Annotated in this window: 107 protein-coding genes, 1 pseudogene and 1 other annotated feature (1 of these 109 running past the window's edge); of the genes and pseudogenes, 19 read left to right on the top strand and 89 right to left on the bottom strand. The window is 50.2% G+C overall.

What is annotated here, in order from left to right:
* The 8 genes from I8U19_RS08355 to I8U19_RS08320 all read right to left on the bottom strand — a co-directional run.
* On the bottom strand, window positions 1-171 hold the 5' portion of the coding sequence (locus I8U19_RS08355) for a YicC/YloC family endoribonuclease (RefSeq protein WP_052154070.1). Its footprint begins 741 nt before the window's first position; 171 of the gene's 912 nt are visible here — the first part of the coding sequence; it begins with the start codon at window positions 169-171; its stop codon lies off the left edge, out of view.
* A gap of 154 nt (window positions 172-325) precedes the next feature.
* Complete coding sequence (bcaP, locus tag I8U19_RS08350; protein ID WP_033100318.1) at window positions 326-1,723, bottom strand: branched-chain amino acid transporter BcaP; 1,398 nt, start codon at window positions 1,721-1,723, stop codon at window positions 326-328.
* 746 nt (window positions 1,724-2,469) lie between these two features.
* Entirely contained in the window at window positions 2,470-3,543 is a 1,074-nt protein-coding gene (locus I8U19_RS08345; protein ID WP_033100279.1) for a M42 family metallopeptidase, read from the bottom strand.
* Window positions 3,544-3,776: 233 nt separating this feature from the next.
* Complete coding sequence (locus tag I8U19_RS08340) at window positions 3,777-4,997, bottom strand: ROK family transcriptional regulator (protein ID WP_033100277.1); 1,221 nt, start codon at window positions 4,995-4,997, stop codon at window positions 3,777-3,779.
* A 499-nt stretch (window positions 4,998-5,496) separates the two neighbouring features.
* Window positions 5,497-6,168 carry an ABC-2 transporter permease gene (locus I8U19_RS08335; RefSeq protein WP_198055674.1) on the bottom strand — a complete coding sequence of 224 codons (672 nt, stop codon included), beginning with the start codon at window positions 6,166-6,168 and terminating at the stop codon, window positions 5,497-5,499.
* A complete protein-coding gene (locus tag I8U19_RS08330) occupies window positions 6,161-7,030 on the bottom strand; it encodes an ABC transporter ATP-binding protein (RefSeq protein ID WP_198055673.1) in 870 nt (289 codons plus the stop codon). The genes I8U19_RS08335 and I8U19_RS08330 overlap by 8 nt, the downstream gene beginning before the upstream one ends.
* Complete coding sequence (locus I8U19_RS08325; RefSeq protein WP_033100273.1) at window positions 7,027-7,407, bottom strand: GntR family transcriptional regulator; 381 nt, start codon at window positions 7,405-7,407, stop codon at window positions 7,027-7,029. Before I8U19_RS08325 ends, I8U19_RS08330 begins: the two co-directional genes overlap by 4 nt.
* 373 nt (window positions 7,408-7,780) lie before the next feature.
* Window positions 7,781-9,133, bottom strand: a complete 1,353-nt coding sequence (locus I8U19_RS08320; RefSeq protein ID WP_198055672.1) for a glucose-6-phosphate isomerase — start codon at window positions 9,131-9,133, stop codon at window positions 7,781-7,783.
* Window positions 9,134-9,532: 399 nt separating this feature from the next.
* On the opposite strand from I8U19_RS08320, the gene I8U19_RS08315 reads away from it, so the two are divergent.
* Window positions 9,533-10,375, top strand: coding sequence for a DUF3153 domain-containing protein (locus tag I8U19_RS08315; RefSeq protein ID WP_198055671.1), 843 nt, complete (start codon window positions 9,533-9,535; stop codon window positions 10,373-10,375).
* A 49-nt stretch (window positions 10,376-10,424) separates the two neighbouring features.
* Here I8U19_RS08315 and dapF read toward each other — a convergent pair whose 3' ends face one another.
* Together dapF and I8U19_RS08305 are read right to left on the bottom strand one after the other, a co-directional pair.
* Window positions 10,425-11,264, bottom strand: a complete 840-nt coding sequence (gene dapF / locus I8U19_RS08310; RefSeq protein WP_033100271.1) for a diaminopimelate epimerase — start codon at window positions 11,262-11,264, stop codon at window positions 10,425-10,427.
* Between the two features lie 18 nt (window positions 11,265-11,282).
* Entirely contained in the window at window positions 11,283-14,024 is a 2,742-nt protein-coding gene (locus tag I8U19_RS08305) for a calcium-translocating P-type ATPase, SERCA-type (RefSeq protein WP_232330925.1), read from the bottom strand.
* A 149-nt stretch (window positions 14,025-14,173) separates the two neighbouring features.
* Here I8U19_RS08305 and I8U19_RS08300 point away from each other — a divergent pair, with 149 nt between their 5' ends.
* The 3 genes from I8U19_RS08300 to I8U19_RS08290 all read left to right on the top strand — a co-directional run bounded on the left by I8U19_RS08300 (window position 14,174) and on the right by I8U19_RS08290 (window position 17,919).
* On the top strand, window positions 14,174-15,346 hold the full coding sequence (locus tag I8U19_RS08300; RefSeq protein WP_198055670.1) for a glycosyl hydrolase family 18 protein: 1,173 nt from the start codon (window positions 14,174-14,176) through the stop codon (window positions 15,344-15,346).
* 164 nt (window positions 15,347-15,510) lie between these two features.
* Window positions 15,511-17,229: an Rqc2 family fibronectin-binding protein gene (locus I8U19_RS08295; protein WP_033100268.1), complete on the top strand. Its 1,719-nt coding sequence runs from the start codon at window positions 15,511-15,513 to the stop codon at window positions 17,227-17,229.
* 201 nt (window positions 17,230-17,430) lie between these two features.
* Window positions 17,431-17,919, top strand: coding sequence for a DinB family protein (locus I8U19_RS08290; RefSeq protein ID WP_198055669.1), 489 nt, complete (start codon window positions 17,431-17,433; stop codon window positions 17,917-17,919).
* Window positions 17,920-18,010: 91 nt separating this feature from the next.
* Here the strand turns inward: I8U19_RS08290 and I8U19_RS08285 are convergent, their stop codons facing one another.
* The 3 genes from I8U19_RS08285 to I8U19_RS08275 form a co-directional block, all read right to left on the bottom strand.
* On the bottom strand, window positions 18,011-18,232 hold the full coding sequence (locus I8U19_RS08285; RefSeq protein ID WP_033100266.1) for a DUF2553 family protein: 222 nt from the start codon (window positions 18,230-18,232) through the stop codon (window positions 18,011-18,013).
* A 141-nt stretch (window positions 18,233-18,373) separates the two neighbouring features.
* Window positions 18,374-19,390, bottom strand: a complete 1,017-nt coding sequence (locus tag I8U19_RS08280) for a cytochrome d ubiquinol oxidase subunit II (protein ID WP_198055668.1) — start codon at window positions 19,388-19,390, stop codon at window positions 18,374-18,376.
* The gene (locus tag I8U19_RS08275) at window positions 19,374-20,738 is read right to left on the bottom strand and encodes a cytochrome ubiquinol oxidase subunit I (protein WP_198055667.1); all 1,365 of its coding nucleotides are present in this window, start codon (window positions 20,736-20,738) and stop codon (window positions 19,374-19,376) included. The genes I8U19_RS08280 and I8U19_RS08275 overlap by 17 nt, the downstream gene beginning before the upstream one ends.
* A gap of 185 nt (window positions 20,739-20,923) precedes the next feature.
* On the opposite strand from I8U19_RS08275, the gene splB reads away from it, so the two are divergent.
* Window positions 20,924-21,943: a spore photoproduct lyase gene (splB, locus tag I8U19_RS08270; protein ID WP_198055666.1), complete on the top strand. Its 1,020-nt coding sequence runs from the start codon at window positions 20,924-20,926 to the stop codon at window positions 21,941-21,943.
* Between the two features lie 36 nt (window positions 21,944-21,979).
* Window positions 21,980-22,426, top strand: a complete 447-nt coding sequence (locus I8U19_RS08265; RefSeq protein ID WP_198055665.1) for a YugN family protein — start codon at window positions 21,980-21,982, stop codon at window positions 22,424-22,426.
* A gap of 49 nt (window positions 22,427-22,475) precedes the next feature.
* Here I8U19_RS08265 and pyrE read toward each other — a convergent pair whose 3' ends face one another.
* From pyrE to I8U19_RS08210, 11 genes are all read right to left on the bottom strand, one after another.
* Window positions 22,476-23,048: an orotate phosphoribosyltransferase gene (gene pyrE, locus I8U19_RS08260; protein WP_198055664.1), complete on the bottom strand. Its 573-nt coding sequence runs from the start codon at window positions 23,046-23,048 to the stop codon at window positions 22,476-22,478.
* A gap of 5 nt (window positions 23,049-23,053) precedes the next feature.
* Complete coding sequence (gene pyrF, locus I8U19_RS08255) at window positions 23,054-23,773, bottom strand: orotidine-5'-phosphate decarboxylase (protein WP_198055663.1); 720 nt, start codon at window positions 23,771-23,773, stop codon at window positions 23,054-23,056.
* 81 nt (window positions 23,774-23,854) lie between these two features.
* Window positions 23,855-27,082 (bottom strand): carbamoyl-phosphate synthase large subunit, encoded by a 3,228-nt coding sequence (gene carB, locus I8U19_RS08250; RefSeq protein WP_198055662.1) that lies wholly within the window; start codon window positions 27,080-27,082, stop codon window positions 23,855-23,857.
* Window positions 27,075-28,166 carry a glutamine-hydrolyzing carbamoyl-phosphate synthase small subunit gene (gene carA / locus I8U19_RS08245; RefSeq protein WP_198055661.1) on the bottom strand — a complete coding sequence of 364 codons (1,092 nt, stop codon included), beginning with the start codon at window positions 28,164-28,166 and terminating at the stop codon, window positions 27,075-27,077. Before carA ends, carB begins: the two co-directional genes overlap by 8 nt.
* Entirely contained in the window at window positions 28,163-29,503 is a 1,341-nt protein-coding gene (locus tag I8U19_RS08240) for a dihydroorotase (protein WP_052154065.1), read from the bottom strand. The genes carA and I8U19_RS08240 overlap by 4 nt, the downstream gene beginning before the upstream one ends.
* 3 nt (window positions 29,504-29,506) lie before the next feature.
* Window positions 29,507-30,430 carry an aspartate carbamoyltransferase catalytic subunit gene (locus I8U19_RS08235; protein WP_232330926.1) on the bottom strand — a complete coding sequence of 308 codons (924 nt, stop codon included), beginning with the start codon at window positions 30,428-30,430 and terminating at the stop codon, window positions 29,507-29,509.
* Window positions 30,431-30,446: 16 nt separating this feature from the next.
* Window positions 30,447-31,808, bottom strand: coding sequence for a uracil permease (gene uraA / locus I8U19_RS08230; RefSeq protein ID WP_198055660.1), 1,362 nt, complete (start codon window positions 31,806-31,808; stop codon window positions 30,447-30,449).
* Window positions 31,809-31,952: 144 nt separating this feature from the next.
* The gene (pyrR, locus tag I8U19_RS08225; RefSeq protein WP_033100312.1) at window positions 31,953-32,489 is read right to left on the bottom strand and encodes a bifunctional pyr operon transcriptional regulator/uracil phosphoribosyltransferase PyrR; all 537 of its coding nucleotides are present in this window, start codon (window positions 32,487-32,489) and stop codon (window positions 31,953-31,955) included.
* 222 nt (window positions 32,490-32,711) lie between these two features.
* Window positions 32,712-33,632 carry an RluA family pseudouridine synthase gene (locus I8U19_RS08220; protein ID WP_198055726.1) on the bottom strand — a complete coding sequence of 307 codons (921 nt, stop codon included), beginning with the start codon at window positions 33,630-33,632 and terminating at the stop codon, window positions 32,712-32,714.
* Window positions 33,633-33,652: 20 nt separating this feature from the next.
* Window positions 33,653-34,138, bottom strand: coding sequence for a signal peptidase II (lspA, locus tag I8U19_RS08215; RefSeq protein WP_033100258.1), 486 nt, complete (start codon window positions 34,136-34,138; stop codon window positions 33,653-33,655).
* 106 nt (window positions 34,139-34,244) lie between these two features.
* Entirely contained in the window at window positions 34,245-34,949 is a 705-nt protein-coding gene (locus I8U19_RS08210; RefSeq protein ID WP_033100310.1) for a TraR/DksA C4-type zinc finger protein, read from the bottom strand.
* A 227-nt stretch (window positions 34,950-35,176) separates the two neighbouring features.
* Between I8U19_RS08210 and I8U19_RS08205 the strand changes: the two genes are divergently transcribed.
* Window positions 35,177-36,517, top strand: a complete 1,341-nt coding sequence (locus I8U19_RS08205) for an amino acid permease (protein WP_198055659.1) — start codon at window positions 35,177-35,179, stop codon at window positions 36,515-36,517.
* Window positions 36,518-36,600: 83 nt separating this feature from the next.
* On the opposite strand, the gene ileS is transcribed toward I8U19_RS08205, so the two are convergent.
* The 37 genes from ileS to I8U19_RS08020 all read right to left on the bottom strand — a co-directional run bounded on the left by ileS (window position 36,601) and on the right by I8U19_RS08020 (window position 78,831).
* A complete protein-coding gene (gene ileS / locus I8U19_RS08200) occupies window positions 36,601-39,375 on the bottom strand; it encodes an isoleucine--tRNA ligase (protein WP_198055658.1) in 2,775 nt (924 codons plus the stop codon).
* 50 nt (window positions 39,376-39,425) lie between these two features.
* Window positions 39,426-39,654, bottom strand: a binding site (T-box leader).
* A gap of 44 nt (window positions 39,655-39,698) precedes the next feature.
* Complete coding sequence (locus I8U19_RS08195; RefSeq protein ID WP_052154063.1) at window positions 39,699-40,550, bottom strand: DivIVA domain-containing protein; 852 nt, start codon at window positions 40,548-40,550, stop codon at window positions 39,699-39,701.
* An 88-nt stretch (window positions 40,551-40,638) separates the two neighbouring features.
* Window positions 40,639-41,424, bottom strand: a complete 786-nt coding sequence (locus I8U19_RS08190) for a YlmH family RNA-binding protein (protein ID WP_052154062.1) — start codon at window positions 41,422-41,424, stop codon at window positions 40,639-40,641.
* Window positions 41,421-41,684, bottom strand: coding sequence for a YggT family protein (locus I8U19_RS08185; RefSeq protein WP_033100255.1), 264 nt, complete (start codon window positions 41,682-41,684; stop codon window positions 41,421-41,423). Before I8U19_RS08185 ends, I8U19_RS08190 begins: the two co-directional genes overlap by 4 nt.
* A gap of 10 nt (window positions 41,685-41,694) precedes the next feature.
* A complete protein-coding gene (locus I8U19_RS08180; RefSeq protein WP_033100254.1) occupies window positions 41,695-42,114 on the bottom strand; it encodes a cell division protein SepF in 420 nt (139 codons plus the stop codon).
* A 14-nt stretch (window positions 42,115-42,128) separates the two neighbouring features.
* On the bottom strand, window positions 42,129-42,836 hold the full coding sequence (locus I8U19_RS08175) for a YggS family pyridoxal phosphate-dependent enzyme (RefSeq protein ID WP_198055657.1): 708 nt from the start codon (window positions 42,834-42,836) through the stop codon (window positions 42,129-42,131).
* On the bottom strand, window positions 42,836-43,666 hold the full coding sequence (gene pgeF, locus I8U19_RS08170; protein WP_033100253.1) for a peptidoglycan editing factor PgeF: 831 nt from the start codon (window positions 43,664-43,666) through the stop codon (window positions 42,836-42,838). Before pgeF ends, I8U19_RS08175 begins: the two co-directional genes overlap by 1 nt.
* A gap of 72 nt (window positions 43,667-43,738) precedes the next feature.
* On the bottom strand, window positions 43,739-44,014 hold the full coding sequence (locus I8U19_RS08165; protein WP_033100252.1) for a YlmC/YmxH family sporulation protein: 276 nt from the start codon (window positions 44,012-44,014) through the stop codon (window positions 43,739-43,741).
* 131 nt (window positions 44,015-44,145) lie between these two features.
* Entirely contained in the window at window positions 44,146-44,922 is a 777-nt protein-coding gene (gene sigG / locus I8U19_RS08160) for an RNA polymerase sporulation sigma factor SigG (RefSeq protein ID WP_198055656.1), read from the bottom strand.
* Window positions 44,923-44,993: 71 nt separating this feature from the next.
* The gene (gene sigE / locus I8U19_RS08155; RefSeq protein WP_198055655.1) at window positions 44,994-45,716 is read right to left on the bottom strand and encodes an RNA polymerase sporulation sigma factor SigE; all 723 of its coding nucleotides are present in this window, start codon (window positions 45,714-45,716) and stop codon (window positions 44,994-44,996) included.
* A gap of 20 nt (window positions 45,717-45,736) precedes the next feature.
* Window positions 45,737-46,648, bottom strand: a complete 912-nt coding sequence (spoIIGA, locus tag I8U19_RS08150) for a sigma-E processing peptidase SpoIIGA (RefSeq protein WP_235281635.1) — start codon at window positions 46,646-46,648, stop codon at window positions 45,737-45,739.
* A gap of 364 nt (window positions 46,649-47,012) precedes the next feature.
* Window positions 47,013-48,170, bottom strand: a complete 1,158-nt coding sequence (ftsZ, locus tag I8U19_RS08145) for a cell division protein FtsZ (RefSeq protein WP_033100248.1) — start codon at window positions 48,168-48,170, stop codon at window positions 47,013-47,015.
* 50 nt (window positions 48,171-48,220) lie between these two features.
* Window positions 48,221-49,462, bottom strand: coding sequence for a cell division protein FtsA (ftsA, locus tag I8U19_RS08140; RefSeq protein WP_198055654.1), 1,242 nt, complete (start codon window positions 49,460-49,462; stop codon window positions 48,221-48,223).
* A 185-nt stretch (window positions 49,463-49,647) separates the two neighbouring features.
* Window positions 49,648-50,379 carry a cell division protein FtsQ/DivIB gene (locus tag I8U19_RS08135; protein WP_198055653.1) on the bottom strand — a complete coding sequence of 244 codons (732 nt, stop codon included), beginning with the start codon at window positions 50,377-50,379 and terminating at the stop codon, window positions 49,648-49,650.
* 138 nt (window positions 50,380-50,517) lie between these two features.
* The gene (gene murA / locus I8U19_RS08130; protein ID WP_033100245.1) at window positions 50,518-51,795 is read right to left on the bottom strand and encodes a UDP-N-acetylglucosamine 1-carboxyvinyltransferase; all 1,278 of its coding nucleotides are present in this window, start codon (window positions 51,793-51,795) and stop codon (window positions 50,518-50,520) included.
* Between the two features lie 13 nt (window positions 51,796-51,808).
* A complete protein-coding gene (gene murB, locus I8U19_RS08125) occupies window positions 51,809-52,717 on the bottom strand; it encodes a UDP-N-acetylmuramate dehydrogenase (protein WP_033100244.1) in 909 nt (302 codons plus the stop codon).
* A gap of 111 nt (window positions 52,718-52,828) precedes the next feature.
* Window positions 52,829-53,941, bottom strand: a complete 1,113-nt coding sequence (gene murG, locus I8U19_RS08120; RefSeq protein WP_033100243.1) for an undecaprenyldiphospho-muramoylpentapeptide beta-N-acetylglucosaminyltransferase — start codon at window positions 53,939-53,941, stop codon at window positions 52,829-52,831.
* Window positions 53,942-53,965: 24 nt separating this feature from the next.
* Window positions 53,966-55,066 carry a stage V sporulation protein E gene (gene spoVE / locus I8U19_RS08115; RefSeq protein ID WP_198055652.1) on the bottom strand — a complete coding sequence of 367 codons (1,101 nt, stop codon included), beginning with the start codon at window positions 55,064-55,066 and terminating at the stop codon, window positions 53,966-53,968.
* A 37-nt stretch (window positions 55,067-55,103) separates the two neighbouring features.
* Window positions 55,104-56,474, bottom strand: coding sequence for a UDP-N-acetylmuramoyl-L-alanine--D-glutamate ligase (murD, locus tag I8U19_RS08110; protein WP_198055651.1), 1,371 nt, complete (start codon window positions 56,472-56,474; stop codon window positions 55,104-55,106).
* Complete coding sequence (gene mraY, locus I8U19_RS08105; protein WP_033100240.1) at window positions 56,471-57,496, bottom strand: phospho-N-acetylmuramoyl-pentapeptide-transferase; 1,026 nt, start codon at window positions 57,494-57,496, stop codon at window positions 56,471-56,473. The genes murD and mraY overlap by 4 nt, the downstream gene beginning before the upstream one ends.
* Window positions 57,497-57,506: 10 nt before the next feature.
* A complete protein-coding gene (locus tag I8U19_RS08100) occupies window positions 57,507-58,898 on the bottom strand; it encodes a UDP-N-acetylmuramoyl-tripeptide--D-alanyl-D-alanine ligase (RefSeq protein ID WP_198055650.1) in 1,392 nt (463 codons plus the stop codon).
* Window positions 58,895-60,397 carry a UDP-N-acetylmuramoyl-L-alanyl-D-glutamate--2,6-diaminopimelate ligase gene (locus I8U19_RS08095; RefSeq protein ID WP_198055649.1) on the bottom strand — a complete coding sequence of 501 codons (1,503 nt, stop codon included), beginning with the start codon at window positions 60,395-60,397 and terminating at the stop codon, window positions 58,895-58,897. The genes I8U19_RS08100 and I8U19_RS08095 overlap by 4 nt, the downstream gene beginning before the upstream one ends.
* Before the next feature lie 256 nt (window positions 60,398-60,653).
* A complete protein-coding gene (locus tag I8U19_RS08090; protein ID WP_198055648.1) occupies window positions 60,654-62,564 on the bottom strand; it encodes a stage V sporulation protein D in 1,911 nt (636 codons plus the stop codon).
* A gap of 227 nt (window positions 62,565-62,791) precedes the next feature.
* Window positions 62,792-64,555 carry a peptidoglycan D,D-transpeptidase FtsI family protein gene (locus tag I8U19_RS08085; protein WP_052154061.1) on the bottom strand — a complete coding sequence of 588 codons (1,764 nt, stop codon included), beginning with the start codon at window positions 64,553-64,555 and terminating at the stop codon, window positions 62,792-62,794.
* 60 nt (window positions 64,556-64,615) lie between these two features.
* Window positions 64,616-64,981, bottom strand: a complete 366-nt coding sequence (ftsL, locus tag I8U19_RS08080; protein ID WP_052154060.1) for a cell division protein FtsL — start codon at window positions 64,979-64,981, stop codon at window positions 64,616-64,618.
* Between the two features lie 32 nt (window positions 64,982-65,013).
* The gene (rsmH, locus tag I8U19_RS08075) at window positions 65,014-65,961 is read right to left on the bottom strand and encodes a 16S rRNA (cytosine(1402)-N(4))-methyltransferase RsmH (protein ID WP_181735410.1); all 948 of its coding nucleotides are present in this window, start codon (window positions 65,959-65,961) and stop codon (window positions 65,014-65,016) included.
* A gap of 11 nt (window positions 65,962-65,972) precedes the next feature.
* Window positions 65,973-66,404 (bottom strand): division/cell wall cluster transcriptional repressor MraZ, encoded by a 432-nt coding sequence (mraZ, locus tag I8U19_RS08070; RefSeq protein ID WP_033100235.1) that lies wholly within the window; start codon window positions 66,402-66,404, stop codon window positions 65,973-65,975.
* 140 nt (window positions 66,405-66,544) lie between these two features.
* Complete coding sequence (locus I8U19_RS08065) at window positions 66,545-67,804, bottom strand: adenosylhomocysteinase (RefSeq protein ID WP_033100234.1); 1,260 nt, start codon at window positions 67,802-67,804, stop codon at window positions 66,545-66,547.
* Window positions 67,805-67,849: 45 nt separating this feature from the next.
* Window positions 67,850-69,496 carry a bacillithiol biosynthesis cysteine-adding enzyme BshC gene (bshC, locus tag I8U19_RS08060; protein WP_198055647.1) on the bottom strand — a complete coding sequence of 549 codons (1,647 nt, stop codon included), beginning with the start codon at window positions 69,494-69,496 and terminating at the stop codon, window positions 67,850-67,852.
* A gap of 78 nt (window positions 69,497-69,574) precedes the next feature.
* On the bottom strand, window positions 69,575-70,957 hold the full coding sequence (locus tag I8U19_RS08055) for an MFS transporter (protein ID WP_198055646.1): 1,383 nt from the start codon (window positions 70,955-70,957) through the stop codon (window positions 69,575-69,577).
* Window positions 70,958-71,047: 90 nt separating this feature from the next.
* Window positions 71,048-71,983, bottom strand: a complete 936-nt coding sequence (locus I8U19_RS08050; protein WP_198055645.1) for a ketopantoate reductase family protein — start codon at window positions 71,981-71,983, stop codon at window positions 71,048-71,050.
* A 360-nt stretch (window positions 71,984-72,343) separates the two neighbouring features.
* On the bottom strand, window positions 72,344-73,843 hold the full coding sequence (gene xylB, locus I8U19_RS08045; protein WP_198055644.1) for a xylulokinase: 1,500 nt from the start codon (window positions 73,841-73,843) through the stop codon (window positions 72,344-72,346).
* 164 nt (window positions 73,844-74,007) lie between these two features.
* Window positions 74,008-75,543 carry an acyl-CoA carboxylase subunit beta gene (locus I8U19_RS08040; RefSeq protein WP_033100231.1) on the bottom strand — a complete coding sequence of 512 codons (1,536 nt, stop codon included), beginning with the start codon at window positions 75,541-75,543 and terminating at the stop codon, window positions 74,008-74,010.
* 19 nt (window positions 75,544-75,562) lie between these two features.
* Window positions 75,563-76,339: an enoyl-CoA hydratase-related protein gene (locus I8U19_RS08035; protein ID WP_198055643.1), complete on the bottom strand. Its 777-nt coding sequence runs from the start codon at window positions 76,337-76,339 to the stop codon at window positions 75,563-75,565.
* Between the two features lie 10 nt (window positions 76,340-76,349).
* Window positions 76,350-77,252 (bottom strand): hydroxymethylglutaryl-CoA lyase, encoded by a 903-nt coding sequence (locus I8U19_RS08030; protein ID WP_033100229.1) that lies wholly within the window; start codon window positions 77,250-77,252, stop codon window positions 76,350-76,352.
* 12 nt (window positions 77,253-77,264) lie between these two features.
* The gene (locus I8U19_RS08025; RefSeq protein WP_033100228.1) at window positions 77,265-77,486 is read right to left on the bottom strand and encodes an acetyl-CoA carboxylase biotin carboxyl carrier protein subunit; all 222 of its coding nucleotides are present in this window, start codon (window positions 77,484-77,486) and stop codon (window positions 77,265-77,267) included.
* Between the two features lie 10 nt (window positions 77,487-77,496).
* Window positions 77,497-78,831 (bottom strand): acetyl-CoA carboxylase biotin carboxylase subunit, encoded by a 1,335-nt coding sequence (locus I8U19_RS08020; RefSeq protein ID WP_370589218.1) that lies wholly within the window; start codon window positions 78,829-78,831, stop codon window positions 77,497-77,499.
* A gap of 170 nt (window positions 78,832-79,001) precedes the next feature.
* Here I8U19_RS08020 and I8U19_RS08015 point away from each other — a divergent pair, with 170 nt between their 5' ends.
* Complete coding sequence (locus tag I8U19_RS08015; RefSeq protein ID WP_033100227.1) at window positions 79,002-79,475, top strand: N-acetyltransferase; 474 nt, start codon at window positions 79,002-79,004, stop codon at window positions 79,473-79,475.
* 54 nt (window positions 79,476-79,529) lie between these two features.
* On the opposite strand, the gene I8U19_RS08010 is transcribed toward I8U19_RS08015, so the two are convergent.
* Together I8U19_RS08010 and I8U19_RS08005 are read right to left on the bottom strand one after the other, a co-directional pair.
* Window positions 79,530-80,141 (bottom strand): RsfA family transcriptional regulator, encoded by a 612-nt coding sequence (locus tag I8U19_RS08010; protein ID WP_033100226.1) that lies wholly within the window; start codon window positions 80,139-80,141, stop codon window positions 79,530-79,532.
* A gap of 179 nt (window positions 80,142-80,320) precedes the next feature.
* Entirely contained in the window at window positions 80,321-81,091 is a 771-nt protein-coding gene (locus I8U19_RS08005; RefSeq protein WP_052154057.1) for an enoyl-CoA hydratase/isomerase family protein, read from the bottom strand.
* A gap of 116 nt (window positions 81,092-81,207) precedes the next feature.
* Between I8U19_RS08005 and I8U19_RS08000 the strand changes: the two genes are divergently transcribed.
* The gene (locus I8U19_RS08000; protein ID WP_033100225.1) at window positions 81,208-81,435 is read left to right on the top strand and encodes a DUF2626 family protein; all 228 of its coding nucleotides are present in this window, start codon (window positions 81,208-81,210) and stop codon (window positions 81,433-81,435) included.
* Between the two features lie 181 nt (window positions 81,436-81,616).
* Here I8U19_RS08000 and fabV read toward each other — a convergent pair whose 3' ends face one another.
* The 8 genes from fabV to I8U19_RS07960 all read right to left on the bottom strand — a co-directional run bounded on the left by fabV (window position 81,617) and on the right by I8U19_RS07960 (window position 87,880).
* Window positions 81,617-82,813 (bottom strand): enoyl-ACP reductase FabV, encoded by a 1,197-nt coding sequence (gene fabV, locus I8U19_RS07995; protein WP_198055641.1) that lies wholly within the window; start codon window positions 82,811-82,813, stop codon window positions 81,617-81,619.
* Between the two features lie 23 nt (window positions 82,814-82,836).
* Window positions 82,837-83,943 carry a class I SAM-dependent methyltransferase gene (locus I8U19_RS07990; RefSeq protein ID WP_198055640.1) on the bottom strand — a complete coding sequence of 369 codons (1,107 nt, stop codon included), beginning with the start codon at window positions 83,941-83,943 and terminating at the stop codon, window positions 82,837-82,839.
* Window positions 83,943-84,887, bottom strand: coding sequence for a cysteine synthase A (cysK, locus tag I8U19_RS07985; RefSeq protein ID WP_033100300.1), 945 nt, complete (start codon window positions 84,885-84,887; stop codon window positions 83,943-83,945). Before cysK ends, I8U19_RS07990 begins: the two co-directional genes overlap by 1 nt.
* 11 nt (window positions 84,888-84,898) lie before the next feature.
* Entirely contained in the window at window positions 84,899-85,222 is a 324-nt protein-coding gene (locus I8U19_RS07980) for a rhodanese-like domain-containing protein (protein ID WP_220184961.1), read from the bottom strand.
* Window positions 85,223-85,239: 17 nt separating this feature from the next.
* Window positions 85,240-85,773: a thiol-disulfide oxidoreductase ResA gene (gene resA / locus I8U19_RS07975; RefSeq protein ID WP_033100221.1), complete on the bottom strand. Its 534-nt coding sequence runs from the start codon at window positions 85,771-85,773 to the stop codon at window positions 85,240-85,242.
* An 80-nt stretch (window positions 85,774-85,853) separates the two neighbouring features.
* Window positions 85,854-86,564, bottom strand: coding sequence for a cytochrome c biogenesis CcdA family protein (locus I8U19_RS07970; RefSeq protein ID WP_033100220.1), 711 nt, complete (start codon window positions 86,562-86,564; stop codon window positions 85,854-85,856).
* Between the two features lie 30 nt (window positions 86,565-86,594).
* Window positions 86,595-87,161: a TlpA family protein disulfide reductase gene (locus tag I8U19_RS07965; RefSeq protein WP_033100219.1), complete on the bottom strand. Its 567-nt coding sequence runs from the start codon at window positions 87,159-87,161 to the stop codon at window positions 86,595-86,597.
* 83 nt (window positions 87,162-87,244) lie between these two features.
* On the bottom strand, window positions 87,245-87,880 hold the full coding sequence (locus I8U19_RS07960; protein ID WP_198055639.1) for an MBL fold metallo-hydrolase: 636 nt from the start codon (window positions 87,878-87,880) through the stop codon (window positions 87,245-87,247).
* Between the two features lie 137 nt (window positions 87,881-88,017).
* Between I8U19_RS07960 and I8U19_RS07955 the strand changes: the two genes are divergently transcribed.
* The gene (locus I8U19_RS07955) at window positions 88,018-88,599 is read left to right on the top strand and encodes a YhcN/YlaJ family sporulation lipoprotein (RefSeq protein ID WP_033100299.1); all 582 of its coding nucleotides are present in this window, start codon (window positions 88,018-88,020) and stop codon (window positions 88,597-88,599) included.
* Between the two features lie 143 nt (window positions 88,600-88,742).
* Entirely contained in the window at window positions 88,743-88,910 is a 168-nt protein-coding gene (locus tag I8U19_RS07950; RefSeq protein ID WP_081943748.1) for a DUF2197 domain-containing protein, read from the top strand.
* Here I8U19_RS07950 and I8U19_RS07945 read toward each other — a convergent pair.
* The 7 genes from I8U19_RS07945 to I8U19_RS07915 form a co-directional block, all read right to left on the bottom strand.
* Window positions 88,900-89,184 carry a hypothetical protein gene (locus I8U19_RS07945; protein ID WP_033100298.1) on the bottom strand — a complete coding sequence of 95 codons (285 nt, stop codon included), beginning with the start codon at window positions 89,182-89,184 and terminating at the stop codon, window positions 88,900-88,902. The two genes, I8U19_RS07950 and I8U19_RS07945, sit on opposite strands and share 11 nt — an antisense overlap.
* A 38-nt stretch (window positions 89,185-89,222) precedes the next feature.
* Window positions 89,223-89,525 (bottom strand): YlaH-like family protein, encoded by a 303-nt coding sequence (locus I8U19_RS07940; RefSeq protein ID WP_033100217.1) that lies wholly within the window; start codon window positions 89,523-89,525, stop codon window positions 89,223-89,225.
* Between the two features lie 18 nt (window positions 89,526-89,543).
* The gene (locus I8U19_RS07935; protein WP_033100216.1) at window positions 89,544-90,377 is read right to left on the bottom strand and encodes a deoxyribonuclease IV; all 834 of its coding nucleotides are present in this window, start codon (window positions 90,375-90,377) and stop codon (window positions 89,544-89,546) included.
* 110 nt (window positions 90,378-90,487) lie between these two features.
* Window positions 90,488-91,216, bottom strand: a complete 729-nt coding sequence (locus I8U19_RS07930) for a glycerophosphodiester phosphodiesterase (RefSeq protein ID WP_232337239.1) — start codon at window positions 91,214-91,216, stop codon at window positions 90,488-90,490.
* Window positions 91,217-91,228: 12 nt separating this feature from the next.
* The gene (locus I8U19_RS07925) at window positions 91,229-91,540 is read right to left on the bottom strand and encodes an iron-sulfur cluster biosynthesis family protein (protein WP_198055637.1); all 312 of its coding nucleotides are present in this window, start codon (window positions 91,538-91,540) and stop codon (window positions 91,229-91,231) included.
* 136 nt (window positions 91,541-91,676) lie between these two features.
* On the bottom strand, window positions 91,677-93,167 hold the full coding sequence (locus I8U19_RS07920; protein WP_198055636.1) for a leucyl aminopeptidase: 1,491 nt from the start codon (window positions 93,165-93,167) through the stop codon (window positions 91,677-91,679).
* A 129-nt stretch (window positions 93,168-93,296) separates the two neighbouring features.
* Window positions 93,297-93,488 carry a hypothetical protein gene (locus tag I8U19_RS07915; protein WP_033100212.1) on the bottom strand — a complete coding sequence of 64 codons (192 nt, stop codon included), beginning with the start codon at window positions 93,486-93,488 and terminating at the stop codon, window positions 93,297-93,299.
* A 294-nt stretch (window positions 93,489-93,782) separates the two neighbouring features.
* Here I8U19_RS07915 and I8U19_RS07910 point away from each other — a divergent pair, with 294 nt between their 5' ends.
* Complete coding sequence (locus I8U19_RS07910) at window positions 93,783-94,409, top strand: YktB family protein (protein ID WP_033100211.1); 627 nt, start codon at window positions 93,783-93,785, stop codon at window positions 94,407-94,409.
* Between the two features lie 411 nt (window positions 94,410-94,820).
* Window positions 94,821-96,275 carry an aminotransferase class I/II-fold pyridoxal phosphate-dependent enzyme gene (locus tag I8U19_RS07905; protein WP_198055635.1) on the top strand — a complete coding sequence of 485 codons (1,455 nt, stop codon included), beginning with the start codon at window positions 94,821-94,823 and terminating at the stop codon, window positions 96,273-96,275.
* Between the two features lie 117 nt (window positions 96,276-96,392).
* On the opposite strand, the gene I8U19_RS07900 is transcribed toward I8U19_RS07905, so the two are convergent.
* From I8U19_RS07900 to I8U19_RS07890, 3 genes are all read right to left on the bottom strand, one after another.
* Window positions 96,393-96,521, bottom strand: coding sequence for a GapA-binding peptide SR1P (locus I8U19_RS07900; protein ID WP_081943747.1), 129 nt, complete (start codon window positions 96,519-96,521; stop codon window positions 96,393-96,395).
* 149 nt (window positions 96,522-96,670) lie between these two features.
* Complete coding sequence (locus tag I8U19_RS07895) at window positions 96,671-96,973, bottom strand: DUF3055 domain-containing protein (RefSeq protein ID WP_033100209.1); 303 nt, start codon at window positions 96,971-96,973, stop codon at window positions 96,671-96,673.
* A 231-nt stretch (window positions 96,974-97,204) separates the two neighbouring features.
* Complete coding sequence (locus I8U19_RS07890; RefSeq protein WP_033100208.1) at window positions 97,205-97,645, bottom strand: hypothetical protein; 441 nt, start codon at window positions 97,643-97,645, stop codon at window positions 97,205-97,207.
* A gap of 240 nt (window positions 97,646-97,885) precedes the next feature.
* Between I8U19_RS07890 and I8U19_RS07885 the strand changes: the two genes are divergently transcribed.
* On the top strand, window positions 97,886-98,302 hold the full coding sequence (locus I8U19_RS07885) for a DUF1885 family protein (RefSeq protein WP_198055634.1): 417 nt from the start codon (window positions 97,886-97,888) through the stop codon (window positions 98,300-98,302).
* Window positions 98,303-98,362: 60 nt separating this feature from the next.
* Here the strand turns inward: I8U19_RS07885 and I8U19_RS07880 are convergent, their stop codons facing one another.
* Window positions 98,363-99,685: a helix-turn-helix domain-containing protein gene (locus I8U19_RS07880; RefSeq protein WP_198055633.1), complete on the bottom strand. Its 1,323-nt coding sequence runs from the start codon at window positions 99,683-99,685 to the stop codon at window positions 98,363-98,365.
* Between the two features lie 192 nt (window positions 99,686-99,877).
* Between I8U19_RS07880 and I8U19_RS07875 the strand changes: the two genes are divergently transcribed.
* Window positions 99,878-100,186: a hypothetical protein gene (locus tag I8U19_RS07875; protein WP_198055632.1), complete on the top strand. Its 309-nt coding sequence runs from the start codon at window positions 99,878-99,880 to the stop codon at window positions 100,184-100,186.
* A 148-nt stretch (window positions 100,187-100,334) separates the two neighbouring features.
* Here I8U19_RS07875 and I8U19_RS07870 read toward each other — a convergent pair whose 3' ends face one another.
* The 3 genes from I8U19_RS07870 to I8U19_RS07860 all read right to left on the bottom strand — a co-directional run bounded on the left by I8U19_RS07870 (window position 100,335) and on the right by I8U19_RS07860 (window position 105,935).
* Window positions 100,335-100,862: a phosphatase PAP2 family protein gene (locus tag I8U19_RS07870; protein ID WP_033100204.1), complete on the bottom strand. Its 528-nt coding sequence runs from the start codon at window positions 100,860-100,862 to the stop codon at window positions 100,335-100,337.
* A gap of 128 nt (window positions 100,863-100,990) precedes the next feature.
* Entirely contained in the window at window positions 100,991-102,163 is a 1,173-nt protein-coding gene (locus tag I8U19_RS07865) for a M23 family metallopeptidase (RefSeq protein ID WP_198055631.1), read from the bottom strand.
* 127 nt (window positions 102,164-102,290) lie between these two features.
* Window positions 102,291-105,935 (bottom strand): dynamin family protein, encoded by a 3,645-nt coding sequence (locus I8U19_RS07860; RefSeq protein WP_198055630.1) that lies wholly within the window; start codon window positions 105,933-105,935, stop codon window positions 102,291-102,293.
* 318 nt (window positions 105,936-106,253) lie between these two features.
* Here I8U19_RS07860 and I8U19_RS07855 point away from each other — a divergent pair, with 318 nt between their 5' ends.
* Complete coding sequence (locus I8U19_RS07855) at window positions 106,254-107,582, top strand: DNA recombination protein RmuC (RefSeq protein WP_033100203.1); 1,329 nt, start codon at window positions 106,254-106,256, stop codon at window positions 107,580-107,582.
* A 42-nt stretch (window positions 107,583-107,624) separates the two neighbouring features.
* On the opposite strand, the gene I8U19_RS07850 is transcribed toward I8U19_RS07855, so the two are convergent.
* Both I8U19_RS07850 and I8U19_RS07845 read right to left on the bottom strand, forming a co-directional pair.
* Window positions 107,625-108,803 (bottom strand): DUF819 family protein, encoded by a 1,179-nt coding sequence (locus I8U19_RS07850; protein ID WP_198055629.1) that lies wholly within the window; start codon window positions 108,801-108,803, stop codon window positions 107,625-107,627.
* A 110-nt stretch (window positions 108,804-108,913) separates the two neighbouring features.
* Window positions 108,914-110,119 carry an ATP-grasp domain-containing protein gene (locus I8U19_RS07845; protein ID WP_033100201.1) on the bottom strand — a complete coding sequence of 402 codons (1,206 nt, stop codon included), beginning with the start codon at window positions 110,117-110,119 and terminating at the stop codon, window positions 108,914-108,916.
* 654 nt (window positions 110,120-110,773) lie between these two features.
* Here I8U19_RS07845 and I8U19_RS07840 point away from each other — a divergent pair.
* Window positions 110,774-110,923: a hypothetical protein gene (locus I8U19_RS07840; RefSeq protein ID WP_198055628.1), complete on the top strand. Its 150-nt coding sequence runs from the start codon at window positions 110,774-110,776 to the stop codon at window positions 110,921-110,923.
* Window positions 110,924-110,960: 37 nt separating this feature from the next.
* Entirely contained in the window at window positions 110,961-111,863 is a 903-nt protein-coding gene (locus I8U19_RS07835; protein WP_198055627.1) for a prohibitin family protein, read from the top strand.
* A gap of 135 nt (window positions 111,864-111,998) precedes the next feature.
* On the opposite strand, the gene I8U19_RS07830 is transcribed toward I8U19_RS07835, so the two are convergent.
* Window positions 111,999-114,185, bottom strand: coding sequence for an RNA ligase (locus tag I8U19_RS07830; protein ID WP_198055626.1), 2,187 nt, complete (start codon window positions 114,183-114,185; stop codon window positions 111,999-112,001).
* A 358-nt stretch (window positions 114,186-114,543) separates the two neighbouring features.
* Here I8U19_RS07830 and I8U19_RS07825 point away from each other — a divergent pair, with 358 nt between their 5' ends.
* Entirely contained in the window at window positions 114,544-114,750 is a 207-nt protein-coding gene (locus tag I8U19_RS07825) for a helix-turn-helix transcriptional regulator (RefSeq protein ID WP_033100198.1), read from the top strand.
* A 463-nt stretch (window positions 114,751-115,213) separates the two neighbouring features.
* Here the strand turns inward: I8U19_RS07825 and I8U19_RS17255 are convergent.
* Window positions 115,214-115,343, bottom strand: a pseudogene (locus I8U19_RS17255) (IS256 family transposase); the annotation flags it as partial.

Here is a 115,343-nt window from a genome sequence, read left to right as displayed (position 1 = left end):
TTCCAAACAGAGCCAACCCTGCGGAATGCGAATGACAATATCCAAAAAACGATGGTTGGTCGAACGGATTTCCGTGACGAAGCGGATGCCATTTTCCTCTGCTTCCCCGTGTCCATAACCCGTCATGCTCAACACCGTTACTCTGTTTTCCATGTCTTTAAACCCTTTCATCCAATTTGTTCTCTTTCCATCATAATCAAATGAAACGTTTTCGATCTACTGTTTATCCATCAGGAGGCAGAATTCAGACATTTCAATGAACAAAAAAAGCGGCTCCCCCGAAAGATTCAGGAGAGCCGCCATAGGTGATTGGCTCCATGACCTCTTATTTTTCTTGATTTAACAGCGAATGTTTGCGCGAATAGAGGAAATACACGATCAAGCCGATGCCGAGCCAAACGAGGAATGCCACCCAAGTGATCCATTTCAGCTGTGACATCAGGAACAAACAGGCAAGCACGGCCAGACCGGGCAAATAAGGAACACCCGGACAGCGGAATGCCCTTGGCAGATCGGGCTGCTTGTACCGCAGGACAATCACGCCGACGGAAACGAGGGCAAAAGCCGACAAGGTTCCGATGTTAACCAGTTCAGCCAACTTGTCCAGCGGGAGCAGTGCCCCGATAAAAGCGGCGATCGTCCCCAGGAGCCAGGTGCTGCTGTAAGGGGTTTTAAAACGCGGGTGAACCTGGGAAAAGACTTTCGGCAACAGTCCGTCTCTCGACATGGAGAAGAAAATCCGCGTCTGTCCGTAAAGCATAACCAGAATCACCGTCGTCATCCCCATAATGGCCCCGAGGTCAACAATGCCTGCCGCCCAGTTTTGATGAGCCACTTCGAGCGCGAGCGAAACCGGATGATCCATGTTCTGGTTAAATTGTTGATAATGAACGATCCCGGTCATAATGAGAGTGACGATGACATACAGCAATGTGCAAATTCCCAGCGAAAAGAGCAAGCCTTTCGGCAAATCTTTTTTGGGGTTGCGCGTTTCCTCTGCGGCCGCGGCCACCGCGTCAAATCCGACATAAGCAAAAAAGACGAGAGCCGCCGCCTGAAAGATTCCGCTGAAACCAAACGGAGCAAACGGAGACCAGTGAGCCGGTTTCACATAGCCGATTCCGACCGCGATAAAGAGCAAGACAACCAAGATTTTGATAATCACCATCAGGTTGTTCACTTTTTTCGATTCACGAATGCCGCGGGATAACAAAAACGTAATAATCATTACAATCAGAAACGCCGGCAGGTTAAAAATTCCTGATTTCCCCGGCACTCCCGGCGCTGCGGTCAATGCCTCCGGCAAGTTGATGCCGAATCCGGACAACAGCGATTGAAAGTAACCCGACCACCCGACGGAAACCGAACTGACCGCAAATAAATATTCGAGGACGAGATCCCATCCGATAATCCAGGCAATCAGCTCTCCAAGAGTGGCATAGCTGTACGTGTACACGGAACCGGATACAGGCACGAGCGAGGCAAGTTCCGCATAGGACAAAGCGGCCAATCCACAGGCAACTGCCGCAAGAATAAAGGAAATGACAAGTGCCGGCCCCGCTTTTACCGCACCGGTTCCGGTCAGAACAAAAATACCGGTACCGATGATGGCTCCAATCCCCAGCAAGGTCAGATCCCAAGCGGTCAAATCCCGTTTCAGCTTGCTCTTTCCCTGTGCCATGTCCAACATCGACTTGACATTTTTTTTACGAAATAAATTCATCTTCCTCAGCTTCCCCCAACCAAAATTATTTTTAGCAAAATAAGCCAATCTGAATCGGCATTTGCTAATCAATTGAAAAAATTCAGTCTGATACAAGGGACGACCCCTAGGAGCAGCATCGACAGACAGCCTCTCTGCTTTTGCTAAAAATCACCCAGTGTCGATTAGAAAGTTTAGAAAATTAAGCCACGCTATAGGAATTTATTAAAAAAATCTATATCAATATTAAAAAAAATAAACAGATTTTTCAACAATATATTTTTTGGAAATGTTTCCCTGTGATTCCGGGCGATTAAATATGGAAAATATGTCCAAGGCCGGCTCTGTATGCCTTCTTTTGATTCCCTCTTATTTTTTTCAACAGAGATGATTTCCATTCACTTCTCCCGCAGAGTATTGTTTAACCAAATACTGGATCCGGCAAAGGATGATTAAAATCGGGCAGACTTTGTCTCTGCTGCAAAACAAAAATTCCAAACAGTGGAAAATCGCGGATCTGATTGAAGTTTGACCGCAAGAAGTCTCTCCCTTCCCGGAGATCGGGGGATGAAGCCTGTGGGTTTTCACCGGAGCCCGGCACTCAAAAACTTCCCCCTACACACCTGTCTTCTCCCCAGTATATGGAAAATAAAAAACACGCCCTCCGCAAGAGAGCGTGTTCTCTGAAACATTTTATGTCCCGGGGCACTGCCCTGAAGAAGGCTTGGGCAAATCGCAGGGAAAGCCCGCCTCGATGTAAAGCAAGACTAACCGCACAGCTTTTCCATTTGCTTGTGGTCCAGCTTTTTGACCACTGCCGTCACCAGCCGCACGGCCTGTTCAAAGTCTGTTCTCGACATCAGCGCATTATGGCTGTGAATATACCGCGTCGGAAATCCGAGAGCAACTGTCGGGCAGCCGCCCCCGTTTAGATGGAAACGGCCTCCATCGGTTCCTCCTCTGAGAAGCGCATCATATTGCAAGGGAATCTCCAGCTCTTCCGCAGTCTCAATGATCAAATTTCGCAATCCGCCGTGCCCGATCATGGTAAAATCCATCAAGTATATAAGGGGGCCTTTGCCGAGAGCCGCTTCACCCGGGTACGATTCAAAACCAGGTGTATCATAAGCAATGCCGACATCCAGGGCAAAAGCGATGTCCGGTTTGATCAGGTGGGCAAGCGTGGAAGCTCCCCTCATTCCCACTTCCTCCTGTACCGTCGCTCCTGCGAAGACAACATTGGGATGATCCTCATCCTGAAGGTTTTTCAGCACTTCGACAGCCATGGCACAGCCAGCCCGGTTGTCCAGTGCCTTTCCACCCCATAACTCACCGTTTTTCAAAGTAAAAAAGTCAGAAACGGGAACAACCGGATCTCCCGGGCGGATTCCCATTTCCTCCACTTCTTCCCGGCTGCCGGCTCCCACATCGATAAACATATCCTTTAAATCGAGCACTTTTCTTCTCTCTTCCGGTGTCAAAACATGCGGCGCCTTTGAACCGACCACGCCAATGTAGTCTCCGCGGCGCGATTGAACCGTAACACGGTGGGCCAACACGTTGTGCGGCCACCATCCACCCAGTGGCTGAAAACGCAGAAATCCGCGCTCAGTGATCCGGGTGACCATAAATCCAACCTCATCCAGATGCCCGGCCAATAAAACGCGGGGGCCTTTGGGATCCCCTGTTTTTTTTCCGACGACACCGCCGAGCCGATCCTTGAGAATTTCTTCTGAAAGCGGTTTCAAATATTGCTCCATCTTTTGCCGGACCGTTCCTTCAAATCCGGCCACTCCGTTGGCTTCCGTCAGTTCCTTCATCATCAGCGTTAAACGATCCATTTTGTTCCTCCTCGGTTTCGACTTGTTTGTTTTGCCAATTGGATCGCTTTCCGAAAATAAAAATCAAGATTATGTAAAAAAAAAGAAAAAAAACTCGTTTAAACGCAATTTACCCAAAACTAAAAAGCGATCAGTCTCATTATTATGACATGAATCAATTATTTTATCAATTTTTCCTCTTTTGGGAATGGTCTGTCGGCGTGAAGGGGAGCCTCTTGCCATTGAGGCTCTTTTTAATCCGTTTCCGCTGCCCCGGCAGGAGCAAAAATCTTTTTGAGCACGAGAGTAAACGCTCCGATCAGCGTCGCCTTTTTGCCCAGCTCCGACACCACAATGGAAACTTGTTCTGCCGGCCGCTCCAGAGCACGCGACCTTACCGTTTCCAAAAGAGGATCGATGATAAATCTCCCGGCGCGCGTTACACCCCCGTGAAGGATGATTCGTGAAGGGTTGAAGGTGTTGATGAGGTTGGCCAAACCCACCCCCAAAAATCTTCCCGTATCCGCCAGCACGTCAATCGCCAGCAAATCCCCGTCGAGAGCTGCTTCATAAATGGCTTCACCCGTCAGCCCGTCAGCATTTCCCTCAAGCTTTTCGCACAGTATGCTTTTTCGCCCCCGCTCGATCTCCCTTTTCGCCCGTTCCACCATCGCCGGTCCTGATGCCAATGCTTCAAGGCAGCCGTAATTCCCGCAACTGCACTTGGGACCATCGATGTCGATCGTGGTATGGCCGATCTCCCCGGCAGAATAGGAATCCCCCTGATAAAGTTCGTGATCCAGGATAATCCCCGCTCCGATTCCCGAACTGATATTCACCGTGATAAAATTGGCCAGGTCGCGCCCCTGTCCAAACCAGCTCTCCGCCAACGCCAAAGAGCGTACATCGTTTTCCATTTCCACCAGCACGTTCAACTCGGTTTCCAGATATTTTTTGACCGGGACGCGTTTCAGATGAAGATGGGGGGCATAAATCGACTCCCCTTGCAGCGGATCAACCAAGCCATGCATGCCGATACCGATTCCGAGCGCTTGCTGCCCCTCGCGCCGGACAAACGCCAATGCCTTTTCCGACAAACGTTTCAATTCCAGCAAAAAAGCCGTCTCATCCGGGTTGTCCGGCAAAAAACAGGAGCACTCATAGACGATCTTGCCATCCAGGTTGGCCACGGCCGCATCCAGTTTTTTCGCCCGAGCATAAATGCCGATGACGTAAAACCCGGATGAATTGATCTTTAGCATGATCGGTTTGCGCCCGCCGGTTGAAATGCCCAGATTGCTTTCCACAATCAACCGGTCCTGCAATAATTCACTGACGATATTGGTTACGGTCGGCGGGGTTAATCTGGTCATTTTCGCAATTTCGGCACGGGAAATCGGGCCGTGGAGACGAATAATGTTTAAAATGGTTGATTTATTCAGCGATTTCATCCAGCGAAAACTGCCTGTTTGCATCCCGTCCCCCCCCTTTCCTTTCCGTCTGACCTGCTTCTTTTGCCTCTCCTATTATAATACAGGACGTTTTTTGGAAATCACATCAATACTGCTTTTATATTTAAATTAATTAATTTTGTTTTCCATTTCATCTTAACCGTTGGGCTGCCCTTTTGTAAATATTTAACTATGAAGAGTGAACTGACCCAATATCAAAAGATTGCAGCCAGTGGTTCTTCCATAATCGAGGGAATGAATGGGTTCAAAAAATAAAACCGGCTGCCCCTCAGCGTCAGGAATGCCGGCCGGTTTGTGAAAAAATATCTGATCGTACGTTTTACCCGAAATGATATGGTGGTCCCTTCCGGGATGAAAGAGAAAGTATCATGCATTTGCCGAGAATTGCCAAATTGTGCGATGATGGGTGCTATTTTTGCAGCGGCCTTTGTGACGGAAGCAGCCGGCAACAAAGAATGGCCCCCATCCCTAAATCGGCTGATCAAGCCAACTCCCTTTCTAGCTAAAATTCACGTTTGTTATAGATCACACAAGAAAGGAAACAGGAGAGACATCCCAAGAGCAGAACCAGCAACAATCCCTCCGTTTCCAGCATCCAGGCGGGTTGTCCCCTGAAAAAGTCAATCGCTTTTTTGAGAATGCTTTGCGGAATCACCCGTTCAAGGCTACCGATAATCACCGGGATGAAGAAGACAGAGAAAAAGATGGCAACATTGAATACCCTCGATTTTTGATATCCCCATTTAAAATAGAGGGGAAGGTAGAGTATGCTGGTCAGCCAAAAACTGATTGCTCCCATCAGCATACTTTGCTGTGCTGACATCATTAACGGTTGGAAAAGGCCGGGATGTACTGCCTGACTGACCCCTCCGATGAGGAGGGAAAGAAAGGTGCCGATCAGGACAAACATGAACAGGCTGAGGTAGCGGGCCATCACAATCCGGCTTCTTTTTATGGGCAGACTGTTAAAAAGGATGTCGCTGTTATTTTTGTCATCATAGGAAATGGCTGAACTGAAAAGGGCATAGGAAATGCCAAATATTTCCATCGCATAGAAAAACGTTGTTTGCGTTGAATTGGCAAAGACAAAAATAATCAGCAACGCTGTGCACAGGAGAAGAAAAAGCCAATTCCTTGTGGTTAAAATCAAGTCCTTTAACAGAAGATTACGCATACTGTTCACCTCTTGCCATATGCACCATGATTTGTTCCAAACTGGGCTTCTCCATGATAACCTGGCCCTTAAACCGGTCGTTGACCGCTGCAACATCCGCCGTCAGCGCCTCAAAGCCAAACTGGTTGTTGATAACCCCCGTCAAGAGCCCCTCTTCCTGCAACGGCTCCAAAAGATCAGGTCCGCCTTTGACGATGCGGTAGGTATCCAGCAAGTCATCCTTGCTCTCACTGAAAATCAGATTTCCGTTATGGATGAACGTGATATAATCAGCGACCCGTTCCAGATCAGAAGTGATATGGGAAGAGAAGAAGATCGCTTTCTCCTCATCCTGAATGATCTCCAGCAACAAATCGAGCAATTCGCTGCGAAAAATCGGGTCAAGCCCTGAAGTCGGTTCATCCATGATGATCAGTCTGGCATGGTGGGACAAGGCCACGGCCAGGGAAAATTTCATTTTCATTCCCTTGGAAAACTCTTTGATCTTTTTTCGCACCGGCAGGTTAAACCGGTCGATATACTGCGAAAACAAGGAATTATCCCAATCTTCGTAAAATCCGGCAATCACTTTCTTCATTTCCCCGATCGTAAACTCGTCATAAAAATGGTTCTGGTCATAAACAAATCCGATCTGCTGTTTGATTGCCTGCATTTCTTTAGCCTGATCTTTGCCAAAAATGCGGATGGAACCCCCGTTCGGCCGGATCAAGCCGAGAATCGCTTTGATGGTGGTGCTTTTGCCGGAACCGTTTGGGCCGATCAAACCCATGATATAGCCCGGTTCCAGCTGAAACGACAAAGGGCCCAGGGAAAATTCCTTATATTCTTTACGCAAATCCTTTACATCCAAGATGTTACTCATGGTGCTTCCTCCCGAAAGATAGTTTCGACCAGGGCCGTCACTTCCTGCAGGGATAACCCGATTTCCTTCGCTTCTCTGATGGCGGGGCCCAACTTTTCTTTCAGTTCTTCCACTCTCTTTTCATGCAGGAAAAACTGGTCATGGGCCGTGACAAAGGTTCCCTTTCCCGCAACGGTCCGAATAAGCGCTTCTTTTTCCAATTCTTCATACGCTCGTTTGGTTGTGATGACACTCACTTTCAGTTCTTTGGCCAATTTGCGGATCGAGGGCAGGGCATCGCCGCTCTGCAAAATCCCGTTGAAAATCTGATGTTTGATTTGCACCGCGATCTGGGCATAAATCGGTTGGTCTCCGGTTTGCGAAATGATGATTTTCATCTTCAACCCATCCAAGTGTATATATCGTATATGTACAGTATAAACAGATTGACCGGCCAATGCAAGCAACAATAAAAATATTCACGTTGAAGTTTTAAAATCGAGTGGAAACAGAGCACGACTGACCGACCATAAGAACGCAGATCTCCCGCTTTTTGGCGAGGCAATCCAATTGAATAAAAAAAACCATGCCCGGTTGGACATGGCTCACTTGTTAAGTCTAAAAACCCATATAGAATTCCGTCAGGGATCCCGGTGCTTCTCTTGGCCCGGCCCGTCGTGGAACAAGCCGCCGCAGAAAAGCACCAATCCCCTTCTGCAAAAGGTTGTGGACATCACTTCATGCCCGGTTGGACATGAATTCTCATTCGCTTTACTTGTTCAGGCGTTTCAGCAGTTCATCCCGCTGCGCTTCAAATCCCGGTTTCCCGAGCAGGGCGAACATGTTTTTCTTATACGCCTCAACCCCCGGCTGATCAAAGGGATTTACCCCCAATAAATACCCGCTGATGCCGCAAGCCTTCTCAAAGAAATAGACGAGCGCCCCAAAGGTGTACGGACTGATTTCCTCCACTTTGACCGCCAGGTTGGGAACTCCGCCATCCGCATGGGCCAGCATGGTTCCTTCAAAGGCCTTGCTGTTCACGAAATCAAGATCTTTCCCGGCCAAATAGTTCAGGCCGTCCAAATCGCTCTCATCCTTTGGCAGGAGCAACGACTCGCGCGATTTTCCGACAAAGACGACGGTTTCAAAGATGTTGCGCAGCCCCTCCTGGATGTATTGACCCATGGAGTGCAGATCGGTCGTAAAGTTGACGGACGCCGGGAAAATCCCTTTCTGGTCCTTCCCTTCACTTTCACCAAACAGCTGTTTCCACCACTCACTGAAATACTGCAGCGCCGGGTCGTAGTTAACCAGGATCTCCGTCGTTTTTCCTTTGCGGTATAAAATGTTGCGCACAGCTGCATATTGATAGCTCGGGTTTGCTTCGAGATCCAGTGTTTGGTATGCTTCCACCCCTGCTTGCGCACCGGCCATCATTTCATCGATATCGATCCCGGCGACAGCAATCGGCAGAAGTCCGACCGCCGTCAAAACAGAGTACCGGCCGCCCACATCATCGGGAATCACAAACGTTTCGTATCCCTCTTCATCGGCCAACTTCTTCAAGGCTCCTTTGGCCTTGTCCGTTGTGGCATAAATACGGCGGCGCGCCTCTTCTTTTCCGTAGCGCTTCTCCATATATTCACGGATAATGCGGAAGGCGATGGCCGGTTCGGTCGTCGTTCCCGACTTGGAAATCACATTCACACTTACCTCTTTGCCTTCCAAATGTTCGAGAAGGTGAGCCAAATAAGTGGAAGAAATATGGTTTCCGGCAAAATAAATTTGCGGTGTGCGACGTTTATCTTTCGGCAATTCGTTATAGAAGGTATGAGAAAGCATTTCAATCGCGGCACGCGCACCCAGATAGGAACCGCCGATTCCGATTACGACCAGCGCGTCCGAATCAGACTGAATTTTGGCGGCTGCTTTTTTAATCCGGGCATATTCTTCCTTGTCGTATTGAAAAGGAAGATTTACCCAACCGAGAAAGTCCGATCCGGCGCCTGTCCCGTTATGTAGCAAATCGTGGGCCATCCGGATGGCTGGCTGCATTTGCATCAGTTCATGCTCGTTCATAAAGACAGTGGCACTGGAATAATCAAACTGAATTTTATTCATGTTAACCTCCGGATAATTTTTTTCTCAAAATCACTCCCATTTTAACTTAACCAAAATCCATTTTCAAAAAACAGCACAAGTCATAAAAACGCTTTCATTTCTAAAAAATGGACGATCCCCCTGCAAAATGGACAATCTCCCCGCTTGCCGGGGATATACCCATAGAATTGATTCTTCAGTCGTCCCTGTTCTGATCAAACCGACTTTTTCCCATACGCGAATGGATGAAAGATTCCATTTCCGGCTTTCACGCCCTCCCCGCTTTGACACCCATTTTCAACTTCATTACAATGATAGAAATTGCATTCCATTGCGCAATAAGCAATAAATTTTCCATTATTCCAACCCATTCTCGGCCGCCCCCCTGAGTAAACCGAAATCAAAAAGGAGAGGCAGCAAATGAAGAAAAAGTGGACAAAGATCATGGGATTTTTGCTCATCCTCACCGTCTTTCTCACCGGATGCATCGATGCCGATCTGCATGTCACGATCAACTGGGACGGGTCGGGCCAATATGAACTTAAAGTGTTAACCAACCCCCTGATCCTCCCGCAATTCAATGACTTGAAAAACCGCCTGGCGAATCACGGCTACCAGATCCGTCCCTTGGACGAAGGCGATAAACAGGGATGGGTTGCCGTCAAAGAGGTGGACAGCGTCATCGATGATCCGCCGGGAAAAGAGCTGAAAGAGCAGGCCAATTCCGCTTTTCACTTCTTCGGCAAGCAAAGCGCTTCGCTCCCGCAGGATCAACATCCGCTGACCGCCGGGACGTTCCCAACGGTAAGAGGGCCGGGAAAAGATTTTGAAATAAAAAACGGTTTGTTCACCACTACACTGGTGTACAACACCCATGTCGACCTGACCCATTTAAAACAGGATGGCGCCTACGGACTCGATCAATTGTTTTTTAATCAGATGAATCTGCGCTTTATCCTGACTCTCCCGGTTAAGGCGGACCAAAGCAACGCCACGCAGGTTAGTCCGGATGGGAAAACGCTCACTTGGAAAATCCATCCCGGAGAAGACAACCCGATCTATATGTCGGTTAAAATCCCCAACCCGATCACTTGGGGTATTCTGATTCTCCTGATCATGCTGCTCCTGATCATTGCCCTGGCCGTTTGGTTGCGACGCCGCAATCGAAACCGCCAAGGCCCGCCGGGAAACGGCCTTGCAACTGTCCCAACCTCTCCCCCGGAGGATGAAGCGGATTCACCCGATTCGTTCCGCTGGGGATGAAGAAAAAGCCAGAATCCATCATTTGCTTTGGATTCTGGCTTCATTCCTTTTAAGCCGGCAACCAAACTCCGTCATAGACGAAAGCAGCAGGCCCGCTCATATAAACCCGGTTATCCGCTTCGCTCCACTCGATCTCCAGATCGCCTCCAAGCAGATGAATCACCGCCCGGCGCGCCAATTTTCCGAGAAGAACACCGGCGACCAGCGTTGCACATGCTCCCGAACCGCAAGCCATTGTTTGTCCGACCCCGCGTTCCCAGACCCGCATGGTCACCTCGGACGGGGAATGAAAAGTGACGAATTCCACATTGGATTTATTGGGAAACAGCCGGTGCGTTTCCAGGATCGGCCCCCATTTTTCCACAGGAAACCGGGAAGCATCGTCTACCTCGATGACAGCATGCGGGTTCCCCATCGACACGCCGGTAAAGTAAAACTGTGCACCTCCGGCCTCGACCGGTTGGTTGATCACCCGCCGGCCGGTTGCAACGACCGGGATTCGCGAAGGCTCCAAAACCGGCTCTCCCATATCGACACGAATCTTCTCCGCTTTTCCCAGGCTTCCGTCCACCCATACCGTCTGCAAACCCACCTTCGTTTCCAGCGTAAACTCGTCTTTTAATGCCGAAAGGCGTTCGTAGCAGTATTTGGCGACACAGCGCATGGCATTGCCGCATTGTTCCGTCAACGAGCCATCGGCATTGAAAATGCGCATCGCTGCATCGGCGTTCTCCGACGGGTACACCACCACCAGTCCGTCTGCTCCGATCCCGGTGTGGCGGTGGCACATTTGTACCGCCAGACGGGAAAATTCCTCCAGATTCGGCGTGTGGTTTTGATACACAATAATAAAATCATTTCCAAGACCGTGCATTTTTGTGAATTTCATGGTCTCTCTCCTTCTGTCTTAACTGTTGGCGATTCGCTTGAGATGCCAGTTGCGCGGTCTCATGACATCGAACAAACCGGCGACGATGACGGGAAGTGTGGATGTTACCGTCACCAGAATCCATTCCCTCAGCCCCAACGGTACTGTATGGAAGACCGGTCCCAGGGGCCGATAGTAGATAACTGCCAGCAGCAAGGCGACAGATGAAAGAACCGCCAGCACCAGCGCCGGATTGTCAAACGGATTTCGCTGAAAAATCGTGCCCTGTGAGCGGCAATCGAAAACATAGATCAGCTGGGACAGAACGAGCGTGGCAAAGGCGACGGTTTGCGCCTTGACCAGATCATCGGGGAACTCGGCATAAGTAACCCAGAATGCCGCCAGTGAGCAAAAGCCGATCAGCAACCCCCTGGTGACAATCTTCCATCCAACCCCCCGTGCAAACACACTCTCCCTGCTGTTTCGCGGTGCCCGTTCCATGGTATTGTCTTCCGCGGGGTCGACTCCCAGGGCCATTGCCGGCAGTCCGTCTGTCACGAGATTAACCCATAAAATCTGGATCGGAACCAGAGGCAACGGAAAACCGAACAACATCGCCAGGAACATAATCAAAATTTCCCCGACATTGCTAGCCAGCAAATAGCTGATGAATTTGCGAATATTATCGTAAATATTCCTTCCTTCTTCAACAGCCGAGACGATGGTGGCAAAATTGTCATCCGCAAGGATCAGGGAAGAGGCCTCTTTTGACACATCCGTTCCCGTCACGCCCATGGCAATCCCGATATCCGCCGCTTTGATGGCGGGCGCATCATTTACTCCATCGCCCGTCATCGCCACGACATGTCCGTGTTTTTGCAGCGCCTTGACGATGCGCAGCTTATGCTCGGGCGATACGCGCGCGTAAACATCCACCTCATTTGCCACACGCAAAAACTCTTCATCGCTCATATTGTAAAGATCTTGTCCGCTCAGTGTCAAACCTTCGGGCCGCTTGATGCCCAGTTCGCTGGCAATGGCCACCGCTGTCGTCTGATGGTCTCCGGTTATCATCACCGTTTTGATCCCCGCCCGACGGCAAACCTCAATCGCTTCTTTGACCTCTTCCCGCGGCGGGTCGATCATGCCAGCCAAACCGACGAAAACGAGATTCTGTTCTATCTGCCAATCTTTATTGAGATTGGTGGTCTGCGGAACTTCGCGGTATGCAAATGCCAGATTCCGCAAGGCCATCGCCGCCAATTGTTCATTCATTTTGAGAATGGTTTGCTTATGCTCCCGCGTAAGTGGCACCACTTTTCCCTTCGAATAAATATGAGTACATCGTCCGATCAAAATCTCGGGAGCGCCTTTGGCATAGAGACGCTGCTTCCCATTTTTGTTTCTCACCAAAACAGACATCATTTTCCGTTCAGAGTCAAAGGGGTACTCTTTGACCCGCACCCATTCTTTTTTCAGCGTTTCACCAGTAATGCCCGCTTTGCCCGCAGTTACGATGAGCGCTCCGTCAGTGGGATCACCGTCAATTTTCCAAACCGTCCGCTTTTTGATTACCCCTGCCCCCTTTTCCTTAATCAGGGAGGCGTTGTTGCAGAGGGCGGAAATCTCCAGTAACTGTTTTAAAGCAGGCTCTTTGGCCGCATCGATCTCTTGTTTTCCCAACTTGAATTTACCAACAGGTTCATAGCCGCTTCCGGTCACCTGAATCAATTTTTGATCGGTCCAAATATGGGTGACGAACATTTTATTTTGCGTCAGCGTACCGGTTTTATCCGAACAAATCACAGTCGCACACCCCAGCGTCTCGACAGACGGGAGTTTGCGCACAATGGCCCGGCGTTTGATCATGCGCTGCACCCCGAGAGCCAGGGCAATCGTGACAATCGCCGGCAATCCTTCGGGAATGGCGGCAACTGCCAGCGAAACTCCGGCCAGAAACATCCTATATGCATCTTGGCCGTGCAAAATCCCGGTAACCACGACAAGCGCCGTCAACAGCAGCGCCACGATGATCAAAATCTTCCCCAGTTGCTCCAGCCGCCGTTTTAACGGGGTGTCCATTGTCTCCGTCGTTTCGATCAGATGGGCAATCCGTCCCATTTCCGTCTCCATGCCCGTATGTACCACAATACCCGTTCCGTTTCCCCGGACAACCATCGTTCCCATATAGCCCATGTTTTTCCGGTCTCCCAGGGAAACATCGGCATGGGGGAGAGGGGCGCTGTTTTTCTCCACGGGAACCGATTCCCCGGTGAGCGCCGACTCTTCAATATAAAGGCTTTCCGCTTTGATCAGACGAAGATCAGCCGGAATCCGGTCCCCGCTTTCCAGCGCCACCACATCGCCCGGAACCAGCAGGGAAGCATCGATGCGGGTCCATTTTCCCTGCCTGAGCACCTTGGCTGTCGGCGCAGATAATTTTTTCAAGGCGGACAGTGATTTCTCCGCACGCACTTCCTGTATGAATCCGAGAAAAGCGTTTAACAGTACAATGGCGATGATCGCGATCGCATCCGTATATTCTCCGAGCAAACCGGAAATCAGTGTCGCCACCAGAAGGACCAGTACCATAAAGTCCTTGAACTGGTCGATGAACAGTCCGAACAGCGAGCTTTTCTCCCCTTCCGCCAACCGGTTGTAACCCGCCCGCTTGAGCCGTTCCTTCGCTTCATCCCCGTTCAGGCCAACAGAGGGATTCACCCCAAAATAAGCTGCAACCCGTTCTGGATCCCAATCAATCCATCGTGCTTGTTCCGCCAACTTTCTTCCTCCTTTGTCCCATCTGTCTATTTTCCAATCTATTCAGACGAGCTTTCAAACATGCCTTGCACAGCGATTCAGTCCCGGTGCATAAAAAAAAGCAGTTCAAGAAGACTAAAGGATAAAATTATGAAAAACAGGTGAGACAAATGAAACGTATTCTTTTATTATTTACTGTCCTAACCCTTATTTTCACAGGATGCTCGGCCCCGACTAAAAAGGAAAGCGGGGGAAAACGCCCCCAGGCGACCGCATATCGGACGAATCATACAGAACCGATGAACACCCGTGGCAGAACGGTCCCTGTCAAACCCCGGGAAAAAACTAAACCGCCGGCGGCCAAGCCCCATATTGATACCATCGGTTTTTTGGAAGTCGTTGATCCCAAAACTGCGGTGGCAGCAGTAAACCAAGCGGCACCCAATCTGACTTATGTCAGCTTTTTCAGCTACCGCGTCCGGTCGGACGGAAGTCTGATTCCTCTCAATGATACGGCTCCGTTATTAACCACGCGCAAAAACGGAGCCGTTCCGATGCTGGTCATTACCAATTTTGCCAACGGCAACTTTCAGTCGGACATTGCCCACCGGATCTTCACAAACAAAGCAGCTTCACGAAAATTAATCGCCAATGTGATCCGCGTGATGAAACAAAAAGGATATCGAGCACTCAACGTCGATTTTGAACATCTTCATCCCCAGGACCGCCATTTGTACAACGATTTTCTGGCCACCCTGGTTCCATTGGCGAAACGGGAAGGATTTATCGTTTCCACTGCACTTGCCCCCAAGCAGAGCGACCATGATCGCGGACCCTGGCACGGGGCGCACGACTATGCTTTTCACGGAAAAATCGCCGATTTTGTCATTTTGATGACCTACGAATGGGGCTGGACCGGTGGGCCTCCGATGGCGGTATCCCCCGTACCGCAAATTCGCAAAGTGATTGAATATGCCAAAACCAAAATCCCCGCCCGAAAAATTATCATGGGCGCTCCGTTGTACGGGTATGATTGGACCCTTCCCTATAAAAAAGGCGGCCCTCCGGCCAAACGGATATCCCCGAAAGAAGCGGATACCCTCGCCCATCAAAAGGGAATCAAAGTCCGGTACAGCAAACGGGATGAAGCTCCTTGGTTCCGTTACACGGACAGAGCCGGCAAACGGCATGAAGTTTGGTTTGAAGATGCACAAAGCATACAAGCCAAGTTCAATCTGGTGAAGCAGTACAGACTGCACGGGATCAGTTACTGGGTATTGGGCGAAAGCTTTCCCGAAAACTGGACCATGCTGCGGGATAATTTCCATATCAACAAATTTTGATGCCAACGAATCGAACCCGAGTTTCTGCGAAACAAAACCCGGGTTCGTTTTTTTACACTTTGTAGTAAAATGAATAGAGCCATCTTCGTGTCATGCAGGGCAGCACCGCCTGGCTTGCAACACGTTTTCACAGAAGACTCTTTCAGAGAAAAGGATGAATCCTGATGTCGTTTGACGGAATTGTTACCCGCGCTGTTGTTCATGAGTTAAACCAGGTATTAAGCGGCGGGCGCATCACGAAAATTTACCAGCCGGCTGACCTGGAACTCATCTTGCATATACGTTCCCAAGGAAAAAATCATCAGTTGCTGCTATCGGCTCATCCTGCTTTTGCCCGTGTTCAGCTCACAAAGGCAAAAGCAGATAACCCTTCGGAACCTCCGATGTTTTGCATGCTCCTGCGCAAACACGCCGAGGGGGGAATTATTGAATCGATTCATCAGGTTGGAATGGAGCGCATCATTCAAATCGATTTTCGCACCCGCGACGAACTGGGAGATGTGGTAAAACGGCGCCTGGTGATGGAAATCATGGGGCGCCACAGCAACATTATTTTGCTCGACCCGGAGAAAAATGTCGTTTTTGACGGGATCCGCCGCGTCAGTCACGCCATCAGCAAGTATCGGCAGATCTATCCCGGTGTCCCTTATCTCGAGCCGCCGTCACAAGGAAAGCGAAATCCGCTGACGGCAGATAAAAATACATTTATCTCAGGCTTTGATTACAACGGCGGGCGGCTGGACAAACAGATCGTCGCGCGTTTCACCGGAATCAGCCCCCTTCTGGCAAAAGAAATCGTGGAGCAAACCGGCCCCGGCAGCCGGGATCAACTTTGGGAAACGTTCAGCTCCTATATGGAACGCGCCAGGGAGCACGATTTTCGCCCTGTCATCATAAAGGCAAAGCAAAAAAGTCATTTTTATGTGTGGCCGCTTTCTCACCTTGACGGCGAGATCCAATCCTTCCCCTCGATCAGCGAATGCCTGGAACACTTTTATTACGGAAAAGCCCAGCGAGACCGCATCCGCCAGCAAACCCATGATTTGATGCGCAAATTAAAAAATGAAATCGAGAAAAACACCAAGAAAATCGAGATTTTGCAAAATGAGATCAATCAGGCGGACAAAGCGGATCAATACCGGATGTTCGGCGAATTGGTCACCGCCTCGCTTTATCAGATTAAACGCGGCGATACCGAAGTCAAAACGATCAACTACTTCGATCCGGAAACACCCGAGGTGACGATTCCCCTCGATCCGACTTTATCTCCCCCGGAAAACGCGCAGCGCTACTTCAAGAAGTACAATAAATTAAAAGCGGCCAAAAAATGGAACACAGAGCAAATTGAAAAAGCAAAAGAAGAAAACCTCTATTTGGAATCGGTGCTTGTCCAGCTGGAAAACTGCAGTTTGCGTGAAGTGGAGCAGATCAGGGATGAACTGGCTGAACAGGGTTGGTTGAAAAGGCAGTCAAACAAGCGGGAGCGAAAGCGCAAGGATGTCCCTGCCCCGTTGAAGGTAATAAGCGGGGATGGAACCGTGATTCTGGTCGGAAAAAACAACAAACAAAACGATTATCTGACCCACCAGCTCGCCTCCTCGACAGACACCTGGCTTCATACCAAAGAGATTCCCGGTTCTCATGTGGTGATCCGCTCCAAACAGGTAACCGATCAAACGCTTCTCGAAGCAGCGATGCTGGCCGCTTATTTCAGCAAAGGGCGGGAGTCGAGCCGGGTTCCTGTTGACTATACCCTGATCAAGCATGTGAAAAAACCATCCGGTGCCCGTCCGGGTTTTGTCACGTATGAGAATCAAAAAACGCTTTATGTCACGCCTGAAGAAGAACAGATTAAAAAAATCCTCGAACGCCAGCCAGAATAAAAATCCCCTTCCCTCTGCCCCCTGCTTCCAGCCCGAAGCGGGGGCTTTTTGCTGCCCAAAAAAAGATCATCACGACTGTTGTCTATTGTATTTAAAATGTTTTATATTAAAATCATTTTGTTTTCTTTTGCTAACAAGAGGTTAAGCAGGAATGAAGTTCCATGTCGCCGAATTATAAATGTCAAGAGAGGAGGAAACGTCATGTTGGGGTTGGACGAAGTACGAAACGAATTGTTGAATGAGATCGATTTGATCAGTGATGAGGATGCAAACCGCAAACCGTTTGAGGATGGATGGTCCATCGCGCAGGTAATCGAACACATCCATCTGGTGGAACGGGCGATCGCATCCCAGTTAAAGCACGGATTATTTGAAGAAAGCGAAACCCCTTTCCCCACAAAGCCGCTTGATCCGTTACTGGATCGGACCAAAAAAGTGAAGGTCTTCTTATCCCACCTGGAACCAAAAGAAGAATTTCAAACACTCGATTCCCTGAAAAAAAAACTGGGCAAATCGCGGGAGCAACTACGGGAGGCATACGAACAGCTGGACCCTCATGCGCTGACGCACAAAGCCGCCGTCTACCCCCCTTTGGGCCTTCTTCCCCTGTCCCAATGGATCGAGGTGGCGGCCGCTCATGAGAAAAGGCATATTAAACAGATAAGAGAAATTAAAAAAAACATTGTTTAAACGGGAAAATTAAAGCCTGATCTTATCTGTCCTCATGATGGTCCCGGTTTGAACCCGGGCTCTTCTTTTTCCAAAAAATAAGCGATGCGGCTCAGCACCATCCGGCATCGCAATTTTCCGTATAGTGATCCTTCAGTTTGGTATTTTTTTCACTGGCCAGAATGAGATTATTTTTCATATCATAACCATCATTCATTTGAATCTCTTTGGTTCCGAGATCCATTGATCCGATGGGCTCATGGTTGTGGTAAAAAACCAATCTGCCTCCTTCAAACTTCGCTGACACTTTCTCTGTAATATCCTTCATTCCCATCAAACAAAATCCCCCTCATTCATCAAAATCAGCCAGGGGCCAATGTATGGCCATCTGACACCCTTAGAATATGTTTTTTTCCATGGGAGCATACGGCTTTCACACAACCCCTGTTCACTGACGAAAGCGAAACGGCGGGATTCAACTTTTTTGCAAATACCGCTTATCCTTCAGAAAAAATCTCCAAAAAACAAGGAATCCGGGCAACAGGAGAGCGAGACCGACTGCAAAGACTTTCAACAGCGAATAAAACGTGTCAATATTGGTAAACGCTTCATTGACGGTCATGAACGGGTAAACGATATACGGAAGATGTGCGACGCCGTAAGCGAAGGTGGCCAATGCATATTGGATGGCCACAAACACCACTGCCACCCTTGGCCTGCCATCCTTCCACCACAAGGAAACATAAGCGATCAAAAAGGCGATGATCGAAAGGGCAAACCACTCTTTTTGCCTGCTTAAACCCAATAATAGCCACTGCGCTTCCGGCTTGGAAAAATAAAGAGTCAGCACTGCCACAAGGATGGTGACCGGACCGAAGATCAACGCGATTTTCCGGTAGAGGCGGTAAGCCTCATCGTCCGACGATTCCCGGGAATAATCGGCCAAAAACAGAGAGGACAAAAATAACTCCGATGTCAGACCGAACAACATGTATAAATAGACAGAAGGACCGGACAGCCATTTATCGAACAGCAAGATTTCCCTGTCCGCCAATCTCCTGACAAAACCTCCTTCTGTCACGGGAAGGGCGCTGATCAGAAGTGCCGGGACAAAAAGCCCCGTCAATCCGGAAATAATGCGCAGCGCTTTTTGATACCCCTCCACCGAATAGGCAAAAACCATAAACGCGCTGCGAATGGCGATGAGGAGCAAAATGATGCTGACCGGAACCAGCAACACCGTACCGAGAATATACGCCGCTTTGGGAAAAAAGCCGACGAAGGCGACAACCAGCAACACGAGAACGGTGTTGGTCACTTCCCAGGTGGGTGACAAAAAACGATTGGCAATCCGCCCGGCCCGTGTATTTTTATCCGCGTAAACCATCGCCCAAAAGCTGGCCCCAAAATCAACCGATCCGGCGATACTGTAAATATACAACAGCAACCATACCAGCAAGATTGCAATTGAGGGTTCAATGGGTTGAACCATGTGGTTTCACTCCTGCATGTTTAAGTAGATCCAGATCTTTTCTGAGCGGATTGCGCTTAAAATAGGAAATCAACACCACTGCCACCATCACGCTTAACATGAGATAAACCAGGGAAAACAGGATGTACAAACCCCCCAAGTTTCCCGCCTTGGTCGCCGCTTCGGTCGTTCGTTGAAACCCGTAAATCGTCCACGGCTGCCGTCCGCTGCAACTGAAGATCCAGCCCACTTCAATTCCCAGCATGGAAACCGGACCGCTGTAAGCCAATCCCCACAATAACCAGCGCGGAAACGGCTTTCCGGCCCGAGCCTTTTTCCACCAGTAATAAAGGCTGTACGCTGTGGCCACAAACAACAGAATCCCGATTCCAACCATCACGTTGAACAAAGTATGGACATAAGCAGGCGGCCATGTATCCCGTGGAAATTCGTTCAAGCCTTTCACTTCCGTATCAAAACGGTTTCCGGCGAGGAAGCTGAGAAAATACGGAATTTCAATCCCGTATTTAACCGTTTGTTCCTTTTGATCGACAAAACCGCCGATGACAATCGGGGCATACTTTGTCGTTTCAAACAGGCCCTCTGCCGCCGCCAGTTTTTCCGGTGTATACCGATGCAGGTTTTGGGCGGAGTCATGGCCGGTAAAAATGGTGAAGAACGAAGTGATAAACGCTGTTACCAATCCCAAAATGAGAGCTTTGCGATGGATGGCTTCTTCTTCGCGGCCGCTTTTCAACAGACGGTAAGCGGCGGCCGATACCACGGCAAAAGCCCCTGTCATCAAAGCGCTGATCACCACATGATAGGCTGTGTCCACAAAGCTGGGGTTAAAGAAAGCCTTCCACGGATTTACATGATAAATCGTTCCATCCGGTTTCATGTCAAAACCTGCCGGGGTATTCATCCACGTGTTGGCGGATGTGATGAGAACAGCTGATGCCGTCGCACCCACAGCCACCAAAAAGACGGCAATGACACGCATATAAGGAGAAAGGCGGTCAGCGGCATAAACATAGATGGATAAAGCTAATGCTTCGAGGAAAAAGGCAAAGATTTCAATCTCAAACGGAACCGATATGACTTGACCGACGATTTTCATAAAACCCGGCCATAACAAAGACAACTGTATGGCCACGATCGTTCCGCTGGGAATGGCCACTCCAAGCAAAATCCCCATCGACTTTGTCCAGCGTTTGGCCATCAGTGCATAATCCCTGTCTTTTCTCCAGTTGTGCAGAAGCTCACTCAAAAATACCATGAAAGAGAGCCCGATGCCCAAAGTCGCATAAATAATATGAAAAGCGAGCGATGTTCCGAAAAAAGCCCGTGCCAAGACAACTTGATCCAATCATTTGCACTCCTTCGCTTCTGATCCTAAAATCCAGTTTACCCATGAGATTGGAAAATCTATACAAGCAATTTTCTTTTCAACATAAAAATGCCCAAAACCACCCTTTCCTCCGTCACGGTCCCCTTTCCCTTCTGAACATAGGAAGCGCCTCGACTGGAAAAACTAAAGTCGAGGTGGATGACATGAAATTATTTCAGCCCGATTTGATTTATTTTGAACCCCAGGCGCTTGAGTATCCATTGGGACAAGAACTGTATAACCGTTTCAAAAACTCAAATATTCCGGTACGGATGACTACTTCGCACAACCGCATTACCAACTTGCCCGGAAAAAATGACCTGGAGAAGTATCGGATCGCGAAAAAAACGCTGGTTGTCGGGGTGCGCAAAACACTGAAGTTCGAACCATCCAAGCCATCTGCGGAATATGCCATCCCATTGGCTACCGGTTGTATGGGGCATTGTCACTACTGTTATCTGCAAACAACGCTGGGGAATCGTCCCTATATCCGGGTTTACGTTAATCTGGAAGAAATTTTCGAGGCGGCAGCCAAATATATACAGGAACGATCCCCTGAAATTACACGGTTTGAAGCAGCATGTACCTCTGACCCGGTCGGGATTGAACATCTAACCGGATCGCTGAAAAAAACGATTGAGTTTATGGGAAAACAGGAACTGGGAAGGCTCCGTTTTGTCACCAAATTCGCAAACGTGGACAGTTTGCTGGATGCAGCCCACAACGGGCATACCCGGTTTCGGTTCAGCGTCAATGCCGATTATGTCATTCGCCAATTCGAGCCGGCCACCGCTTCCTTTGACGAACGGGTGGAAGCTGCCGGAAAAGTGGCACGGGCCGGTTATCCGCTCGGATTTATCATCGCCCCATTGATTCTTTATGACGGATGGAAAGAAGGATACACGCAATTGTTAAAAAGGCTGAGCCAGGAACTTCCCGAAACAAACGGGCTCACATTTGAACTGATTTCCCACCGGTTTACACAAACCGCAAAGAAAATAATCTTACAGCGGTATCCCAAATCCAAACTGGAGATGGAGGAAGAAAAAAGAAAAAAGAAATGGGGACGCTATGGCAGAGTGAAGTATGTTTACCAGGAAACGCAGATGAAAGAATTGGAAGAGCACATGAGGGAACAAATCGCACGGTATTTTCCAAATGCTTGCGTGGAATATTTCACCTGAGTAAATCCGTTTTTGTCTTGCAAAGGAGTCAACATTATGCTCACGATTGATTCAAGCAAAATTGAAGGATTTCAGACCAGCTTCGGGACGATGACCGATTTGCTTTATCCGGAAGGGTTCGTTCTGGGAGGCGGTTGGACCTACGAGCACGGTTATTTCGACCATCCTCTTGATTGGGAAAATGAACAGGGTTACCGCTACTATTTGCGCATTCCCATATATGTTGTAAAAGGCGAAATGCAGGAAAAGGATGCCATCGTTCGGCTGGGCAAACCGTTCGTCATCAAGCATGAATTTCGTACCAAAAACGACCCGTCTGCTGATATTGGAGTTGTCAGTTCTCTCGTTAACCAGTTCAGCGAACCTTTGCCCACAGACGACGCGAAAATCGGGGAGGAATGGAGTTCCAGAGCCAGGCAGATTGTCGCCAAAATCGAGAACAAAATCGAAACGTACCTTTTGGAATCATCATCTCCCAAATAAAAACAGCCGGGACCGTATTTCGATCCTGGCTGTCCCCTGACTCCCTTCCTCATTTCGCAGTGCGGCTGCCCGGCTTGTGCACAGGCAACCCTTGCTGACAAAGAGGGCAGTTTTCCGGTTCATAGCTTTCAATGTGAATCTTCGTCAGCGCGCGGAACGGGTAAGCAAAGGGATTTTTCCCTCCGGTGCGATCAACGATGGCGCCCACTCCTGCGATCACGGCACCAAGGGGAAGCAGCAACTCAATCACTTCCTTGACCGAGCCGCCGGTGGTCACGACATCTTCCACCACCAACACCCTTTCACCCGGCTGAATGGCAAAACCGCGCCGCAGCTCCATTTTCCCGTCTTTCCGTTCGGCAAACAGACAGCGAACGTTCAAAGCCCTTGCCACTTCATGGGCGATGATCACGCCCCCGAGCGCCGGCCCGACCACGACATCGATCTTCTCTCCCTTGAACAGAGAGGCAATCGCTTCTCCGGCCTTCCCGGCATCTTGCGGATACTGAAGCAGGGCGGCGCATTGCATATATTTCCCGCTGTGGCGCCCGGATGACAACAGAAAGTGCCCTTCCTTTAAAACCCCTGTCCGTTCAATCGCTTCTTCCACCAGCCATGCCATCTCTATCACTCCTCCAACACTTCTTTTATCTCTTTGACTATCGCTTCAAACGCGGCAATCGGATCAGTTGCCCGGGTAATCGGACGGCCGATGACGAGATAATCGGCTCCCGACTGAATCGCTTCACCCGGAGTCAACACTCTTTTTTGATCTTGAGCCTCAGCGTGAGCAGGCCTGATTCCGGGGGTTACTGCGAGAAAATCATTCGAAGTGGCCTGTTTGACCATTCCGCTTTCCCGCCCCGAACAGATGACACCGTCAACCCCTGCCCGGTAAGCCAATTGGGCATAGCGGATCACACTCGATTCAACGCTGCCCGGAATGCCCAGTTCCTCATTCAACATTTTCCGGTCGGTGCTGGTCAGTTGCGTCACCGCCAACAACCGGGTTCCGGCCCCCGCTTTCTCACAAGCCTCCTTCGCCGCTTCCAGCATGGCGCGCCCGCCGCAAGCATGAATCGTCAATAAATCAACTCCGTAACGGCTGAGAGATTCGATCCCTTTCGCAACCGTATTCGGGATATCATGCAATTTCAAATCGAGAAAGACGGGAAATCCTTCCTGTTTTCGTTTCACAACCCATTCCGGCCCGACAGCGTAAAAAAGCTGATAACCCACTTTGATAAACGGTTTGTTTTGTGAAAAAGCCCAGGCTTGCAACAATTGTTCGGCTTCGTTCGCACCCGGATAATCCAGTGCGATGATCACCCGCTCTTCTGCCCGCACGCTGCTCCCTCCTTGAAAAATTCAGATGAAAAGCGGGTTCACAGTCGTCCGCACAGGCGCAACCCTCTTTTCTCCATCGGTTTAAACCATCAGTGCCTCTGCCGCTTTTTTTCCGGGTACTTGCGGCGCACCGATCGGTTCTGCATTGAGATGGATTGACTCCAGCGTCGTGAGGAGCGCATCCACTGTATCCAAAGAAGTGAGACAGGCGATGCCGTGTTCGACCGCCTCACGGCGAATGCGGAACCCGTCGCGCTCCGGTGTTCGCCCGCGCGTCCAGGTGTTTACCACCAGGTCCGCTTTTCCGTTGCGAATCAGATCGAGAATGTTCGGAGAGCCTTCTTTCAATTTGTGCACGCGTTCGACCGGCAATCCCGCTTTTTCCAGCATGTCTGCCGTACCGCTGGTGGAGACGATTTTATACCCCAATTGATGGAAGCGGAGCATGAGCGGAATCGCTTCCTCCTTCTCTTTGTCCCCGATCGTGGCTACGACTGTGCCAAAGCGCGGCAAGGCGATTCCCGCTGCCAGGAGCCCCTTGTAGACCGCCCGGGCATAATCGCGGTCGCGCCCCATCACTTCTCCTGTGGACTTCATTTCCGGGCCCAGCGTGATATCGACGCGGCGCAATTTGGCGAAGGAGAAAACCGGCACTTTGACAGCCACCTCCGGACTCTCCTGCCACAGGCCACTGCTGTATCCCTGTTCTTTAAGCGATTGACCCAACGCGATTTTGGTGGCCACTTGTGCCATCGGGATGCCGGTCACTTTGCTCAAAAAAGGTACCGTCCGGGAAGCGCGCGGATTTACTTCCAGCACATAGATCTCCCCTTTGTACAGGACGAATTGGATATTGATCAGCCCTTTGATGTTTAATGCTTTGGCAATCTGAGCCGTGATGGTGACCAGCTGTTCCCTCTGTTCTTGCGTAATCGATTGCGGAGGGTAGACGGCGATGGAATCCCCGGAATGGACACCGGCCCGCTCGATGTGCTCCATGATGCCTGGAATCAGGACATCGCTGCCATCACTGATGGCGTCCACTTCCAGTTCCTTGCCGAGCAGATAGCGGTCGATCAGGACAGGATGCTCCGGATTTACCTTGACCGCCAGCTTCATGTAACTGCGCAGTTCCGATTCATTGTAGACAATTTCCATTGCCCGTCCGCCCAGTACGTACGAGGGACGCACCAGCACCGGATAGCCCAGGTGTGCGGCAGTCTCCACCGCAGCTTCGACCGAGGTGACGGCCGATCCCGGCGGTTGCGCGATATTGTTTTTGCTCAAAAGCTGTTCAAATTTCTTGCGGTCTTCGGCACGATCGATTTCTTCCAGGGAAGTGCCCAGGATGTTGATCCCCTCATCGCGCAGATCCCGCGCCAGATTGAGCGCTGTTTGTCCGCCGAACTGTACGACCACTCCATAGGGTTTCTCTTTTTCAATGATGTTGAGCACATCTTCTTTATAAAGCGGTTCAAAGTAAAGGCGGTCAGACGTATTGAAATCGGTGGACACTGTTTCCGGGTTATTATTGATAATAACCGCTTCATACCCGGCATTGCGGATCGCCCAGACGGCATGGACGGTGGCATAGTCAAATTCCACACCCTGTCCGATGCGGATCGGGCCGGAACCGAGGACGATGACGCTTTTCTTGCCGGCGGAAACCACTTCATCTTCCTGTTCATAACTGGAATAGTAGTAGGGCGTTTCCGCTTCAAACTCGGCCGCACAGGTATCCACCACTTTATAGACTGGCTGAATCCCCCATTGCTTGCGCAACTGACGCACTTCATTTTCCGGCATCCCGCGCAACTGACCGATCGTCCGGTCAGCGAAACCCGTTTTCTTGGCGGCAAGCAGCAGCTCCGGCGTCAGTTCCTCCGCTTGCTGCAAGGTTTCTTCCAACTCGATGATCCGCTTCACTTTATGGAGGAAAAAGCGGTCAATTTTGGAAAGCTCGTGAGCTTCCTCCAGGCTTCCTCCGCGCCGGAACCATTCGGCCACGAGGAAAAGCCGTTCATCATCCGCGGTCACCAAACGCTCTCTCAGCTTTTCGTCAGGAATTTTCCCGCTGTCCGGCACCTGTATATGATGCAGACCTATTTCCAGCGAACGCACGGCTTTCAGAAGTGATTCTTCCAGAGTGCGCCCGATGGCCATCACTTCTCCGGTCGCTTTCATCTGCGTTCCCAGCTTGCGGTTGGCGGAAACAAATTTATCAAAGGGCCAGCGCGGAATTTTGCTGACAACATAATCGAGCGTCGGCTCAAAGCAAGCATACGTTTGGCCCGTTACCGGATTTTTCAGTTCATCCAGCGTATAACCGACGGCGATTTTGGCCGCGATCCGGGCGATCGGATACCCCGTCGCTTTGGAAGCGAGTGCGCTGGAACGGCTCACCCGTGGATTCACTTCAATCACATAGTATTGGAAACTGTGCGGGTCGAGGGCAAACTGGATGTTGCAACCGCCCTGAATGTTGAGCGCCCGTATGATTTTGAGCGCTGAGGTGCGAAGCATATGATACTCGCGATCGGACAAGGTTTGGCTCGGGGCAAACACTATGCTGTCACCGGTGTGAACGCCCACGGGGTCGAAGTTTTCCATGTTGCACACGACGATACAGTTATCGGCGGCATCGCGCATCACTTCATATTCAATCTCTTTATATCCGGCGATGCTCTTCTCGATCAGGCATTGGGTGATCGGACTGTAGCGCAGCCCGTTTTCAACAATCTCTTGCAATTCATTTTTGTCCCTGGCGATTCCGCCCCCCGTACCGCCCAGCGTGTAAGCAGGGCGCACGATGACCGGATAACCGGCTTCATCGGCAAACGCTGACGCCTCCTCGACCGTGTGAACAATTGCGCTCTCCGGCACCGGTTCATCCAGTTCCTTCATCAGTTTACGGAACAAATCCCGGTCCTCCGCACAGGTGATGGCATGGAGATCCGTTCCCAGCAGTCGTACTCCTTCCCGTTCAAGAACCCCTTGTTTCGCCAGTTCCACCGCCAGGTTTAAGCCCGTTTGCCCGCCAAGGGTGGGAAGCAGTCCGTCCGGGCGTTCCTTGCGAATCACCTGCGTAATAAATTCGGCGGTCAGCGGTTCAATATAGACGCGGTCTGCCATGTTGGTGTCGGTCATGATCGTGGCCGGGTTGCTGTTGACCAGAACCACTTCAAGTCCTTCCTCTTTCAGAGCCTGGCAGGCTTGTGTGCCCGCATAATCAAATTCGGCCGCCTGCCCGATTACAATCGGCCCGGAACCGATCACCAAAATTTTCTTCAATGTCGAATCTTTAGGCATTCATCGTCTCTCCCTTCCGTGCAAAAGACTCCATCATCTCAAGGAAGCGATCGAACAGGTAACCCGAATCGAGCGGGCCCGGGGCCGATTCCGGATGATACTGGACGGTGATGACCGGCAGCGTTTTGTGCCGGAGCCCTTCCACCGTGCCATCGTTCAAGGCAATATGCGTAATCTCCAGCTCAGTATTTTTAACGGAGTCTGCTGTCACGGCATACCCGTGGTTTTGCGCGGTGATCACCGTACGGCCGGTTGAGAGTTCTTTCACCGGGTGGTTTCCGCCGCGATGCCCGAACTTCATTTTCTCCGTATCCGCTCCGGCGGCGAGGGCGACCAGCTGATGCCCCAGACAAATTCCAAAAAGAGGAACTTTTCCCATCAGTTTTTGAATCGTGCGAAATCCCTCAGGCACATCCTTCGGATTTCCGGGGCCATTGGACAGCATCACCCCATCCGGACGGAAGCGCAGGATTTCCTCGGCTGTGATATTGTAAGGCACTGTGATCACTTCGCAATTTCGCTCCACCAATTCCCGCACAATATTGTGTTTGGCTCCAAAATCGATCAGCACCACCCGTTTGCCGACATTGGGAGCGATATGAATGCTTTTCGTACTGACGCGTGCCACCTGATCCCGCATCATCGGCGAAGACAGAGCCTCCTTCAGCTCTTCCGGCGATTCGTCCCCGGTGGTGATCACGCCTTTCATCGTTCCGCGGAGGCGAATTTTCCGGGTCAGCATCCGTGTGTCGATGCCGGCGATCCCGATCAATCCGTATTCTTTTAAAAATGTGCCCAGAGACAATTCGTTGCGCCAGTTGCTGGCATACTCAGCGTATTCGCGCACGAGCAAACCATGGGCGTACGGGCGCAGTGATTCATTATCGTCACGTGAAATCCCGTAATTCCCGATCAGGGGATAGGTCATCGTGATAATCTGCCCACAGTAAGAAGGATCAGTCAAAATCTCCTGATAACCGGTCATGCTGGTGTTAAACACAATTTCACCGACCCTCTTTCCCTCCGCACCAAATGAGGTTCCCGTGAAAAGCGTTCCATCTTCCAAGAGCAACCTTGCCTTCATCGCTGATCCTCCTTCTGTTCCGTCCATTTTCCCGGTCCGGTCAAGGATTCCGGTTTTGCATCTTCCCATGTGATCCGGCCGTCCATGATCGTCAAAACCGGCCATCCTTTCACATTCCACCCTCCAAATGGTGTGTTTTTCCCTTTGGAGAGAAATGTTTCCGGCTCAATCGTCCGTTCCGTCTCCAGATCGATTACCGTCAGGTCGGCCGCTTTCCCTTCAGCGATCTCACCGTAAGGAAGACCGAACACTTTCGCTGGTTTGCGGGTCATTTTATCAATCAATTCCTCCAGGGTGAGAATGCCATCCTTCAGCACCAGGTGGGTGTAAAGCAGGGGAAAAGCTGTTTCCAGGCCGACGATGCCGAAAGGGGCTTTTTCCATGCCCAGCGCTTTTTCTTCGCTGGTGTGCGGGGCATGATCCGTGGCAATGATGTCGATGGTGCCGTCTTTCAATCCGGCAATCAGCGCTTCCCTGTCCCGTCGCGAGCGAAGCGGGGGATTCATTTTCCAGCGCCCGTCCGGTGCCGGAATATCCTCATCGCACAAGAGAAGATGGTGGGGAGTCACTTCCGCCGTCACACGCTGCCCCCGCGCTTTGGCTTCGCGCACCAGACGAACGGATTGTTCGGCACTGATGTGGCACACATGGTAATGAACGCCGATCTCCTCAGCCAGCAAAATGTCCCGCGCCACATGAACCGACTCCGCCTCGGAAGGAATCCCTTTTAATCCGAACCGTTTGGCTGCTTCACCGTCGTGCATCACCCCGCCTTTGGCCAGGCTGTCATCTTCGCAGTGGGCAACGACCGGCAGTCCCAGTTCATGGGCAAGCAGCATCGCCTCTTTCATCATCCCGGCCGACTGGATCCCGACACCGTCATCGGTTACCCCGATCACTCCCGCTTGCTTCAGGCTTTTCATATCGGTCAGCTGTTGCCCGCATTCTCTCACTGTAATCGCACCGTAAGGCAAAACGCGTACCAGACCGACTTCGCGGGCGCGGTTGATCACTTTCTGCACGATTTCGGACGAATCGGTCACCGGCCGGGTGTTCGGCATCGGAGCAATCGTCGTAAAGCCGCCTTTCGCCGCAGCCTTCGCTCCCGTTTCGATCGTCTCTTTTTGTTCAAATCCCGGTTCCCGCAAGTGGACATGCATATCGATGAGGCCCGGAACCACCCGTTTGCCGCCGACATCAATCACCCGCGCCCCCTCTTCTTCGGGTGCGTTGTCAACCATTTGCACAATCCAGTTTCCTTCGATCACGATATCCTGTTTGCTCCATCCCTCGGAAACGGACCGGAACACCAGGCCATTTTTCAATATCGTTTTCATTCCCTACCATTCCCCCAATGCTCGTTCCAAGATCGCCATCCGAATCCAAACGCCGTTTTTCATCTGTTCAAATATTTTCGAGCGGGGATGCTCCACCAGCTCATCGGCAATTTCCACACCCCGGTTAACCGGAGCCGGATGCATGATGATCGCTTCCGGTTTCATGATCTTGAGCCGCTCGGCGGAAAGCCCGTAACGGCGGTGATACTCTTCCCGCGAGGAAAAAAGCTTCCCTTGATGCCTCTCCAGCTGAACCCGGAGCAACATCACGACATCCGCCGTTCTCAATGCTTCTTCAAACGAAACATACGGGGCGATCCGCTCCACCTCGGGATCGCGCATTTCCTCCGGCCCGCTCACAATCATCTCCGCACCGAATTGCTTCAGGGTCCAGAGATTGGAACGCACCACACGGCTGTGGGCAATATCGCCGATCACTGCCACTCTTTTGCCGGTAAGATCCCCGAAATGCTTGACCAGAGTGTAAAGATCGAGCAAGGACTGGCTGGGATGTGCAAAACTGCCTGCCCCTGCATTGATAATCGCACAGCCGGGGTTCTGTTTGATCAGAAAGAGCAATTCCTGCTCGTCCGTCAGGCGAATCACGGCTACTTCCACTCCGATCGAAACCAGGGTTTTCACCGTGTCAAACAGGGACTCTCCTTTGGTGCTGCTTGAAACATCCGGGGTGAAGTTGACTACTTGCATCCCCAATCTCTTTTCCGCTACTTCAAAGGAAAAGCGGGTGCGGGTACTCGGTTCAAAGAACAGGTTGGCAGCAAATCTGCCCGTGAAAGGAGCCAATCCGCTGGCCTGATGTTCCTCCCAAAAATGGGCCCGCTCCAGAATCCGTCTGATCTCCTCTTTTGTCAGTTCGCTCGTATCCATCAAATGACGAAACGGTGAACGGGTCATCGGTGCTCTCATTGTTTATCCTCCATTGTCAGGCGGCTTCCGCCACAGTCTTCTCTTCCTTTGCCCGCTTGGGCAAAACCAGATTCAACAGGATGCCGATCACGGTGGACAAAGCCATTCCTTCCAATTCCAGATGGATGCCGCTGAAGCGGAGCAAGGCTCCACCCACGCCGATCACCATGATGACAGCGGCGATCACCAGATTGCGCCGGTCGCTGAAATCAATTTTGTGTTCGATCAGCATGCGCAAACCGGCCGAAGCGATAATCCCGAACAGAAGGATGGAGACACCGCCCATGACCGGAGTCGGAATCGTTTGGATCAGGGCCGCAAATTTGCCGATGAATCCGAAGCTGATCGCCAGCACCGCTGCCCCTCCGATCACCCACACGCTGAAAATGCGCGTGATGGCCATGACCCCGATATTTTCCCCGTACGTGGTCGCCGGCGGTCCGCCGATCAGGGATGCGATGCAGGTCGCCAGGCCATCTCCCAGAAGGGAACGATGCAACCCGGGGTTTTTTGTCAAATCCCTTCCCATCAACTCTCCCTGCACCAGCAGATGTCCGATGTGCTCTGCCAGGACAACCAGTGTGACCGGCAGCATAACCAGGGCCGCATGCCAGGAGAACGAGGGGGAGACGACATGGGGAAGCTGAAACCATTTGGCCTCATGAACCGGTGTAAAATCGACCATGCCCGCTGCCAGTGCCACCAGGTACCCCCCGCAAATTCCGATCAGAATGGGGATGATGCTGAAAAATCCGCGGAAAAACAGGCTGGCGATTATGGCGATGGCCAGTGTGGCCAAGGCGACAGAAAAGTTTTTCAGCGAGTACACATGCACCGTTACCGTACCTTTTGCCGAATCGATGCTTTTAATCGTTCCGTCCAAGTGTTGCCACCCGGCTGCTGTATGCGGCAGGGCTTCGACCACATCTTTTTTGCTGGCCATATCGACGGCTGTTCCGGCCAACGCCAGCCCGATCACGATTACGACTGACCCGATCACGACCGGCGGCAAAAGCGAATCCAGCCATTTCACCCCGAACCGGTAAACAATCAGCGCCACCACACCGTACATCAACCCGACAACAAAACACCCGAACAGGGCATTGCCCAGATATTTTCCTCCTTGTGACACAGAGATAATGGGAACAATAAAGGCGAAGGAGGATCCGAGATATGCCGGAATTCTGCCTTTGGTGACGATCAGATAAGCCAAGGTCCCGATTCCGCTGGACATCAGGGCCACGGACGGGCTTAATCCGGTCAGGATCGGAACCAGCACCGTGGAGCCGAACATGGCAAACAAGTGTTGGAAACTGAGGAACAGCCAGCGATGCCATTTCGGCCTTTCATGCACATCCATTTCAATCAAACGATTCATTCACATTCACCCCTTTTTTTGATATAAAAAAAAGTCTCTTTACCCGTATGGCAAAGAGACGCAGGATAGATACACCGTTCATGCGCAGCACGATTCCGCGTTCCCTTTGCCGGCCTCACGGGACCGCCTTAAAAGGGAAAACTCTTATTTTGTTTGCAGGCTGACGCGATCTTCTCCTTCATCGACCTCAGTAAGAAAAACCGATACCATTTCGCTTTTGGAAGTGGGGACGTTTTTTCCCACATAATCCGGACGAATCGGCAGCTCGCGATGCCCTCTGTCGATCAGAACAGCCAACTGAATCATCTGCGGCCGTCCCAGGTCGACCAGAGCATCCATTGCCGCCCGTACCGTTCGGCCTGTATAGAGAACATCATCAACCAAAATCACTTTTTTTCCTTTAATATCCGGAACATCGGTTTTCTTCACTTCCGGATGTTCATACTTCTCCGTCAGGTCATCCCGGTAAAGGGTAATATCCAGATCCCCGATCGGAACTTTTTTTCCTTCGATGCTGTAAATGCGTTCCCTCAGCCGCTTGGCCAGAAAGACGCCTCTGGTTTTGATCCCGACCAGGAGGCAATCATCGACGCCTTTGTTTCGCTCCAAAATTTCGTGAGCGATCCGGGTCAACGCCCGGCGAATCGCTGCCTCATCCAAAATGATTTTCTCTTTGCTCATCGGATGCCCTGCTCCTCCCTTTTCCCATCTTTTTACGGCCATAAAAAAACTTCTTGTCCAAGGGCAGACAAGAAGCGTAACCAACCCGCGGGCATACTCCTCCCGCGGACATGCAAATCCTATATCACTTCCGTGCCCTTGCCAGCCTCTCTGGACTGGATTTAAAGGTCCAATATGCTCAAGGTGTATTATGCATCAGCAGATGGAAATTGTCAATGCTTATTACGATTTTGCGGCCAGGCGCTCGAGCAGTTTTTGCATATCCTCGGGCAACTCCGCTTCCAAACAAATGCGTTCGCCGGTGCGAGGGTGGGTAAAACCGATGATTCGCGCGTGCAAAGCCTGCCCGCTGATGGCATAGGAATTTTTCTTCAGGCCGTAGACCGGATCGCCGATCAGCGGATAGCCGATATACTTCATATGAACCCGAATCTGATGGGTTCTTCCCGTTTCCAGACGACATTCGACCACACTGGCATCGCGAAATCGCCGGCGTACGGTAAAATGGGTAACCGCATGTTTGCTGTTTTGGTGGACAACCGCCATCCGTTGCCGGTTCGCCGGATCTCTGCCGATCGGGGCATCAATCGTTCCGTGATCATGCGGGATCACCCCGTGAACAATCGCCGTATAAGCCCGTTCCACCGAATGCTCCTTCAACTGGGCTACCAATGACTGATGCGCAAGATCGGTTTTGGCGACCATAATCAGACCGGAAGTATCTTTATCAATGCGGTGCACTATTCCCGGTCTCGCCACGCCTCCGATGCCGGACAACTCTCCCTTACAATGGTAAAGCAGGGCATTGACCAGTGTGCCTGCAGTATTTCCCGCACCGGGATGCACCACCATTCCCCGTGGCTTATTAACGACGATCACGTCCTGATCTTCGTAGCGAATATCGAGCGGGATCGCTTCCGGTGCGACTTCCAGTTCTGCCACCGGCGGGACATCCAATTCCACTCTGTCCCCCGCCTTAAGCCGGTAATTTCCCTTGCGGGTTCGATTATTGACCCGTACCCGTCCTTCCTCAATCCATCCCTGTACCCTGGTTCGTGTCCATTCTTCATTCAAAGATGAAATCCATTTATCCAGACGCTCACCTGCTTCTTCATCCGGAAGGTTCCATTCATAATGTTCCATTTGCCCGCTTTGTTCCGTCATCATGAGTCCCCCGCCTTGGTCAGCTCGTTGTTGTTCTGGGCCGCGGGACTGATCAAGGTGATAATCACTAGTACAATCACACCCACCACAATAGCCGAATCGGCACAGTTAAAAATGGGAAACTGATAAGACCCGAACTGGAAATGCAAAAAATCGACGACTTCCCCGTTTTCCACCCGATCGATCAGGTTGCCAAACGCTCCGCCCAAGATGAGGGAAAAGGCATAGGACATCATCGGACGGTCATGTTTCAGCTGCCAGAGATAGTAGAGAACAAACGCAATCACGACGACCGTAATCAGAATAAACAACCACTGCTTGTTCTGAAGAATCCCAAATGCCGCGCCGCGATTGCGATGGGAAGTAATATAGAAGAAATTGTTAATCACCGGGATCGATTCATATAAAGACATGTTGTGAACGACCAACCATTTCGTCCACTGATCCAATAACAAAATGGAAAATGCCGTTATCAAATATCTCAAATGCCTTCCTCCTGTCTCCCACAGTAGAGCATCTCCACATTATTTCTCTCCGATTGTAGCACAGTCAAGCCTGGTCAAACAAGGCAACGCGAAGCCTCGCATCCGGTCATCCGGTAAAGTCTGCATCTCTTTCCTCTAAGGATTCTTCCTTGTCCTTCTGCTCATAAGACTGATTGTGGGTAATCTCGGTGATGCCGCTGTCATTGCCGGACTGATCCGTAATTGAAAAGCCTTCCAACAGATCGATATATCCCCTCTGTTCATCGTGATCCACTGTCAATTCGTTGTAATTTCGGCCGCTGGCAAAAAAATCCGGGGGATTGGACGTTCCGTATTGCTCCACTTCCTGCCAAGCATCTTCCCCATCATAAAAGTTGGATTCGCTGTGATCGTTGTTCATCTGAATCCGGTTAAGAACTTTCTCTTCAACCGGCCTGCGCATCGAGGAATGTTGCTGCGGATTGTGCTCCACACAATATTCCGTGACCGGAACCGCCTCCAGGCGCTCAAACGGAATCTCCCTGCCGCATTTCTTGCAAATGCCGTATTGGCCCGTTTCCATCCGTTCCAGCGCAGCCTCAATATCCTGCAAATGGCGTTCATCCGCTTCATTCAGCGCAAGGTCCTTTCCGCGCTCAAACATTTCTGTCCCCAGGTCGGCCGGATGGTTATCATAGCCCGACAATTCCCCGACGGAATTGTTCATCGACACTTCCATGCCATAATTGTCATTCCGGCTCAACCGCCGGACAATTTCTTCCTTCTCTTTGATCAACTGGCTTTTAAGCTGTTGCAGCTGGCTTTCATTCATGCCCGTTTCCTCCAAACTTCCTCTGGATTTCAACAAAACCTCTTTATTTTCCTAGGCTGTCCTCTTTCCCGCATTTCATGTGCAAAAGCAGGTAAAAGTAAATGGGAACAGGCATTAAAATCGTTAATTATATTATTGCGAATTCATTTGCTTTTTTTGTTCATCTTCCAAAAATACTTCAGCGCTGTTATGCTTTTGGGTAATAAAGAAAAAAGTGGGGGGAAAAAATGAGCGACCATTTACAAAAACAGCTGCTCCCGCGCCACGTACAAATGATGGCCTTGGGAGGCGCGATCGGAGCAGGAATCTTTCAGGGAAGTGCAGAAACCATTTCTGCCGCCGGGCCCGGGGTGATCTTTTCTTATGCGCTCGCCGGTATCCTGCTCTATATCGTCATGAGCGCCATGGCCGAAATGGCATTGGGATTTGCCGGAACAGATTTGCGCGGTCTTGTTCATAAAGCGTTTGGCACTCGTGTTTCCTTTATTTTGGGCTGGCTTTATTTTATTCAATGGGTGTTGGTGATGGCCGTCGAGATCGTTACGGCCGGAACCTTTTTGCAATATTGGTTTTCCGTCCCGGTCTGGCTGCTCAGTCTGATCGTGACGCTGGTGATCATCGCGATCAACCTTTTCAGCGTCCGCTTGTTTGGCGAAATCGAATACTGGCTGACCAGCGTGAAAATCGTTACCTTAATCGTATTTGTCATCCTCGGGGCGCTTTTGCTGTTTGGCATCATCCCGTCGGCCCAGGCGCCCGGACTGACCAACTACCGTGTGCATGGCGGCTTTTTCCCATTGGGTTGGCAAGGAGTGCTTTCCTCATTGCTGATCGTCATTTTCTCCTATGGCGGAACGGAAATGATCGGCTTGACCATCACCGAAATGAAGGACGCAAAAAAAACGCTCCCCCGCGTGATTAAAGGAGTGATTTTGCGCATCTGTCTCTTTTACGTGCTTCCCCTTCTGATCATTACGGGCCTCATCCCCTGGGATCAGGTAAAGAGCAGCGGAAGCCCGTTTGTCGAAGTATTGTCCGCCGTCGGCTTAAAAGGAGTAGCCAACATCATGAACTTCATTTTGCTGACCGCGGTCATATCCGCTGCCAATTCCGGGATGTATGCGACGACCCGCATGTTGTATTCACTGGCCGGCGAAAAAGAAGCACCCGCCTTTTTTACCCGTTTGGGAAAAAGAGGTGTTCCCATCTACGCCCTGGCGGCAAGCTCGGTCTGTCTCTTTTTGGGATCGCTGGTGGCCTTCATCGCTCCCGAAAGCGTCTTCCAGTATCTGATGGGGATTCCCGGATACACTGTGATACTCACTTGGATTCTCATCTGTCTTTCCCATTTGAAACTGCGGGGAAAATATGAACGAACGCCGGATTTTCGGCTCTCTTTCTTCCCTTTTACCACCGGCATCACCGTAATCGTCCTGGCAGCCATTATGATTTTTGTCCTGCTGTCTCCCAAAAATCTGATCAACACCATTGTTTACCTGGCCATTATTCTCGTTCTTACCATCGCCTCGCAATGGCTGAAACCAAATCAACGCATTTTGACCGAATAGAAACATCGCCGCGGAAATACGGTTGGGCGGCGATCCCATAAAAAAAGCCTGGCGTTTTTGATTCGCCAGGCCTTTTGTTTTGTTTAATTGATCTCGACATCAAAATGGGCTTCTCGCAGAATTGAGGCGCAGCGGTTACACAAGGTCGGATGGTCTTCGTTCTTGCCGACGCTCGGGGAAACCACCCAACAGCGTTCGCATTTTTCCCCTTCCGCCACACGGACAATCACGTGCACTTTCTGCTCTTCCGTCACCTCATGCGACGGAGGATTCAATTTTACGTCGGAAACGATGAACACCTGTTCCAGCTCATCGACACTGGAAAGAAGTTGATACGTTTTTTCCGACGGAGTCAGTTCCACCGACGCCCCGAGGGAGTTGCCGATCAATTTGGCTGCACGCGCTTCTTCGAGCGATTTGAGGACGACATCGCGAACATGCAGCAATTGATCCCACTTTTGTTCCAGTTCATCATCGAAAACAGAAACTTCCACTTCAGGGAAATCCGTTAACTGAACGCTGATTTCCTCAACGCCCGGAGTATGTCGCCAAACTTCCTCGGAAGTGTGGGGAATGATCGGATTCAGCATTTTGTTCAAGGTAACCAGCATTTCATACAGGACGGTTTGCGCCGACCGACGAACAGGAGAATCAGGCAGCAGAACATATAGCCGGTCTTTTAGGACATCCAGATAGAATTGGCTTAAAAAGACGTTGCAGAAATGATGGATGTCATAATAAACCTGGTGAAAATCGTAATCGTCGTACGCTTGATTGATACGGCCGACCAAACGGTTCAATTTGATCAGGGCAAACCGATCCAATTCAGTCAACTCCGCCAGCGGCACACGATCTTTTGCCGGATCAAACCCATTCAGGTTTCCGAGCAGGAAGCGGAAGGTATTCCGCAGTTTGCGATAAACCTCGGCGATTTGCTTTAAAATCCCATCAGACAAACGCTGATCCGCCTGATAATCGGAGGAAGCAACCCAAAGGCGCAGGATATCCGCCCCGTATTGATTAATCACCTTGGCCGGTTCGATCACATTACCAAGGGATTTGGACATTTTGCGCCCTTCGCCGTCCATCGTAAACCCGTGGCTCAAAACGCCTTTATACGGAGCCTGCCCTTTCGTGGCAACCGAGGTGGAGAGGGATGAGTTAAACCAGCCGCGGTATTGGTCAGACCCTTCAAGATACAGATCAGCCGGCCAGGCCAGTTCCTCCCTTTGCTCCAGTACGGCGATATGGCTGCTGCCGGAGTCAAACCAAACATCCATCGTATCTGTCTCTTTGCGGAAACGGTTGCTCCCGCATTCGGAACAGCTTTGGTTTGCCGGCATCAACTCGTGCACTTCTTTGGCATACCATGCGGACGAGCCTTCCTTGGCAAAAAGGTCGGCAATAAAATCGATCGTCTCGCCGTTTATGTGCGGATGCCCGCATTCTTCGCAATAAAAGATCGGCAGCGGCACTCCCCAGATGCGCTGACGCGAAATACACCAGTCTCCCCGGTCGGCAATCATGTTGTGAATCCGTATTTCCCCCCATGACGGCGTCCATTTTACGTTTTTGATTTCTTCCAGCATTTCATCGCGGAAGCCGTCAATCGAAGCGAACCATTGCTCTGTGGCCCGGAAAATGACCGGTTTTTTCGTGCGCCAGTCATGCGGATATTGGTGCGTGATAAAGGTGAGCTTGAGCAGACACCCGACTTCTTCCAGTTTTTTCGTCACTTCCTTGTTGGCATCTTCGTAAAACAGCCCTTCAAACCCGGGAGCTCCGGCAGTCATTTTACCCTTGCCGTCGACCGGGCAGAGGACACCCAACTGATACTTTTGCCCGAGATAGAAGTCCTCTTCCCCATGGCCTGGTGCCGTATGCACACATCCTGTCCCGGCATCGAGGGTGACATGGTCACCGAAGATGATCGGGCTTTTCCGGTCATAGAACGGATGGCGGCAAATCACTCCGTTCAGGTCCTTTCCTTTGTAGGTGGCAATCGTTTCATAACTGTCGATCTCCGCCGTCTTCATAACCGAATCGACCAGCTCTTTGGCCATGAGCAGCTTGCGCTCACCAGCCTGGACAAGGCTGTAATCGAAATCTTCATTGAGCGCGATTGCCAGATTGGCCGGAATCGTCCAAGGTGTTGTGGTCCAGATCACCACATAGGTATCTTGTTCCGGTAAAACTCCATTGCCGTTTTCCACCGGGAAAGTGACATAAATCGATGCAGAGCGCTTGTCGTAATATTCGATTTCCGCCTCTGCCAGAGCAGTTTCCGACGAAGGGGACCAATAAACGGATTTCATCCCGCGGTAAATATGCCCCTTCTCCACCATTTTTCCAAATACGCGAATCTGCGCTGCTTCATACTCGGGAAGCAGGGTGATATATGGATGATCCCAATCCCCGCGCACACCGAGCCGCTTGAATTGCGCTTTTTGCTTTTCTATAAACGAAAGCGCATAATCTTTACACATCTCGCGGAATTGCACCGGGTCTACATTTTTCCGGTCCACTTTCTTTTTCGACACAATGGCGTGCTCAATCGGCAGACCGTGGGTATCCCATCCTGGAACATAAGGGGCGAAATAACCCTTCAGCGATTTGTAGCGAACGATGAAATCTTTCAATGTTTTATTCAGCGCGTGTCCGATGTGAATGTCGCCATTGGCGTAAGGAGGGCCATCATGCAGGATAAATTTTGGATTTCCCTTTCTCTTGGCCAGAACCTGGCCGTAGATGTCGATTTCTTCCCACCATTTTTGCACTTCCGGCTCTCTTTTCGGCAAATTTCCCCGCATGGGAAAATCTGTTTTGGGAAGGTTTAATGTTTTGCTGTAATCAGCCATCTTCAACTTCACTCCTTTATTGGGAAAAATAAAAAAACCTTCTGCATCCACTTAGGGACGAGAAGGTTTCCCGCGGTACCACCCTACTGGTTTATGCCGCCGCAAAAAGGACAGCAAAACCTCTTAACCATCCGTAACGTAGATGACGCGGTCGACCTTACTCCAATTTCAGGTGACAGTTCCAGGGTGATTTTCGATAGAACTCGGATTAGGCTTACACCATCCCTAATTCGCTGTACTCGAGTTTCCCTATCTACTCTTCCCTTTCCTTACCATTACCAGACTCAATTTTGAAACTATGTTTCAGAACGATCGGGGGCCCGTCAGAACATCGCTTTTTTCTTAAATTTACGGGAAGTTCTGCGCAATTCGCGACGCGGTTCCTCTTCATCCTCATAATAGGAAGAAGTCGCAGCAACCTCGTCCATCATGGCCGTGTCATCCATCGCGTTATTGAGCGCATCGCTGAAATCTTGATATTCCTGAGTCGACTGATCCATCAGCAAGTCGTTGGGCTGGGTATGTTCAGCATATTGCTCCAATTGCTTTCCTTGCTCTTCCAAGCCGTTCTCCAATTCTTCCAAGGACTCCCAATCGGAGTTTTCCAGTATGTCCAGATGAGATTGCACCAAGGTGCGGAAACGTGCCCGATAAACGGTCGCTTTTTGCTTGAGATCAAGCAGCTCGCTGTGGATCGCACGCGCTTTCTGCAATGCTTCGTTGATGATGCGATCGGCATTCTTCTCGGCTTCCTGCACGATGAGCTCGGCTTCTTTTTTCGCGTTCAAGCGCACTTCTTCGGCCACTTCCTGCGCAACGCGAATCGACTTGTGAATGCTCTGCTCCATCGATGTGAGAGCAGCCGTGGACGGTTGCAACTGCGGCATCGGTTCCGGATATCGTTGCACCGGTTGCGGTTGCGGTGGGGCCGGAGGTGGTGTCTGCTGTTGTTGCGCTTGCTGCGGTCCGGTTTGGAACATCGATTCGCCTTCCATCAACCGTTCGATCTCCGCCTGCAACTCCTCTACCTGTTGCTCCAGTTCCAATTTTTCGCGGGTCAAGAGTTCAAAGTCTTTAATAATTTGATCAAGAAAATCATTTACTTCATCTACATCATAACCGCGGAAAGATCTTTTAAACTCTTTATTGTGTATATCGTAAGGTGTAAGCGGCATCGTCCGCACCTCCTAGATAAATTGCATTCTTTCCTATTCGACAATATTACCAGATATCCTGCCAGATTGCCATAAGCTTGGATATCGTTCAAATAAAAGATACGATTTTAATCCAAAATCTTCCTTTTTTGCTTGTTCCGTCAATACTTTCTACACGTATGCGTCCAATTCCTCTTACTGACAGGAGATCGCCTGCTTCCACAGGATAATCAGGTTGATCCACCAACTTCCAATTTACCTTACATTTTCCATTCTTCACCAATAGCGATGCCTTCGTTCTGGAGATCCGGCAACTTTCCGCAACGACCGCGTCGACTCGCAAAGAAGCGACCGAAATGGAACGAACCGCGTACGCTTGTTCGGGCGGAGTCAATTCTTCGCGAGAAATCTTTATTATGTTAACACGTTCCCGCCCTACCTGTCCAACATGCATCCGGACATACTCCTCCATTTCTTCCGCCACCACAATATCCGCTCCATCCGCGTGCGGATAAATATCTCCCGTTTTTTCCCGTTTGATTCCCAGACCGAGAAGGGCTCCCAAAACATCCGGGTGCTCCAGGCGTTTGCCGCTGGCAGATTCCAGCCGAAAAAACGCCAGGCCACTCATATGCTCATCCGGGGCATAATAATCCGGAGCGATCACCGCGCGACGTCGCTCGCTGTCTGCTGCCCCTCCATCCGCAAAGAAAACCAGATCGGGGTGGCGCCGCACGATCGTCTCAAGAATCGTCTGCTCACGCGGATCCAAAAACGGCGTCAACACCATCTGGTTTCTGTTTGAAGCCCGCTCGGCCCAATCGAGGCAGCGCAGGACAAACGGGCGCTCATCCGGGCGGAAATGCATCAGGATGTTCTCATGTGCCTGTTTCAAATGAGACCCACCCATCCCAAAATCGCATAAATCCCCATTTGGACAAAATGCAAAGCAAATAAGGCCACGATCGGTGAAATATCGATCATGCCGATCGGCGGAATAAACCGGCGAAATACCGACAGATAGGGCTCCACAATCCGCTGGAGCAAGATCCCTACCGGTGACCCTTGCAGGTTTGGCACCCAAGACAGGAACACGTAGATAATAATCAGGATGTAATAGATCTCAAATGCCCAATTTAAAATTGAAAGTATCATGTGTACACGGTCACCTCAAATCTTTTGCCTCGTCTTCTCTTAAGAAATCCGTGATCGTTCCTTGAATGTCAACATTGGCCGGGGTGCATATAAAAATATTATTGCCCAATTTTTGGATATTCCCCCCCAGCGCATAAACAGTTCCGCTCAGAAAATCGATAATGCGGATCCCTTGATCCCGCCGTACCAGCTGGAGATTGACAACGACCGGGCGATGGCTTTTCAGGTGATCGGCGATTTCCGGAGACTCTTCGTATGTCTTCGGTTCAAACAGAACCAGGCGAATATTCTTTTGTGTATGCAAGGAAACGATGTTGCTCCGTCCCTTTTGCACGGAAGGAGCTGATTCGTCTTGCTCCTTCGTCTCCTCTTCATACAGATCCTCGTCGGTCACACCAAAAAAACCCATAATCCGATCCATGAAAGTCATGGGAGATCGCCTCCTTAAGGCTTCCATCCCCGTTTGCCTCTTCCAACTAACACGGATCCCAACCGAATCCATGTCGCCCCTTCTTCAATGGCAATATCAAAATCTTGAGACATGCCCATAGACAAATGTGGAATCTGTAAACGGGGCTGGTTCAACCGTTGTATTTTTTCTTGCAAACGTTTCAGCTCGCGAAAAACAGGACGCACTTCTTCCGGATGTTCCGCGATCGGCGCCATCGTCATCAGCCCGACCACATCGATAGTAGAATAATTCGCCACGTGGAGCGCAAATTCTTCTAATTCCTGTGGTGAAATTCCCGATTTTGATGTTTCGCCGGAAACATTCACTTGAATGAAGCAACGGAGCGGTTCGCACTGGCGCGAACGGATGCGGCGGTCAAGCTCTTCGGCCAGTGAAGGCCGGTCAAGGGAATGCAAATAACGAAACCGTCCGATCACGTCTTTGACCTTGTTGCGTTGCAGGCGGCCGATGAAATGCCAAACGCCCCTGTCTCCGATGGCCTCCATTTTCGGCAACGCATCCTGAACCTTGTTCTCTCCGATGTGCGATAATCCCAAATCAAGGGCACGCTTTGTTGTCTCAAGATCCACATATTTGGTCACTGCCACGACGTTTATTTCCTTCGGGTTCCGGCCGACTCGGTGGCAAGCCTGCTGTATCCTTTTCTGCACATTTTCCCAACGATTAGCAAATTCGTCCATCAGGATCTCCTTTCCTTCTTTCCAATCCATGCCACCATTCTTCCCGTTTTTCCACGGTCGCGTCGGTGAGAGTAAAAATAATCTCTGTCACAGCTTGTACACCATTTGGTCACAGAAATATGCTCCGGTTTCACTCCGGCTTGTTTCAGCAACTCCGCATTGGCTTTGCGCAAATCAAGCTGCCACTTGCCGGGGATGTGGCTCACGGCAACCCGTTTCAGGGCGAGGGGATCGGCGATCGCCCGCTCGAGTGGCTCATAAACACGGTCATCCACTTCATAGCAGCAAGGACCGATCGAAGGACCGATAGCCACGCGAATGTTGCCGCGGTCCGCCCCCGCTTGGGCAAGCAGATCGATCACTTTTGTCCCGATCTTCCCGACCGTTCCCTTCCATCCCGCGTGGGCAACCCCCACCATGTCCAATTCCGGGCTGTAGAAATAAAGAGGAACGCAATCGGCAAAAAAAGCGGTAAGCAGCACGTCTGTTTCCTTCGTCAGCATTCCGTCTGTATTTTCAAAAGCAGATTCCCGCGTGGTGTTGCCTTTGCCGCGATCTTCTCCCGTCACATGAACCACTTCCACCCCGTGCACCTGCTCCGCGCAAGTCCACGCGGCAAAGGGCATTCCCAGCATTTCGGCCAATTGGCGACGATTTTGCACCGTCAGCTCCGGACGCTCCCCGACATGGAGTGCATAATTGCGACAGTCCGGATCTTCCCCTTTTCTCCTGGCACTGAATCCAACCACGAGATGCGGAAACTCTTTTTCCCACTCTTCCAGTGTAAAACAAGGAATCGCGGCAAAATCCTGGTATTTGAATGGTTCCATACACTCCCTCCTTCGTATCATATTATCATATCTTTGCATATGGACAAATACTTCCTCTTCAGTCCCGCTCCTTCAGCTTTCCTGCGGCAGTTGAGCGTAATAGGGATCGCGTTCCCGGCCATCCAGCCGCACCAATATCACATCGGAGCCGATCTTGACGATCTGTCTCCAAGGTATCACCCATTCCTGTCCGCTGCTGACAAAGCCAAACCATTTGCTTTCACCCGGTACAACCAGCGCGCGAATGGTTCCCTGCCGCAAATCCAGTTCCAAATCATAAATTTGCCCCAGTTTTCTTCCGTCTGCGATATTCACCACATCTTTCGCCTGCAACTCCGAGATTTTCATATAGCCGCCCCCGTTTACTCAGATTGTTTATCTTATGTATATGACGAAGTCCGACAAAATGTACAGCCCGAAAAAAGCCAAAAAATAAAACCCAATCGCCGTCGGATTGGGCCTCATATCATTTGTTCACATTAATTGATAAATTTGTTCATCTGATGGATTGCCGCTTTTTCCAGACGGGAGACCTGGGCTTGGGAGATCCCGATCTCCTCGGCCACCTCCATCTGTGTCTTTCCTTCGAAAAAGCGCATGGACAAAATCATTTTTTCCCGGTTATTCAGTTTTGCCATCGCTTCTTTCAGCGCAATCTCTTCGAGCCATTGGACGTCTTTGGTTTTATCGTCACTTAATTGATCCATCACAAAAATCGGATCGCCTCCATCCTGATAAACAGGTTCAAACAGCGAGACAGGGTCCTGAATGGCATCCAGGGCAAACACGACATCTTCTTTTTGCACGTTGAGAGCTTCGGAGATCTCCAGGATCGTAGGTTCCCGGGAATAGCGGTTTGTCAATTGGTCCCTGACTTGCAGTGCTTTATAAGCGATGTCCCGCAGTGAACGGGATACGCGAATGGGGTTGTTATCCCTCAGATACCGCCGTATTTCCCCTATAATCATCGGCACGGCATAAGTAGAAAATTTCACGTTTTGACTGAGGTCAAAGTTGTCAATCGCTTTCATCAATCCGATGCAGCCCACTTGAAAAAGATCATCCACGCATTCTCCGCGATTATTAAAACGCTGGATCACACTGAGAACCAGTCGCAAATTTCCATTCACGAGTTTTTCACGAGCGGTCAAATCACCCGACTGAAGCTCCCCAAACAGCACTCGCATCTCCTGGTTTTTGAGAACAGGGAGTTTCGAAGTGTCTACGCCGCATATTTCCACTTTGTTTCGTGCCATGACTTCCCCTCCTCAGGATGGAACTAAAAGACAGTATGTCCTGAGGAGGGAAATTTATAATGACATGGAAATTAAACCATTTTATTGAATTCTTTACGCAATCTCTTAATAATTCTTTTCTCAAGGCGGGAAATATAGGATTGAGAAATTCCCAAAAGGTCTGCCACATCCTTTTGCGTTTTCTCTTCGCCCCCATCCAAACCAAACCGCAGCACCATAATTTTGCGTTCCCTGTCTGATAGATTGGAAAGGGCCGTTCGCAAAATTTTCCGGTCCACTTCGTCTTCAATGTCCCGGTAGATGGTGTCATCGTCCGTCCCCAAAACATCGGACAACAGCAGTTCATTGCCATCCCAATCCATATTGAGCGGCTCGTCAAAAGAAACCTCCGACCGCACTTTGTTGTTGCGGCGCAAAAACATGAGGATTTCATTTTCGATGCATCTGGAGGCGTAGGTCGCCAGTTTGATTTTTTTCGTCGGGTCAAATGTGTTTACCGCTTTGATCAAGCCGATCGTTCCAATGGAAACGAGATCCTCAATATGAATCCCCGTATTTTCAAACTTTCTGGCAATATAAACGACCAGCCGCAAGTTTCGCTCGATCAGGATGGCACGTACGGCTGCATCGCCTCCGGGCAGTTTTGCCAGCAGATGTTCTTCTTCTTCACGCGTCAGCGGTGGCGGAAGTGCTTCACTGCCACCGATATAATAGATTTCCTCCCCTTTTGCCCCGATATACAGCAAAAGCCGATACCAAAGCAGCTGTAAAATAATTTTCCACTTGACCAGCATGTATCTGCCCCCTCATTCATTTAGGAATGAACAGCCCGAATACAAGACGGATGAATAATCGCCTGGTATGTTCCATCGGACGACAGACGCCCGACATCTAAACCTATGAGAATTTTCTCCATTTTATTCCACCCGTTTTCCTGCCGCACTTGGACATGATCCGGCTTGATCGCCACCATCATGCCATTTTCCTTGCCTGCTGCCCGAAACGGGATTACCCGGATGCGTGTCGCCCACTCCGGAGGGAGTTCACTCCATGCCAAAGCAAAATCGTCCTGTTTCATCAACCGCTTGAATTCCGGAGGAAGCCGCTCTTCCAGCTGAGCGAACTCAATTAACATGACAGGCACGCGTGTAATCGGGTCCCGCAGCTGATTTCCCGTATCAATCAGTCCCGTGCAGGCGATTTCGTGTTCTCCCAACCGGATTTTGACCTCGGTCAAATAGCGATGCAAGGCTTGCCTCTCTTCCAGCGAACCGAGAGAGACCTTGGTGTAAATCCAGACAAGCGGAAACCCGAACAGGATCAGCCCCCACGAAACCGGGGAACCCCAACCGTACTCCGACTCGGTGAAAAAAATGCCACCAGCCACTTTGCTGTCCCCTGTTACGATGTAGTGAAGCGCGATGAGCGCTCCCCCGGCGATAAAACAGGCCAAATAAAAGACACCAAGTGTACGCAGATAGGCAAGCGGATGGCGAAAGCCAAAGGCAATCCAAATCATCAGCAACGAGACGATAATTTTGACCGGAAAAAAATAGGCAAGCGAGAAAGCCGACCACAAATAAAGGGTTGAATACAGCCCGCCCAGCAGCGCGGCAACAATCAACCGCCAGTACGGTGTACGTTGTTTGCGAATTCCCGACGTCAGCCACAGGAGGAGAAAATCCATACAGCTGTTAAGGAGGAAAACAACATCAGCATAAACCACCAAATCCGTTTCCCTCCTCCCCAAGTTTGAGTGAAACTAGTATATCTCAATCTATATTTCAAAGTCTGTCTAAACTTGCCAGGAAGAATTGGCTTTTTTCGTCGAACAAACAAAAAAAGGGAGCGGTGGCCCCCTTCCCTCCCCGCCATTCAGATGGCCGAGTCAGTCAGGGGTGCCCCGCTCCTAAAACTGCGGTGCACGTCATGCAAAAAAAGAGAGAGCAGTTTGTTGACAAAGTCTCAAACCAAAAGCCTGTCGGGTCCGGGTGCTTTTCTTTGCAGAAAAACAACCCTCTCCTCCTGTCGAAGCTTCTCAACAGCTTTAGATGTCTGTTGCGGAAACATCAGTTTTTGTTCGCTTGGGTTTATTTATTATTTTTAGTCCGGTTGCGCAAGAAGGTGGGTACCTCCAAATGCCCGTATGGATCGATAAAGTTTCCGTCCGTCGGTTTGGATTCTTTTTCCACGCGGCTGAACGGCGGAAAAACGGGTTCCTCTTTATGCCCAAAGTACGGTTTCCCATGCGTTTTGCCCCGTTCTTGCGGCTGTGATGATTGCTTCGTTTGCTGCTCGCCATCAAATCCGGTTGCAATCACGGTAACCAAGATTTCATCTTTCAAATCTTCATTGATCACCGCACCGAAGATCATGTTCACCTCTGCATGGGAAGCCTGGGTTACAATATCGGCTGCTTCATAAACTTCGTACAGACTGAGATTGGTTCCGCCCGTAATATTCATCAGCACCCCGCGGGCACCATCGATCGAAGTTTCCAGAAGAGGGCTGCAGATCGCCTTTTTGGCCGCTTCGGCGGCGCGGTTCTCCCCGGTCGCCGTCCCGATGCCCATCAGCGCAGATCCCCGTTCTGTCATAATCGTCCGCACATCCGCAAAATCGAGGTTGATCAGTCCGGGTACGGCAATTAAATCAGAAATCCCCTGCACACCCTGGCGCAGAACATTGTCCGCTTCGCGGAAAGCTTCGAGCATCGGTGTGTTTTTATCGACGATTTCCAGCAAACGGTCATTGGGAATGACGATCAGGGTATCGACATTTTCCTTGAGAGCGGCCACACCTTGTTCCGCCTGGCTCGCCCGGCGCTTTCCTTCAAAAGTGAACGGCCGGGTTACCACGCCCACCGTCAGCGCTCCCAATTCCCGGGCGATCAAAGCGATTTCCGGAGCCGCCCCTGTACCGGTTCCGCCACCCATCCCTGCGGTGACGAAAACCATATCGGCTCCCTTCAAAACACTTTCAATTTGTTCCCGGCTCTCCTCAGCCGCTTTTTTGCCGATCTCCGGTTTGGCTCCCGCTCCCAGTCCCCGCGTCAGTTTTTCCCCGATTTGCAAACGAATCGGTGCTTTTGAACGATTGAGCGCCTGAGCATCGGTATTGACCGCGATAAATTCCACTCCTTGCACTCCGGCTTCAATCATACGGTTAACCGCATTGCTACCGCCACCACCGACACCAATGACCTTTATCTGGGCAATCTGTTCCATTTCCAGATCAAAATCCAACATATTCTTGTCCCTCCAATAATCAAACTTCTGTTGTATCCGATAGATCGGAACTAGATAAATTCACTTAACCAGCTTTTCATTTTTTCGAATGCGGAAGGTCCGCGCTGTTTTTTCTGCCGGGGAGGGTGGTGAGCCGATCGGGGTTTGTTCAGCTGCAAAATCCCGCGTTTTTGCAAATAATGAACCATGCCAACGCCTCCGGTATAGGCCGGGTCCTTCACACCGATATTTCCCGGAACGGCAATTCGCACGGCGGAACCCAGCTGTTTCTGTGCCACATGCAGAATATGCTCGGTTGCCATTACGCCTCCGGTCAAAACGTATCCTCCTGCCGGTTCATCGGAATACCCCATCGCTTTCACTTGCTGGCGGATGAGTTGAAACATCTCTTCCAAACGCGGTTCGATAATTTGAGCCAGTTCGATCTGGGTTACAATCCTCTCCCGGGTCGTGCCAATGGTTTGTACCTGGAATGTTTCCTTTATCTCAGCAAAATCCTTGCTGGCAACCCCGTATTTGCACTTCACTTCTTCCGCAGTTGTCGTCTGGGTGCGCAAACCGATGGCGATATCATTGGTAATATACTCGCCGCCGATGGGGATCACAGACGTGCCGGCCAGATGCCCTTGCCGGAAGACGGTGATCGTCGTCGTTCCCCCACCGATATCAGCCACAACCACGCCCAGGTTTTTCTCATCGGCGGACAAACACAACTCGCTGACGGCAAGCGGCAAAAACACCATGCCGGCGATATTTAGATTCGCTTTTTCCACGCACCGGAGCAAGTTATGAATGATCGTTTTCGCTCCCGTGACGATAATGGCATCCACCTCCAACCGGACTCCGATCATCCCGTTGGGGTCATGAATGTCATCCAAACCGTCGACAATGAACTGTTTTGGTACCACTTCGATGATGGCGCGTTCCGGCGGAAGGGCGATGACCCGTGCCGCCTGCAGGACGCGATCGATATCGTGAAAGCTGATTTCCCTGTCTTCGCTTGAGACGGCGACAACCCCATGGCTCGGTTGCAAAGAAACATGATGTCCAGACACACCGACAAATACCTCTGAGATCTCTATTCCAACCATGCGCTCTGCATGGTCAACCGCTTCGCGAATGGATTGTACCGCTTGATCGATATTGATGATGGCTCCCTTTTTCATCCCTTTGGATTCGGCAGTTCCGACGCCGACGATTTGCGTGGTACCATCCTGGTTAACTTCGGCCACGATCACGCGAACTTGGAAAGATCCAATATCCAATGTAATAACGAATTCTTCATTGCTCAATCTTGGGCACCTCCTTGCCCGAGAATCAAACTGTGCTAAAGTCCAATATGCGCAATGCTAAGGGAAAGGGAGGAATCACTTACAAACCATATTCAACAGCCAAGGAAGATTTACCTTTTAAGCCGCTAATTTTTCTTCTTGTTATACTTGCATATTTTTCCAATTAAAGAAAAAGAATGACACCGCTAAGCTCCTTCCTTAGCCTTATGATCCGGTATGAACCAGACGCTTTCCAATAAAAAAAGCGTTCCGCTGGGGTGCTTGTAAAAGGAAGGGTAATAGAGCATCATTTCGGAAAGATTGCGGACCCTGACAAAAATCCGATGCTTCCGTTTGCTGTCAATCTCAACCTGGTCTGCCTGCCCGGAGACAGGACGAACCGTCTCACATTCTCTGCGAATGCTACCCGGCAGTTTGGCCAGTTGGAGAACAGCTTGTCTCAACGTCGAATTTGAAGGCTTCCATCCCTCAAAGACAGGTACAGACGCTTCCACCGAAGCCGTGCGGTTCAGGAGAATCGTTCCGTCGGAAAGGATGGGAAAAAGTTCCTGATCACTTGACCGGAACATGGCTACGGGCGTTTTTTCCTGAACCTGTATGTAGATCTGATTGGGAAATGTGGTGGTCACCGTGGCGTTTTTAATCTCCGGCATGGTTTCCAAACTTTTCTCTATGTGTTCTCTGTTTACTCCAAAATAAGAAATTCCTTTGGAAATCTTTGCCTTATGAAGAATTTCCCCTGAAGAAACCAGATGATTCCCAACAATGTCAATTCGCTCAATTTTACTCAGCGGTGACCGCAAGAATAGGACAATGAACATTCCCGTAAAAAAGAGAAAAATGAAAGCGAACATCCAAGGAGCAGGGGAACGTTTCTTTCCTACCCGTGAGCGAAAAGGGGGCACACGCTCAACCATGGTAGAGATCTCCTTTCCCGTACTTCACCTTCACACTCTTAAGTAAGCCCTAAGTAGTAAAAAAAATTAATCTTCCCTATATATTACCACAAAAAAAGTGCGTTAAAAGATTTTTTACACAAAAAACAGCGGCACAAATCATGTGCTACTGCATGATGAAAAGCCAGTTTTTCTTTCCATGATCCCGCCCAGTTTGTTGATGACGGTTTCGAAGCGTTCATAGCCCCTGTCAATATGTTCCGCTCCGGTGATATGCGTGGTCCCTTGCGCGACCAGTCCGGCAATGACCAGCGCCGCTCCGGCTCTCAGGTCGGTTGCGCTGACAGAGGTTCCGTTGAGACTTTTCCCGCCGCGAACCCAAACCGTGTTGTTGTCCAGCGTGACATCCGCTCCCATTTTTCTTAATTCATCCACATGTTTGAGCCGTGATTCAAAAATCGTTTCGGTCAGCATGCTGATCCCTTCCGCCTGGGTCAGCAGAACAAGCATTTGCGGCTGCATATCCGTGGGAAAACCGGGATAAGGTGCGGTTGCGATGGCAGGAATCGGTCTTAGCCTTTTCGGCCCTCTGACGCGAAGGGAGTTTTCCCCCTGTTCGATTTCGATCCCGAGGCGTTGCAAATGCAAAATGATGCTGGTCAAGTGGGAAGGAATGACATTTTCCAGGAGAACTTCCCCACCCGTTGCACCGGCGGCCGCGGCTAGAGTGCCAGCCACGATCCGGTCGGGGATGATCGTGTGGCTGACCGGCCTCAAAGAACGCACTCCGCGAATGCGTATTTCCGGGCTGCCCGCTCCCGTTATCTGCGCCCCCATCTTATTTAAGAAATCCTGCAAATCGCTGATTTCCGGTTCACGGGCAGCATTTTTCAGCACAGTGGTTCCCTCTCCCAAAACGGCGGCCATCATGATGTTTTCCGTTGCCCCGACGCTTGGAAAATCCAACACGATCTCATCGCCGATCAATTTCGAGGCATAACAGTGGATCACGCCCTCTTTTTCGGTCATTTGCACACCTAAACGCTTCAAACCGTTCAAGTGGATATCAATCGGCCGTTTGCCAATCGCGCAACCGCCGGGATGGGATATGCAGACTTGCTTCAATCTCGCCAAAAGAGGCCCCATTAGAAAAATCGAAGAACGAATTTTGCTCATCAAATGATCTGGAATCACATAGTTATTGATCAGGCGGGTATTTACACGGATGCTCGTTTGGTGGCGTATTACTTGCGCTCCCAACGCCTCGAGAATTTGGCACATCGCCTCAATATCCGAAAGGCGTGGTACATCGTGGATCTCAAATATGCCTTCCGCCAGCACGCACGCGGCCAAAATCGGCAATGCCGCGTTTTTGGCGCCCTGAACGCGGATCGATCCAGACAGAGGTTTACCACCTTCGATCACAAACCCTTCCAAAGTGTCACCTCCGTTACCCTTCACCCACCACCTGCACTTCCGGTTCCAAACGAACGTTAAATTTTTCCTGCACTGTATCCATGATATAGTTGATCAAATTTAAAACATCCTGGGCCGTCGCATTGCCGCGATTGATGATGAAATTTGCATGCTGTGTGGAAACTTCCGCTCCGCCGATCCTGTAACCTTTCAGGCCCGATTCCTGAATGAGCCTGCCGGCATAATCCCCCGGCGGATTGCGGAATACACTTCCGGCACATGGAAATTGCAGTGGTTGAGTTTGTCTTCGACGATCCTTATATTGAGCCAGTCGCGAAGCAATTTCTTCCTTGTCACCATATGCCAGCTCGAAAGTGGCTTCTGTCACAACACCCTTGATCCCGGTCTGCAAAATGGACGTGCGGTAACTGAACGCCATTTGCTCATTGGTCAGAGTCAACCATTCTCCATCTTCTTTTAACACTGTGGCCGACTGAAGAACACGGGAAATTTCGGACCCGTGCGCTCCCGCGTTCATATAGACGGCGCCGCCGACGTTCCCCGGAATCCCTCCGGCAAATTCCAACCCTTCCAGTCCCTGCTTGGCGGTCATGGAGGCCAGCAGGATGGTGGAATAGCCACCCCCGGCCGTCACTTTTGTTCCCTCGATCTGCAGGTAGTTAAATCCTTCATCGAGCTTGAAAACGGCGCCGCGAATCCCGCCGTCACGCACCAGCAGGTTGGAACCGCGTCCGATCGCGCGCCAGGGGATCTGATGCTCATATACAATTTTCATCGCCAGTTCCAGCTCTTCTTTGCTCCGCGGATAAATCAAAAGATCGGCTGGACCACCAACTTTCCAGGTGGTATGGCGGGACAATGGCTCATTGACTCGCACATCTTTTACTCCGCTGTTTTTCAGCTCCTCGACAATTTGTTTCATCAGTCTGTCCCTCCTATCCTAGCTGAATCATACAATCCACCCGAAACTGGTTTAACATAGTTTATGCCGCCGTGTTTTTTGTGTGACGGGAGCCCAATGCAGCCCCCGTCCTTATCGGTTAATGCCGGCAAACGCAATTTTTTCCAATTCATCCACCAACACCTCGGCTGCCTGCGGACGCCCCAGACGGCGAGCCGCTTCACTCATCTCATGATGCTCATCCGTATTTTCAACCAACCGCTTGATTTCGGTCCACAAATTTTCCCCCGTGCATTCGCTCTCGAGCAACATCTTGGAAGCCCCTTGCTCTTCCAGCCAGCGGGCGTTGGCTTCCTGATGGTTATTGGTTACATAAGGGGACGGAATCAGAATAGAGGGTAATCCGAGCGCTGTCAACTCGGCAATCGTCGACGCCCCGGCCCGTCCAACCACCAAATAGGTCGAAGCCAGCACATCGGGCATGTTATAAATAAAAGGCTTCACATCCAGATTTTCCATCTCGGGAATTTGCGCCCGGATCTGCTCGTAATGAACTTCACCGGTCACATATACAAAATGGGCTTGCGGCATCTCCTGCACATGCGGAACCATTTGCAGGACGGCCTCGTTGATCGCTTTGGCGCCCCGGCTCCCGCCGAAAATAAGGATAATCGGACGATGCGGGTCGGTGATTCCCAGCGATTTGCGGCCGGCAGCGGCATTGGCCTGCACCACTTCCGTCGCACGAGGATTGCCCGTAAACACAATCCTGTGAGCCCGTCCCAGATATTTTTGCGATTCTTCCAAGCTGATCGCCACGACATCGACAAAACGGGACAAAAATTTGGTCGTCAGCCCGAGCACCACGTTTTGTTCATGAATCAAGGTGGGAATTCCCAGCTGATGAGCCGCGTAAACTGCCGGTCCGCTCACATAACCGCCTGTTCCCACCACCACATCCGGTTTAAATTCTTCTATGTATTGTTTTGAATTCCGTACGGCCCGCAAGAATTTGCGAATCGTATTGACGTTTTCCCAAGAGATGCTCCGTTTAAACCCCTGGATTTCCACAGTATAAAAACGAATGTTCCCTTCTTTGGGAACAATGCGCGACTCTAATCCTTTTTCCGTACCGATATAGGCGATTTCCACCTCGGGATAGCGTTTTTTTACCGCTCTGGCAATGGCCAGTGCCGGATAAATATGACCTCCCGTACCACCGCCGGATAACAAAATGCGTTTCATCACTTTTCCCCCTTCAAGTTGATTTTATCGTTCAGTAAACCGGGAAAAATTGAGCAAGACCCCCACTGCCGCCAGCGTTAGTGTTAAAGATGATCCTCCGTAACTCAAGAACGGCAGAGTAATCCCTGTCACCGGGAACGCCCCGGAGACCACACCGATATTGATCACCGCCTGAATCATGACCATCGCCGTTATGCCGGCAGCCACCAGACTGGAGAACAGATCCGGCGAGCTGATGGCCACGCGGATTCCACGCCAAACGATCACCGCAAACAAGATCACAACGGTTGCGGCACCCAAAAAACCAAGCTCTTCCGCCAAAATGGAGAAGATGAAGTCTGTATGCGGTTCAGGAAGATATAAGTGTTTTTGTTTGCTCATCCCGAGGCCGAGCCCCATCAAGCCACCCGGGCCGATCGCGTAAAGGGACTGAATCAGGTGATATCCCGCTCCCAAAGGATCCTGCCAGGGATTGAGAAAGGCGACAATCCGCTGAATTCGATAGGGGGCAGCCAGAATCAGTCCGGCAAATCCGGCAACGCCGAGCATGATGAAAGCGAAGATGTGTTTCATTCGTGCCCCGGCTGCGAAAATCATCGTCAGCCCCGTTCCCATCAGAACCGTGCCGGTACCGAGATCCGGCTGCATCATGATTAAGCCAAAGGCTCCCCCCAGCAATAACAATCCCGGCAAAAAACCCTTCCAGAAATCGGAGATTTTATAGCCGGGATCGGCAAACATCTTTGCGAGAAAGATGATCATCGCCAGCTTCATAAACTCGGACGGCTGAATGCTGAAAGCTCCAATGCCCAGCCAACTCCTCGCTCCGTTACGCAAAATCCCCACGCCGGGGATCAAGACGATGATCAGCAGAATAACACAGAGGATAAGGCCCGGTTTAGCCCACTCTTTAAACCGTCTGGGATCGATTTGTGAAATCCAAAACATCAGGAAAACGCCCAAAGCCGCAAATAAGAACTGCCGTTTGGCAAAGTAAAACGCATCTCCGTATTTGTGATAGGCAAAAGCGGCACTTGCGCTGTATACCATCAGCACTCCGATTGACAAAAGCAGCAAGATCGCAGCAACAATCACAAAGTCAGGAGTCAGGTTCCTTTTGTTCATGGGCGTTTTCACCTCTTACCGATTTGGGAAAAGCGATTTATATTTGAAGACTATGCACAGCTTGTTTAAATATGCTTCCCCGTTCTTCAAAAGAGGTGTATTGATCCCAGCTGGCACACGCCGGTGAGAGGAGAACGACGTCCCCTGCCGATGCCAGACGGTTTGCCAGGACAACTGCTTCATCCAGTGTGCTCACAGTATAAACTTCTTTAATATCTGCTTCTTTCCCTCGTTCTAATAAAATATCTTTGGTCTGCCCGTAAGCAACCATTGCTTTCACTTTTTCTTTCAACACAGGAACCAACTCTTTAAAATCGACGCCGCGGTCCAGACCGCCCCCGATCCAGACGACCGGTTCGGCAAAGGATTCCAACGCTTTCGCTGCCGCCTGTGCATTGGTCGCTTTTGAATCATTGTAAAAGCTGACACCATTTACCGTCGCAACATATTCCAGACGGTGCTCTACTCCCCGAAAAGTGCGGAGCACATCGGCAATTGCCGAAACCGGGCAACCGGCCGCCAGGCTGATCGCGGTTGCCGCCAGCGCATTTTCCAGATTAAACGTCCCTTTCAGAGCCACTTCGCTGACCGGCAATACGGGAAATTCCCGTTCATCCATTCTGGCCGTGATCATGCCGGACGATACAAATACGCCCCGCTCCACCTCCCGGGACCGGCTGAACCAATAAACACGGCCGGGACAATCGGCTGCAACCTGACGGCAGATTTCGTTCTCCAGATTAAAAATGGCCACATCCTCTTTCGTCTGGTTCAAGAACAATTTTTGTTTGGATGAAATATAATCCTCCAGCGTTTGATGATAATCCAGATGGGCCGGAAACACATTCAAAAGGGCTGCTATTTTCGAAGCGAAACGTTCGGTTCCTTTCAGCTGGAAACTGCTCAGTTCCGCGACGAGCCACTCATCCGGTTCAATGGTTTGCACCACATCCGACAACGCTTGTCCAATATTGCCGGCCACGGTATTTTTCACCCGGCCCTTCGTCAGCATTTGGCCGACCAGGGTGGTGGTCGTCGTTTTTCCGTTGGATCCGGTGATGCCGATGATCGGCCCTTTTGAGAGCAACCCGGCGATCTCTACTTCGGTAATGACGGGAATTCCTTTGCCGAGCGCCTGTTGCACCGGTTTGGCCCGATAGGGAATACCCGGATTTTTGACCACCAGATCGACTTCATCCGAAATCAGGTCATCGGGATGCCCGTCGCAAATCACTTGGATTCCGAGCGATTCCAACTCGTTTGCGGATTCGCATTCCGAACGCGGTTTCAACTCATTCACCAACACCTTTGCACCAAGGCGGTGAAGCAGCTTGGCGACCGCAGCGCCGCTTCTGGCAAGGCCGAGCACAATGACAAAACGGCCTGCCCAGTTTTGCGCATCATTCATGATCTCATTAACACCTCGAGTACCACGCCGATTGCAGCGAGAATGAAGCTGATAAACCAAAAGGTGGTAACCACGCGCCACTCCGACCAGCCGCACAATTCAAAATGGTGATGGAGCGGACTCATGCGGAAAACGCGTTTTCCCCGCAATTTGAAGGAAGTGACCTGAATCATCACCGACAGGGCTTCAACCACAAACACACCGCCGATAATTGGCAGGAGCAGCTCCGTCTTGGTAATGACGGCCAGTGCGGCAATTCCTCCTCCCAAGGCAAGCGATCCGGTATCCCCCATAAATACTTTGGCCGGATGCGCGTTAAATACCAGAAATCCGAGCAAGGCGCCGACAACGGCAATGGAGAAAATAGCCACGGTCTGGTTGCTCTGCAACATTCCGATAATCGCATAGGCTCCGTAGGAACAAGCCGCTGAACCGGCGAGCAATCCATCCAGCCCGTCCGTTAGGTTTACGGCGTTGGAAGCGCCGATCATCATCAAAAGCAGAAGCGGCAAATAGAGCCAGTTGAGCTGAATCGTATAATCCGTTCCCGGAATGGTCACATCGAAAATATAGATATGCGCATGGTTGGTCCGTACCTGCAACAAAACCCAGAACAGCACCAAACCGATGAACAATTGGCCCAGAAGTTTCTGGTTGGCCGTCAAACCAAGGCTTCTTTTCATTACCACTTTAATATAGTCATCCAAAAAGCCAAGCACTCCATATCCCATGGTGGCGAATAACAGAAAAAATAAGTCAGCGTTCACAACAGGCTTATCACTGTTTAAAAGGGTAATACTGCTTAGCGGAATTGCCGTCAGAACAATGGAGGTAAGAATCAAAACACCGCCCATCGTCGGGGTTCCCGCTTTTTTCAAATGCGCTTGCGGACCTTCCTGTCGAATGCTTTGTCCAAACTTCAACCGTCTTAAAATCGGAATAATCATCGGCCCCAGTATAACTGCTACCCCAAACGCTACCGCGAGCGGGACCAAAATGATGCGAATATTGATATCCCCCATATTCCTTCCCCTACTCTCCTTCTGTTAATTTTTTTATGACACGGTCCAATTCTACCGCTCTCGACGCTTTGACCAAGAGCAGAATATCGCCGTTTCCTTCTCTATTTAAACGATCAGACGCTTCTTCAATCGTATCGAAATGATCTATCACTATCGGGCGGACCGGCACGGCGGATTTGGCTCCTTCCCCGATCCATTTCCCCCGCTCCCCAAGCGTGTACAGCCGGTCGATTCCTTTTTTCACCGCATAGACGCCGAGGTCGGTATGGTACATTTTCTCTTCCGGCCCGATTTCGCGCATATCCCCCAACAGAGCCCATTTCTTCAGCCCCGGCTCCAATTCGCTGAGGAGATCCAGCGCCGCTCGCATCGATGTCGGGCTGGCATTGTACGAATCATCGATGATTTTCATACCGTTGGCAGCCTGCTTCAGTTCCAGCCGCATCCCGGTCAGCTTCACAGCGGCGAGGCCCTCTTGGATCTCTGATTCGGCCATTCCGAGATAACGGCCCACCTCAACCGCCAGCAGGGAGTTTTTCACGTTATGCCGGCCCATCAGAGGCAGGTAATATTCGGTTTGATATTTCCTGGAGCGGAATCTCATTCCCCGTACGCCTTCGATTTGAACGTCCACCGGGGATTCGTCCGACTCTTCCCCCCAGCCGACGCGAATCTGCGGGTGGTGATCCTCTTTCAAGAACTGCCGCAGCAAAGGCTCATCCCCGTCAAAAATCAGGGGGCCATTCTCTTTAAGTCCTTCTTTTATTTCCAATTTTGCCTTGGCAATTCCTTCCCGGCTTCCGAGATGCTCCAGATGGGATTCGCCGATATTGGTAATCACCGCCACATCAGGGCGAGCGATCCGCGAGAGAACTTCGATTTCTCCGGCGTGATTCATCCCCATTTCAACAACCGCTGTTTCCGTTTGTTCCGGCATGGACAGCAGTGTGAGGGGGACTCCTATATGATTATTTAAGTTTCCTTTGGTTTTATGCACGTGATATTTAACGGACAAGACCGTTGCAATCAGATCTTTCGTCGTGGTTTTGCCGTTGCTCCCGGTTACGGCAACCACCTTGACCCCGCTCTCTTCACGATACCTCGCCGCCAGCTGCTGCATGGCCAGCAACGGTTCCGGGACGAGAATAAACGGAATTTCCCGGTTCTCCGGAACAGGCCGATCCTGACTCCACAGGGCAGCGGCAGCCCCTCGCTCAATCGCGTCGTCGATAAACCGGTGGCCGTCAAAACGCTCACCGCACAGCGGAACATAAAGCTGATTTGGCTCAAGCTGACGGGTATCTGTCGACACCCCGCGAATCATCCGATGTCGGTCGACTGCATTGCCCGCCCATGTTCCACCGGTTACCTCGATAATCCAGTCACATGTACGTTCAATCATGCTTCTCCCCCACTTTGTCTTTCACGCGCTATTATCGCTTCGCGCGCAACTTTCCGATCATCAAACTCGTGGCGGACTCCGTTAATCTCCTGATAGGTCTCATGTCCTTTTCCGGCAATCAGCACGATATCCCGTACTTCCGCCCGGTCAATGGCAAAGCGGATCGCCTGCCGACGGTCGGTGATCTTCACATAACGATCCTGAGCATCTGCAGGAATCCCTTTGATCATATCAGACAAAATCGCATCCGGGTCTTCTGAACGCGGATTATCCGATGTAAAAATAGCGAGATCGCTGTATTTTGCCGCGATGGCAGCCATGATCGGACGTTTGCCGCGATCCCGGTCCCCGCCGCAGCCAACAACGCAATAAACCTTGCCGGTGGCAAATTCGCGGATCGTGGTCAACGCATTTTCCAGGCTATCCGGCGTGTGGGCGTAATCGACGAGAACGGTATACGGTTGACCGAGTGAAACCGGTTCAAAGCGTCCGTTCACACCGGGAATATTGGCCAGACTTGATTGAATCACCTCCAGGGAAACGCCTTCGATCAGGGCTACACTGATCGCCGCCAGCGCATTGTAAACGTTGAATTTGCCGATCAGTTTCAAGCTGATCTCCGCTTCACCGCGGAATGATTTCAGGGTAAAAGTGGTGCCGTCCTGTGTAATGCGAATGTTTTCCGCCCTCACATCCGCAGGGTTTTCGATGCCGTAGGTCACAACCTGCGCAGGGGTGATTTTCTTAAAATAAGGTGTAGCTTCATCATCCGCATTCAACACCGCACAGGCATGATCTGCGGGTTCGGAAGCATAGTGATTGCCGAGCTGGCTGAAGAGCAACCCTTTTGCTTGGCGGTACTCCTCCATCGTCTTGTGATAATCCAGATGATCCTGGGTCAGGTTGGTAAAAACGCCGATATGAAAACGGCAGCCTCTTGTCCTCCCCTGATCGAGGGCATGGGAGGAAGCCTCGATGACTGAATACTCACAACCCTCGTCACGCATCATCCGAAATGTTTTCTGCAAATCGACGACCTCGGGCGTGGTATTTTTCGCCGCGAGAACCCGCTCGCCGATCTTCGTCTGAATGGTGCCGATCACCCCGGACTTATAGCCGGCGCCGGCCAGCAATTGCTCGATTAAATAGGTGGTAGTCGTTTTCCCGTTCGTCCCGGTAATGCCGATCAATTTCAATTCCTCGGTCGGATACCGGTAAAATTCTGCTGCCACGATCGCCATGGCGCGCCTCGAATCCGGAACCATGATGACCGGCACCGGCGCAGTGACCGGTTTTTCCACCATGAGCGCAGCAGCTCCATTGGCCACCGCCTGCTCGACAAACCGGTGTCCATCAACGTTAAACCCTTGCAGGGCAATAAAGAGATCTCCCGGTTTGACCTGGCGCGAATCGATCTGGATGCCGGTGATCTCGGTATCCGGGTCTCCACCCGCCACCGTATGTAATATTAGCGGTCGGATCAACTCTTTAAGCAGCATGTTGTTCCTCCTTTGAGAAATACAAAAGACAAGACAAAATGCCAGGGTTTAAACCTGGCATATGTTTATAACACATACCCTATTTTAATCCCCTTTGCTGGTTTTGTCACTTCCAATGACTACTACTGCGGTGAACAGCCAAAAACCGGATCTGCGCCAATAAACAAAAGGGCCATGCCCTATGCAAATTCTGGCGTTTGCATTTTGTTTGCAAATTGTTTGCAAAGAGATCACAAAGATTCCATCCTGTATTTGTCTAATTCCCTAAATAAATCTTGATGGTTGATCCTTTCTTTACACGAACGCCGGGCTTGGGCATCTGATTGATCACTTTTTCTCCCGTTCCCACTACCTGGAGCGGAAATGAAAATAAACTGTTGCGAATCCGGTCGATATCTTGTCCGATCAGATTTGGAACGGATACGATCGGGGTCGTGAGCGGAGTCTGTTCCAGCGGGATTTGCTTTGTCCGCTTCGGGATTTTCAAATAATGAAGCGAATCTTCCAAAATATTTCCCACGATCGGGGCTGCAACAACACCGCCGAACTGGATCCCCTTTGGATTGTCGACAGCAACATAGACGACGAGTTTGGGATCGTCCGCCGGGGCAAAACCGATGAAGGAGACGATGTGATTGTTTTGCAGATAATGTCCGTCAGGCCCTACTTTCTGTGCCGTACCGGTTTTCCCGCCGACACGGTAGCCATCGATATACGCTTTGTTCCCCGTCCCGCGCGCAACAACGCTTTCCAGGGCACTCCGGACAATCCGGGAAGTCTCTTCCGAAATCACCCTGCGCCTCATCTTCGGCTGAACCTTTTCAATTATTTTGCCGGTTTCAGGATCGATCCAAGCCTTCGCCAAGTGGGGAACCATCAATTTCCCTCCGTTGACCGCAGCGGATACGGCCGCCACCTGTTGAATCGGCGTCACCGAAACCCCTTGCCCAAAGGAGGTCGTGGCCAGCTCAACCGGGCCGACCCTGGATTCCTTAAATAAAATCCCCTTCGCTTCTCCGTTTAAATCAATCCCCGTTTTCTGTCCAAAACCGAATTTGCGGATATAAGCGAATAAATCCTTCTTGCCTACGCGCTGCCCAAGCGTCACAAAGCCGGGGTTACAGGAGTTCTCCACCACCTGCAAAAACGTTTCGTGCCCGTGTCCGCCCGCCTTCCAACATCTCAGGCGCGCTCCGCCGACCATGATATAACCCGGATCATTAAACCCTTCATTCAAGTTGACCTTATGCTCCTGAACAGCGGCAGCCAGGGTAATGATTTTAAAAGTGGAACCGGGTTCATACGTTTTCCAAATTGGCAGATTGCGGTTGTATACCAGCGGATCGGTTAACTGATATTGATCGGGCCGGTAGGTGGGGCGGCTGCTCATCCCCAAAATTTCTCCCGTATTGGGATCCATCGCGATCGCCAGGACACTTTCCGGCTGATACTTGGCCATCGCTTGATCCAGTTCCCTCTCGATAAAGGTTTGGATATGATAATCGAGCGTCAGTTCCAGATTCAGTCCATCTTTCGGCGGTGTATACCGGTCATGCCCGCCCGGCAGCTTATCTCCGCTCGCTGTCGCGCTAAATGAAACATACCCGGGGGTTCCTTTCAATTTATCATCATAAACCAGTTCCAACCCTGCCAATCCCTGATTGTCACCGCCTGTAAATCCCAGAACGTGGGCCGCCAGGCTTCCGTAGGGATAGTATCGCTTGCTGTCCTCTGTCACCGCGATTCCCGGCAAACGAAGCCCTTGAATTTCGCGCGCTTTTTCTTCTGATATTTTCCTGCCCCACGGCCGGATCCAATTAAACAGCGTGCGCTTTGTGATCTGCTGGTAGATTTTCTCTTCCGGCGCATCCAGGATTCGGGCCAATTTTTGCGCTGTTCCTGCCGGGTCCTTGATCTGGGCCGGTATCGCGATCACGGAAGGAGAACTGATATTATAAGCCAGCTTTTTTCCGTGCCGATCCAAAATGTCCCCCCGTTTTGCCTGAAATGGGATATCACGGCTCCACAAGTCTTTCGCTTTTTCAGCCAGCCATACTCCTTCAAACAATTGAACATAGGCCAATCGCCCCAGGAGGACCATAAACACGAACAAAGCGATCAGAAACAATGAAAAGAGCCGCCTTTTCGACGTCATTCTGCCGGCCATTTTTCCCCTCTCCTTCTCAAAAGCTCCTTTATCAAAAACTATGAAGCTAGAATAGAAAAAATGACGCCGGCCCATAAACACATATGTTCTTTCAACGCAACCGCAGTAGGGATGCACTGCAAAGAGGCCATCAGCATCAAGGGGGCACCACGCACCGGCTGCAAAGCTGACGCAGGTGCATTCCCCACAAAAAAAGCCCGACCCCCTATGGGCCAGGCTGAAAACCTCTATTTGATTGACTCGGCGAAGCTCTGATCTGGCTGAACATGCCTGATTTGCAATGCCGCTTTCATAATGTTCCGCGCAACCGGTGCGGCCACGGTTCCTCCCGAACCGGAACCGGTCGGGGTTGTCGGTTGGTCAATCGCGACATAGACGACCAGATTTGGATGATCATAAGGAGCAAAACCGATGAATGAGACCATGTATTTCCCTTTGAGATAACCTTTTCCCTCAGGATCGGGAATCTGTGCCGTTCCCGTTTTCCCCGCTACCTGATAGCCGGGAATTTCAGCTTCAACCCCCGTTCCATGTGCCACAACATCACGCAAAAGATCTCTCACCTGTTTTGCCGTTTCCGGCTTGATAATGCGGTGTCCCTCAGGTTTGTACTCCTTCACTTTTTTCGACAATCCGCTGTCCCACTCTTCCTTAAGCACATGCGGTTTCATCAGGATCCCGCCGTTTGCGATCGCACTGACTGCTGCCACCTGTTGAATCGGCGTAACCGAAATCCCTTGTCCAAAAGCGGTTGTTGCCAACTCGGCCGGATACAAGTTTCGGCCGTAATAAACGCCGCGGGCTTCTGCCGGCAAATCAATGCCGGTGCGTTTTCCAAAAGAATCGGTAATATTGCCGAAACCAAAGCGCGCAATATAATCGACCAGCTTGTTGCCCAGCATCTGACCGAGACGCACAAAAGCTACATTGCTTGATTCTTCGATTCCCTGACGGTACGTGATTCTCCCCCAGCCGGTTTCGTTCCAATCCCGGATCACCTGATCCCCAACGCGGATTGATCCGGACTGGTACAAGGCATCCGGATGAAACACACCCTCTTCGATCGCTGCAGCCAATGTGACAATTTTAAACGTGGAACCCGGTTCAAATTGGCTTTCAATCGCCCGGTTCCTCCGGTTATCATCGTTGATCGTTTCCGCATACCGGTTAGGATCAAACGTCGGTCGGCTGGCCATCGCCAAAATTTCACCCGTTTTGGGGTCGGCCACAATCGCCGTTCCGCCTTTTGCCTGATAATTCCGAACTGCTTCATCCAGTTCCAGTTCAACCTGCTGCTGAATGCGGGAATCAATCGTCAACACCAGATCTTTTCCCGGTTCCGGCGGAGTATCTTTTGACGGCTTATCGGTGATCATCATTCCGTTACGGGCTTTTAAATACTTAATATAGCCCTCTTTGCCCCTGAGCAAGCGATCATAATATTGCTCCACCCCGCCCACCGCAACATCATCATAGTTTACATACCCCAATACGTGCGCCGCTTCGTTCCCGTTATATTGGCGCATCGTTGTCGGGAAAGCATAAATGCCCTCAAGCTGCCCTTGCTTGCGCAACGCCATGACCTTGTCGTAAACCGGCTCCGGGTATTTATAATGACCGTCCGCTTTCAACTCGACGGATTTTTTGGATGAAGTCAACAGTTTATACAGGGAACTTTCGCTGATCTTCAGAATCGGAGCCAAAACCGATGCTGTCTTGTGCGGATTTTTCACTTGTTTCGGATCTGCCAGAAAGATATAAGCGTCCACTTCCCAAGCCAATGGTTGCTCTCTCGTTCGGTCGTATATGGTGCCTCGTTTGGGTCTAAGCTTATCGTCATAAATCCATTTTTTTTCGGCGTCTGCCAACAGTTCATTATGATCGAAGGTCTGCAACCAAAACAATCTCCCGATGATCACGCTCAAACAAAGGATCCAAACGAGCCCGATGAGAAGAGAACGCTTTTTGCTCTCCTTGAACATCGAACCCATGATTCAGCCTCTCCCATCTTCGACTAGCGTCAGTTTGGTTTGTTCGCTGCCGTTATCCGGCTACGGCCGAATCGAAGGCAAATATTTTGGAGCGGTCAACTGGAGCCCTTTGCTTTCGGCAAACTGCTGAATGCGCTCCACACTTTTCAACTTCAGAATCTCTGACTCTAACTGAAGGTTTTCCTTCTGTGTCTGGGAAATCTCGAGTTCCGTATTGCGGATGGCCACATTTAGCTCTGTCGCCTTGGCATATCTCGACAGAACGGAGACCGCCAAAGCGACGCATATGATCACGCTGAACAAATAGAGCATTTTCTCCCCGACCGGGAGTGCTTTGCTCGGAGATGTTGCCCGTTTCTTTTTTGTTTCTGTGTAAGGCTTCTCGAGCGGACGGGCCGTTGCAGCTTGAAAACGATCCTCTCTCATTATATAAATCCTCCTTACACTGCCAGCTTCCTTTAACCCTCTTTTATTCTCTCTGCTATGCGCAATTTGGCCGATCGCGCTCTCGCATTTCTCTCTATTTCTTCGGCGGACGGCAAAATCGGCTTCTTTGTAATAATGCGCAAATCCGCTTTTTGATTGCATGTGCAAACCGGAAAATCAGGCGGGCATATACATCCTTGTGCATGTTTTTGGAAAAACTTCTTGCAAATCCGATCTTCCAATGAGTGAAAGGTGATCACGGCAATTCGCCCGTTCGGGCCGAGCACTCGGAGTGCAGCTGCCAGCGCATCTCCAAAGGCGTTGAGTTCATCGTTTACGGCTATGCGAATCGCTTGGAAAGTACGGCGGGCTGGATGGGGACCTGTTCTCCTTGCAGGTGCAGGAATCGCTTGTTTGATCACTTCTACCAGTTGATGAGTGGTTGAGATCGGCATTTTTTCTCTTGTGTTTACGATCTCTTTGGCAATTCGCCGAGAAAATTTTTCTTCTCCATATTCGAACAAAATCCGTGTCAGCTCTTCCTGGGACCATTCATTGACGATGGTGTAGGCGGTGAGCTCACTTGTTTCATCCATTCGCATATCGAGCGGTGCGTCGTGCTGGTAACTGAATCCGCGCTCGCCAATGTCCAATTGGGGCGAAGAAACGCCCAAATCAAACAAACATCCATCCACATGGTCGTATCCCAGCTCTTTTATCACTTGATCCAGGAAGCGGAAATTGCTTTTCACCAAATGAAGGCGGCATTGCGCATCCTGAAGCCGCTTCCGGGCGTGATCCAGTGCCATCTGGTCTTGATCAAGGCCGATCAGAACCCCATTCGGTTGAAGCCGCTCGGCGATCATCCTGCTGTGCCCGGCACCGCCCAGGGTACAATCCACATAGATGCCATCCGGTTTAACGCGAAGTCCATTTACTGCTTCTTCTTTAAGTACCGTTTCATGCAAAAACACATTCATACATCCTTCATTTACAAATCCAAATCCACGATGCTTTCCGCAATTTCATTAAAAGACTCTTCCGAGCTGCTGTAATAGTCCTCCCACAGCTCTTTGCACCAGATTTCCACACGGGTGGAAACCCCGATAATCACGCATTCCTTTTTAAGCTTGGCGTAGTCTCGCAGATGTCCGGGAATATTGATCCTTCCCTGCTTATCCTGCTCGACTTCGCATGCTCCAGAGAAAAAGAAACGGGTAAACTTGCGTGCGTCAGCTTTCGTGAATGGAAGTGATTTAAGTTTCTGCTCTAATTGTGTCCACTCTGAGCCGGGGTATGCAAATAGGCACTGATCCAGTCCACGGGTGATCACAAAGGTTTCGCCCAATCCATCGCGAAATTTGGCAGGCACGATCAATCGGCCTTTATCGTCGATGTTGTGTCGATATTCACCCATGAACATGCCAGTTTGCCTCCCCTCGCTCCCCCTTTTCACCACTTCCCTCCACTTCCCACCACATTGCTAATTATACCACACGCCCATTAAAAAATCCTGCACCCGCGTGCAGGATTCCAGAAGTTTATTTCCATTTTTTGGATAAATTATAACTGCCAGCTGGCCAAATATTTCTCTTGCTCTTCGGTGAGACGGTCGATTCGGATTCCATTGGCCTCCAGGAAATACCGGGCCACCTGTTCATCAATCTGGTAAGGAACATCAATCACTTTGCGCCCGATTTTGTCATGGTTTTCATGCACATACAACAGGCAAAGGGCTTGCAGGGCAAAAGTCATATCCATGATTTCCGCCGGATGACCGTCGCCCGCCGCCAGGTTGACAAGACGCCCTTCGGCCAGGAGATACAACTTGCGCCCGTCAGGCAGCAAAAACTCCTCGATATCTTTCCGCACCACCCGTTTGCTGACCGCCATTTGTTCCAATGCCGCCACATCGATTTCCACATTGAAATGACCGGCATTGGCCAAAATCGCACCTGGCTTCATCACGTGGAAATGATCAGCGCTGATCACTCCTTTGTTCCCGGTGGTGGTGACGAAATAATCCCCGAACTTCGCCGCTTCTGCCATCGGCATCACAATAAAGCCGTCCATATGGGCTTCCGTCGCCTTAATCGCATCCACTTCAGTGACGATCACCTGCGCGCCAAGCCCCTTCGCACGCATTGCCACACCGCGTCCGCACCAGCCATAGCCGACGACAACCACTGTTTTGCCGGCAACGACCAGGTTGGTGGTGCGATTGATCCCATCCCAGACAGACTGCCCGGTACCGTAACGGTTATCAAACAAAAATTTGGAGTATGCGTCGTTCACGGCCACCATCGGGAATCGCAGCTCATCCGTTTTTTCCAGCGAACGGAGGCGCAGGATTCCGGTGGTCGTCTCTTCACATCCTCCTTTGACGTTTTCCAGGAGATCGGGACGTTCCGAGTGCAGAATGCTGACAAGATCCCCGCCATCGTCAATAATCAGATCCGGTTTCGTTTCCAATGTTTTGATCAGGTGATCTTTGTATTCTTCCGGGCTCGGATTATATTTGGCAAAGACGGTAATCCCCGATACAGCGAGAGCAGCAGCGATGTCATCCTGTGTGGACAGCGGATTGCTCCCCGTAATAGCAACATCGGCGCCTGCATCGCGAATCAGTTCCGCCAGGCAAGCTGTTTTTGCTTCCAGATGAAGCGAGATCGCCACTTTTTGCCCGGCGAGCGGTCTTTCTGCCGACAACCGTTCACGCAGCCGATTCAAGACCGGCATGTGCTCACGGGCCCAGTCCATTTTCAGGCGGCCATTCGGAGCCAGATTGAGATCGCGAACTATGCTTTTTTCCACAGGATTCATCATAATCCCCCTTATGTATGAGATAACAAAACTGAAACGGCGATTTTACAAGATAACAAAATGATGCCGCAAAGCTCGATCAATGTCAACGAAAGATGTTTCCACCAATTCATCGATCCAGTTGATCCCGTATAAGTTCCAATACTGAATCACATTATAGACCCGCTCTTGCGGTTTCCTGTCCGGCCTGACCGAGGCAATCAGCTCATCCCATTGACGTAAGCCTGCCCCGTGCTTCGTTTCGATCGCTTTTTTGGCAAAGCGGTAGAAATAGTCTATCTGCGCCAAAACCTTCTCCTCGTTTTTACGGCCCATCTCCCGCATATTCATGCCGATTTCCCCAGCCAGTTCATCGGTCAGCCGGCGGTGGAGAGCCTGAATGGACTCTTTGGCATGCAAAAACCGGCTTTCCAGCTCCGGAGGCTTTCTTTCTTCCAGCCATTGGGCCCTCTTTTCTTCGAGACGGCTGAAAACATCCATCCAAGACAGGGAAAAATCATTGATTCGCTTTTCCGCCAGCCGGTCGATTAACGTCAACTGTTCACGCGGCAGCACAATGGGCATCTCCAGCCTCATTTCGCGAAAAGCTTCCCGCAGTATTCCCCAATAGGCAATTTCACCGGGCCCTCCGACAAAAAAGAGAACCGGGAACAGATACTCTTGCATTAACGGCCTTGTGATCACATTGTTGCTGAATCGTTCAGGGGCCGTTTCCGCCAGATGGAGCAATTCTGCTTCCGTAAAGCGGTGACCCGTTTCTCCTGCCTGCCAGACCTCCCCTTCCCGGTACAACGGATAGCGTTCGCCGTCAATCAGGATGAAAAGGTTGGCTTGATTGTCCTTCAGCTCGACCGGAGCCGGGAATCCCCACTGCTCCAGCATGATCGTTTTTTCGGCAACGTGTTGCAGCAGCCGGGGGCTTTTCATAATCAATTCCCTGAAAAAGGGGCTTTCAAGTTTCCTCAGCCCCGGGTCCGCCGAGTCGATGAGCACAAGCCCCCATTTTCCGAAGAAATCGTGCATCACTCTCGCAAAAAAACGGGTCCACGAAAGCGGCTCCCCAATCAATTGCTTCATTCTGTCAAGCCACTCTTTTTTATGCTCATGATCAGGCAGCAGACGTGCGAGCGACTCCAGCCAGGAATGGGTTTCCTCCGGGGTGAGAACGTAAGCAGAGACCGGCTGTTTCGGTTTCCCTTTAACTTCCAGTTTCACTTTGCGCGATTTGTTCTCCGGGTGATCAATCCAAATATGATTGACCTCCTCAAAATCATGATCTTCGCCGGCAATCCAAAAGACAGGGATCACCGGGCGGTTCAGCATTTCCTCAGCCCGCCGGGCCCATTGGATAACGGTGATCGCCTTGTGGATCGTATAAAGGGGACCGCTTAACAGACCGGCTTGCTGACCGCCGATCACAACCAAGCTGTCCGGATTTTTCAACCGTTCCAGATTGCGGATAACCGCCGGATGAGACAGCTCCGGTTCCAGATAAGATTGAAGCGCCTCAACTAATCTGAGGCGCGGTGCAGCCAGCCCAGGCCGCATTTGATCCAGGTAGGAAACGCGTTTGCTGATGCTTTCCTTCTCCCAGGGTGTATATGCATAAAAGGAACGAACAAATGCCTCATTTTCAAGATAAGAATGAAATAAACCCGTTCCTTCTTGAACGTTAATGGTTTCCAGCTTCATATGGAACTCCTTCTTCAAAATAAGCTTAAAAACCTACATTTATAGTATATCATGAACAAAATGATCAGCTGAAATGACTTATACCTCTTTCTGTCTATTTAAAGGCAACAACAAACTGACAACCAGCCCCAGCAACGACACGCCCGCAGCAAACAAAAGCATATTGCTCTCGGCCGCTCTCTTCAACGGATCGGTCAAAACCGCCGACCTGATACTAAATGAGCTGAACAGCCTCGCCAGCGCCGTCAAGCCGATGGCCCCGCCCGCCGTGCGAAACATCCCCAAAGCCGTTAATCCATTCCGAATCTGCCTCGGCGACACCCAGGAAAATAAAAACTGGTGTACAGGGGCAACCAATGAAAAGCTGAAACTGAATCCCAGCATAACCAAGGCGGAAAAGAACCAAATCCCGTGATTTCCGAAAGCCAGAACGAGATAGGAAACCGCCGCCAGACTGAATCCGAGCGACATGGTTCGCCTTAAATTCCATTTGCGGGTCAGACCGTGTATCAGCGGCAGCGAAAACAATACACAGAACAGGATGAAAGAGAGCAGTGCCCCGATGCCGAAATCATTCGACCGGGTCACCCGAACCAGCCATACCGGCACCAAAAGCAGGGCCACCCAGGCAAAGCCGCACAGCGCCACTTGTAAATATAACAGCCAGAGCCGCCAGTGGGCAAACAGGTGGGGGTCAAAAAAAGGCTGTCTCTCCTGGCGTTCCACCATAAACAGAGGGACAACCATGCCGATGGCCACAATCCATAAGGGAAGAACATCCCGGTCGAAAAAAGCGGGCAGGCCTTCCAAAAAATCGGTACTGGACACCGCCGTCATCAAAAACAGGATCGTCAGTCCGAAGAAAAGAATCGACTCACCCGAAGCTCCTTTTACCCGCCGCGGTTGATCGGGCAGGCTCCATCGCCTGACAATCAGGAGGAGCAACAGGAGTAAAAGCAGGTGGACAAAAAAGACTGAACGCCATCCCAGTTCATGCGCGAAGGAAACGGAAAGCAAAGGCATGAGAATAAACCCAAATCCCAGTCCGAACAGGATGACCCGCTTCCCCCATTTGCCGGGGCGGTTCAAAAAACGGCGGGCATAGACGGAAACGCATGGAACCAGCCCGCTGGCCCCGACAGACTGAATTACCCTTCCCCACATAAACCAAACCCATTTTTTCGCCAGAATCGCTGTCAGTGACCCAAACGCCAGAAAAGCGACCGAGAGAATAAACACCTTTGTGCGGCTGGTATTCACCGCCCAGCTGTCCATGACTGGAAGCGAAAAAGAGAAAAAAGCCATATATAGGGAGATCACCCATATCGTCCAATGGATGGGCAATCCGTACTCCTTCATGATAAATGGCAAAACCGGTGTGACCAAAATGGCATCCACCGTACCCAATATAATTGCCAGGACAAACGTTTCAAATGAAAAAAACCGCTTTGAACGCGCCAAAATACCCCCTCCACGATCAATGGCAAACCGAAAGCCCGGCTTCATGTACGGATAACAGTTTGATTGCTTTTCGCTGCTCAACCTTTCTTATTATAACATTTGTTCTTCCTTTTCATGGATCAGATTCACAAGACGCAAATTGACCGGTGTATCGATCCGGTGTTTCCGGCCAAGCCGTACAATCGCCCCATTGATAAAATCGACCTCCGTCTTATTCCCCCTCATGACATCCTGCAGCATTGACGAAAAGTTTCCTGCCGTTTGTTTGCAGACGCTTTTCACCTTCTCGTCCAGATCCGCATAGGATAAGGGAATTCCCTCCCGGTTCGCCACCAAAACCACTTCATGTAAAATCTCTTTCCACTCCGCTTGATACTCGGGTGAGAGGAGTGCTCCGTTTTTCACCCCGTAAAGCGCCGTCAGTGGATTGATCACACAATTGACAGCCAGCTTTCCCCATATCTTATGCAATATTTGCCGATCATATAGGATGTTGCACCCAGCTTGCTCCTTCAATATGTTTATCCAGCGCAAAAGCAGAGGGTGAGGTTTTTCCTCTGACGGGGGATATAAACCGATGGACGTCTCTCCCCTTCCCGTTCCGCGAATCACGTTGTCTCCTTCCCTCAATGCCCCCTCGGTGGTCACCGACAGATAAGTCCAAGGGCGATCTGTCAGTCGGGCAATGTTCTCCTGATGCCCTAATCCGTTTTGCCAAAAAATAATTTGCGATTCCGGGTGAGTTCCTTTTTGAATCACAGGAAGAATGGCCGACAAATGCGTTTGTTTGACCATGACAAGCAACAGGTCGATCTTCCCTTCAGGCATCTCATCACTGCATACGGCATGACAAGCACGTTGTTCCGTTTCTCCGCCCTGGCCGATAAAGCGGATTCCTTCGCGATTCAGCAATTCTGCCTGCTCCTTTGTTCTAGTCAACAGAAGCAGATTTTCCCCGAAAAGCGGCTGCATTCGCGCTCCCCACAGCAGTCCCAGTGAACCGGACCCCAGAATAGCCACCCGCATTTTATTCACGCTCCATTTCTTTTGCCCAAGGCAGATTTCTCGTTTCTTCCATTTGAGTATAACAAAAGTAGCCTTACAGGCACAGATATATTCATGTCAAACCTGACAACCCGCGGATGCAAGTAAAATCCGGAGGAAAACGCTGATCCGTCCGTTAAGAAAACATGCCAATTACTTAAACGACTGCCGGAAGTGGTCAACTAGCTGAAGCCCTTTGCCGTATATGGAGCAAAGGGCATTTACTGTCAAATCGCATCCCCAAACCGTCATTTGTCTTTACTGTTCCCTCTCTTCAACAGGCACAGGCAAATCGGCTCAACCAAAGATTATCTGCGGAAGATCGTTTCCACGCTTTCCTTTTTACCACGTTTTCAGAGACTGCATGGCATGGCAGATCCCTTTGGTTTTCGCATAAATTTCCTGATAAATCTCAAAGAGCGCCTGGTATTTCTTCACTGCCTCCGATTGCGGATAAAACGCCGAAGACGGGCGGATAAACTGTTCTGCACATTCCTCGAGCGATGCAAACCAGCCGCAACCGAATGCCGCCAGCATAGCTGCACCCAAAGCAGGTCCCTGCTCGCTTTCCAGTTTGATCACCTCGGCGCCAAAAATATCCGCCTGCATTTGCAGCCAGCATTGGTTTTTGGCTCCTCCGCCGATCGAGATGATCCGGTCAATCGCTTTTCCTTCACTTCGGAAAATCCGGATCGTCTCATGTAGCGAAAACGTGATCCCCTCCATAACAGCCCTCACAAAATTCTCTTTGCGATGAGCCGCATCAACTCCGATGAAACTGCCCCGGATCGCCGAGTCGGCGTGCGGTGTTCGCTCTCCAAACAGATAAGGAGCGAAGAGCAGCCCGCCGGAACCGGGCGGAACCTCGTTAACACCTTGCAACAATCCTTCAAACGTTTCATTTTGGAAAAAAGTCTCTTTAAACCAGCTCAGGCTGTAACCGGCGGAAAGGGTAACGCCCATAGCATAGAAGGAACCGGCTTTGGCATGGTTAAAAAAGTGCACTTTTCCTTTGAAATCCCGCTCCTTCTGATCTTCATGGGACAGAATGACGCCGGATGTTCCGATACTGCACAACGTGATTCCTGGCGATAAAATTCCGGCCCCGACTGCCCCGCAAGCATTATCCGCCCCGCCGGCAAAAACGTTTGTCCCCCTCCGCAACCCGGTCAGCTGCGCAATCTCAGGAAGCAAGGTGCCGACAAATTCGTGGGACTCCACAAGAGGAGGACAAATCTCCGGCGGAATTCCCAACTGGCGGCAAATCTCCGCACTCCATTTCCTTTCCGCCACATCCAAAAGCAACGTCCCGGCCGCATCCGAAAAATCGCTGCAGATCACTCCGGTCATCCTGAACCGCAAATAATCCTTGGGCAAAAGAAATACCCGGGCCTTCTTGAAAATTTCCGGTTCATGCTCCTTTACCCATAAAATTTTGGGCAGTGTAAATCCCTCCAACGGGCGGTTCTTTGTGATCCGCAGCAAATCCTCTCCCAATGCCTCGGCAATTGCTGTACACTGCGCAGTGGTTCTCGTGTCATTCCAAAGAATTGCCGGACGCAACACCTGATGGTGATCATCCAACAGCACTAACCCGTGCATCTGCCCGGAATAGCTGATTCCTTCAATATCTGCGGGGTTGACGCGGGAAAGGGAAAGCAGCTCGGACAAGGCCGATACCGTTTGCCCGACCCATTCCTCCGGATCCTGCTCGCTGTAGCCGGATTTCATCTGAATCAGCGGATAATTCTTGGAAACCTCCGCGCAAACCTCTCCCCTTTGATTGACCAAAATCGTTTTGACACTGCTGGTTCCCAGATCGATCCCGATTACATATTTCATCTTTTCACCTCTTGCTCCAGCATGTTTCCCACAAAAAAATCGCCCCTTTCCCGACTCCGGCATTTATGTCCGCCCCATGGGTGCATCTTCGCCCGGCGGAAGGGAAGGAAACGGATGGACATGCCCCTTTTAAAATAAGGAGCCGGGCAGGGCTCCTTTTCTTGTCAGACCGGGTAGACAGGATGTTTTCGTTTGCTGAATGTCATCTGTTTCGATTCATATGCGGCAAAGCGGGCAATCAGCTCATCCCGCAACCGCTCGGGAGCAACGATATCATCGACGATCAGTTCACTCGCCAAACGATAGATGTCGATATCCTTTTTATACTCCTCCCGTTTCTCCATGACAAATCGGGTTCGTTGCGGCTCCTCCAACTCAGCGATTTTATTGCTGTAAACCGCATTGACCGCCGCTTCCGGCCCCATCACGGCAATCTGCGCCGTTGGCAGGGCGAGGCAAGCATCCGGTTCAAAGGCGGGGCCGGCCATGGCATACAAACCCGCTCCGTACGCTTTGCGCACGATGACAGAGATTTTGGGAACCGTCGCCTCCGACATAGCCGCAATCATCTTCGCCCCGTGACGGATAATCCCGGCCCGTTCCACCTGGGTTCCGATCATAAACCCGGGTACATCGGCAAGGAACAGGAGCGGAATTTGATAGGCATCGCACAGCGTGATAAAGCGGGCAGCCTTGTCGGCCGAATCGACGAACAAAACGCCGCCTTTCACTTTGGACTGATTGGCCACCACCCCGATCACCCGTCCGTTCAAGCGGGCGAAGCCGGTAATCAGTTCACGGGCGAACAGAGCTTTGATTTCAAAGAAAGTACCTTCATCCACCAGGCTGTGAACCAGTTCGAGCATATCAAAAGGCGAATTTTGATGATCCGGCACGATTTCGGCAATGGGTCGCGCTTCCGGCGACGGCTGCTTCGGTTCTGCCATCGCCGGTTTACCGAGATAATTGGCCGGAAAATAGCTCAGATAACGCCTGGCCGCGGCGATCGCCTCTTCTTCGCTCGATGCCAGCACATCACCGCAGCCGCTCACGGAGCAATGCATGCGGGCGCCTCCCATCTGCTCCAATGTCACCTTTTCGCCAATCACCATTTCCGCCATCCGCGGCGACCCCAGATACATGCTGGCATTTTTGTCCACCATGATGACGATATCGCAAAAGGCGGGAATATAAGCACCACCGGCTGCCGACGGGCCGAACAAAACGCAGACCTGCGGAACCATGCCCGAAAGTTTCACCTGATTATAAAAAATCCGTCCCGCCCCTCTGCGCCCGGGAAACATTTCAATTTGGTCGGTGATGCGCGCCCCGGCGGAATCAACCAGATAAATGATCGGAACCTGCAACTTCTCTGCCGTTTCCTGGATGCGAATGATTTTCTCGACTGTGCGGGCCCCCCACGATCCGGCTTTGACTGTTGAATCATTGGCCATCACGCATACCGTTTGGCCGTGAATCCGGCCAATCCCGGTCACCACTCCGTCTGCCGGCAAGTCCCCGGCCATGAAGTTGGCGAACTTTCCGTCTTCCAGCTGAACATCATCATCAAAGAGCAACCGCAGCCGGTCCCGTACAAACAGTTTTTTCTGCTGCTTCAGTTTTTCATGATATTTCGGAGCACCGCCGGCCTCAATTTTTTCAATCCTTTCCTTCAATTCCTCGGACCATGTCTCTTTCATTTCGGATCCCTCCCCGCTTCTATTCGCCAGTATAGCGTGGTTTTCTTTTTTCTTTAAAGGCGGCCAACCCTTCCAGCCGGTCTTTTGTCGGGATCAGCGTCTCGTATGCCTTGGTTTCCAACAGAAGACCCGTCTCCAGATCGGTCTCCAGACCACGGTCGATGGCCAATTTGGCCTGAGCCAAGGCCAGCGGTGCATTCTCTTTGATCGCTTGTGCCCACTCGATCGCCGTTGTCAGCGTTTTCCCCCGGGGCGTTACCTGATTGGCCAGACCCCAGCGCTCTGCTTCCGCTGCCGTCACCTTCCTGGCTGTGAAGATCCATTCTTTTGCTTTCGTTTTTCCCACGAGTCTCGACAGGCGCTGCGTCCCTCCGGCCCCGGGAATGATGCCGAGCGAAACTTCGGTCAACCCCAGCATGGCATGTTCGGCAACGATACGAAGGTCGCAGGCCAGAGCCAGTTCCGTTCCCCCGCCGAAAGCGGCTCCGTTGACCGCGGCGATGACCGGCTTCGGCATTTGCTCAATTTTGGTGAATGTATCGCGGATCAGCCTGATAAAGTGACGAACTTCGTCCTCCGACATCGTACGCCGCTCCTTCAAGTCCGCTCCCGCAGAAAATGCTTTCTCCCCTGCTCCGGTAATGATCACAACACGCGTCTGCCGGTCGTTTGCCAATTCTTCCGTCACCTGCGCCAGTTCGCTCAATACGGTCCGGTTCAGGGCGTTGTGCACTTCGGGGCGGTTGATCGTTACAATGGCCAAGCCCTCTTTCTTCTCAAGCAAAATTGAAGGCATCCTTCTCCTCCTAACTTTTTCGTTTTTTGCTTCCCACATAGCTTTTCAGCACCTTGGAAGGAAGCGCTTTCCCAAGAATCCGCTGGGCGGTCAGGCTCACATCACACAATCGCTCCAGGTCGATGCCTGTTTTGACGCCCATTCGCTCCAATGTATAAACCAAGTCTTCGGTCGCCAGATTGCCTGCAGCACCCGGAGCATAAGGGCAGCCCCCCATTCCCCCGAAGGAAGTGTCCAATGTGGTGATGCCCAATTCCAGAGCCACATAGGCATTGACCAGCCCCGTTCCTCTTGTATCATGAAAATGGCCGGCGAGCGTTTCGGCCGGAAACTGGCTCAGCAGTGCCTTGAGAACTTTTTTCACATCATTGGGGGTGGCCACACCAATCGTGTCGCCCAAAGAGATTTCATAAACCCCCATCGCAAACAACCGTTCGCATATTTTTGCCACTTGCGATATGTCCACATCTCCTTCATATGGGCATCCAAACACGGTGGAAACATAGCCGCGAACTTTCTTCCCTTGTTGTTTGGCCAATTTGGTCACTTCTTCCAGAACCGGGTAGGTTTCTGCAATGCTCTTGTTGATATTTTTGCGGTTATGTGCCTCGCTGGCTGACATGAAAACGGCAAATTCATCCACTTTTGTCTCCAGCGCGCGCGCCAGCCCCTGGCGATTTGGAACGAGCGCTCGATAGACAACAGCCGCATTGGAAGGGAGTTCACTGGCCAGTTGTTCCGCATCGGCAAGCTGCGGCACCCACTTGGGGTGAACAAACGAGGTGACCTCAATATCCCTCACCCCTGCGGCAATTAGTTTCTTGACAAGAATTTTTTTCGCATCGGTCGGCAAGATCACCGCTTCATTTTGCAATCCGTCACGCAAGCCGACTTCAACAATTTTTACCTCCATTGAAAGCCACCTCTAGCTTTCCACGCTCAGCACGAGCAGAACTTCTCCGTCTCCGACAAAAGAACCCTCTTCCACCTTGACTTCGCTCACGATTCCTCCCTGTTCCGCCTGCACGGGCACCTCCATTTTCATCGATTCCAAAATCACTACATCCTGGCCGGCTTCAACGCGATCCCCCGGTGCCACCAACACGGATAAAACAGTACCTGCCATGCTCGCAGTAACCTCTGCCATTCTCTTCACCTCATTCATTTTTTAAATCCGCAATCAATCCAGTATGATAATGGCCGCGCACAAAATCAGGATGCTCCAAAATGCGCAGCAAAAGGGGGAGATTGGTTCTGATGCCTTCAACCCGAAAACGCTCAAGGGCAAACCGGCTTCGCTGAAGCACCTCCATCCGGTTGCAACCGCTTACAATACATTTGGCAATCATCGGATCATAAAACGGGGAAACGGTATTCCCTTCTTCCACCCCCGCATCGACGCGGATGCCGTCCCCCGCGGGAAATTGAAACGCGTTCAGCTTGCCCGGCGAAGGATAAAAGCGCACGGGGTCTTCGGCATAAAGGCGGAACTCGATCGCATGTCCCTGAAGCGGAATCTCCTCCTGTTTTAACTTAAACGGTTTCCCTTCGGCCACGTCGAGCTGCCAAGCGACCAGGTCAAAGCCGGTGATCGCTTCCGTTACCGGGTGCTCCACCTGCAACCGCGTGTTCATTTCCAGGAAATAAAACTGCTCGGACTCATCGAGGATAAATTCAACCGTTCCCAATCCCAGATAGTTGACAGCTTTGGCGGCCCGAATCGCCGCATCGTACAGCTTTTGTCTCGTTTCCTCCCTGATGGACGGTGAACGGCTCTCCTCGATCACTTTCTGGTTTCTCCGCTGAACCGAACACTCCCGCTCATAGAGGTGGAGTATATTGCCAAACGCATCGGCGGCGATCTGCACCTCGACGTGGCGGGCCCGCGGAAGCCATTTTTCCAGGAACAGCTTCCCGTCGCCAAAATAAGCCTGCGCCTTTTGTTTGACTGATGAAAAGACAGAACGCAGCTCTTCTTCTCCCCGGCAAACATGCATACCGATTCCGCCCCCGCCGGCGCTCGCCTTGATCATGACAGGATAGCCCCATTCCCGCGCCAGTCGAACCGCTTCTTCCGCAGAGGATAAAGCACCGCTGCCGGGAACCACCGGAACCCCTGCCTCGATCATCGTTTGTCTGGCCGTCACTTTATCTCCCATCTGCGCAATGGTGAACGGCTTCGGCCCAATCCAGGTCAGTCCTGCTTTCAGCACCTGCTCGGCAAAGGAGGCATTTTCCGATAAAAAGCCGTAACCGGGATGAATGCTGTCCGCCTCGGTCTTTTCTGCCGCCTGCAAAATGGCCTCCACCTTCAAATAACTCTGTGCGACCGGCGGCGGGCCGATCGGAACGGCTTCATCAGCCATCTTCACAAAGGGCAGATCCCGATCCGCATCGGAGAAAACCGCGACGGTCTTCACCCCTCGTTCCCGGCATGTGCGCATAATCCGACAGGCGATCTCTCCGCGATTGGCGACTAACACTTTTCGGATTGACATAGCCCACCTCATTCCCAGCATAAAGTTAAATGATAAAGATATAAAATCCTATTCATCATAATGTTCGACAATAAATAATTTTTGTCCTTCCCAAATCATTCGGCCATTTATGCTAAAATAAAGTTGACTCTGGTAAAACTCTTGGTATCAAAGGGGGAAAAAGCATGGAACCCTTGAAAGTCGAGCAGTTGAAGATCAATTACAAAACCTTGGAGGAGTTCCAAAAATTCAACGAATACGGACTCCCTGAGCTTTCCATGCTGGAAGATCTGGAAGCCAACATCGTAGAAAATAACAGTCAGTCCCCTTTCTACGGCATTTACCGCGACGGTCAGCTGGCCGCCCGCATCAGCTTATATCGGGTCAGCGCCAAATATGACTGGTATTTTCATCCCAGCCAGGACTATTATGAAATTTGGAAACTGGAAGTGTTGCCGCAATACCGCGGGCAAGGACTTGGACATGCGCTCGTCAGTTACGCAAAAAGCTTGTTCTTGCCGATTAAAACCAATGCCCGCAACCGTTCTGATTCATTTTGGAGAAAAATGGGTTTCCAACCCGTTCGCTACAACCCTGAGCGCGATCGCGGGGAAAGCCCGTATGTGTGGCTTCCGCCCGGGGTAGGCCTGAAAGAATAAACCGATTAAAAAAGACCCACATGCGCCTTTTAATGCGGGTCTTTCTTTATCCGGCTATTTATCCACATGCTGCAGATTGTCGCTCTCTTCCGATTGGAACTTCCCTTCTTCATCATTTTCCTCACCGAGCAACGCCATGCGACGGGCCCGCTCCATAATTTGTACCAGGGTGCGGTAGTCATCGTTGACAAGGCGATAATCGCTTTGCACATGGTTGAGCTGGTCTTTCATTTCCATGTTTTCCTGTTCCAGTTTTTTCAGTTGCCGCTCCCGTTCCTCCAGCTCTTTTTCCAATTGTTTTTGCTGCCGTTTCAGTTCGGTCACTTCATTTTTATACTGCCTTAAGAAGCGAATGATATTTTCAATGGAGTAAGCCAGATCCTCCCCGGCAAGCGCACCGCTTTTCATCCGCAGCGAGGCCGATCGCCCCCTTTCCTGGGATCTTTTTTGCCGTTGGGACTTGGCAATCTGAATTGCAGCCTCATACTTTTTTCTCACTGTACTGTTCCAACGAAAACCACAGGCAGCCGGAGTTCTGCCCAACTTTTCCGCTACTTCTTCAAAAGCGGAAAGTTGTGTTCCTCCTTCGCGAATATGCCTGAGGGTCACCTCGGCCAACACCATGTCATCTTCAGGCGTCCAGGCATCTTGGCGCTTTACAGCCATAACGGTACCTCCTATCCTCCTGCAAGGACTCGCAAAACTTCCTTCACTTAACTGTATGCAAATGATATAAATCATAGTATATGGATCTATTAATTTTTATTACCAGCTGGAAGTGGAAGTATACCTGACCTTTCACGCACGATGACATGGTTTTCCCGGCCGTTTTTCTTCGCCACGGATTATTCTTTTTTTGCTCTGGTTCGGTTCAGAAAGGATTCTACCGCCAGTCGATGTTCATCGGATTCCCAGCAGACGGCGCAATGCTCTGCCTCCAATTCATATGTGCCTTGTTCCCGTTCTCTCTCTATCTTGTCAGCCACCTGCTTATACGCCCGAATGACGGAAACAGGCGCTTTCGTCAACTTCTCGACATAGCTTTCCACATGGCTTCTGAATCCATCCTCCGGCAGCAGCGCATCGACGATCCCCCATTCCTTCGCTTCCTCTCCGCTTAAGATCCGTCCGGTTAACAGGCAGTCCAATGCCCGGGTTCGACCGATCTTCCGCATTAAACGGCCGGCGCCGCCCCAACCGGTCGTGATTCCCAGATTCACCTGAATCATGCCGAACTTCGCTTTGGGGGAAGCCAGACAAAAATCACAGCTGACCACAATTTCACACCCTCCTCCGACGGCAAACCCTTCCACGGCCGCCACCGTCACCAGCTCAAGCCGCGCAATCTCTTCCAGCAGTGCTCCCATGCGGCGCATGACGGGAAAAATCTCTTCCTTCTTGGTCCACTGGTGAAACTCGGACACATCGCCTCCGGAGACAAAAGCTCTCTCATCTCCCAAAAATACGATCGCCTTCAGGTTCCGGTCGTTTTTCCATTCCCTGATAACGCTTTCCAATTCACCGATCATGGCAAGGTTCACCGCATTGCGGACATCAGGCCGATGAAAGCGAATCCAACCGGTTTGCTTCTGTTTGTGAACAACAAGTGTCTGCATTATGAACATCCTTTCCGCATTGCTTGATAGCGAATCGCCGCTGAGGGTATAATAATTTTGAAATCTCGGTGAAATGGGATTGCCTTGAAGGAAATACATAGAAAGGAGTAGGGCAGATGGATCAAATGTTTCGGGTCCTGGGATTTTGGACGCTTGTCATCTCGCTGATGTTCCTGGCAGGGCAAATGTACATTCCCGCCATCCTCTTTATTGTGCAAACGATTCTGTTTATTGCTTTTGGCTACATGAAGTTTACAGAAAAAACTTACATGTATCTGTTCGGCGGGTACATGTTTGTCTCTTTTTGCGGGATGGTATGGTATTCGACATTTATGATGCATTAATGCTTCACGGCTCCCATTCACTGCGGGAGCTATTTTTCTGTAAAAGTCCATGATGCCATGCCAGTGCCCTCATGCCCCTCCGGGTTTGATCCGATTTTCTTCTCTCCGGGTTCCGGCGATTGCCTGCCGTTTTCATTTGCAAAAAAGAGCCAGTCGAATCAAACTGGCTCTCTTCATTTCCTTATTTTTCCTCTATGCTTGGAATCTTCACATCCGGATCGACATCGGCCTCGTAATCGATGCCTTCTGTTTCAAAGCCGAACAACTGGAAGAAATCCCGGCGGTAACCCTCGATGTCGGAAATCTCCCGCAGCGTCTCGTTATTAACACGATCCCATCGGTTGAGCACTTCTTTTTGCACATCTTCCTTCATTTCCAGATCATCGATGCGAATTCTTCCCTGCCCGTCGACCGGCACTTCTCCTCCGGCATAAAGACGATCGGCAAACAGCCGGTACATTTGTTCGATGCAACCCTCATGCAAGCCTTTTTCTTTCATCACCTGATAAAGGAGCGATATGTAAAGCGGTACAACAGGAATTGCGGCGCTTGATTGCGTGACAAGGGCCTTGTTGACGGAAACGTAGGCATGTCCGCCGATTTGCTTCAGTTGGGCATCCAGATCATGCGCCGTCTTTTCCAGATCATCTTTTGCCCGTCCCACCGTTCCTTCGCGATATACCGGATAGGTGATTTCCGGACCGATGTAAGAGAAGGCGACCGTTGTTGCTCCTTCAGCCAGTACGCCGGCTTTCAGCAATGCATCGATCCACATTTTCCAATCTTCCCCGCCCATGACGGCAACGGTATGGCGGATCTCTTCTTCAGTCGCCGGCTCAATGGTGGTTTCCGACACTTGTCCGCTGTGAAAATCGACCGTTTTGTTGGTGTAAGATTGCCCGATCGGCTTGATCACGGAAGAGAAAACCTCTCCCGTTTCCGGATGAACCCGTTTGGGAGCAGCCAGGCTGTAAATAACCAAATCCACCTGCCCCAAGTCTTTTTTGATCAGGTCGATCGTTTGCTCCTTGATTTCCTTGGAAAAGGCATCGCCATTGATGCTTTTGGCAAACAAACCGGCTTTGGCCGCCTCTTTCTCAAATGCGGCGGAGTTATACCAGCCTGCGGTCGCGGTGCGGTTACCGGAGCTCGGCCGTTCAAAGAAAACGCCGATCGTATCGGCACCCGCCCCGAAAGCGGACACAATTCGGGAAGCCAGCCCGTAGCCGGTGGAAGAACCGATTACGAGCACTTTTTTCGGCCCATTGATTTTCGGTTGGCTTTTGGTATATTCGATCTGCCTGGCAACCTGCCTGGCACACCCTTCCGGATGCGAAGTCGTACAAATAAATCCGCGAAATTTCGGCTTAATAACCATCTTTCAACCTCTTTCACTCGTGATTAAAAAAGATTTTGGCCACGGTTGATCTCTAATCCTTTAGACTGAATCAGGATGCGGAAAGATTCTCCCATCGCCTGGGGATGGATGAGTTGTTTGATCGCCCGAACCCGTTTGGCCTCCGGGCTGAAAGGGTCAGTTGGCACCGCCGCAGGCAACAACCCGGCGATTCCGCTTTGGAGCAGGAATTCGGCTTGCGTAAGATTGGCGACCATCATCAACCCTTCCGACTCCCCCCATTCCTCCAGCAGGGAAAAGTTCACATCACAGGTAAGATCGATTTCTCCGGGAGTTTCCAGGATGTCCGGAATCACCCGATGCTTGCGGTAACCCCGGAGCGTTCCCTTTTTTTGTTTCAGAACCCGGGTGGACGCACCGTAATCGATTGTGACCAAAATCCCCTCGTTCAGCCAGCGGGCCACTTCCTGCAGCCATCCGCGGGCTGCCAGCGGAACCTCCAGCATCTCACCGTCGCGAAGATCGCTCCCCAATTTTAACAGATCCGCGGAATCCGTTCCAAGCGGAATCCACTTTTCCGCCAGTTTCCGATCTTCTCCTTTTGACACCCATGATTCCAGGAGCAGCCCCCCATCTTTTTTTATCCGATGAACAGGGAAGGCGTCAACCAGTTCATTGCTATAAATAAAAGCCACTTTTACGGGCGGAATTTCCGGCAATCGCCTGTGAATGCAGTAGGAAACCGGCAAAGCAGCGAGACGTTCACGGGCTGATTGCCGGTGAAACGGGCTTATTTCCACCAGATGAAAGCGGATCTGTTCCGGCGGAATGCCTGCATCGCAGAGCCCTTTTCCCACCTGTTCGGCCAGACGGCCATCGCCCGCGCCCATCTCCACTACGGCCCATTCGCCAACCGAAGCGAATCGCCGGATCCACTTCGCATAAAGCCGTCCCAGCACCAGCCCGTACAGCTCTCCCACATGGGCATTGGTAAAAAAATCGCCTTCACGTCCCAGTTTTACTCGATCACGCTGATAATAACCCCATTCGGGATGATAGAGGGCCAACTCCATATATTGCGCAAACGGAATTCTCCCCTCCGGGCTCTCTTCAATCTGTTTGAGGATTTCTGCCAAAAGCGGATTTTCCATCATGACTCCTGTTCCGAAAAGTCGAAGACGGAAGTGCTCAGATAACGCTCACCGGTATCCGGCGCCATGCAGAGTACGCGTTTTCCTTTCCCCAGGCGTTCTGCCACTTTGAGTGCCGCCCAAACCGAAGCACCGGAAGACGGGCCCACCAAAATGGCTTCTTTGCGGGCCAGATTGCGTGTGGTTTCGATGGCTTCTTCATCGGAAACATGAAAGATTTCATCATAGATATCCTGATTTAAAACCGGTGGAATAAAACCGGGACTCGTTCCGGGAATTTGGTGCGGTCCTGGTTCACCACCCGCCAGTACGGGAGAGTTTTTCGGTTCGACCACGCCGATGAACAAATTCGGCAGTTTTTGCTTCAGATATTCCCCTGTCCCGGTAATCGTTCCGCCGGTTCCGGCCGTTGCGACAAACGCATCGAGCCGTCCCTCCATCTGCTCCCAAATCTCCGGTCCGGTCGTCAGGCGATGCACTTCCGGGTTGGCTTCATTTTGGAACTGGTAAGGCAAAAAGGAATTGGGAATTTCTTTGGCCAGCTCTTCTGCCTTGCGAATCGCGCCGGGCATCCTTAAATGTCCGGGGGTTAAAACCACTTCGGCCCCATATCCCTTTAACAGACCGATCCGCTCACTGCTCATCGTATCCGGCATGACCAGAATCGTCCGGTAACCGCGGGCCGCCCCGACCAATGCCAGTCCGATCCCCGTATTTCCGCTCGTCGGTTCCACGATCGTCGCCCCCGGCTTGAGCCGGCCGCTCTCTTCGGCGGCACGAATCATATTGTATGCCGTGCGGTCCTTCACACTGCCGCCGGGATTAAATTTTTCCAACTTCACATAGACTTCTGCCCAGTCGGGCTTCACCAGCCGGTTTAAGCGAACGACCGGAGTAGCGCCGATCAAGTCCAGAACCTGATCGGCCGTCCGGGCAAAAGGCATGGTTTTGCCTGTTACTCCTTCGTTACGGGACCCGTCCATTCCAGCATTCCTCCCTTTAAGTTATAAAGCTGCGAAAACCCCTTGCTATGTAGAACATGGGCAGCGATGACACTGCGGCGCCCGCTCCGGCAGATGAGCAAAATCTTCTCATCTTTGTGCGGATTCAATTCCGCGAACCGCTCTTCCATCTCGTCGTGCGGAATGTGGATCGCTCCGGGAATGTGCCCCTCCTCATACTCTTCACTTGTTCTCACATCAACCAAAACGTATTTTTTTCGTTCCGATTCATCCACCTGGCTGAATTCGCCCGCTTCAATATCTTTATAATGTTCCATGATATCATCCTCCCAGTCTAATGCCCCGGCAAAACCGAGTTAATATATAATTCCAATTGTCCATGGATGAGCGGACCTTCGACCCTTTTTGTAATTTTACCCTCAGGGTCGATCAAAAGAGAAGTGGGAATGGGACCGACTTTGTACAAATCCACCACATCCCGGTCATGGTCCATCAGGACGGGAAACGTCAGCCCGTATTGACGGGCGAAGGCGGAGGCAGTTACATTCGTCTCCGCGATGTTCACGCCGACAACCGTAAAGCCCCGGTTTTTATACTCTTCGTAAGCTTGCTCCAAGACAGGCATTTCTTTTCGGCAGGGATCACACCAGGACCCCCAGAAATTGAGCAAAACCGCTTTTCCCTTCAAATCGCTCAGTTTCATCTGTTTCCCGTCCAGGGTTTCCAGCTGAAAATCGGGCGCTTTCTCCCCTGCTTCCGGCTTGTCGGCCTGATCCTGGTTCATCGCCTGGTATAAGGCGATTCCCACCAAAGCGACCATGAAGAGAAATAACACGCGGCGGACCCAATATCGCGTCTTTTTGTTCATAATCTCACCCGTCTTCACCCAAAATTGTAACAAAAATTATCGATTTTGTCTGTTTTGGTCACCGGGGCGGGGAACACCGCTCAGAACCCGGTAAATCCGGTGATGCTTGTCAACCAGCTGGCCAAAGCGGACATCTGATCCGTATAGAGGAGAATGCCAAACAGCACCATCAATCCTCCCCCGACTTTCATCACTCCCGCCGAATACTTCAAAATCCAGCGAAATCTCCCCACAAAAAACGCCATCACAAAAAACGGGATGGCAAACCCCAGCGTATAAGCAGTCAAATAGGCCAATTTCACTTCAGGATGAAGCGCGGTCATCATAATAATCGAGGCGAGAATCGGACCGACACAAGGCGTCCAGCCGGCGGCAAAACCCATCCCCACCAAAACCGATCCCAAAAAGCTGACCCGTTTTTTCGTTGTCTGCAACTTATACTCCTTCAGCAAAAAAGCCGGCTGAAAGACACCGAGCACAAACAAGCCCATGGCCACGATCAAAACGGCGCCCAGCATGCGAATCAGATCCTTATACTGGCTGAACAGCGTTCCGAGCAGACTGGCCCCAAACCCCAACGCATAGAAAATGACGGAAAATCCCAATATAAAAAAAAGTGTGTGAAACACAACGGTCCTGGTTATGGTCCTGCTTCGTTTTTCATCTTTGAGCTGAGCCACTGATACACCGGTGATGTAGGATAGATAAGATGGGTAAAGCGGCAGAGTGCAAGGCGAAATAAAAGAAAGCACCCCCGCTCCAAATGCGATCCACCAGCTGATATGCTCCACAGAACTCTCTCCCCTTTTGTCGGCGGTCATTTATTTGGCCAGTTCGTCAATCATGGAAAACAGCGCCTGTTCCTTCATCCCGCCTACAAATTTGTGCAGGATTTTCCCGTCTTTTCCCACAATGAAAGTAGCCGGCACTCCGAAGAGATGATACTGATCAATTCCCACCGTCTGTCCATTTTTAGCAGGGTCCATGGCAACAGGAAACGTGAAGTGATTTTGTTTTACAAAGGAGGAAACCTCTTCCGGCTTCCGCTCCATCGCCGTCAAATTGACCATAATGAAGTTGACGCGGTCTTTGTAACTATTGAACGCTTTTTGAAAATAGGGCATCTCTTGCTTGCAATATCCGCACCACGTCGTCCAAAAGTTCACCACCGTCGGCTTGCCCCCGTTTTGCGCCAACTCAACGCTCCGGCCATCGAGGGTGGCCAGTTTGAAGTTCGGGGCGCAATATCCCTCTTCCGGCTGCGGCTCCCCCTGACAATGAACCACTTGCAGGGCCGCCTCATCTTGTCCTTTCGCCGAATAAAACCAGAATGTACCGGCCACCGCAACGACGATCAGCAACAAAACAACCACATTTCTCCATTTCATGCAACAAACGCTCCTTCATTACATCATGGAACGAAATCGCTCCTTTTCACAAGTATTTAACTTTTTTGCGATGGATAACCCTCTTACAACAATCCGGTTACATAAGGATTGTGCATCTGTTCACGCCCGATGGTCGTCTCCGGCCCATGCCCGCACAGGACTCTCGTCTCCTCCGGCAGATCCATCAACTTTTCGGAAATACTGTGCATCAGAGTTTCATAGCTTCCCCCCGGCAAATCGGTACGGCCGATCGAGTTTTTAAACAACACATCGCCGCTGAAAATGGTGGTACCCCATACGTACGTGACACTGCCCGGCGAATGCCCCGGTGTATGCAATACGCGAAAAGTTTCTCCGAGCAGCGAAAGCGTTTCCCCACCGTCAAGAAGGTGTTCCGCCGGAGCGCAGACGATCGCGGGAATTCCCGGAAACAGCCCGGATCCATTTTTTTGCGGTTCCGTCATCCAATCAGCTTCTGCGCGGTGCAAATAAACAGGCGCCTTGGTCAGCGAACGCAATTCTTCCACCCCGCCGATATGGTCAAAATGGGCATGGGTTAATAAAATCGCTTTCACGGCAATTCCCAATTCTCCAATGCGCCGAAGCAAGGAATCCGGCCCCATGCCGGGATCAACCACCAATCCCTCTTTTGACTCCTCATCAAACATGAGATAAGCATTCGTCATGGCCGGTCCGAGCACAAACGTTTCAATTTTCATTCTTATGTACCTCCAAAGTGTCCTGATCCTCAACCCCCATTCTACACCGAACGGGGAATGACTTCAAAGTGAGTACATGCCCGCCCGGGGAACAGGACAAAATAGGAACAAATGAAAACGGAAAGGAAGAAAAACGGATGACTTGGAAGCTGAAATGGATCGGCCTGCTTGCTGCTTTACTCGTCCTAACCGGTTGTCAGCAGGAAAACAAGCCGCCAGCGAATCAATCCGCTCCGCCGTCGGGCAAAAAAATCCCGCAAACCGTTGAAGTCAAGCAAACCGCTCCCGAACCGAAACGGGATCAATCCCCGCAGGCGAAAGCGGACCGGCTTGCACAGCTGGCAATGCAGGTTCCCAATGTCAAAAGCGCTTCGGCAGTTGTGATGGGAAAATACACTTTGGTGGGGATCGCGCTTGACCCGACACTTGATCGCGGCCGTGTCGGCACGATTAAATATACGGTTGCCCAAGCGCTCAAGGAGGATCCGTTGGGAGCAAATGCACTCGTTACCGCGGACCCGGCTTTAACCCAGCGCATTCGGGAGTTGAGTGAGCACATTCGCCAAGGGCATCCGGTCGGCGGTCTGATGAATGAACTGGCGGAAATCGCCAACCGGATTGCACCCCAACCTTCCCGCGAAACGGAAAGAACCGAACAGGCGCCAAACAAGATGAACCAGGAACGCCTCAATCAGAGCAGACAAGCACCGGCCAGATAAGCCGATCAAGAAAAAGCAAACAACGAATTCACTCCGTTGTTTGCTTTTTCGTTAAGTTAAAACAGTGCCATGCCAAAACGGTTGTAGTATACTTACTGTTGGATCATTTAAAAAGGGACAAAATAAAAGAAGGAAGATACGGAATGAGAGTGATTTGTATCCTGTGTGAACAGAGTTTCAAACCGGACAAATGGACGGAGAAGAAAATCAAAAAACATCCGCACCTGATTCAGATTTGCCCTGACTGCCATGAACGCATCAAACAGAAAACACTTGAACGGCAGGAAAAAAAGATGAACATCAATCAGTAAACGTTTGATTGTACTTTGGTTCAGCCATGATATCCTTGATCAGTTGTTCCGCCGCTTCCCGCGCAAACGACTCGGTATGTACCTGACCATCCAGCTCGTATTGTACGACATAGCGGTCTTTTTCCGCCGTTTTCTCCAGGTTGGTCACCTGATGGTCTTCCCGCAGCATCTCCTCAAAAAAATAGGCGGTATCCCGGGCAGACCGGTCACTCGGTCTCGCTTCCCAAACAATTTGAATCTGCAACCAATTAAAAAGCGCGTCTTTCAGCTGCATGGAATTTCTCCACCCCTTTTCTGCTCCTGAAGGCATTTTCAATGCATCTTTTCCGTCTTCGCTCTTTCATTTTGCTTGCGAACCGCGTACAATCTCAGCCTTGTCACGGCGATCAGGATCACGGTTACCGCCAAAGCCGGGATCATCGGAAAGTCCATATAGTGAAAGAGCGTCAGTAAGCCGCACCCCACCGCCAGACAAACATAGACCAGCACCGATTTCAAAACGGGAAGCCTGACGGCAAACGCCGTTTTGTAGATAATCGCCGTAAGCGCCAGTATGATCAGATAGGCCGCCAGCGGCGGGAGCGAGTGAAGCCAGGTGTTCACATCGGCAGCCATTTCGCATCTCTCACTTTCTCATGAATTTTTCAACTGGTGAAGATAGCGAATCTCGTCCCCATATTCCGATTCATCGTCAACCGGCGTTTCCAGCACGACCGGAAGACCTTCAAATTGCGGCGCTTTCAGGAACAATGCCAGCGCATCAGCACCGATTTCCCCTTTTCCGATCTTCTCATGGCGATCCTTCCGGCTGTTAAACGGAACCTTGCTGTCATTGAAGTGAATCGCCGTCAAATGTTCCAGGTAACCGGTCTCTTCCATCTCTTTGACTAATTCTGCAAACGTATCGTGATTCCAAATCCCGGCGGCAAACGCATGGCAGGTATCAAAACAAAATCCGATCTTTTCCGGCTCGTCCGTCCGGTTGCGAATCTCGGTCAGTTCGCGGATGGTCAGTCCCAACTCGCTGCCTTGCCCAGCCGTGTTTTCCAGAAGCAGTTTCGTCGGCCCGTCATAGTCGCGCAAAATCAAATTTAACGTCTCGACCATGCGCTCACGGCCAAATTCTTCTCCTTCACCCACATGCTTTCCGCAATGGACAACCGCTCCAACCGCCCCGAAAGCTTCCGCAATCCGAAGATCCTCCTTGATGGAGCGAATCGTCACTTCCTGCAAATCCTCTTTGGGGGTGGACAAATTGGTAATATACGGCGTATGGGCCACGAGGGTAATTCCCTGCTCCTCGCAGTATTCCCGCCCGCGGTCCGCATCAACTACATTTAACTTTTTCGGCTTTAAGCCGCGGGGATTCTTCGTAAAGACTTGAAATGATTTCGCTCCCAGCTCATCTGCCCGCTTGGCGGCGTTAAAAAATCCTTTTGAGACGCTGATATGACATCCGATTTTCATAAATGGTTCCTCCTGTTAAAGACAAAAAGCGCCCCCTCTGGTTCAGGCGCTGTCCATCAGCTTCATTTTAGCATCCCCCGCCCGGACTGGCAACTTCAGCGGCGGCTTCGTCAACCGTTCAAAATCCAAAACAATCGATCGGGGACATTGGTAATGATCGCCTCCACTCCCGCTTCAATCAATTCCTCCATCATCCCCTCATCATCCACCGTGTATGGGCGAACAGCGATCCCCTTTGCCCGGCAACGCTCAACGATGGCCGGCGTGATCACGGAAAAGTGCGGGTGAATGGAGCTAACCCCGATCAACTTGGCATAAATCCAAGGAGCAGGCATTTTGTGTTCATAGAGAAGAGCCCTCTCCATCGCCGGACGGTAGGCAGCCAGATGACGCAGGCTCAGAGGATTAAAGGAAGATAAAACCACCCTCCTCTCCAAACCGGTTCGCTCAATCTCCTTCACCACTTTTTCTTCCAGTCCGCGGTAGGCGAAGCGGTTGTTTTTCAATTCAATATTGACCCGAAGTGAAGTCCCGGCCACCCATTCCAATACCTGCCGCAGAGTCGGGATCGTCTCCCCGGCATACGCCTCGGAAAACCAGCGACCAGCATCCAGTTTCCGCACCTGTGCCCAGGTCATCTCTTTGATCAATCCGGAACCGTTGGTGGTCCGGTCCACCGTTTCATCATGAATGACGACAACCTCCCCATCCTTCGTCAATTGCACATCGAGTTCGATTCCGTCAGCTCCCGCCGCCTGCGCCTTCTTGAAAGCAGCCATTGTATTTTCCGGCGCAATTTCGGAAAAACCGCGATGTGCGACAATCTCGACCTGTGGCAACATGATCCTCCTTCACAGAAAAATTTGCCGGATAAAAATCTCGCTTTTGTTTTTCAGGGAAAAAGTTCCCCGTTCCGGGTCAAAGTCAATGATCAATTCAGGCTCAAAATAAAGTTGACTTCCCGGATCGATAACCACGCTCAAGTCTTTCGCAATCTCAAAATGCCGGTCATTCTCCTGCGGCAGATCCCAGTTTACCTCATACATGGCATCATTGCTGCAACCGCATCCCTCCGTAATCGCCGCAATGCGGAGCACGGCCGACGGTTCCGGCTTTTTGCCGACGAGCGTTTGATAAGCCTCATCTGTTACCAATATACGCAACGTTTGGCTCTCCTTTCTTTTCCAAAATACAATCTAACTTATTCGGGATCCCCCAAGGATAACGATTTCCTTTTTTTCAAACAAAAAGACTGGAGACGGTTAGGGTTCCGTGCCCAGTCCTGATGTCTGATCTTTATTATCCCTGGCAGATCGCAAGTTGAATCAGTGTCCGAACCCCGGTTCCGGTCGCTCCTTTGACAAAAATCCCCTTTTCCTCCGGAGCGGTAACCGTCCCCGCAATATCCAAGTGCACCCATGGAACAGGCTCTGCAAACCGGCGCAAAAACAAACCTCCTTGAATGCAGCTGGCCGTGCTTCCGGCATCGTTTTTCACATCCGCAATCTCACTATCCACATATTGCTCGTATTCTTCGTACATCGGAAGTTCCCAGACCCGTTCCCCGGCGATGCGAGCCGCTTTTTTCACTTCTTCGGCCCACTGCGCATCGTTGCTCATCAGGCCGCTCGCTACATGCCCCAGTGCAACCACAACCCCGCCCGTCAGCGTGGCGATATCAACCAGTCGTGTTGCGCCAAGGTGCTTGGCATAGGCAATGGCATCAGCCAAAATCAGTCGCCCTTCCGCATCGGTGTGATGAACTTCAATTGTTTTCCCGCTAAAAGAGCGAATCACATCTCCTGGACGAAATGCTCTGCTGCCCGTCATATTTTCGCAGGCCGGAATGACAGCGATGACATTGCTGTGCGGGCGCAGTTCGCCGATCGCATCCATCGCTGCCAGTACAGCTGCCGCTCCGCCCATATCATCTTTCATCTCGCCCATCCCTTTGCCGGGTTTAAGCTGCAATCCTCCGCTGTCAAAGGTTACTCCTTTGCCGACCAGCCCGATTACATCATCCGACTCCGGTGCCCCCTTATAGGACAAGACAATCATCCGCGGCCGGTTTGCACTGCCTTCAGCCACGGATAACAGCGCATTCATGCCCAACTCCCGCAGCCGGTCCTCGGTCAGGATATCAAGTTCAATCCCTCTTTTTTCCGCTATGGCCCGTGCATGATCGGCCAATGCTTCCGGGGTCATAAAGTTGGCCGGTTCATGCACGAGATAGCGGGCAAAGTTGGTGGCCCGGGCAAAAATGCGACCGCGTTCAACCCCCGCAGCAAAGGCCGAATCTTTTACCTGATCTCCAAAGACGCGAATCTCTTCCAAGCTTTCGCTTTTATCTTCAGATTTATAGGAATGATGCTGATAGCTTCCCAATTCAATCCCTTCCACAATCGACTGAATCACGTCAACCGAGTTATATCTCTCGATCATGAAGGAAGGACAATCGATCCCCAGACTTTTCACTTTTTTATGTTTTGCCGCTCTTGCAGCGGTAGCCACTGCATTTTTGAAGGAATGAAGTTCCAGTTTTCCCTCATCCCCCAGACCAACGACAAAAACCCGTCCAGCGGGGATTTTTCCCCAATTGTGCATGTCCGTAACTTCGGTGAAATCCCCCGAAATTTCTCCTGCAGCAATCAGGTTGGAAATCCGAAAACCGAGAGCCTCATCTACTTCCCGGGCAACCCCTTGAACCGATTTTCCTTCATTTGCATGAAAGACGATGATTGCATCCATTTCCAGTGAAGCCAACGGTTCTCTCGTCAATTTCCACTCCATATGATGCCCTCCCCCAATCGTGGAATGATAAAAATGAAAAAAGTGTAACACGCCAACGAAAATTCAGCATGTTACACTTTCGACAAAATTTGATTTATCTCCTGTTGCTATAAAATAGACGAAATTGTTTTATAAAACTTCAAGGATCATCATTTCCCTTCGGATTTCTTTCAGCCGTGCTTTACACTGGTCAATTTTGTGTGTGCTCTTCTCTTTCATCGCTTCATAGAGTTTGGCCAATTCATAATCCAATTCCATTCTCAACACCTGAATGCGTTCCTCCGCAGTGCGACAACGATATGCCCGAATAACCTCTTCCATGGTTCCGCTGCACCCCTTCATTGTAAGAAATCGGGATTTGGGCCCCAAATTGCTAACCCCATTTTCGTTAGCTTGGCTACAGCTTTGCCCCATAATGAAGGAAATAAACCTGTCGAAAAGAGTTCATCAAAAAATGCATTCAACCCTTGATCTTGCTATAATTTACGCCTCTTAAACCGAAAGGGAAACGGTGATTATAATGATAAACTGAATATTTAAAATAATATTTTTATAGATTTGTACTTATCTGTGGTAAGATATGTACAAAATCTGTTTGCCTGGTGGTGAATGTAAGTGAAAATCCCTCCATTTATCGAAAAAGATTTTACGGTGTTCAACATCGCCGGATTGGAGGCGCGCATGGAGGCAATCCGGCAAAATATCCAGCCAAAATTCGGGGTGCTCGGCGATCGAATTGCTCCCTTCCTGGCAGCGCTGGTCGGGGAACCCGTTTATGTACATATTGCCAAACATGCGCGCAGAACTGTGAATCCGCCGGAGGAAACCTGGGTTGCCTGGTCAACCGGCAGACGCGGCTACAAAGCCCTTCCCCACTTTCAGTTGGGCATCCGTGACACACACCTGTTCATGTGGTTTGCCCTGATTTATGAATGTGACCGCAAGCCGGCGTTTGCCCGAAACTTCAAGGAACAATTCGCGGAAATTTGGCCGGCGATCCCCGATTCCTTTTACTTCTCCAAAGATCATACCGTGCCCGATGTGATTCAAAAACGGGAGCTCAGCGAAGAAGACGCCCTGAAAATGCTCGATCGCCTTGAGAATGTCAAAAAAGCCGAGTTTTTGTGCGGAACGGTTCTGCCACGCGAACAAGCCGTGCAAAAAACGGGAGAAGAAATGGTGAAGATCCTGGAGTCCACTTTTGAAACCTTGCAGCCCCTGTATAAACTGTCCATTTCATAGAATCACCTCATCTTCGCTAAACCCCGGCGGAAGTTTGCGCAAAAATCAGGGATTTGGGGGTTAAGACCGGCCCGGCTTGTCACACTTGTTCACCCCGATGAAATCCTCTCAGAAATGGGAGGATTTCTGCTTGTTGAAGTCTGGAAAACACGGTCCGTCGGGTCTTGCTGCTTCGCTTTGATCCTGTCTTCTTTGTCGCATAAGCCGTTGCGGAAAAGCTCCAACTCTTCGTCCAAAGTCCATCGGCAGATGCAAAACCTCTCAAAAACGGGAGGTTTTTTATTATGCAAATCGATTGTATTATTATTCATTGATTGTACCATTCAAAAATGAATATTTTTCTTTTGTTCCGAAGCCGTTTTTGTTATACTATCGGTCGTGCATGAATTCAAGTAAAGGTAGGCAACGCCCATGGATCGACAAAGAACCACTCCATTGTTCAGCAAATTGAAGGAACATGCCCAACGAAATCCTATTCAATTTCATATTCCCGGACACAAAAAAGGTCGGGGCATGGACCCTGAGTTCCGCCACTTTATCGGGGACAACGCCTTGTCCATCGACCTGATTAATATAGAACCTCTGGATGACTTGCACCATCCGCACGGTATAATTGCCGAGGCACAAAAGCTGGCGGCTGAGGCTTTTGGCGCGGATTATACCTTTTTTTCCGTACAGGGAACGAGCGGTGCGATTATGACGATGGTCATGTCGGTTGCAGAACCGGGGGATAAAATCATCGTGCCGCGAAACGTGCATAAATCGGTTTTATCCGCCATCATTCTCGCCGGAGCGCTGCCGATCTTCGTCCACCCGGAAATGGATGAAACCCTGGGAATCGCTCACGGCATTACAGCGTGCCAAGTGGAAAAAGCCCTGAAAAAGCATCCTGAAGCCAAAGCCGTTTTAGTGATTAATCCAACGTATTACGGCGTGGCCGGCAACCTCAAGGAAATCGTCGATCTCGTTCATCAGCACGGGATTCCTGTTCTCGTTGATGAAGCCCATGGAGTGCTGACCCATTTCCACGAACGCCTGCCGATGTCCGCCATGGATTGCGGGGCTGATATGGCCGCCACCAGTGTGCACAAACTGGGCGGCTCCCTGACGCAAAGCTCCGTTCTAAACGTGCGGGAGGGCCTTGTGAATCCGCGCCGGATTCAGTCGATTATCAGTATGCTGACCACCACTTCCACTTCTTATATCCTGCTTGCTTCCCTGGATGCAGCACGGCGCTATCTGGCGACGGAAGGTTATGAGATCATTCAGAGAACATTGGAACTGGCCGAATATGCAAGAAGCGAAATCAACAAAATCCCGGGCCTCCTGTGTATGGGCAAGGAATGGCTGGGCAGTGACGCCCTGTACGATCTCGACGAGACCAAATTGCTCATCCACTTGAAAAACTTTGCCATCAATGGACACGATGCTGAAAAGTGGCTGCGCGAATGCCACAATGTCGAAGTGGAATTGAGCGATTTGTACAATCTGCTGTGTCTGGTGACCCCCGGCGATACGAAAGAAACGATCGACCGTCTGCTTGAGGCGCTCAAAGATCTCTCCGGCCGGTTTTACCAACCGGAGCAAACCAAACAGGTGAATATCCGCCTCCCGGAAATACCTGAACTCGTTTTATCCCCGCGCGAGGCATTTTACAGCGACACGGTCTCGATCCCCCTTGCCGAGTCAGCCGGACACATCATCGCCGAATTCATTATGATCTATCCGCCTGGCATTCCCGTTCTCGCCCCGGGCGAACGGATCACTGAAGATAATATCAGCTATATCGTGGAACACATCAAAGCCGGACTGCCCGTACAAGGGCCGGAAGATCCCACACTGAAGACAATCCGCGTCATTCGTTAATTAACGCCTGGCAAAGAAAAGAATCCGGCTCCGGCGAACCCCCCTTTTTGGGATGCGTCAACAAGAAAGACCACCGATAACCGGTGGTCTTTCTTATCAAATAAGATCTGTGGCCCCCTATTGGCGATTGGTTTTTTCTTCTTCCCGATGGTCGCATCCGTCGCAGGTGGAGTAGAGCGTTCCCACTTTCTCCGCTTCAACATACTCGATCACTTTGTCACAGGATTGGCAGACGATGGCTTCCATGAAAAATCCTCCTCTGTCCATTTTCGATCTATGTCATTCACTTTGAATGAAAGCGCTTTTATTATTGTGTCACTTATAGTATATTATGACATACTAATTTTGTCAAAGCGGAAATAAAAAAGAGCAAATCCGAAGACTTGCTCTTTTCATCAATGTTCCGTTTCTGCATCGATGGTAATGGTTGGCAGGTTGTTTTTGAAAAAAATCGATATTTCTTCCGCTTCCTCCATCGATCGCAAATTAAAGACCTTCTGCAAATATTCCAGATTTTCGGCATCTTCTAACGAAAGCAATGAGGAGCGCCCCGTCTGCATACAAACCACCAGCGGCTTGCCAAAAAACATATGCGTGTAGACAATTCCAAAATCATAGCGACCCTGTTCGGAAACAAAACCAACAAACCGAACTTTCGCTTTTTCGGATTCGTCGTACAAGCGTTCATAAAGACTCATGTCCTCTCCCCCTCGCTTTTGTATTAGAAGAACAAAACCAAAATCTCGCAAGCGCCGCAAAAGAGAAGGTACACAAAACCGCAGGATCAGGATTGGACCTTAAGACAATTGTCCACCAGCAACCTCCGATCCTGGCCAACCTGCCACAGCGGAATGAAAAACCGCTTTCAAAAAGCGGTTTTTCTGTTTTTTTATTCCCTGTATTTTTCGGTAATAAACCGGTATTTGCATTTAAGAATTGCATTTTTTTACTTTCGATTCAAATAATGAAGCCAACTCACAGAAGAGTGAAATATCCTCATCGTCGATATTTCCACCGGCTGTCCCCGTCACAACCAGCACCCCGACCAAATGATGGCCGTGATAAAAGGGAACATATACCTCTGTCCGGTTCCAGATCCGTTCCCGCACCACGCTTCCTCTCGCAGCTGCCAAACTCATGAATCCTTCCCCAAACGGGATCACCGGAGGCAATTCCGTTTGCCCCCGCTCAAATTTGAGACAGAAGGAGAAGTCTTCCACCAAGTAAATTGAAACCCATTGATAATCCGCCATGTTGTCAAATAACGAATTACAAACAAATTGATATAATTTTTCCAATTCACTGCTGTATTTGTCTGACATGGCGCCAATTTCCGCGCGAAGCTCATCCAAAAGATCGGCCTTGCGCATCAAAACTCCCCCAACTTAGTAAATTACATCAAAGTGTAGCATAAGTGCGCAACGGCCGCAAGCCGTTTTTTTCCAATATTTTTAAAACTGTTCTCTTCGCGATTCATCGTCAAGACTTCCCGGCGCGCAGGCCATGATGAAACGACGGGCTTGCCCTTCCCTTGTCTGACAATTGGAAATGATATAAACTTATTTTAGTTGCAGTCGGAGCAAAAAAAGCGAGCATGGGAGAGATTTGCTTTGAGCAAAAGCGCCTACATAAAGTTGGTAAAAGGGTCAAAACAAGAAGACATATCCCTTGAGGAAGTGAAAAAACTGTTCCTCTACTACCAGGAGATGGTGTCGCTCACCGGAAAACAGCTCGGCTGGGGCTACCAGGAAGCCGCTTTTCCTTACGATCTTCAGGAACGCGAGCAGGACGGGATTCCTTATCTGCTCCTGAAAGGAAAAAAACCGAGCCACTATTACGGATTGATCGTCGGTGTCGCCAAGGAGGCGGAAACGAATATCCCCTATATTCAAATTGTGTTACCCGATCAAGCGACCCACGGGGATACAGCCAAAGGGAATGAATACGGCAAATTCCTGGCAAAGCAGCTAAAAGGAGAACTGCATCTCTTTAACGGACGCACCATGTACTTTAATGATCGAAAATAACCCGCCCGCAAAAAGAAGACCCCCCGCCGGAGAGGCTGGAGGTCTTTTTTCACAACCCGGTCAAAAGGCAATGGGCATTTTGGCATGCTCCCTGATATCCAACTTGTACAACTGCTCCAGGTAAATCTGAAATTTTTGCTTGTCCGCATTTTCAAAACAACGGGCCAACTTAAGGACAATTTTTCGTTCCTGCTCATAATCCTTCTTTTTCTGCGCCATTTTCAGCGCTTTTTCATAAATTTTGATCGCCTCTGCCGTATTTCCTTGCTTCACATAACAATCGCCCATGAGGATATACGATTCCCGGTAAATTTCCGGATGCGGCGTGCGGTCGCTGATTGCGAGCGCTTCGAGCAATGTCTCCGCCGCCGCTTCGTCCTTATCCTGTTCGAGATACGCGAGGCCCAGGTATGTATGCGCTTTGATCTTCATATGGTCGGACTTGATTTTTTCTTGCAAACTCAACGCGGTGCGAAAGCAGTTCTCCGCTTCTTCCCATTTATGTTGCAGCAGATAGATCGTGCCCAGCCTGCTCCAGAGCTCGCAGGACTGCTCTGTTTTTTTGTTGATGCGCGCCACTTCGATCCCCTGATGCGCATAGGCAATCGCCTCTTCATACAACTTCAGCTTTCTCAGGATCGAAATCCGCACTTTATAAAGCTCCAGCACCACTTCGATGCTTTTGATATGATGGATTTCATCCCAAATTTGATTAATTCTCCGCAGCGCTTCTTCAATATGATCCAATTCGTTCAGATAGGTGATGCGGGCGATTTCCAGAATATAAATATAATACGCCCGTTCCCCTCCGGCTTGAAAATGCTCCAGTCCTTCATTCACGTAGCGCAGGGCCTGCCCCGGGTCATGGTTGCTGAAAGCGATGCGGCTCAGTTCATGGTAGCTCGCAGCCTTGATATTGGTTTTCAGCCATTCTTCCTTTTGGTCGACAATGCGGATCGCTTCCAAAAAATGATTTTGCGCTTTCACCCAATTCCTTTTTTGCAAATAAATCTTTCCGCGCAAAAAATGAACAATTGCCGATAAAAGATGATTGTTGGGCACATCAAGTTTACGCAAGCGTTCGAGCCCCTTGTCCGGACTCATTAAATCGATCATGTTCTCAATGGCAGCCAGCTGCAGTTCCATGTGCGCCTCTTCCTGTTTTTCCTTGGCAATCAAATCATGAATCTGATCCAGGTTAATATTCAGCTTCTCTGCGACATACCTCACTTTATCTTCGTTGACATAGGTAATTCCGCGCTCAATATTGCTGATGGTCGACGGAGAAATAAAATCGTCGGCCAAATCCTCCAGCCTCAATCCCATCTCTTTTCTCCGTTTGCGCAGAATCTCGCCAATCTGGATTGGATGAATGTAATCCATTTTTCCACCTCGTTACCGTTTGCATTTTCTGCAACCATAAAGAAAAAATAAAAATTGCATCTCAATTCTCTGCGCATTTTTGACATCTAATAATATTCCAACGACAAAAAGACAATTGACATAAATTTTTTCCGGTTGTATACTCGTATCACAATAAGAAATCTTCTGTAAAATTCAAAAAAGGAGAGAGAGATGCTGAAATTAATTGCAATGGGGAAACCCCATGAACTTCACCCTTTCATTTTTGATCTTACATCCCAGCCGCAGTACAGAGTAAGATTGGAATCTATGAGTCCCGTGGGTCGTCCCGGGCAGGAATCACAAGAAACCAGCGTGCAAATGTCGGTTTCCTTTACCCCGACTTCGCAAACTCCGGTTCAGGTCATTCTTCACACCCGGAACAACCAGGAAATTAAAATTCATTTCACCGATGGTTTTGCCGTCAAGCTGAGTGACACCGTCACCTATATCGGTGGCAAAGCGGCAGATGTATTTGGATAGAAAAAAGCCCCACAAAGACGGAAAATGGGGCAAAAGAAGTCAGTCCAAGTCTAATTGTAGCACAATTAAAACGATTTGGTAAGAATAATTGTACTGCCGCAATGCTTTGCTGCGGCAGTCCCCTTCGTCTTTTGACAGCCCCTCAATACTACCCGAACAAATAGACCGTTCCCGCCGCAAAGCCGCTGCCCAGACACGATCCGATCAATACATCCGTCGGGTAATGCAGCGCCAGATACATGCGCGAAAAACCGATCAGGATCGCATACGGCAACAGTACTCCCCCGCAGAGTGACGAATGAAACATAAATGTGACGGCGATGGAAAAGGCCGCTGTCGTATGCCCTGACGGAAAAGAGTAATCCGTTAGGGGATTGGGAAAAGTATGCAAATGGGCCAGCCGCAAATAGGGACGGATTCGGGGCATCAATTTTTTAAAAAATTGAACAACCACATGGCTGCCGATCAGTGCGATAAAACCTTCAAGCGCCCACGACTTGACAGTGCGCGGCATGAACATGTACCAGAACATCAAAAAACCGATAGTCGCGGTCGGACCGGCCAAATGGGTAACCCGGGGCATCAACCAATCAAACAGACGGCATTTCCACTGACAATTAACCAGCTGGATCAAAAACTGATCCGATCGAATCAACCAAGAAGCCAGATTTTTCAACAGCCTCACCTCTGCCCGTGCAAGACGTGACATTTTTGTATAATACCATGATAACTTATGAAATGAAAGAGATAGTAAATAAGGTGTTAATCATATTCGAACGATTAACACCCCGGGTCTCCTGTCATTTATTTGTCGAAAATTTTATCCAATATTTCCCGGCGCTCCTGCACGGTGTAGCCATTCCAGAACCATTCGCCGTAAAGCAGCAGATCCAGGTGCAAATGAACCCCCTGGTCATTGCCTTTGACACCGTCGCTCGTTCCGGAATTGCCGGCATAGCCGATCAGTTGGCCTGCTTTGATCGTCTGCCCTGCTTTGATCCCCGGAGCAATCCGGCTCAAGTGCACAAAACGGGCCATTACCCCTTTGCCGTACTGCACCCAGACCTGCCGGCCGCGCATCTTGTCCAAAATATAGGCCGGTGTCTGCCCATCGCTTTGGCTGGCCACAGCCAACAACCGGTTGCGCTCTGCAGGCGTCATCTCCTGATAATCAACATCGGCTCTGACCACAACTCCATCGGCCAGGGAATAAACCGGAGTCCGTTTGCTGATCGTAACGCCTGTTCCATAAGTATACCAGTCTAAGCCCTCATGTACCCCGTGACGATAAGTACGGGGCGCACCGGGAAGATGCGAATCGTGCGTGCTCACATGCGCTCCGCGAATCGGGCTTCTGAGAAATGACAGATAACGGGCTATTTCCCGGGCCGACATTTTGGGCAAATTTCGCTTGGGGGCAAAAACCGGAATCGACGCAGGATTCACTTGCCATTCCGCGGTTTTGCCGATCACAACCACTTGCTGTTGCAAAACCCGGTCCATGAAGGAAAGAGGCACAAGGGCATTTCCGTTCTGAATGACAGGAGCTTGTTCCATCGGTTCAAAGATTCCGTTGCAATTCAAAACCGGGATTCCCTGCACCATCGATAATGTATCAGACTGATGCCGGATGGTAATTGTGCCGTCACGCGCATCCACCTTTACCTGAAAGCCGAGGCGGTCGGCGATTTCCCCGAGATTTACGAACAAGGTGTCATCGCGTGCAACCGTCGGCAATTCTTCCTGATTTGATAGTTCGCTGAAAAGCGAAATTTGATCGAACGAGCGGTTTTGAGAAAAAATTTCTCCTGAATCGGAAAGATTTTGGCTATTTTGATGATCGTAGGACAATGGTTTAACATCGTTAATTCCCCAGATCAAGGCAAATTCGCTTAACCAGCCGCGATTGCTCGGCGGCATAAACACAATTGCCGAGATCAGACAAAACATCATCAATACCAGTGACGTTTTTTTCATCTTCATCTCCTACAGCATCTTGGAAGCAATGATATGCGAAGAAAGCACTCCTTGTCCGGAGTGCCTGATGTTACGCTTTCATTATTTTAAAATTCGGCTACCCTGCGGTCAAGTTGCAAAGCAAAAATCAGGACAACAACCGCTCCACCTTGGCAATATTCTCAGCAAGGCCTGATGCCGTTTCCCGGTACAGATCCAAATCTTCCGGTGCAGATGAAGCGCCCAGCAAAGTATCATAATAATTCTCCGCATCCAAAATGGCCTTTTCTTTCCATTCCGCTTCTTTTTTCTGCCACTCCTCCAGGTAATATCCGGTCAGCAACCGCTTTTGCTCGTCCAAAAAAGCGGCAATTGCCGGTTCCAGCACCTGTTCCATCTCCTCCCGCATTTTCTCCTTCTCATTTTTCTCAAAAAAGGTTTTGGCATTTTTGAAGCAGGAGATCGCCTTTTTAAAAGAAGCAAGCGAAAGCTCCGCGAGCGGCTCCGGGAAATCGGGTGATGGATACGAGCTTTCCCGCTCCGGCACCAAAGGAATTTCACCGTTCACAGCCAGGCAGTTGTTTGTCAGATTCGCCATAAATGCATCTTGCCGGTCGTTTAACCATCGTTCCATGCGCAAGGAAGTGGCCCTGAGCTCCTGCAGCAAATCGCGGCGCATAAAATCGACCATCTGGAGCACACAGGCACGGAGTTTTTGTTTGATCTGCCCGTCATCGCTTCTCAGAACCGACGGGTTGAAGATCTCCGGAAACTCGTCGCGGTATCGGTAAAACAGACGTTGTTTGACATAATAAAGCAGTTCATTCACTTCCTGCCCCAAGGCATGGGCCAACGCTTGATCCCTGCTGTTTTGAATGATTCTCCGCACCCGGTCCCGTTCGTCAGCCAACTCCCCTTTCCGCTTTTCCATCGCTTCGCGGCCCGCTTCGGCGGTTTGCAGCAGATGGCGGAGAAAGCGGGAACCACGCCGCAACTCTTCGGTCAAACCGCGAATCGACACCACCCGCAGTTCATCCAGAATAAAAGAGGAAAATCGCTGTTCAAACCGCTCCATCTGCGGATCCTGACGCCCGCCCGCTTTTTCCGCCAGCGCCCGTAAGCTGGACAGTGAAAAGAGACGGGGTTCCCGAATTCCATAACCCGAAAGTTGCCTGCGGATATAGTCCTCCACCTGTGCCAGTTCCTCCCGCGAAGCGGCCAGATCGGCGGCATTAATGATAAAAAACATCTTGTCCAGGGAAAAAACATCTTTAACCCGCCCCAGCTGAATTAAAAACTCACGATCCGCCTTGGAAAAGGGATGATTGTAATAAGTCACATACAAAAGCGCATCGGCACTTTTGATATACTGAAAAGCAACATCCGTATGGCGGGCATGCATTGAATCGGCTCCGGGCGTGTCAACGAGGGTAATTCCCTGTCTGGCCAGTGGTGAATCGTAATAAAGATCCACCGACTCTACAAAGCAGGATTTGGTTTCCCTGGCAACAAATTCTTCAATCGCGTCCGCCTTGACCGTCAGTGTGCCGCCCAGGTGCTCTTTCATCGTGGAAAATCCGTCCCTCACCGCCTGGAGAAAAGGCAAAGTCGTCTTTTGCCCCGTCTGGAAGGCAGACTCGTCCAGCAGCGTTCCGATGCGTGCAACCGCTTCTTCCAGCGTTCGCACCTCCTGCTGTACCAATTTGTACACTTGCCGCAAATCATCCAATAAACGCTCGCCCGTCTTAAAGGTAATCACGGCCTGTCCATGCGGATGCCTGCCCGTCGGGGGACAAATCCGGTTAATCGTCGCCGTGGTCGGGTGGGGGGAAACCGACAGTACCGGCTTTCCGATCAAGGCATTGGCAAAAGATGACTTTCCGGCACTGAAAGCCCCGAACAAGGCGACTGTATACTGCCGGCGTTCAAGTCGCTCCCGCTTCCGGGCCAGGTCTCTCACGATCGCTGTTAATCCCGGAATCCTCTTCATTTGCTCTTCCGCTGCATGTACTTGAGCGAGCACGCTGTCCATCCGATGAGCGGTCGCCCGTTCCTTTCCCTTTCCTGATTCTCTCTCTCCGGGCAACTCATTCGTCTCAGTCACCTCTTCGCGCTGCGGCAGGAAGCGCTCATTTCGCATTACAACTTGTTCCTCCAACGCTTCTCGGGGAATTTCAACCATACCGGGTTCGGTATCCCCGCGGATCAACTTCAAAAGGCGCTCCTCCTCCTGTCTGTGCTCCTCCTTGATCCGCCTGATTTCCGATAAAGCGTTTTCCCACTCGGCCAGTTGCCTCATCCGCCGCTCCAGCTGCTGCAACCGCTCCGCAAACCGCTGCTCCAGTTCCTCCTTAACCGACCCGAACCAGGAACGTGCGGCCTGGCGATAAAACTGTTTCAGCTTATTTGCCAAATCATCGGTATAAGTCAAGACATAGTTCCCGCCAAACCCCGCCCCGGGCTTGATCGTCTGCGCAAGCAGCGGGGCATCGAGATGAACGCGAAAAGAGTAAATTCTCTCTCCCCGATCTTCAGTATACAGGTGATGCTCTTTCAAAAATTGCACCACATATTGCTTTACATGAAGATCAAGCTGTGTCTCAACCGTCTGCCCGAGTTTTTCGAGAAAAGCAAGCGTCCGCCGCTCTTTTTCCTTCTCCGTTTTCCCTTTGGAGAAGAAAAAGCCGACTTTAAAGGAGGTGAGCTGCGTCTCCAGATATTGTTCAGCCAGAGCGCGCACTTCATAGGGCATCAGGTAGGCATTTTGCAATACCGCCTCCAGCCCCTGATCAAATGAGCGCTCGATCGACTGTTTTTCTTCTTTCAACTGAACCATTTCTTTTCGCCGCTCTTGCGCTTCCGCTTCCGGCGATCCTTCCGGCCCATCGGGCTGCACCTGCTTGGCTGCCAATTTTTCCAGCTGTTCCCGATCCCTTTCTTCCAAAAATCGCATATGCTCTTTCAGCAATTGTTCCGCTTCAATTCGAATCGTTTGGTCAAACTGTTCAAACCTCCGTCCGATCAGTTCCCCGATCCGTTTTTTCAATTCGGCAAACTGGTTATGAGGATGGAGGGGATCACGCATGCTCGTGTAAAAAACCCCTTCCGGGTTCACACCCCAATCGGCAAACGACTGTTGCACATTTTGGCAGAAGACGGAAAAGGACAGTTCCTCTTCCCGGTGTTTATCGATTTGGTTGATGATCAGATAAACGCGCTTTCGGCGGCGGATTAACTGTTTGATAAACTCCAGGTTCCCTTCCGCTTGCACATGGTTATAATCCATTACATAAAAAATCACGTCCGCCAGGTGCAACGAAGAGCGGGTGGCGCGTTCGTGAGCCGTATCCGTCGAGTCGATGCCCGGTGTATCCATCAGCGCCACTTTGGCCGGCAAGCGGTTGGTTTGACGCTGGATGTGCACGGCTAAAATCTCTTCGCCGTTTTTGCACAAATCTTTCAGCTCTTGATCAGTGTAAGTCCCATCGTATGCATGAATTCGCCCATCGCTCAGAAACAGTTTGACCCGGTTCTCACCCGCCGTGATTTTCACCACGTTGGCACTGGTGGGAATCGGACTGGTCGGAAGCAGATCTTCTCCGAGCAAATGATTGAGCAAAGTGGATTTGCCGGCGGAAAAATGGCCGCAAAAAGCGATCGACCATTCCCCTTGCACCGTTTTTCGCAGCAAATCGATGCCCTTCAACCGTCTTTCTTCATCTCCGCTCCGCTCAAACTCCCGCTCCAGCCGGGCCAATCGCTGTGCCCATTCTCTGTGTGCTGTTTCAATCATTCCCTGAATACTCCTTTTGTGGCAATGTTCCGGATTGATAACCCTCTCCGTTTATACCGAAACGGCAGGACTCGCATTTTCAGTCTATGGCAGCGTCAGTCAGCTCATCGGGGCTTCATTGAAAGTGGATCATAGCCGGATCGCGGTGTTCCCTCCCCCGATTTGCTTAATTTATTTTCACCCTCCGGCTGTATTTGACAAAACACAGGTGTTTTCTGTCGTTTCTATCTTAATACAGATCGGGAAGTTAATGAAGGGTTGCGCGGTTCTCGATATAATTAACAGAAGGAAAATTCCCACAAAAAGGTGTGATGTTGGATGGCCACATGGATTGCCACGTTATCTCTTCTGCTTAACGGGATCATCCTCTGTCTCTTTTTATTCCGGCAGCATAACTCCGCCAAAAGTGATTGGCAGCAGATCGAAGAGCAACTGCGCCTGCTGCTGCTGGCACAGGAAAAAACTGAAAAGACATTGCGCGAAGAAATGGGATACCACCGGCAGGAAGCCAATCATGCCGCTCTCGAAAACCGCAAAGAATTGCAACAGTCTTTTTCCCTGTTGACCAAATCGACGCTCACTACCATTCAAGATGTCGCATCCGGGCAGAAAAACCTGCTTGATTCCTTTTCCCGTCAACTTCGCGATCTCACCGCCATGAACGAACAGAAGCTGGAGCAGTTACGAAACAAAGTGGAGGAGAAACTGGCGCAAATTCAGACGGAGAACCAGAAAAAACTGGAAGAAATGAGACAGACCGTCGATGAAAAATTGCACGCCACCTTGGAACAAAGGCTCGGAGAATCGTTCAAACTGGTAAGTGACCGATTGGAGCGCGTACATAAAAGTTTGGGAGAAATGCAGCATCTGGCGGCCGGGGTTGACGACCTGAAAAAAGTGTTGTCCAACGTGAAAAGCCGCGGTGTTCTGGGGGAAATCCAACTGGAAAACATCCTGGAACAGCTGTTGACCCAGGACCAATATGAAAAAAATGCCGTGATCAAGAAAAACAGCAAAGAACATGTGGAATTCGCCATTAAACTGCCGGCCAAACAGGAAGGCTCTCCTCCCGTCTTGCTGCCGATTGATTCCAAGTTTCCGCTGGAGGATTATGAGCGCTTGCTTCAAGCCCAGGAAGCAGGAAATCCGGAGCTGATCAATGAGGCGGGAAAACAGCTGGAACAGCGCATTAAGCAGGAAGCAAAAAAAATAAGCGACAAATACATTTATCCGCCGGTCACCACTGATTTCGCCATTTTATTTCTCCCCCTCGAAGGGTTGTATGCCGAAATCCTGCGGAGGCCCGGATTGTGGGAAACGGTACAGCGGCAGTTTAAAGTGGCGATTGTCGGGCCGACAACCCTGTCCGCTTTTTTAAACAGCTTGCAGATGGGTTTCCGCACACTGGCCATTGAAAAACACACCACCGAAGCCTGGCGCTGGCTTGGCATTATGAAAACGGATCTGCTCAAATTCGGCAACTATTTGGAAAAGGCGCAACGCAAACTGGATGAAGCCAGCAAAACGATCGGTCAGGCGACAAAGCAAACGGAAACGATGAAGAAAAAGCTGGACCGGGTGGAGAACTTGCCCAGCCTCGATTCAGCTTCTCTGTCCGCATTGCCGGATGGCCCCGGCGGAGAATAGGGAAAAAGCCCCCGGCCTTTGCAGGATCGGGGGTATTTCTCATTAATGGAGAAGCAACTTCACCCAATTCCCGACAGCGATCCCGGCATAGTTTCCAATCGCATAGCCGAGCAACCCCATCAACACGCCCGGTGTGATCAGTGAAACCCACCGTTTGGATGAGGCCAGCGCCAGAGCGGTGGAAGGTCCGCCAACAGTAGCCTGGCTCGCCACAGCTAGCACTTCGACATCAATTTTGAACCATTTGCCAAAGCCAAAGACGATGAAGGCATGAATCCCTACCAATATCACCAGGAACAAAAAGACAACCGGCCCTTTGTCAACCAGAGTGCTGAGAATGGTTCCCGCGCCCATCGTGGCAAAGAAAAAATGCAATAAAAAATTGCCCCACTCTGCTCCTCCGTTTACCCTGTTCATCGGTGTAAACAGGGTGATCAGAATGGCAAAAGTCGTATACCAGATAACCGATGGAATTTCAAATCCGATCCCTTTGTTGATAATGGGCGCCAGCCAGTCGGATACAGCCACAACCACAAAAGCGACTGCAGCCAGGATAACCATGTCGTAAATGGAAATTTCCTTCTTTTTCTGATAATCTTCTTCCGCTTTCTCCACATGGCGGCCCGGCTGGTAAACGGAGGAATAATATTTGCGCAACAAACTCGGCAGAATCGCCGTCGCCACCATCCACAGATTTGTCATGATATTATCGGCCGCCGCACCTGTCGCATACATCGACTGGGAAGTATGAAACGCTGCCCCCACGGCTGCATAATTGACTCCGCCGCCAATATAACTGGCACAAAATTGCCCGGCAATCTTCCACGCTTCCGCCCCGATGCCATCCGCTGTCACCCAAACGCCGATGATCGCCCCGACCGCGGTTCCCAAAGAAGCCAAAGCAAACGAAATCAACGCCGGTTTTCCCATATGGCGCAAACTTTTCAGATCAGCGGATATCAAGAGCAAGACGATGGAGAGCGGGACGCAATAATCATTGGCAAATTGATAAACCGGATTTAAATCGTCCGGATTTTGGGCAATCGACGGAGGAATAATGCCGAGATTTACCAAAATCGCCCCTCCGGAAATCACCAAAATCGCGGTTCCCAAGTAGGAAAAAAAGCGAAAACATCGATCCAGCCAGAAGGAGATCGCGATTAAAACGGCAAGAACTGCGGCTACCCCTGCCGGATTCATGATCAGGGCTGTTTTTGTCACAAGTACTCCTCCCTGGTGCAAATTTTTATACAATTCTATAATAGAAGTGCAATTTTTACAAATAAAACAGAAGGCCATTTGACTGGCCTTCCTTTCCCCTGCTGCTTTTTTCAGTTCCAAACCCATTTTTGCTCAACCAGCCGGGCACTTTCTTCCAACCGGCTATATACCTGTGCCTCCGAGTCGCCGCATACTACCAGCGTAATCGCATAATCGACGCTGGTATGCGCACCGGTAAAATATTGTCCGGGTCTGGCCAACACCCGATATTCCGTCACCCAGTCCGGAAAATCCTCCCGCCGTGGCGCCAGGCGAAAAACCCCGTGTTTGGGCGGAATCCCGATAAAACCAAACTGGGTTTTCGGCCCTTCCCGTCTGGCGACACGCTCGGGAACATCAACGCTTAACCCGCATTGCGCCTGTATGGAAAGCTTGGTCAGATCCACATCAAATGCTTGCCGGTATTCTTCACAAATGCGCGATCCGCCCGTGCGGCAGGCGATCTCACACAAAACCAGTTCATCCTGCGGTGTATGGAAAACTTCGGCATGAAAAGTGGTATGAGTCGGGGTGGGCAAAGTTCGCAAAACCGAGGAAACATAAGATTGCAAACGGGCTGTCAAGGGGTTTTCTGGAGATAAAAGATAACTTCCCAAATATTTTCCTTCCTGAAAAGCCAAACAATGATTCAGATACTTTGAAGGCCAGATGAGCTTGATCTGTCCATTCAGTACCAATCCGTCAATATGATACATTTCCCCTTCGATATATTCCTCCACTTCCAGGTGCGGGCTTAATCCATGGGCCAGGTACTCCATCGTATCCTGATCCGAATCCAAAACCGTCGTGTTGCGAGAACCCATTCCGTCAACCGGTTTAACGACCACCGGATATCCCTGCTCTTCAATAAATTCGTAAAGATCGACGACAGAATCAACGCGCTGGAAAGCCGGGACGCGAATTCGGGCCGCACTCAGGATCTCTTTCATCTTCACCTTATCGCGAAAGGCAATCGCGCTTTGCAAAGATTGGCCTTCTAAGCCAAAATAATGGCGAACATAGGCTGCGCGCAAAATATCCCTCTCCGCCGTCGCGATCACCCGTCTGTAAGGTGACTGCTTGTACAATTGCAAAGCCGTAAACTCGACGGAATTGTTAAAATCATAACGATCGAAAGCAAATACCTGTTTAAAGCCGTGAAAATCCTTGCCTAGCTGATCTGACGTCAATAAAAACAAATCTTCGTTCAGGTCCTCCAACCACTTTTCATAAGGAGCATCATAATAAGGCAGACGATTAAAAATTAAAATGCTCAAGGAACTTCCCCCTTTTTGGTATCAGAAGATCTTCGGTGAGAGTCGGGAAGTAAATCCATCCGTCCGAAATCCGGCGGCTGACCGGTCGTGCCTTTCCGTCTGAGAGGACCTCACATTCCAGTTCAAAAAAGTTGTTCTTTTTAATATTATAAAATACATAATTTTGTGTCAATAAAATCATTAATAATCAATAATTTTTATCATCCCGGATATTCCATTAAAGATGGGCATTTCCACAACGATTTCCATTAAAAAAAATCAGCCTCATTTATTATAAAATTTACAAAATGCCGATTTCTTTTTTAACAAATGAAAAAGCCGAAATCAGCATGAACAGACAGTCGAACAAAAACTGCGCCGGCTAAACCGCGGTCGAAACAAGGGGATTTCCGGGCAGCCAGCTTCCATCCAAAACGAAGAAAACATGGAATGTGCCATTAGGCCCGCTTTCGGATCGACCCTGCCATGATTTCAAATCAAGACTATGGCCTCTACCTTATTCCCTCCCATTTGACAAGCAGTTTTTTATGAATTTTTTATGACAATGTCTCTTCTGGCAGGTATTATTCTCTGCAACATATAATTAATTTATTGTAATATGTTTTTATTTATAAATAACCAAGGAGGCAAATCGCCCCGGAAAAGAGGAAAAGCATGCCTGCATTATTGATCATGTTTATCCTGTGCGTTTTGCTCATTTTGCTCATCCCCTACTACGAAAAGATCGGAAATTGGGTAATCAGAGTTCTGACCCCCAAAAGCAAACAGGATGAGAACCATCCTGATAAACCGGAAGAGCAATAGAAATGAAATCGAAAAAACTAGATTGAGGTGGAAGAAAATGACCCCGATTGTTCGCGGAAGTGGAAAAAAGCGATGGATTGGCTTTATTGCAGTGCTGATCGGGATGTCCTTTCTGCTTATCCTGATCGCCAATTGCACAGCCGTCGTTGAACCAGGTTATAAAGGAGTGGTATTCAGCCTGAATGGCGGCCTGAAACAAACAGTGCTTGACCAGGGACTGCGATTCCACTGGCCTTGGGAGAGCGTGACCCAGTACCCGGTCTCCACGGAAACCGTCTACCTGACCAAAAATCCGCATGAAGGAGAAACAAGGGATGGATCCATAGATGTCAATACCTCGGACGGCAAATCCGTCAACGTGGATGTCGTTTATTCGTATCATATGGAGCCGGATAAATTGCCGCATATCTTCACCAAATTCCGCCGGCGCGAGGCCCCGGATATCGAAGACACCTATATGAAAATCCAACTCAAAACGGTAATGCAATCGGTCACGACCAAATACAGCGTCCTCGGCGTCTACTCCGAACATCGCGAGGAAGTGACGAAAGAAATTGAAAAAAACCTCGGCGATATTCTTAAAAAAGACGGAATTATCCTGGAAAGCTTCTCCCTGTCGGATGTGCGGATCGATTCCAACACGCTGAAAACGATCCAGGCCATCGCTGATGCGCAAAACCGCCAGGAATATTTGAAACGGGAAGAAGCCAATAAAAAACAGGAAGTGATCAATAACAAAATTGAAGCCGAAGGCAAGAAACAAGTGGCGATCATCCAGGCACAGGGACAGGCCGAGGCCAACCGCATTCTGGAACAATCGCTCACTCCGGCCATTGTCCAGTACGAATGGATCAAGAAATGGGATGGCAAAATGCCGACCGTCCAAGGCGGCGCAAGCCCGCTCATCCAGATCCCTTCTGCGGCCGGCGAGAAAAAATAGTCCGTTTGCCCCGCTTTATTGGCGGGGTTTATTTTCTTTTCCGCAGGATCCGGAACATCGCCAAAACCACCTTGGCGAGACAATCCGGCAGAGGATTGCCCCCTGCCATCTCATCCCAAAAGCCGGACGGCCTTTTTAAACACAGGAAAATTCACCAACCTCCCGATAAAATTGATCCCGAAGCTGAATAATGCTTGCGTTCTTGATATCCTCCATTTCCTGTGTTTTCAGCCAGTTGTAAAACTGTATGTGAAGAGGAGTATAGAGACGCCCGTGATCAATCTTGCGCCCATGCTTGTGTGCCATCGCCTCTTTCACTCCTCTCATCTGTTTCCAGAAGAGATAATAAGGGAGCTTTAACTTGGTCATAAATCCTTTGGCGTCTTCAATGACATAACCCTCTTCTTCAATGGAATAGTCGGAAGTGATTTTTTTGTACCAGGAGTAGAAGTCGAGCCAGCTGTCAAAAGTGGTGACCAATTCCTTCGTCGGAATATGAAAGGTCTGACCAAGCTCTTTTACTTCATGAAAAGGCAATTTGTTATAAGCAGGAGTACGATAAACAACATCAAGCAAAATCAACTGATCTCTGTCATACTTGATGATGTGAGGATCTTTTTCGGGAAGAATCACTTCAAATACAAAGCTGAACCCCTCTTTCAGCTTTTCTTCCATACTTTTGATTGTTTCGTCATTGCATGTTTGATAAAAAAGCTCTTTAAACCATTCGGCAAATGGCCCTCTCAGCTCGGATTTGGACGAAAAAACCAATTGCCCCGCTTCCGAATCATATCCCAACATTCCCAAATAGCCGTTTGGCTTTGTATAAACGGAAACGGGAAACTGCAGAGTTTCTGCCAAACGGGCCAGCTTTGTTTCCGGCCTCTCATTGATATTGAAAAATTTATTGTAGGATCGATTGACGATCTCTTTTGTCTTTTTGTTGATAAAAAGACCGCGCGCTCTCACATTCACTGTATCCCAAGCGGCCTTCTGAAAAGCCTTTCTTGAAAAGTTGTAAGAGTAAATGTTCTCTGCCACTTGTTTTTCCTGAATCAATTTGTGATTCGTCATGTATTCCAACAATGTTTCAACGGTCAGCTTATTTTCTTGAAGAGACTCAGGAATATGTTTTTCTTGTTTAAGATAGTTGTTATTTTTTATTTCAATGGGATGAAATCCGTCTGGAGTCAATGTCACTACACGAAGATGACCACCATGCTCAACTTGTCCTTCCAGATTGAAAGATCGAATGGCAGCAGAAACAGGCAGACGATACAAGTTCCGATGCCCGTGAATTTGATAAAATTGCTTCCCGGTATTCCGATCCCAGATCTCATCAATATCCAAATCGAAAGTTCCGGCTCCGTCAATGATCTGCTCAGCAGATATAAACATTAAATTCCCTGGCAAAGCCGACAGACCACCATGGGTGACCAATACCGTTTTATCATGATAAGTATAATAAGCGAGGACGCGTAAACGACGGTAGAACAGACGAAGATCTTTCTTGCTGATGCCGGCTTTTTCGAGATCGGGAAGGGTTCTTTCTTTGAATTCTTTGGATCCGATTTCTTCCCCGTTTGCATAGGACCAGATATAACGTTCATGATTCCCTTCGATCAGAATGACGTTTGGCTGGTTGTATATCTCCAGCATCAGCTTCATCACTTCCGCGTTTTGAGGGCCACGGTCCAAAAAGTCGCCTAAAAAGATATAAAGCTCATCTTCTTTCAGGCCATTTTTGAGATATTCCGCCAAAGCATCATAGCACCCGTGAATATCGCCAATATGGTGAATTTTCCTCCATTTGGAAAAGTCAAGAGGCTTAAACCGGATAAAGTCATCAAAATCCGCAGGCTGAACGACTTGTACCCACCCGGGAACAGATAGCTGCTGATAGCGTTCATATATCTTCATGATTTGAAGCTCGGGAACACGTTTGTAAACAGGCCGTTCTAAATTTTGGCGCAACAAAATATCCAACGGAACCTTGGAGAAATCCACAACGGCACAACGATATCGATACTTTTGACAAAGCTCCTTGTATTGATTAATGGCAGAAGCTGTCGAATGCGTGGCATCCACAATGGTAAAGTCCCCACGCTTCATCCTTTCTTCCAATACCCGGAACAGGAACTCCCATACAACTTTATCATTTGCCGATGTGATCTGGGTTACGCCATCTTTGGTAAGAACCGGATTCTGATACATAACACGAATGGTATCAGGTGACAACGTGTATGGTTCAAGTCCTTTTTCTTTTATAAATGTACTTTTTCCGGCTCCCGGAGCCCCCATCATGAGCACTAATTGCCGCATCGATTATTCTCCTATCGATTGATGTAAATGAGTGATAAGAAAAAACGTCCAAATCTATATTAAACCCTTTTCCCATCCAACGAAAGCGGCTTTGTGCTCCTGTGAATCCTCTTCATTTCGTCTCCTTTTCACCCCGTATTCTCCCCCAAATAAAACCTGTGCGCACCTGTGCATCTAATGTTGTTGAACACCGGATCATTTATCTGAAACAATGGAACGGCTCCAACCACGATTTCCTTGATAATTCAACAGGCATGCCCCGGTGTTTTGTAAGAAAAAATGTAAATAGTTCTTTACATCTATACATCTTGGGGTTATATTCAAAATGTAAACAATGTTTTACATTTCAGGTGATTTTATGGTTACCAATCGTATTCTGGAGTTAAGGAAGAAAAAGCAAATATCTCAACTCAAGTTGGCACAAGATCTCGGTATTACCAGGCAAACGGTTCATGCGATTGAAAAAAATAAGTACAATCCCAGTTTAGAGCTGGCACTTCGTATTGCTAAATACTTTAACAAACAAGTTGAAGAGATATTTTGGTTAAAGGAGGATCAAAGATGAAAACAATTATTTTTTTGGGGGTCTCCTTGGTGTATTCTTTGCTTTTTTTATCGTCAGTCTTGTCAAACAACAATTTAACTGGGGTATTTTAACAGGTCTTCTAGCCGGGCTTATTGCGGCTGAGCTTTATCGATACTTCCGCTTTACACGAACAAACTCCCCCGAACTTGATGAAAGAGTACGATTTCTAATGGGGAAATCTCAAAAATAATTTTGACTCTATCCTATTTTCTGTTTTTTGCCTATATGGTTGTGAAAAAGTATATTTATCATGAAACAATGATACAAATTGACTACTTATTGGTTTATGTAGTTAGTACATTTTTTATTTGTTCTTTAATAACATTGTTCATAAAGAGAAACTGACCAGCGTTTTACCAAAACAATGTTTGCTTAATAAATACGAAAGATAGATCAAGTCCAAAATTATGTGTAAATTTCCACGGTCAGAAAAAGTCGGCGTTCAACTGATGCGTGTGACTTTTGGCTGAGGGTTTTCTTTGGATTTTCGCCACTCCAAGTACTCGGTCATGTCCAAGTACTTTCTACCACTGGCCCATTTTTCGTCCACTTCCATCAGTAGTGCTCCCAGC

Source organism: Thermoactinomyces sp. CICC 10523 (assembly GCF_016055105.1).
Lineage (GTDB): Bacteria > Bacillota > Bacilli > Thermoactinomycetales > Thermoactinomycetaceae > Thermoactinomyces_A > Thermoactinomyces_A daqus.
Note: the sequence above shows the minus strand (reverse complement) of the source record. Positions and strands in the feature narration are given on the sequence as shown.

Coding starts and splice junctions, on each gene's coding strand:
- bcaP (WP_033100318.1), bottom strand. CDS start 1,723: ATGAATTTATTTCGTAAAAAAAATGTCAAGTCGATGTTGGACATGGCA.
- I8U19_RS08345 (WP_033100279.1), bottom strand. CDS start 3,543: ATGGATCGTTTAACGCTGATGATGAAGGAACTGACGGAAGCCAACGGA.
- I8U19_RS08340 (WP_033100277.1), bottom strand. CDS start 4,997: ATGCAAACAGGCAGTTTTCGCTGGATGAAATCGCTGAATAAATCAACC.
- I8U19_RS08335 (WP_198055674.1), bottom strand. CDS start 6,168: ATGCGTAATCTTCTGTTAAAGGACTTGATTTTAACCACAAGGAATTGG.
- I8U19_RS08330 (WP_198055673.1), bottom strand. CDS start 7,030: ATGAGTAACATCTTGGATGTAAAGGATTTGCGTAAAGAATATAAGGAA.
- I8U19_RS08325 (WP_033100273.1), bottom strand. CDS start 7,407: ATGAAAATCATCATTTCGCAAACCGGAGACCAACCGATTTATGCCCAG.
- I8U19_RS08320 (WP_198055672.1), bottom strand. CDS start 9,133: ATGAATAAAATTCAGTTTGATTATTCCAGTGCCACTGTCTTTATGAAC.
- I8U19_RS08315 (WP_198055671.1), top strand. CDS start 9,533: ATGAAGAAAAAGTGGACAAAGATCATGGGATTTTTGCTCATCCTCACC.
- dapF (WP_033100271.1), bottom strand. CDS start 11,264: ATGAAATTCACAAAAATGCACGGTCTTGGAAATGATTTTATTATTGTG.
- I8U19_RS08300 (WP_198055670.1), top strand. CDS start 14,174: ATGAAACGTATTCTTTTATTATTTACTGTCCTAACCCTTATTTTCACA.
- I8U19_RS08295 (WP_033100268.1), top strand. CDS start 15,511: ATGTCGTTTGACGGAATTGTTACCCGCGCTGTTGTTCATGAGTTAAAC.
- I8U19_RS08290 (WP_198055669.1), top strand. CDS start 17,431: ATGTTGGGGTTGGACGAAGTACGAAACGAATTGTTGAATGAGATCGAT.
- I8U19_RS08285 (WP_033100266.1), bottom strand. CDS start 18,232: ATGGGAATGAAGGATATTACAGAGAAAGTGTCAGCGAAGTTTGAAGGA.
- I8U19_RS08280 (WP_198055668.1), bottom strand. CDS start 19,390: ATGGTTCAACCCATTGAACCCTCAATTGCAATCTTGCTGGTATGGTTG.
- splB (WP_198055666.1), top strand. CDS start 20,924: ATGAAATTATTTCAGCCCGATTTGATTTATTTTGAACCCCAGGCGCTT.
- I8U19_RS08265 (WP_198055665.1), top strand. CDS start 21,980: ATGCTCACGATTGATTCAAGCAAAATTGAAGGATTTCAGACCAGCTTC.
- pyrE (WP_198055664.1), bottom strand. CDS start 23,048: ATGGCATGGCTGGTGGAAGAAGCGATTGAACGGACAGGGGTTTTAAAG.
- carB (WP_198055662.1), bottom strand. CDS start 27,082: ATGCCTAAAGATTCGACATTGAAGAAAATTTTGGTGATCGGTTCCGGG.
- carA (WP_198055661.1), bottom strand. CDS start 28,166: ATGAAGGCAAGGTTGCTCTTGGAAGATGGAACGCTTTTCACGGGAACC.
- I8U19_RS08240 (WP_052154065.1), bottom strand. CDS start 29,503: ATGAAAACGATATTGAAAAATGGCCTGGTGTTCCGGTCCGTTTCCGAG.
- I8U19_RS08235 (WP_232330926.1), bottom strand. CDS start 30,430: ATGAGAGCACCGATGACCCGTTCACCGTTTCGTCATTTGATGGATACG.
- uraA (WP_198055660.1), bottom strand. CDS start 31,808: ATGAATCGTTTGATTGAAATGGATGTGCATGAAAGGCCGAAATGGCAT.
- pyrR (WP_033100312.1), bottom strand. CDS start 32,489: ATGAGCAAAGAGAAAATCATTTTGGATGAGGCAGCGATTCGCCGGGCG.
- I8U19_RS08220 (WP_198055726.1), bottom strand. CDS start 33,632: ATGGAACATTATGAATGGAACCTTCCGGATGAAGAAGCAGGTGAGCGT.
- I8U19_RS08210 (WP_033100310.1), bottom strand. CDS start 34,949: ATGAATGAAAGCCAGCTGCAACAGCTTAAAAGCCAGTTGATCAAAGAG.
- I8U19_RS08205 (WP_198055659.1), top strand. CDS start 35,177: ATGAGCGACCATTTACAAAAACAGCTGCTCCCGCGCCACGTACAAATG.
- ileS (WP_198055658.1), bottom strand. CDS start 39,375: ATGGCTGATTACAGCAAAACATTAAACCTTCCCAAAACAGATTTTCCC.
- I8U19_RS08195 (WP_052154063.1), bottom strand. CDS start 40,550: ATGCCGCTTACACCTTACGATATACACAATAAAGAGTTTAAAAGATCT.
- I8U19_RS08185 (WP_033100255.1), bottom strand. CDS start 41,684: ATGATACTTTCAATTTTAAATTGGGCATTTGAGATCTATTACATCCTG.
- I8U19_RS08180 (WP_033100254.1), bottom strand. CDS start 42,114: ATGACTTTCATGGATCGGATTATGGGTTTTTTTGGTGTGACCGACGAG.
- I8U19_RS08175 (WP_198055657.1), bottom strand. CDS start 42,836: ATGGACGAATTTGCTAATCGTTGGGAAAATGTGCAGAAAAGGATACAG.
- pgeF (WP_033100253.1), bottom strand. CDS start 43,666: ATGGAACCATTCAAATACCAGGATTTTGCCGCGATTCCTTGTTTTACA.
- I8U19_RS08165 (WP_033100252.1), bottom strand. CDS start 44,014: ATGAAAATCTCGGAGTTGCAGGCGAAAGATGTGGTGAATATCGCAGAC.
- sigG (WP_198055656.1), bottom strand. CDS start 44,922: ATGGCACGAAACAAAGTGGAAATATGCGGCGTAGACACTTCGAAACTC.
- sigE (WP_198055655.1), bottom strand. CDS start 45,716: ATGCTGGTCAAGTGGAAAATTATTTTACAGCTGCTTTGGTATCGGCTT.
- ftsZ (WP_033100248.1), bottom strand. CDS start 48,170: ATGTTGGATTTTGATCTGGAAATGGAACAGATTGCCCAGATAAAGGTC.
- I8U19_RS08135 (WP_198055653.1), bottom strand. CDS start 50,379: ATGGTTGAGCGTGTGCCCCCTTTTCGCTCACGGGTAGGAAAGAAACGT.
- murB (WP_033100244.1), bottom strand. CDS start 52,717: ATGAAACAAATTGTCGAGGAGCTGAAAAACAGCGGAGTAAAAGATGTG.
- murG (WP_033100243.1), bottom strand. CDS start 53,941: ATGAAACGCATTTTGTTATCCGGCGGTGGTACGGGAGGTCATATTTAT.
- spoVE (WP_198055652.1), bottom strand. CDS start 55,066: ATGAACAAAAGGAACCTGACTCCTGACTTTGTGATTGTTGCTGCGATC.
- murD (WP_198055651.1), bottom strand. CDS start 56,474: ATGAATGATGCGCAAAACTGGGCAGGCCGTTTTGTCATTGTGCTCGGC.
- mraY (WP_033100240.1), bottom strand. CDS start 57,496: ATGGGGGATATCAATATTCGCATCATTTTGGTCCCGCTCGCGGTAGCG.
- I8U19_RS08100 (WP_198055650.1), bottom strand. CDS start 58,898: ATGATTGAACGTACATGTGACTGGATTATCGAGGTAACCGGTGGAACA.
- I8U19_RS08095 (WP_198055649.1), bottom strand. CDS start 60,397: ATGCTGCTTAAAGAGTTGATCCGACCGCTAATATTACATACGGTGGCG.
- I8U19_RS08090 (WP_198055648.1), bottom strand. CDS start 62,564: ATGGCCGGCAGAATGACGTCGAAAAGGCGGCTCTTTTCATTGTTTCTG.
- I8U19_RS08085 (WP_052154061.1), bottom strand. CDS start 64,555: ATGGGTTCGATGTTCAAGGAGAGCAAAAAGCGTTCTCTTCTCATCGGG.
- ftsL (WP_052154060.1), bottom strand. CDS start 64,981: ATGAGAGAGGATCGTTTTCAAGCTGCAACGGCCCGTCCGCTCGAGAAG.
- rsmH (WP_181735410.1), bottom strand. CDS start 65,961: ATGAATGTGTTTTTGCATGAAACGGTACTTAAAGAAGAAGCAGTAAAT.
- mraZ (WP_033100235.1), bottom strand. CDS start 66,404: ATGTTCATGGGTGAATATCGACACAACATCGACGATAAAGGCCGATTG.
- I8U19_RS08065 (WP_033100234.1), bottom strand. CDS start 67,804: ATGAATCCTGTGGAAAAAAGCATAGTTCGCGATCTCAATCTGGCTCCG.
- bshC (WP_198055647.1), bottom strand. CDS start 69,496: ATGAAGCTGGAAACCATTAACGTTCAAGAAGGAACGGGTTTATTTCAT.
- I8U19_RS08050 (WP_198055645.1), bottom strand. CDS start 71,983: ATGCGGGTGGCTATTCTGGGGTCCGGTTCACTGGGACTGCTGTGGGGA.
- xylB (WP_198055644.1), bottom strand. CDS start 73,843: ATGAAATATGTAATCGGGATCGATCTGGGAACCAGCAGTGTCAAAACG.
- I8U19_RS08040 (WP_033100231.1), bottom strand. CDS start 75,543: ATGAAAGAGACATGGTCCGAGGAATTGAAGGAAAGGATTGAAAAAATT.
- I8U19_RS08035 (WP_198055643.1), bottom strand. CDS start 76,339: ATGCCTTCAATTTTGCTTGAGAAGAAAGAGGGCTTGGCCATTGTAACG.
- I8U19_RS08030 (WP_033100229.1), bottom strand. CDS start 77,252: ATGGAGGTAAAAATTGTTGAAGTCGGCTTGCGTGACGGATTGCAAAAT.
- I8U19_RS08025 (WP_033100228.1), bottom strand. CDS start 77,486: ATGGCAGAGGTTACTGCGAGCATGGCAGGTACTGTTTTATCCGTGTTG.
- I8U19_RS08015 (WP_033100227.1), top strand. CDS start 79,002: ATGGAACCCTTGAAAGTCGAGCAGTTGAAGATCAATTACAAAACCTTG.
- I8U19_RS08010 (WP_033100226.1), bottom strand. CDS start 80,141: ATGGCTGTAAAGCGCCAAGATGCCTGGACGCCTGAAGATGACATGGTG.
- I8U19_RS08005 (WP_052154057.1), bottom strand. CDS start 81,091: ATGCAGACACTTGTTGTTCACAAACAGAAGCAAACCGGTTGGATTCGC.
- I8U19_RS08000 (WP_033100225.1), top strand. CDS start 81,208: ATGGATCAAATGTTTCGGGTCCTGGGATTTTGGACGCTTGTCATCTCG.
- fabV (WP_198055641.1), bottom strand. CDS start 82,813: ATGGTTATTAAGCCGAAATTTCGCGGATTTATTTGTACGACTTCGCAT.
- I8U19_RS07990 (WP_198055640.1), bottom strand. CDS start 83,943: ATGGAAAATCCGCTTTTGGCAGAAATCCTCAAACAGATTGAAGAGAGC.
- cysK (WP_033100300.1), bottom strand. CDS start 84,887: ATGCCTTTTGCCCGGACGGCCGATCAGGTTCTGGACTTGATCGGCGCT.
- I8U19_RS07980 (WP_220184961.1), bottom strand. CDS start 85,222: ATGGAACATTATAAAGATATTGAAGCGGGCGAATTCAGCCAGGTGGAT.
- resA (WP_033100221.1), bottom strand. CDS start 85,773: ATGAACAAAAAGACGCGATATTGGGTCCGCCGCGTGTTATTTCTCTTC.
- I8U19_RS07965 (WP_033100219.1), bottom strand. CDS start 87,161: ATGAAATGGAGAAATGTGGTTGTTTTGTTGCTGATCGTCGTTGCGGTG.
- I8U19_RS07960 (WP_198055639.1), bottom strand. CDS start 87,880: ATGAAAATTGAAACGTTTGTGCTCGGACCGGCCATGACGAATGCTTAT.
- I8U19_RS07955 (WP_033100299.1), top strand. CDS start 88,018: ATGACTTGGAAGCTGAAATGGATCGGCCTGCTTGCTGCTTTACTCGTC.
- I8U19_RS07950 (WP_081943748.1), top strand. CDS start 88,743: ATGAGAGTGATTTGTATCCTGTGTGAACAGAGTTTCAAACCGGACAAA.
- I8U19_RS07945 (WP_033100298.1), bottom strand. CDS start 89,184: ATGCAGCTGAAAGACGCGCTTTTTAATTGGTTGCAGATTCAAATTGTT.
- I8U19_RS07940 (WP_033100217.1), bottom strand. CDS start 89,525: ATGGCTGCCGATGTGAACACCTGGCTTCACTCGCTCCCGCCGCTGGCG.
- I8U19_RS07935 (WP_033100216.1), bottom strand. CDS start 90,377: ATGAAAATCGGATGTCATATCAGCGTCTCAAAAGGATTTTTTAACGCC.
- I8U19_RS07920 (WP_198055636.1), bottom strand. CDS start 93,167: ATGGAGTGGAAATTGACGAGAGAACCGTTGGCTTCACTGGAAATGGAT.
- I8U19_RS07915 (WP_033100212.1), bottom strand. CDS start 93,488: ATGGAAGAGGTTATTCGGGCATATCGTTGTCGCACTGCGGAGGAACGC.
- I8U19_RS07905 (WP_198055635.1), top strand. CDS start 94,821: ATGGATCGACAAAGAACCACTCCATTGTTCAGCAAATTGAAGGAACAT.
- I8U19_RS07900 (WP_081943747.1), bottom strand. CDS start 96,521: ATGGAAGCCATCGTCTGCCAATCCTGTGACAAAGTGATCGAGTATGTT.
- I8U19_RS07895 (WP_033100209.1), bottom strand. CDS start 96,973: ATGAGTCTTTATGAACGCTTGTACGACGAATCCGAAAAAGCGAAAGTT.
- I8U19_RS07890 (WP_033100208.1), bottom strand. CDS start 97,645: ATGCGCAAGGCCGATCTTTTGGATGAGCTTCGCGCGGAAATTGGCGCC.
- I8U19_RS07880 (WP_198055633.1), bottom strand. CDS start 99,685: ATGGATTACATTCATCCAATCCAGATTGGCGAGATTCTGCGCAAACGG.
- I8U19_RS07875 (WP_198055632.1), top strand. CDS start 99,878: ATGCTGAAATTAATTGCAATGGGGAAACCCCATGAACTTCACCCTTTC.
- I8U19_RS07865 (WP_198055631.1), bottom strand. CDS start 102,163: ATGAAAAAAACGTCACTGGTATTGATGATGTTTTGTCTGATCTCGGCA.
- I8U19_RS07860 (WP_198055630.1), bottom strand. CDS start 105,935: ATGATTGAAACAGCACACAGAGAATGGGCACAGCGATTGGCCCGGCTG.
- I8U19_RS07855 (WP_033100203.1), top strand. CDS start 106,254: ATGGCCACATGGATTGCCACGTTATCTCTTCTGCTTAACGGGATCATC.
- I8U19_RS07840 (WP_198055628.1), top strand. CDS start 110,774: ATGCCTGCATTATTGATCATGTTTATCCTGTGCGTTTTGCTCATTTTG.
- I8U19_RS07835 (WP_198055627.1), top strand. CDS start 110,961: ATGACCCCGATTGTTCGCGGAAGTGGAAAAAAGCGATGGATTGGCTTT.
- I8U19_RS07830 (WP_198055626.1), bottom strand. CDS start 114,185: ATGCGGCAATTAGTGCTCATGATGGGGGCTCCGGGAGCCGGAAAAAGT.
- I8U19_RS07825 (WP_033100198.1), top strand. CDS start 114,544: ATGGTTACCAATCGTATTCTGGAGTTAAGGAAGAAAAAGCAAATATCT.